General features: G+C 48.4%; 105 protein-coding genes and 1 tRNA gene. 33 read left to right on the top strand and 73 right to left on the bottom strand.

Annotated elements, in window-relative coordinates; translation table 11 throughout:
* Window positions 1–67 precede the first annotated feature (67 nt).
* Window positions 68–967, top strand: a complete 900-nt coding sequence (locus ACYVEA_RS09820) for a hypothetical protein (protein ID WP_461113254.1) — start codon at window positions 68–70, stop codon at window positions 965–967.
* 2 nt (window positions 968–969) lie between these two features.
* Here the strand turns inward: ACYVEA_RS09820 and ACYVEA_RS09815 are convergent, their stop codons facing one another.
* Entirely contained in the window at window positions 970–3132 is a 2163-nt protein-coding gene (locus ACYVEA_RS09815) for a T9SS type B sorting domain-containing protein (RefSeq protein WP_461113253.1), read from the bottom strand.
* Window positions 3133–3602: 470 nt separating this feature from the next.
* Between ACYVEA_RS09815 and ACYVEA_RS09810 the strand changes: the two genes are divergently transcribed.
* Both ACYVEA_RS09810 and ACYVEA_RS09805 read left to right on the top strand, forming a co-directional pair.
* Window positions 3603–4070, top strand: a complete 468-nt coding sequence (locus ACYVEA_RS09810) for an FKBP-type peptidyl-prolyl cis-trans isomerase (protein WP_461113252.1) — start codon at window positions 3603–3605, stop codon at window positions 4068–4070.
* Between the two features lie 122 nt (window positions 4071–4192).
* Window positions 4193–5143, top strand: coding sequence for an L-threonylcarbamoyladenylate synthase (locus ACYVEA_RS09805; RefSeq protein WP_461113251.1), 951 nt, complete (start codon window positions 4193–4195; stop codon window positions 5141–5143).
* Window positions 5144–5223: 80 nt separating this feature from the next.
* Here ACYVEA_RS09805 and ACYVEA_RS09800 read toward each other — a convergent pair whose 3' ends face one another.
* The 4 genes from ACYVEA_RS09800 to ACYVEA_RS09785 form a co-directional block, all read right to left on the bottom strand.
* On the bottom strand, window positions 5224–7314 hold the full coding sequence (locus ACYVEA_RS09800) for a BatA domain-containing protein (protein ID WP_461113250.1): 2091 nt from the start codon (window positions 7312–7314) through the stop codon (window positions 5224–5226).
* Between the two features lie 286 nt (window positions 7315–7600).
* Window positions 7601–11047: a translation initiation factor IF-2 gene (gene infB / locus ACYVEA_RS09795; protein ID WP_461113249.1), complete on the bottom strand. Its 3447-nt coding sequence runs from the start codon at window positions 11045–11047 to the stop codon at window positions 7601–7603.
* Window positions 11048–11227: 180 nt separating this feature from the next.
* Complete coding sequence (gene nusA, locus ACYVEA_RS09790; RefSeq protein ID WP_093831416.1) at window positions 11228–12472, bottom strand: transcription termination factor NusA; 1245 nt, start codon at window positions 12470–12472, stop codon at window positions 11228–11230.
* A gap of 86 nt (window positions 12473–12558) precedes the next feature.
* On the bottom strand, window positions 12559–13071 hold the full coding sequence (locus ACYVEA_RS09785) for a ribosome maturation factor RimP (RefSeq protein ID WP_461113248.1): 513 nt from the start codon (window positions 13069–13071) through the stop codon (window positions 12559–12561).
* A 339-nt stretch (window positions 13072–13410) separates the two neighbouring features.
* On the opposite strand from ACYVEA_RS09785, the gene ACYVEA_RS09780 reads away from it, so the two are divergent.
* Complete coding sequence (locus ACYVEA_RS09780; protein ID WP_461113247.1) at window positions 13411–14379, top strand: endonuclease/exonuclease/phosphatase family protein; 969 nt, start codon at window positions 13411–13413, stop codon at window positions 14377–14379.
* Between the two features lie 53 nt (window positions 14380–14432).
* On the opposite strand, the gene ACYVEA_RS09775 is transcribed toward ACYVEA_RS09780, so the two are convergent.
* The 9 genes from ACYVEA_RS09775 to ACYVEA_RS09735 all read right to left on the bottom strand — a co-directional run bounded on the left by ACYVEA_RS09775 (window position 14433) and on the right by ACYVEA_RS09735 (window position 21983).
* Window positions 14433–14843: a molybdenum cofactor biosynthesis protein MoaE gene (locus ACYVEA_RS09775; protein ID WP_461113246.1), complete on the bottom strand. Its 411-nt coding sequence runs from the start codon at window positions 14841–14843 to the stop codon at window positions 14433–14435.
* A 63-nt stretch (window positions 14844–14906) separates the two neighbouring features.
* Window positions 14907–15155, bottom strand: a complete 249-nt coding sequence (locus tag ACYVEA_RS09770) for a MoaD/ThiS family protein (RefSeq protein WP_461113245.1) — start codon at window positions 15153–15155, stop codon at window positions 14907–14909.
* 141 nt (window positions 15156–15296) lie between these two features.
* On the bottom strand, window positions 15297–15578 hold the full coding sequence (locus ACYVEA_RS09765) for a hypothetical protein (RefSeq protein ID WP_461113244.1): 282 nt from the start codon (window positions 15576–15578) through the stop codon (window positions 15297–15299).
* Between the two features lie 72 nt (window positions 15579–15650).
* The gene (locus tag ACYVEA_RS09760) at window positions 15651–16667 is read right to left on the bottom strand and encodes a S1C family serine protease (protein ID WP_461113243.1); all 1017 of its coding nucleotides are present in this window, start codon (window positions 16665–16667) and stop codon (window positions 15651–15653) included.
* A gap of 118 nt (window positions 16668–16785) precedes the next feature.
* The gene (locus tag ACYVEA_RS09755; RefSeq protein WP_461113242.1) at window positions 16786–17373 is read right to left on the bottom strand and encodes an RNA polymerase sigma factor; all 588 of its coding nucleotides are present in this window, start codon (window positions 17371–17373) and stop codon (window positions 16786–16788) included.
* A 111-nt stretch (window positions 17374–17484) separates the two neighbouring features.
* On the bottom strand, window positions 17485–17811 hold the full coding sequence (locus tag ACYVEA_RS09750; RefSeq protein WP_461113241.1) for a hypothetical protein: 327 nt from the start codon (window positions 17809–17811) through the stop codon (window positions 17485–17487).
* A gap of 82 nt (window positions 17812–17893) precedes the next feature.
* Window positions 17894–18898, bottom strand: a complete 1005-nt coding sequence (locus ACYVEA_RS09745; protein WP_461113240.1) for an NAD(P)H-dependent glycerol-3-phosphate dehydrogenase — start codon at window positions 18896–18898, stop codon at window positions 17894–17896.
* Between the two features lie 134 nt (window positions 18899–19032).
* Complete coding sequence (locus ACYVEA_RS09740; protein ID WP_461113239.1) at window positions 19033–20451, bottom strand: efflux RND transporter periplasmic adaptor subunit; 1419 nt, start codon at window positions 20449–20451, stop codon at window positions 19033–19035.
* Between the two features lie 65 nt (window positions 20452–20516).
* The gene (locus tag ACYVEA_RS09735) at window positions 20517–21983 is read right to left on the bottom strand and encodes a TolC family protein (RefSeq protein WP_461113238.1); all 1467 of its coding nucleotides are present in this window, start codon (window positions 21981–21983) and stop codon (window positions 20517–20519) included.
* Between the two features lie 81 nt (window positions 21984–22064).
* On the opposite strand from ACYVEA_RS09735, the gene ACYVEA_RS09730 reads away from it, so the two are divergent.
* On the top strand, window positions 22065–22910 hold the full coding sequence (locus ACYVEA_RS09730) for an aminotransferase class IV (protein ID WP_461113237.1): 846 nt from the start codon (window positions 22065–22067) through the stop codon (window positions 22908–22910).
* Here the strand turns inward: ACYVEA_RS09730 and ACYVEA_RS09725 are convergent.
* Window positions 22875–23576 (bottom strand): ABC transporter ATP-binding protein, encoded by a 702-nt coding sequence (locus tag ACYVEA_RS09725; protein ID WP_461113236.1) that lies wholly within the window; start codon window positions 23574–23576, stop codon window positions 22875–22877. The genes ACYVEA_RS09730 and ACYVEA_RS09725 overlap by 36 nt on opposite strands.
* Before the next feature lie 286 nt (window positions 23577–23862).
* Here ACYVEA_RS09725 and ACYVEA_RS09720 point away from each other — a divergent pair, with 286 nt between their 5' ends.
* Together ACYVEA_RS09720 and ACYVEA_RS09715 are read left to right on the top strand one after the other, a co-directional pair.
* A complete protein-coding gene (locus ACYVEA_RS09720) occupies window positions 23863–24561 on the top strand; it encodes a head GIN domain-containing protein (protein ID WP_461113235.1) in 699 nt (232 codons plus the stop codon).
* 88 nt (window positions 24562–24649) lie between these two features.
* Complete coding sequence (locus tag ACYVEA_RS09715; RefSeq protein WP_461113234.1) at window positions 24650–25786, top strand: 5-(carboxyamino)imidazole ribonucleotide synthase; 1137 nt, start codon at window positions 24650–24652, stop codon at window positions 25784–25786.
* 95 nt (window positions 25787–25881) lie between these two features.
* On the opposite strand, the gene ACYVEA_RS09710 is transcribed toward ACYVEA_RS09715, so the two are convergent.
* On the bottom strand, window positions 25882–26718 hold the full coding sequence (locus tag ACYVEA_RS09710) for a fumarylacetoacetate hydrolase family protein (protein WP_461113233.1): 837 nt from the start codon (window positions 26716–26718) through the stop codon (window positions 25882–25884).
* A 120-nt stretch (window positions 26719–26838) separates the two neighbouring features.
* On the opposite strand from ACYVEA_RS09710, the gene ACYVEA_RS09705 reads away from it, so the two are divergent.
* The 5 genes from ACYVEA_RS09705 to recO are packed head-to-tail and all read left to right on the top strand — an operon-like array spanning window position 26839 to window position 30279.
* On the top strand, window positions 26839–27168 hold the full coding sequence (locus ACYVEA_RS09705; RefSeq protein ID WP_093831447.1) for an ArsR/SmtB family transcription factor: 330 nt from the start codon (window positions 26839–26841) through the stop codon (window positions 27166–27168).
* 57 nt (window positions 27169–27225) lie between these two features.
* Window positions 27226–28056 carry an arsenite methyltransferase gene (locus tag ACYVEA_RS09700; RefSeq protein WP_461113232.1) on the top strand — a complete coding sequence of 277 codons (831 nt, stop codon included), beginning with the start codon at window positions 27226–27228 and terminating at the stop codon, window positions 28054–28056.
* 2 nt (window positions 28057–28058) lie between these two features.
* On the top strand, window positions 28059–28478 hold the full coding sequence (locus tag ACYVEA_RS09695) for an arsenate reductase ArsC (protein WP_461113231.1): 420 nt from the start codon (window positions 28059–28061) through the stop codon (window positions 28476–28478).
* Window positions 28475–29551, top strand: coding sequence for an ACR3 family arsenite efflux transporter (gene arsB, locus ACYVEA_RS09690; protein WP_461113230.1), 1077 nt, complete (start codon window positions 28475–28477; stop codon window positions 29549–29551). The genes ACYVEA_RS09695 and arsB overlap by 4 nt, the downstream gene beginning before the upstream one ends.
* A gap of 35 nt (window positions 29552–29586) precedes the next feature.
* On the top strand, window positions 29587–30279 hold the full coding sequence (gene recO / locus ACYVEA_RS09685) for a DNA repair protein RecO (RefSeq protein WP_461113229.1): 693 nt from the start codon (window positions 29587–29589) through the stop codon (window positions 30277–30279).
* Window positions 30280–30344: 65 nt separating this feature from the next.
* Here recO and lptB read toward each other — a convergent pair whose 3' ends face one another.
* Window positions 30345–31076 carry an LPS export ABC transporter ATP-binding protein gene (gene lptB, locus ACYVEA_RS09680; protein ID WP_461113228.1) on the bottom strand — a complete coding sequence of 244 codons (732 nt, stop codon included), beginning with the start codon at window positions 31074–31076 and terminating at the stop codon, window positions 30345–30347.
* Window positions 31077–31352: 276 nt separating this feature from the next.
* Complete coding sequence (gene recJ, locus ACYVEA_RS09675; RefSeq protein WP_461113227.1) at window positions 31353–33098, bottom strand: single-stranded-DNA-specific exonuclease RecJ; 1746 nt, start codon at window positions 33096–33098, stop codon at window positions 31353–31355.
* 40 nt (window positions 33099–33138) lie between these two features.
* Between recJ and ACYVEA_RS09670 the strand changes: the two genes are divergently transcribed.
* Both ACYVEA_RS09670 and guaB read left to right on the top strand, forming a co-directional pair.
* Window positions 33139–33567 carry a DUF2141 domain-containing protein gene (locus ACYVEA_RS09670; protein WP_461113226.1) on the top strand — a complete coding sequence of 143 codons (429 nt, stop codon included), beginning with the start codon at window positions 33139–33141 and terminating at the stop codon, window positions 33565–33567.
* 167 nt (window positions 33568–33734) lie between these two features.
* Window positions 33735–35207, top strand: coding sequence for an IMP dehydrogenase (gene guaB, locus ACYVEA_RS09665; RefSeq protein ID WP_461113225.1), 1473 nt, complete (start codon window positions 33735–33737; stop codon window positions 35205–35207).
* 69 nt (window positions 35208–35276) lie between these two features.
* On the opposite strand, the gene ACYVEA_RS09660 is transcribed toward guaB, so the two are convergent.
* The 5 genes from ACYVEA_RS09660 to ACYVEA_RS09640 all read right to left on the bottom strand — a co-directional run bounded on the left by ACYVEA_RS09660 (window position 35277) and on the right by ACYVEA_RS09640 (window position 40920).
* Entirely contained in the window at window positions 35277–36008 is a 732-nt protein-coding gene (locus tag ACYVEA_RS09660; RefSeq protein ID WP_461113224.1) for a metallophosphoesterase family protein, read from the bottom strand.
* Window positions 36005–36856, bottom strand: coding sequence for a nucleoside triphosphate pyrophosphohydrolase (gene mazG / locus ACYVEA_RS09655; RefSeq protein WP_461113223.1), 852 nt, complete (start codon window positions 36854–36856; stop codon window positions 36005–36007). The genes ACYVEA_RS09660 and mazG overlap by 4 nt, the downstream gene beginning before the upstream one ends.
* Window positions 36857–37362: 506 nt before the next feature.
* A complete protein-coding gene (locus ACYVEA_RS09650) occupies window positions 37363–39144 on the bottom strand; it encodes a CocE/NonD family hydrolase (RefSeq protein ID WP_461113222.1) in 1782 nt (593 codons plus the stop codon).
* Between the two features lie 25 nt (window positions 39145–39169).
* Complete coding sequence (locus ACYVEA_RS09645) at window positions 39170–39868, bottom strand: LytR/AlgR family response regulator transcription factor (protein WP_461113221.1); 699 nt, start codon at window positions 39866–39868, stop codon at window positions 39170–39172.
* A complete protein-coding gene (locus ACYVEA_RS09640; RefSeq protein WP_461113220.1) occupies window positions 39865–40920 on the bottom strand; it encodes a sensor histidine kinase in 1056 nt (351 codons plus the stop codon). Before ACYVEA_RS09640 ends, ACYVEA_RS09645 begins: the two co-directional genes overlap by 4 nt.
* A gap of 469 nt (window positions 40921–41389) precedes the next feature.
* Between ACYVEA_RS09640 and ACYVEA_RS09635 the strand changes: the two genes are divergently transcribed.
* From ACYVEA_RS09635 to ACYVEA_RS09605, 7 genes are all read left to right on the top strand, one after another.
* On the top strand, window positions 41390–42106 hold the full coding sequence (locus tag ACYVEA_RS09635) for a DUF1361 domain-containing protein (protein WP_461113219.1): 717 nt from the start codon (window positions 41390–41392) through the stop codon (window positions 42104–42106).
* A gap of 37 nt (window positions 42107–42143) precedes the next feature.
* On the top strand, window positions 42144–42512 hold the full coding sequence (locus ACYVEA_RS09630; RefSeq protein WP_461113218.1) for a diacylglycerol kinase family protein: 369 nt from the start codon (window positions 42144–42146) through the stop codon (window positions 42510–42512).
* 57 nt (window positions 42513–42569) lie between these two features.
* Window positions 42570–43214 carry a hypothetical protein gene (locus ACYVEA_RS09625; RefSeq protein ID WP_461113217.1) on the top strand — a complete coding sequence of 215 codons (645 nt, stop codon included), beginning with the start codon at window positions 42570–42572 and terminating at the stop codon, window positions 43212–43214.
* Window positions 43211–43510 carry a winged helix-turn-helix domain-containing protein gene (locus ACYVEA_RS09620; protein ID WP_461113216.1) on the top strand — a complete coding sequence of 100 codons (300 nt, stop codon included), beginning with the start codon at window positions 43211–43213 and terminating at the stop codon, window positions 43508–43510. Before ACYVEA_RS09625 ends, ACYVEA_RS09620 begins: the two co-directional genes overlap by 4 nt.
* 102 nt (window positions 43511–43612) lie before the next feature.
* Window positions 43613–46249 (top strand): XrtN system VIT domain-containing protein, encoded by a 2637-nt coding sequence (locus ACYVEA_RS09615; protein WP_461113215.1) that lies wholly within the window; start codon window positions 43613–43615, stop codon window positions 46247–46249.
* Window positions 46236–47351 (top strand): exosortase N, encoded by a 1116-nt coding sequence (gene xrtN, locus ACYVEA_RS09610; RefSeq protein ID WP_461113214.1) that lies wholly within the window; start codon window positions 46236–46238, stop codon window positions 47349–47351. Before ACYVEA_RS09615 ends, xrtN begins: the two co-directional genes overlap by 14 nt.
* Before the next feature lie 46 nt (window positions 47352–47397).
* Window positions 47398–48819 (top strand): B12-binding domain-containing radical SAM protein, encoded by a 1422-nt coding sequence (locus ACYVEA_RS09605; protein ID WP_461113213.1) that lies wholly within the window; start codon window positions 47398–47400, stop codon window positions 48817–48819.
* Between the two features lie 161 nt (window positions 48820–48980).
* Here the strand turns inward: ACYVEA_RS09605 and ACYVEA_RS09600 are convergent, their stop codons facing one another.
* Both ACYVEA_RS09600 and nhaD read right to left on the bottom strand, forming a co-directional pair.
* Complete coding sequence (locus tag ACYVEA_RS09600) at window positions 48981–49691, bottom strand: LolA-like protein (protein ID WP_461113212.1); 711 nt, start codon at window positions 49689–49691, stop codon at window positions 48981–48983.
* A 76-nt stretch (window positions 49692–49767) separates the two neighbouring features.
* Window positions 49768–51063: a sodium:proton antiporter NhaD gene (nhaD, locus tag ACYVEA_RS09595; RefSeq protein WP_461113211.1), complete on the bottom strand. Its 1296-nt coding sequence runs from the start codon at window positions 51061–51063 to the stop codon at window positions 49768–49770.
* Between the two features lie 79 nt (window positions 51064–51142).
* Here nhaD and ACYVEA_RS09590 point away from each other — a divergent pair, with 79 nt between their 5' ends.
* Complete coding sequence (locus ACYVEA_RS09590) at window positions 51143–51460, top strand: hypothetical protein (protein ID WP_461113210.1); 318 nt, start codon at window positions 51143–51145, stop codon at window positions 51458–51460.
* A gap of 36 nt (window positions 51461–51496) precedes the next feature.
* Here ACYVEA_RS09590 and ACYVEA_RS09585 read toward each other — a convergent pair whose 3' ends face one another.
* Window positions 51497–52678 carry a cation:proton antiporter gene (locus tag ACYVEA_RS09585; protein ID WP_461113209.1) on the bottom strand — a complete coding sequence of 394 codons (1182 nt, stop codon included), beginning with the start codon at window positions 52676–52678 and terminating at the stop codon, window positions 51497–51499.
* A 91-nt stretch (window positions 52679–52769) separates the two neighbouring features.
* The gene (locus tag ACYVEA_RS09580; protein ID WP_461113208.1) at window positions 52770–53657 is read right to left on the bottom strand and encodes a PE-PGRS family protein; all 888 of its coding nucleotides are present in this window, start codon (window positions 53655–53657) and stop codon (window positions 52770–52772) included.
* Between the two features lie 595 nt (window positions 53658–54252).
* Here ACYVEA_RS09580 and ACYVEA_RS09575 point away from each other — a divergent pair.
* Entirely contained in the window at window positions 54253–55455 is a 1203-nt protein-coding gene (locus ACYVEA_RS09575; protein WP_461113207.1) for an alpha/beta hydrolase family protein, read from the top strand.
* A 204-nt stretch (window positions 55456–55659) separates the two neighbouring features.
* Here the strand turns inward: ACYVEA_RS09575 and ACYVEA_RS09570 are convergent, their stop codons facing one another.
* Window positions 55660–57573: a sensor histidine kinase gene (locus ACYVEA_RS09570; RefSeq protein WP_461113206.1), complete on the bottom strand. Its 1914-nt coding sequence runs from the start codon at window positions 57571–57573 to the stop codon at window positions 55660–55662.
* 316 nt (window positions 57574–57889) lie between these two features.
* Here ACYVEA_RS09570 and ACYVEA_RS09565 point away from each other — a divergent pair.
* A tRNA-Thr gene (locus ACYVEA_RS09565) sits at window positions 57890–57965 on the top strand.
* A 183-nt stretch (window positions 57966–58148) separates the two neighbouring features.
* Here ACYVEA_RS09565 and ACYVEA_RS09560 read toward each other — a convergent pair.
* Entirely contained in the window at window positions 58149–58295 is a 147-nt protein-coding gene (locus ACYVEA_RS09560) for a hypothetical protein (protein ID WP_461113205.1), read from the bottom strand.
* Window positions 58296–58546: 251 nt separating this feature from the next.
* Between ACYVEA_RS09560 and ACYVEA_RS09555 the strand changes: the two genes are divergently transcribed.
* Together ACYVEA_RS09555 and ACYVEA_RS09550 are read left to right on the top strand one after the other, a co-directional pair.
* Complete coding sequence (locus tag ACYVEA_RS09555) at window positions 58547–59605, top strand: glycosyltransferase (RefSeq protein ID WP_461113204.1); 1059 nt, start codon at window positions 58547–58549, stop codon at window positions 59603–59605.
* A 122-nt stretch (window positions 59606–59727) separates the two neighbouring features.
* Window positions 59728–60525, top strand: coding sequence for a glycosyltransferase (locus tag ACYVEA_RS09550; RefSeq protein WP_461113203.1), 798 nt, complete (start codon window positions 59728–59730; stop codon window positions 60523–60525).
* A gap of 217 nt (window positions 60526–60742) precedes the next feature.
* On the opposite strand, the gene ACYVEA_RS09545 is transcribed toward ACYVEA_RS09550, so the two are convergent.
* The 18 genes from ACYVEA_RS09545 to ACYVEA_RS09460 form a co-directional block, all read right to left on the bottom strand.
* Window positions 60743–61132, bottom strand: a complete 390-nt coding sequence (locus ACYVEA_RS09545) for a response regulator (RefSeq protein ID WP_461113202.1) — start codon at window positions 61130–61132, stop codon at window positions 60743–60745.
* Between the two features lie 40 nt (window positions 61133–61172).
* Window positions 61173–61907, bottom strand: coding sequence for an HlyD family efflux transporter periplasmic adaptor subunit (locus tag ACYVEA_RS09540; RefSeq protein WP_461113201.1), 735 nt, complete (start codon window positions 61905–61907; stop codon window positions 61173–61175).
* Between the two features lie 4 nt (window positions 61908–61911).
* On the bottom strand, window positions 61912–64227 hold the full coding sequence (locus tag ACYVEA_RS09535; protein ID WP_461113200.1) for a peptidase domain-containing ABC transporter: 2316 nt from the start codon (window positions 64225–64227) through the stop codon (window positions 61912–61914).
* Window positions 64228–64384: 157 nt separating this feature from the next.
* A complete protein-coding gene (locus ACYVEA_RS09530; protein WP_461113199.1) occupies window positions 64385–64960 on the bottom strand; it encodes a hypothetical protein in 576 nt (191 codons plus the stop codon).
* A gap of 85 nt (window positions 64961–65045) precedes the next feature.
* Window positions 65046–66029 carry a glycosyltransferase family 2 protein gene (locus tag ACYVEA_RS09525; RefSeq protein WP_461113198.1) on the bottom strand — a complete coding sequence of 328 codons (984 nt, stop codon included), beginning with the start codon at window positions 66027–66029 and terminating at the stop codon, window positions 65046–65048.
* A 39-nt stretch (window positions 66030–66068) separates the two neighbouring features.
* Window positions 66069–66827, bottom strand: a complete 759-nt coding sequence (locus ACYVEA_RS09520) for a GIN domain-containing protein (protein ID WP_461113197.1) — start codon at window positions 66825–66827, stop codon at window positions 66069–66071.
* A gap of 67 nt (window positions 66828–66894) precedes the next feature.
* Complete coding sequence (locus ACYVEA_RS09515; RefSeq protein ID WP_461113196.1) at window positions 66895–67908, bottom strand: 2OG-Fe(II) oxygenase; 1014 nt, start codon at window positions 67906–67908, stop codon at window positions 66895–66897.
* Between the two features lie 11 nt (window positions 67909–67919).
* Window positions 67920–70340 carry a TonB-dependent receptor domain-containing protein gene (locus tag ACYVEA_RS09510; protein ID WP_461113195.1) on the bottom strand — a complete coding sequence of 807 codons (2421 nt, stop codon included), beginning with the start codon at window positions 70338–70340 and terminating at the stop codon, window positions 67920–67922.
* Window positions 70341–70382: 42 nt separating this feature from the next.
* Window positions 70383–71417 (bottom strand): tetratricopeptide repeat protein, encoded by a 1035-nt coding sequence (locus ACYVEA_RS09505; RefSeq protein ID WP_461113194.1) that lies wholly within the window; start codon window positions 71415–71417, stop codon window positions 70383–70385.
* 15 nt (window positions 71418–71432) lie between these two features.
* Entirely contained in the window at window positions 71433–72797 is a 1365-nt protein-coding gene (locus ACYVEA_RS09500; protein ID WP_461113193.1) for a radical SAM protein, read from the bottom strand.
* A 381-nt stretch (window positions 72798–73178) separates the two neighbouring features.
* Window positions 73179–73367 carry a hypothetical protein gene (locus ACYVEA_RS09495; RefSeq protein WP_461113192.1) on the bottom strand — a complete coding sequence of 63 codons (189 nt, stop codon included), beginning with the start codon at window positions 73365–73367 and terminating at the stop codon, window positions 73179–73181.
* A gap of 117 nt (window positions 73368–73484) precedes the next feature.
* Window positions 73485–73673, bottom strand: a complete 189-nt coding sequence (locus tag ACYVEA_RS09490) for a hypothetical protein (RefSeq protein ID WP_461113191.1) — start codon at window positions 73671–73673, stop codon at window positions 73485–73487.
* A gap of 138 nt (window positions 73674–73811) precedes the next feature.
* Window positions 73812–75053 carry a radical SAM protein gene (locus tag ACYVEA_RS09485; RefSeq protein WP_461113190.1) on the bottom strand — a complete coding sequence of 414 codons (1242 nt, stop codon included), beginning with the start codon at window positions 75051–75053 and terminating at the stop codon, window positions 73812–73814.
* A 24-nt stretch (window positions 75054–75077) separates the two neighbouring features.
* Window positions 75078–75263, bottom strand: a complete 186-nt coding sequence (locus ACYVEA_RS09480) for a hypothetical protein (protein WP_461113189.1) — start codon at window positions 75261–75263, stop codon at window positions 75078–75080.
* Window positions 75264–75305: 42 nt separating this feature from the next.
* A complete protein-coding gene (locus tag ACYVEA_RS09475) occupies window positions 75306–75509 on the bottom strand; it encodes a hypothetical protein (RefSeq protein ID WP_461113188.1) in 204 nt (67 codons plus the stop codon).
* Window positions 75510–75632: 123 nt separating this feature from the next.
* A complete protein-coding gene (locus tag ACYVEA_RS09470) occupies window positions 75633–78743 on the bottom strand; it encodes a lantibiotic dehydratase (RefSeq protein ID WP_461113187.1) in 3111 nt (1036 codons plus the stop codon).
* Window positions 78744–79122: 379 nt separating this feature from the next.
* Window positions 79123–79872 (bottom strand): LytR/AlgR family response regulator transcription factor, encoded by a 750-nt coding sequence (locus ACYVEA_RS09465; RefSeq protein WP_461113186.1) that lies wholly within the window; start codon window positions 79870–79872, stop codon window positions 79123–79125.
* A gap of 4 nt (window positions 79873–79876) precedes the next feature.
* Window positions 79877–81058 (bottom strand): sensor histidine kinase, encoded by a 1182-nt coding sequence (locus ACYVEA_RS09460; protein WP_461113185.1) that lies wholly within the window; start codon window positions 81056–81058, stop codon window positions 79877–79879.
* 1142 nt (window positions 81059–82200) lie between these two features.
* Here ACYVEA_RS09460 and ACYVEA_RS09455 point away from each other — a divergent pair.
* Window positions 82201–82431, top strand: a complete 231-nt coding sequence (locus tag ACYVEA_RS09455; protein WP_461113184.1) for a hypothetical protein — start codon at window positions 82201–82203, stop codon at window positions 82429–82431.
* A gap of 151 nt (window positions 82432–82582) precedes the next feature.
* On the opposite strand, the gene ACYVEA_RS09450 is transcribed toward ACYVEA_RS09455, so the two are convergent.
* From ACYVEA_RS09450 to ACYVEA_RS09410, 9 genes are all read right to left on the bottom strand, one after another.
* Window positions 82583–82723 carry a hypothetical protein gene (locus ACYVEA_RS09450; RefSeq protein ID WP_461113183.1) on the bottom strand — a complete coding sequence of 47 codons (141 nt, stop codon included), beginning with the start codon at window positions 82721–82723 and terminating at the stop codon, window positions 82583–82585.
* A gap of 404 nt (window positions 82724–83127) precedes the next feature.
* Entirely contained in the window at window positions 83128–84948 is a 1821-nt protein-coding gene (locus tag ACYVEA_RS09445) for a hypothetical protein (protein WP_461113182.1), read from the bottom strand.
* A 98-nt stretch (window positions 84949–85046) separates the two neighbouring features.
* Window positions 85047–85397 carry a hypothetical protein gene (locus ACYVEA_RS09440; RefSeq protein ID WP_461113181.1) on the bottom strand — a complete coding sequence of 117 codons (351 nt, stop codon included), beginning with the start codon at window positions 85395–85397 and terminating at the stop codon, window positions 85047–85049.
* Window positions 85398–85703: 306 nt separating this feature from the next.
* The gene (locus ACYVEA_RS09435) at window positions 85704–86657 is read right to left on the bottom strand and encodes a phosphotriesterase family protein (RefSeq protein WP_461113180.1); all 954 of its coding nucleotides are present in this window, start codon (window positions 86655–86657) and stop codon (window positions 85704–85706) included.
* A gap of 179 nt (window positions 86658–86836) precedes the next feature.
* Window positions 86837–88249 (bottom strand): FAD-dependent oxidoreductase, encoded by a 1413-nt coding sequence (locus tag ACYVEA_RS09430; RefSeq protein WP_461113179.1) that lies wholly within the window; start codon window positions 88247–88249, stop codon window positions 86837–86839.
* Between the two features lie 3 nt (window positions 88250–88252).
* On the bottom strand, window positions 88253–89143 hold the full coding sequence (locus tag ACYVEA_RS09425) for a sugar phosphate isomerase/epimerase family protein (RefSeq protein WP_461113178.1): 891 nt from the start codon (window positions 89141–89143) through the stop codon (window positions 88253–88255).
* On the bottom strand, window positions 89140–89967 hold the full coding sequence (locus ACYVEA_RS09420) for a sugar isomerase domain-containing protein (protein ID WP_461113177.1): 828 nt from the start codon (window positions 89965–89967) through the stop codon (window positions 89140–89142). The genes ACYVEA_RS09425 and ACYVEA_RS09420 overlap by 4 nt, the downstream gene beginning before the upstream one ends.
* A 10-nt stretch (window positions 89968–89977) precedes the next feature.
* Entirely contained in the window at window positions 89978–90862 is an 885-nt protein-coding gene (locus tag ACYVEA_RS09415; protein ID WP_461113176.1) for an ROK family protein, read from the bottom strand.
* Window positions 90863–91094: 232 nt separating this feature from the next.
* Window positions 91095–91883: an SDR family NAD(P)-dependent oxidoreductase gene (locus ACYVEA_RS09410; RefSeq protein WP_461113175.1), complete on the bottom strand. Its 789-nt coding sequence runs from the start codon at window positions 91881–91883 to the stop codon at window positions 91095–91097.
* 205 nt (window positions 91884–92088) lie between these two features.
* Here ACYVEA_RS09410 and ACYVEA_RS09405 point away from each other — a divergent pair, with 205 nt between their 5' ends.
* Entirely contained in the window at window positions 92089–92838 is a 750-nt protein-coding gene (locus ACYVEA_RS09405) for a GntR family transcriptional regulator (protein ID WP_461113174.1), read from the top strand.
* A gap of 15 nt (window positions 92839–92853) precedes the next feature.
* On the opposite strand, the gene ACYVEA_RS09400 is transcribed toward ACYVEA_RS09405, so the two are convergent.
* The 4 genes from ACYVEA_RS09400 to ACYVEA_RS09385 form a co-directional block, all read right to left on the bottom strand.
* Complete coding sequence (locus ACYVEA_RS09400; protein ID WP_461113173.1) at window positions 92854–93777, bottom strand: SIS domain-containing protein; 924 nt, start codon at window positions 93775–93777, stop codon at window positions 92854–92856.
* A complete protein-coding gene (locus ACYVEA_RS09395) occupies window positions 93774–94685 on the bottom strand; it encodes a DMT family transporter (RefSeq protein WP_461113172.1) in 912 nt (303 codons plus the stop codon). Before ACYVEA_RS09395 ends, ACYVEA_RS09400 begins: the two co-directional genes overlap by 4 nt.
* A gap of 103 nt (window positions 94686–94788) precedes the next feature.
* Complete coding sequence (locus tag ACYVEA_RS09390; RefSeq protein ID WP_461113171.1) at window positions 94789–95082, bottom strand: ROK family protein; 294 nt, start codon at window positions 95080–95082, stop codon at window positions 94789–94791.
* Window positions 95048–96463 carry a hypothetical protein gene (locus ACYVEA_RS09385; protein WP_461113170.1) on the bottom strand — a complete coding sequence of 472 codons (1416 nt, stop codon included), beginning with the start codon at window positions 96461–96463 and terminating at the stop codon, window positions 95048–95050. Before ACYVEA_RS09385 ends, ACYVEA_RS09390 begins: the two co-directional genes overlap by 35 nt.
* 455 nt (window positions 96464–96918) lie before the next feature.
* On the opposite strand from ACYVEA_RS09385, the gene ACYVEA_RS09380 reads away from it, so the two are divergent.
* Complete coding sequence (locus ACYVEA_RS09380; RefSeq protein ID WP_461113169.1) at window positions 96919–97161, top strand: integrase core domain-containing protein; 243 nt, start codon at window positions 96919–96921, stop codon at window positions 97159–97161.
* Window positions 97162–97337: 176 nt separating this feature from the next.
* Here the strand turns inward: ACYVEA_RS09380 and ACYVEA_RS09375 are convergent, their stop codons facing one another.
* A complete protein-coding gene (locus tag ACYVEA_RS09375; RefSeq protein WP_461114064.1) occupies window positions 97338–97460 on the bottom strand; it encodes a YgjP-like metallopeptidase domain-containing protein in 123 nt (40 codons plus the stop codon).
* Between the two features lie 437 nt (window positions 97461–97897).
* Between ACYVEA_RS09375 and ACYVEA_RS09370 the strand changes: the two genes are divergently transcribed.
* A complete protein-coding gene (locus ACYVEA_RS09370; RefSeq protein WP_461113168.1) occupies window positions 97898–98716 on the top strand; it encodes a universal stress protein in 819 nt (272 codons plus the stop codon).
* A 269-nt stretch (window positions 98717–98985) separates the two neighbouring features.
* Here ACYVEA_RS09370 and glgP read toward each other — a convergent pair whose 3' ends face one another.
* Together glgP and adhP are read right to left on the bottom strand one after the other, a co-directional pair.
* On the bottom strand, window positions 98986–100665 hold the full coding sequence (gene glgP / locus ACYVEA_RS09365) for an alpha-glucan family phosphorylase (RefSeq protein ID WP_461113167.1): 1680 nt from the start codon (window positions 100663–100665) through the stop codon (window positions 98986–98988).
* Between the two features lie 273 nt (window positions 100666–100938).
* Window positions 100939–102030 (bottom strand): alcohol dehydrogenase AdhP, encoded by a 1092-nt coding sequence (adhP, locus tag ACYVEA_RS09360; RefSeq protein WP_461113166.1) that lies wholly within the window; start codon window positions 102028–102030, stop codon window positions 100939–100941.
* A gap of 812 nt (window positions 102031–102842) precedes the next feature.
* Between adhP and ACYVEA_RS09355 the strand changes: the two genes are divergently transcribed.
* Window positions 102843–103769: a universal stress protein gene (locus tag ACYVEA_RS09355; RefSeq protein ID WP_461114063.1), complete on the top strand. Its 927-nt coding sequence runs from the start codon at window positions 102843–102845 to the stop codon at window positions 103767–103769.
* A gap of 119 nt (window positions 103770–103888) precedes the next feature.
* Here ACYVEA_RS09355 and ACYVEA_RS09350 read toward each other — a convergent pair whose 3' ends face one another.
* Window positions 103889–104494 carry a TetR/AcrR family transcriptional regulator gene (locus ACYVEA_RS09350; RefSeq protein ID WP_461113165.1) on the bottom strand — a complete coding sequence of 202 codons (606 nt, stop codon included), beginning with the start codon at window positions 104492–104494 and terminating at the stop codon, window positions 103889–103891.
* A 56-nt stretch (window positions 104495–104550) separates the two neighbouring features.
* On the opposite strand from ACYVEA_RS09350, the gene ACYVEA_RS09345 reads away from it, so the two are divergent.
* Window positions 104551–105102 (top strand): cupin domain-containing protein, encoded by a 552-nt coding sequence (locus ACYVEA_RS09345; protein ID WP_461113164.1) that lies wholly within the window; start codon window positions 104551–104553, stop codon window positions 105100–105102.
* A gap of 6 nt (window positions 105103–105108) precedes the next feature.
* Here the strand turns inward: ACYVEA_RS09345 and ACYVEA_RS09340 are convergent, their stop codons facing one another.
* From ACYVEA_RS09340 to ACYVEA_RS09330, 3 genes are all read right to left on the bottom strand, one after another.
* Window positions 105109–105507: a hypothetical protein gene (locus ACYVEA_RS09340; RefSeq protein ID WP_461113163.1), complete on the bottom strand. Its 399-nt coding sequence runs from the start codon at window positions 105505–105507 to the stop codon at window positions 105109–105111.
* Window positions 105508–105519: 12 nt separating this feature from the next.
* Entirely contained in the window at window positions 105520–106404 is an 885-nt protein-coding gene (locus ACYVEA_RS09335; RefSeq protein WP_461113162.1) for a universal stress protein, read from the bottom strand.
* Window positions 106405–106476: 72 nt separating this feature from the next.
* Window positions 106477–106977 carry a hypothetical protein gene (locus ACYVEA_RS09330; RefSeq protein ID WP_461113161.1) on the bottom strand — a complete coding sequence of 167 codons (501 nt, stop codon included), beginning with the start codon at window positions 106975–106977 and terminating at the stop codon, window positions 106477–106479.
* Between the two features lie 191 nt (window positions 106978–107168).
* Between ACYVEA_RS09330 and ACYVEA_RS09325 the strand changes: the two genes are divergently transcribed.
* A complete protein-coding gene (locus tag ACYVEA_RS09325) occupies window positions 107169–107996 on the top strand; it encodes a universal stress protein (protein WP_461113160.1) in 828 nt (275 codons plus the stop codon).
* 33 nt (window positions 107997–108029) lie between these two features.
* On the opposite strand, the gene ACYVEA_RS09320 is transcribed toward ACYVEA_RS09325, so the two are convergent.
* The 6 genes from ACYVEA_RS09320 to ACYVEA_RS09295 all read right to left on the bottom strand — a co-directional run bounded on the left by ACYVEA_RS09320 (window position 108030) and on the right by ACYVEA_RS09295 (window position 115266).
* Window positions 108030–108365: a LytTR family transcriptional regulator DNA-binding domain-containing protein gene (locus tag ACYVEA_RS09320; RefSeq protein ID WP_461113159.1), complete on the bottom strand. Its 336-nt coding sequence runs from the start codon at window positions 108363–108365 to the stop codon at window positions 108030–108032.
* 57 nt (window positions 108366–108422) lie between these two features.
* Window positions 108423–109118, bottom strand: a complete 696-nt coding sequence (locus tag ACYVEA_RS09315; RefSeq protein WP_461113158.1) for a PAS domain-containing sensor histidine kinase — start codon at window positions 109116–109118, stop codon at window positions 108423–108425.
* A 52-nt stretch (window positions 109119–109170) separates the two neighbouring features.
* A complete protein-coding gene (locus ACYVEA_RS09310) occupies window positions 109171–111162 on the bottom strand; it encodes a PAS domain-containing protein (protein ID WP_461113157.1) in 1992 nt (663 codons plus the stop codon).
* An 802-nt stretch (window positions 111163–111964) separates the two neighbouring features.
* Window positions 111965–112981 (bottom strand): zinc-dependent alcohol dehydrogenase family protein, encoded by a 1017-nt coding sequence (locus ACYVEA_RS09305; RefSeq protein ID WP_461113156.1) that lies wholly within the window; start codon window positions 112979–112981, stop codon window positions 111965–111967.
* A gap of 112 nt (window positions 112982–113093) precedes the next feature.
* Window positions 113094–114215, bottom strand: a complete 1122-nt coding sequence (locus tag ACYVEA_RS09300) for a DUF6544 family protein (RefSeq protein WP_461113155.1) — start codon at window positions 114213–114215, stop codon at window positions 113094–113096.
* 61 nt (window positions 114216–114276) lie between these two features.
* A complete protein-coding gene (locus tag ACYVEA_RS09295; protein ID WP_461113154.1) occupies window positions 114277–115266 on the bottom strand; it encodes a 2-hydroxyacid dehydrogenase in 990 nt (329 codons plus the stop codon).
* Window positions 115267–115343 lie beyond the last annotated feature (77 nt).

The following is a 115343-nucleotide window of genomic DNA, read 5'->3' as shown; positions in this document are numbered from 1 at the left end:
GGGAAAGCACCTTAGCGGCTAAATAATGAAATCACTACGTATACATTATCTTCTATGCCTTCATTTATTGTTCTCTTTAACAGCCTGCACTGCGTTCAGAAACCAACCCCTTGCCAGTATAACCGACACGTATTGCGAGCCAGCTATTCACTATGAGTACGATTCTACGTTCCTGCCCAAGCCAGACATTGAGAAAATACTACTTGCCGATACAAGTTTAACCCGACTCTACTCAACCCACGATTTGCTGCTGGCCAATGCTACCGGCATTTTACCGTTGTTGCAAAAATTGATTGGCCTGGGGAAAAGTAGTCAGCCTGATGCTCAGTTGGAAAGCGTTCGTATACACCAGCAAATGCTGAACCGACTTCTGCTTGCGTCAACGCAAATAGCCGGTTTGGCGGCTGAACTGGATTGCGAGGGAGAACGGGCCGACCAGGTTGCTACGTATCTGGACCAGCGCGATACGAAACGAATCCGTCGGCTGACGATTCTGTCTGTCGTACTTGGAGCCGCTACGACTGTAGCCACCGCCTTACTTCAAGCTGATGACGCCAGTAAAGTGATTGGTATTGGGGGCGGGGTAGTGAGCGCGGGTTTTGGTGGTCTGGCAGCTTTTTCATCCAACCGGGTTGTTCAATTCGTTCACCAGCGCAATCTGCTAAGCGACATCTGGAATCAGTCTACCCAGTCGTCGATCTATCCACCGATGGTCTGGTATGTTCTGAATGAGAAGCAGTTCAGCAATAGCAGCCAACAGTCCATTAGCCATAACATTCGGCAACGCTGGCAGGATTATGTGGTCAATGGGTCGTCGCGAGAGCAGCTACAAATGCTTTTTGGGGCAGGTGGCAACTATCAGGCCGATGATTTGCATAGCCGGGCCAACATGCTCAATCAACTCCAGTCGTCAGTACGCTCCATCAATCAGGATTTGCAGAGTCTGGTGCTAACCTTGTCCAGATGAGCCTAATGGATAACCGCCAATTGCCCCCGGTAGGTCGTGGTTAGCGACCCGGTTCCCGTGCGAATCTGATACGTATATATGCCGGTTTCCACAGGTACTTTTTTATAGGTACCGTCCCAGGGTTGTGCGTATCCCTGTGAGAAGAAAATTAACTCGCCCCAGCGACTGAAAATCGATACTTCGCATTGTGGAAACGCACTAATATTCGGTATGATCCAAACGTCATTTCGGCCATCGGCATTGGGCGAGAAGGCCGACGGAATAAAGAGTGGTGTCACGACAACCACTAAAACGGGCAAAGTTGCGAAACAACCCGGTGCACTGGTCGCCGTTACCTGATAAGGTGTTGTTACTGCGGGACTGGCCTTCGGGCTGGCGACATCGGCCCGGCTTAGTGAGGTTGGCGGTGTCCATTGATACGTATTGACCGGCATATCGGTTTGTGTTATCAATTGAACGCTATCCCCCACAGTTATCTGATACGTGGCTTGCCCAGTCAATGTAGGGGCCGCTGTTACCACTGCCCAGCGAGTTTGCGTGGCTTTACAGCCATGGTCACCGATAACCGTGTAAGTTATTTTGTGCCGACCCACACCGGCTGTTGCGGGATTGAACTGGCTGCCCTGTACACCCGGCCCCGTATAGGTACCGCCGGAGGGTTGCCCCTGTAACGTAACAACTGTCGAATTGGTAACGCAAATGGGTGCGATGGAATCTAACGATACTGACGGGCGGGCATACTGAGTGAGTGTTAATTGATTTGAATTAGCCTTGCAGCCCGATGACGATGTTACATGAACCAGATACGTACCCGCCTGACGAGCGATAATATGACTCGACGTATCAGACAATTTCGTGCCGTTTATTTCCCAGACATATTTATTTCCATTGCCAGGATTTGCAACACTTAGCTGCACGGAATCATCCGCACAAAACGTTGATGAAGACGATTTAATCTCTGCCGTCAGTGTTCCCAGGGCAACTTTGACGGCCTGGGAAGTTGTGTCATTGGCACAAACATTAGCGAGGCTCTTAACAACTGTATAAACACCCGACGCCTTGATAGTAAGTGTATCGGACGTAGCACCGCGAATGTTAGCCCCATCTTTTTGCCATTGATACGCCCATTTAGAATCTCTCTCAACCGAAAGAACAACCGGTTGATTATCACACCACAGAAGCTCAACGACGGGTTTTCCATTAACCAGTACGACAGCCGGGGGTGGCGCATTTTGGGAACAATCAACCACTGGCAATTGAAAATCACGACGTACTACCCCGATTCGTACGCCATTACGAAATTCTTCACATTGCACGGTAAACAGATATAAGCCTTCCTGAGAGGCCCGAACACTCAACTGACCGGTACTCGAATTGATGCTCAGGGCCGGATTTCCGGGAATGATATTGGTCAGGCTGTAGCCTGGCGCCCACATAATTGGTGGGTAACTACTCCGGGGAGAATCATCAATACTGGTTTGGTCATTGCGGGTGGTATATCCGTTTAAGGGCGTTACCAGCGAGTAACGAAGTTGGTCACCGTCGGCGTCAACAGCATCGACATTAAACGTAAAGGGCTTATTGATACAAATGTAGCTGCCATTTGGCAAACGAAAATCGGGAGCTGAATTAACAAAGCGCGTTCCGTTTTTCTGCATTGGCGGAAACTCAAGGTAAAAGACCATGGCTGCACCGGCCGTCGTACTTGTATTGACGTTGGTGAGGGCATCATTTCGGCAACACCGTTCCCAAACGATGTAATAACCACCAGGATCAGTATACTTTTGGGGATCAAACTGATGCGTAATGTAATAGCGGGCCTGTGTAAAACTCAACTGCCGAAGCGTGGCACAAGCGGTATTGTCGAAGGTGAGTGGCAACATTTCCTGAAACGGAATCTCAACACGCTCAACCAGTATTGGATTATTTTTGCGATAAATCAGCACTTTTACCAATAGATCACGATTAACGGTATTCGTTTTTGTCTCGTCCCAGTACTGATTCAATTGTAGTTTAAACAGGCCGGGTGTAGCACCAACGGCCTGCATACTCATGTCGCCACCGATGATGTGCGTTGCCCGAACACCCAGCGATAGTAATAAGGCAATTACTATCAGTAACCCCGCTCCTACCCGGCGAAGTAAGTCTTTACTAACCACTTGCATACCGCTACCATCAGATTACCTCATTCAACTTGCAAGCCATATGGAACTAGTACGGAATATAAATAGGATTACAGAACAGTTATATATACTTCCTGATACTATTTATTTTTAGCAACTAAGAAAGACAGTCATAATAATTTTATACCGTAAAGGCATCATTTCGAAAAGACTCCTTTAGCGATCAAATAGGGAATCAAAAGCCATAAAAGACCTTTAACCAGAAAGAAAAGGAAGCCCAGCCAACCGACGCGTTTAAGCCAATATTTGAACCGTTCATTCATAAAACAAAGATAACGAATTCCGGCTGTTACGCTTCAACACTCCTGTTTACAGCGCATTCAGGCCGCACACCACGTAGTGAAACGTTGCCCCTGAAGCCTAGTAGAAAGAAATTATATCAGTATAAAAGCAACTTTGTTGGTTTAGTGGTTGTAGTAAAAAGATTAACATTGTGCATTAGACGATTAATCATGAATATTACAAAAAACAAAGTAGCCGCCATCCATTATACCCTGCGGGACAGCAACGGTACTGTATTGGACTCCAGCCAGGGCCGCGACCCATTGTATTACCTGCATGGTGCCAACAACCTGATTCCTGGCATGGAAGAAGGATTAGAAGGCCGCACAAAAGGGGAGCATCTCCAGTTAGATGTTACGCCCGAAAAAGGCTACGGCAAACGTGATCCGGCTCTCGTTGAAGAAGTGCCCCGTAAGGCATTCGGCGGACAGAATATCGAGGTCGGTATGCAATTTGAAGCTAATGACGGACAGGTTATCACTGTCACCAAAGTCGGTCCCGATAGCGTAACCGTTGACGCGAACCACCCTCTGGCAGATCAGAATCTGTATTTCGATGTAGAAGTACTCGACGTTCGCGACGCTACTGCTGATGAACTGGCTCATGGGCACGTCCATGGTCCAGGCGGCCATCATTAACCGGTTTATAGTAGTTGGTTTACGGTTTAAGGGACACGGTGTGCTAGTGCTTGACTATTGTTTGTGTCAGCTCACCGTATACGTCAAACCGTAAACCATCCCTATCTTTGTGCTACAAAACCATGGCACAAATCGGTACAGACAAGCGAGCGGCAAAAGCATTTCTGGAAGCGGGCAACGTCGTAGGCATTCCTACGGAAACAGTGTATGGGCTGGCCGGGAATGCGCTAAACCCCGATGCGGTTCTAACAATTTTTCGGGTTAAAAATCGTCCCTCCTTCGACCCGCTCATTATCCATACGGACTCGCTGAAAAAAATTCATCAGTTCGTAACGGACATACCAGAACAGGCTCAGTTACTGGCCGACCAATTCTGGCCTGGCCCCTTGACCTTGCTTCTTCCCAAGCGGGATCTGATTCCAGATCTCGTTACGTCGGGCTTGCCAATGGTAGCAGTCCGCATTCCAAATCACCCGCTCACGCTTGATCTGCTACGTTCGCTCGACTTTCCACTGGCGGCACCGAGTGCCAATCCATTTGGATACATCAGCCCAACAACGGCGCAACATGTAGCGGATCAATTAGGCGATCAGATTCCGTACATTCTTGATGGTGGCCCGGCGGGCGTCGGTATTGAATCCACGATTATTGGTTTTGAAAACAACGTAGCGACGGTATTTCGGTTGGGTGGCATGGCGTTAGACCAGATTGAACGGGTGATTGGCCCAGTGGCGGTGCGCACTCATTCAACCTCAAATCCAAGTGCGCCGGGTATGTTGAGCAGTCACTACGCTCCCCGCAAACCACTTCGATTGCTGGCACCGGGCGAAAGCCCTCAACCCCATGAATGGGCCGGTGCCCTAGTTTTCCGTGAACCCTTCAGCGGGCTACATCCAGCGAATCAACGCGTTCTCTCTCCTACCGGCGACCTGAATGAAGCGGCTAAAAACCTCTTTGCTCACCTCCGTGCTTTAGACACGCTTCCTATTGATGTCATTTACGCCGAACCGTTACCAAACGAAGGTTTAGGCTTTGCGATGAATGATCGGCTCCGACGAGCGAGTGTACGCTGAAGGAACACTTAGGGACCATATCCTAATTTGTCTTTGTCATGCTTCCTGCCGCATCGGCGGACCAGTCAGCATGACAAATCCTAACTTTTCATGAACCGCACTAGCCCAATCTCGATTAGCATGAATGCCAGGGCGGCCAGCAAGAAATACTTCCAAAGGCTTTTACCTAAATTTTCCTGCTCTAATACCTGCACAAAATCGCCATCCTGAATACTGTCGAAAACTTCTACATTAGGCTGATTAGCAAAAGCTTTACGTAATTCATCAGCAGAATAAAAGTCCATCGTCGATTCTTCATTGCCATGATTAAAGGCCAAAAGCCGCTGCGTTTTGCCTTGCCCGTCCTGGAGTTCATAATAACCGGCTTCTACTTCCTGACCAGCGGCCAACTCATTACTTTTGGGCATTTCGAACAGAAGCTGATTGCCAACGATTCGTTGCACCGGAATAATCTCCAGTTTATCGTGCTTCAGCTTATAAACGGCTCGTTCCGAAGGATTGCTCACCGGAATCGACACCAGACTTTCGCCGAACGAATAAGCGGTGCGTTGTGCCTGAACACTTAAAGCGGCCATTTTATACATGACCGGCACAAAAAGCGCATGCTCAGCCAAATTACCATAAGTAGATTCCAGCGGACTGGCGAGTAAATAAACGTTACCCAGCTGACCCGTTGAACCACCTACTTTCGACTGAGTCAACAACGGGCTACCATCACGAAGGCTCAGCAAGCGCTCGCCCGCACTCCATCGCCAGACAGGTGCAGCCGTTGGCATATTTAACAATTCAGCCTGATAGCTCTGTTGGAAAACGTCGCGGAAAAATGGGTTCCGACGGTCAGGCTCAGTTACAGGCAATGGTGAAGGTTCAGATGAAGCACTGGCTAAAGACTGCACATTTCCAATGCCTAAAGCACTCAGAAAAGGCGCGTACGAAATCATGTTTGGATTCTTGGGCGGGATAATTGCTAAACTTCCGCCCTGGCGCACGAAACGTTCGAGTTCAGTACGTAGCGTACCGCTCACGTCGGCCACTTCTTCTAACACTACTAGATCAGTGCCTTTCAATTGCCCGACGTCAAAATTTTGAACATTGAAACTCTGTCGAACGAAAAGGCCATCATTCGAATACACAGCCTGCACGTAATCGCGGCTCCCATTCTGTTGACCAACCAGGTGTAGCACCCGAACCGCCGGTGATGCTTCAATGACAAAGAAATATTGATTATCGAACGTAATAGGATAATCTTCAAACACAATTCGGCCGCGGTGATATCCTTTAGAGGTTACGTTAAAGTTGAGTGAAATTGTCGCCGATCCACCCGGCGGCAACGTAGCGGAAGCCGTCGACGTCTGGGTATCATCTAAATACAAACGTACCGGAAGGTTTTTAACATTCTCTTGTCCAGCATTATTTAGTCTGACATTCAGGCTGTTGTTCTGCATTTCGCGAATGAATGGCGTACTAAGCCAAACAGAATCGACATAAACGTTCTTTGTGGCCTGTGCATCCAGCGGAACAATAAATAATCGATCAGTCGTGTCGATCTTCAGCCGGGACAAGTCACCAGCTGTGCTTTTTTGAAAATCTGAAAACCAGAACAACTGATTTCGCCCACCGGGGTTTAGACTCGATAACAGATTACGTTGCCGACGATAAACCGTTTCGAGTGTTCGGGGCGTGTGGGCGAAACGTATCGAGGTTACCCGATCCCTGATCGACTCAGTGGAACCTGCCTGTTGCTCCGCAGCCGAAAAATCGTTTGTCAGCAATTGCAGTGACGTAGCATTGCGAAATAATGTCAATAACTCATCTAATCGGCTGATGGCAATATCCAGATAGCGCTTGGTATTTCGCTCGTTCTGCATACTGAAAGAGTTGTCGACATACAGACTTGTAACGCCTTGCCGTGATACGCCTAACTTGTTTTTACTGGGAATGAAGGGTTGCGCAAATGCCAATACCAAACACACCAGAAACAAACAGCGGCACGCTAGTATTAGCCAATGCTTCAGTCGTCGAAACGATTTCGTTTCGGTCTGGACAGTACGTAGTAGCGCTACATTTGTAAAGAATACGCGTCGTGTTCGCCGGAAATTGAACAGGTGAATCGCAATCGGAACCGACACGGCCAGCAGGCCAAACAAGAAGGAAGGATAGAGGAAATTCATTCAGGGTAGTTTCGGCAAACAGGCTTTCTTTACTAACGACCTGGCATAGGTCTTTCGTTTCCCAGATGCCCAAGTTAATCAGGGATTATGATTTCTTGAAATGCCCGTGTAAATCGAGACTCATCTTTAGCAAATAATTTAGTCAAATTGGTTAGCCTTACGTGCTAAATGCTAATTAACGAATTAACAAGAGGATTCTTACAAATAGTATGTCTGATTTATAATGTATAAAAAAAACCCCTAACTGGACAACCAGTTAGGGGTTTTTCGTTATTTATCGTAGCGACTACAGCGTTCGTTTCACTTCTTTCAGTTCGAAGCTTTCAATCACGTCACCAACTTCAATGTCATTGAAGTTCTTGATACTCAAACCACATTCGTAGCCGAATTTCACTTCGCTAACATCTTCTTTGAAACGTTTCAGCGCACTGATTTCACCCGTATGAACCACGATAAAATCGCGGATGATACGGATTTTGTTGTTTCGCTTGATATTACCTTCCGTTACGTAGCAACCGGCTACTGTTCCAATCTTACTGATCTTGAACACCTCGCGTACTTCGATATTACCAACAATGACTTCTTCAACAGTCGGTGCCAACAAGCCCTCCATGGCATCTTTTACCTCATTGATAGCGTCGTAGATAATCGAGTAGAGACGGATTTCAATCTGCTCCTGCTCCGACAGTTTCCGGGCACTAGCCGATGGCCGTACCTGGAAGCCAACAATAACAGCATCTGAAGCCGAGGCCAGCAGCACATCAGATTCGGAGATCTGCCCAACTGCTTTATGGATGATATTTACCTGTACTTCTTCGGTAGACAATTGCAACAGCGAATCTGACAAGGCTTCAACCGAGCCATCCACATCACCTTTCACAATAACATTCAACTCTTTGAATGAACCGATGGCCTTCCGGCGACCGATTTCTTCGAGTGTAATGTGCTTGCGGGTACGTAGCGTTTGCTCACGCAACAACTGTTCCCGTTTATTCGCGATTTCACGAGCCTCACGGTCCGTTTCCATCACATTAAACTTGTCACCCGCCTGCGGAGCACCCGGTAGTCCCAGAATCTGAACCGGTTGAGCCGGCCCCGCTTCTTTAATACGTTCGCCCCGGTCATTTGTCATAGCACGGATACGACCGTAATGCGCGCCGACAAGCATGATATCACCCTGGCGCAACGTACCGTTTTCTACCAGTACGGTCGATACATATCCCCGACCTTTATCAAGCGAGGCTTCGATAACCGTGCCTAACGCCCGACGCTCGGGGTTGGCTTTCAGTTCAAGTAGCTCTGCTTCTAATAAGACCTTTTCGAGGAGATCATCGACGCCTAAGCCCGATTTCGACGAAATTTCCTGTGCCTGATATTTACCACCCCACTCTTCAACGAGCATATTCATGGCAGCCAGTTCAGCCCGGATTTTTTCGGTATCTGCCCCAGGTTTATCCACTTTTGAGAAAGCAAAGACAATAGGTACACCAGCGACCTGCGCGTGATTGATAGCCTCGCGCGTTTGTGGCATAATACTATCGTCAGCGGCAATCACAATGATAACAACGTCAGTCACTTTAGCACCCCGTGCCCGCATGGCCGTAAAAGCTTCGTGACCCGGCGTATCAAGGAACGTAATCATCCGATCGTCGGTCGTTTTAACACTGTAAGCACCTATGTGCTGTGTTATTCCGCCCGCTTCACCAGCCGCAACTTTCGCCCGGCGGATGTAATCGAGTAACGAGGTTTTACCATGGTCAACGTGGCCCATGATGGTCACAATTGGTGCCCGCGGCTGTAGATCGTCCGGATCATCGGCTTCAACATCGATACTAGCTTCTGTTTCATCTTCAGCCGATATGAACTGAACATCGTATCCAAACTCATCGGCAATAACCGTAATTGCTTCAGCATCCAAGCGTTGGTTGATCGAGACGAACATACCCAAGTTTAAACAAACCGAGATAACTTCGTTAATCGATACATCCATCATTGATGCTAGATCGTTGGCGGAAACGAACTCGGTAACTTTCAGCGTTTTTGCTTCCAGTTCTTCCTGCTCATTCAACGAACGACGATCTTCTTCCCGCTGACTACGGCGATCGCGTCGACGGTCAGCGCCCCGGTTTGGCGAATTACCCGCCATACGGGCATTCGTTTGCTGAATAGACTTACGAACGTCGGCTTGCGTTGGTGCCTCACGACGGCCAGTACCCCCTCGGTTAGCGTTATTACCGCCCCGGTTAGCGTTGTTACCACCACCAGCCGGACGATTTCCACCGCCCGTTCGGTTGTTAGCATTATTATTACCAGCGCCAGCCTGACCACCCCGATTAGCCGTAGTACCATTCTGCTGATTTGTACCCGTACCGGCGTTACCTGTACGATTTGCTGGTGTAGCCGTACCGTTTGCACGGTTAGCTGGTGCCTGATTACCTTGTCCTTGAGCTGGTTGGCGATTACCATCCCGCTGGCCACCCGCCTGATTGCGGTCACCTTCGCGAGGAGGACGATCTCCCTGCACTCTATTGGCTGGGCTCCGATCACCTTCGCGAGGAGGGCGATCAGTGCGGTTATTATTGATGCCCTGGCCTTGGGGTTGATTACCGCCACCCTGATTCGGTTGAGCCGTGCTTCCAAGAGCCCCTTCTCGCCCACCGCGAATCCGTTTGCGTTTTTTCTTATCAGCGTTGCTATTGCCGCCACCACCCTGACGAGGGTTATTAACGGGCAACTCAATTTTACCAAGAATTTTCAATCCACCAAGTTGATGGCTACCGGCTGCCCGAATAGTTTCGGTTGGCTTCACTGGCTCATCCACAGACTCAGAAGCAGCTGGTTTAACAGCCTGAGACTCTGGTTTAGTCCGGTTATCCTGTCGTACACTCGAACGATTCTCTGGTTGCTTTTCTGGTCTTACCTGATCAGCAACGGGTGCTGCCGGTTTAGGCACTTCTGCCTGCACTTTTGGCTGCTCAGGAATTGCCTTGGCTACAGGAGGCTGTACCGGTTGCGATTGTGCTACAGGCGCTTGCGGAACCTCTTTGGGAGGCTCTGGTACTACGGGTGCCTTTGGTGTTTCAACCTTACTAATCGATGGCTCTGGTTGAACCGGCGTCGATTTAGGAATTTCCGTTACAGGCGGTACATGTATTGGCTGTGGCGCAACAGGTTTGGGCGTATCTACAACTACCGGTTTTGGGGCATCTACGGCAGGAGTCTGAACACGGCTTTCTGGTTGTGTAGGTACAGTAGTTGGTTTTACGTCCTGTGGTACCGCAGGTTTTGCCTGTGGCACAGGTACGGGAGCAGGTTTTGCATTCAGATCAATTTTACCCACCACTTTTAATCCTGGCAAACCGGTCTGGGCAGTTTGCAGGGTTGGCTTCGACTCTACTGGAGTCGACTTGGGTAATTCAGCCGGAGCAGTTTCCGACTTAGGATCAACCATTGGACGTCTCGCGTCATCACGACGGTACAAAACGACATCCTCCTCCTGACGACGCGGTGGCTCGGCGGCTACAACCGGCGGTTCAGCCCGGCGAGTTCCGTTCAGGAGTTCCGTAGATTTATACTCCTTCGCTAACACCTCCAACTGTTCTGTGTTGATTTTGGTGTTAGGATTAATTTCGACCTTAAACCCTTTGGCAGACAGACTACTCGCAACAGAGGATAACCCTTTGTTGAGAATTTTTGCCACTTGGCTCAGGCGCATTGACTTTTCTTCTGCCATACTTTGGTCTATATTCCGCAAATTTAATAGTTGTTGGTATCTTATGAACACCACTTACAACAATAAAAATCCCTCCCTTTGATAATGAACAGTGAAAAGTGAAGAATGAAGAATATTGATCGATCATTTATTCTTCATTCTTCACCGCACCGGCGGCCCGGTTTTCATTGTTCATTCATTTTACTCAAATTCCTGCTTCAGAATATTCAAAATCTCCTGAACAGTATCTTCTTCCAGATCAGTACGACGAACGAGTTCTTCATTACTCAGGGCCAATACGCTCTTGGCCGTATCAAGACCTACTTTACGAAGCTCATCAATCATCCATTCGTCAATTTCGTCGGAGAATTCCATGAGGTCGACGTCTTCATCATCTTCCTGCCCTTCGTTGTCCCGGAATACGTCAATTTCCATATCAACTAATCGGCCAGCCAGTTTAATATTCTGACCACCTTTACCGATAGCTAGGGAAACCTGATCCGGTTTCAGAAAAACCGAGACGCGCTTGGTTTCACGATCAATCTGCATCGAGCTGATTTTAGCAGGACTCAATGCCCGGCTAATGAGCAGTTCAAGATTCTCGGTGTAATTTATAACGTCAATATTTTCGTTACCCAGTTCACGAACGATGCCATGAATCCGGGAACCTTTCATACCCACGCAAGCCCCCACGGGATCAATACGGTCATCGTATGACTCAACAGCCACCTTTGCCCGTTCGCCGGGCTCCCGAACGATTTTACGAATGGAAATTAAGCCGTCGTAAATTTCAGGCACCTCAATTTCAAATAGCCGCTCTAAAAATACGGGCGATGTCCGCGATAGAACGATTTTAGGCGTACCATTCAACATCTCCACCCGGCTGATAACGGCCTTTACCGCTTCACCTTTCCGGTAACGGTCTTTGGGAATTTGATCAGTACGCGGTAAGCTTAACTCATTGCCTTCGCCATCAACCAGAATAATTTCGTGCTTTAGCAATTGGTAAACCTCGGTGCTCACTAAATCCCCCACCTGATCCTTGTATTTCTGATAAAGGAGTTCTTTCTCCATATCCTTTATCTTCTGAATCAATGTCTGACGGGCGGTCTGTACGACCCGGCGACCGAAATCTTCCAGTTTAACTTCTTCGGCAACCTGTTCGCCTACTTCAAAGTCGTCCTGAATCTTGCGGGCTTCAGCAAGCGGAATTTTGTCGTAATCCCAAATGTCTTCAGAGTTGTCGTCCACAATTTCGCGTGTACGCCACATCTCTAAATCGCCACTTTCGGCATTAATAATAACGTCGAAATTTTCGTCGGTACCGTATTTTTTACGAATCATTGTCCGGAAGACTTCTTCCAGAATAGCGATCATAGTCGGCCGGTCAATATTTTTCGACCGGGCAAAGTCAGCAAACGATTCAATTAACAGTCCACTGGTCATTTTCGTGTTGGGTCAGTAGTCGAGAGTCGTTCGTCAATAGTAATCGTTTGTTGGCACATACGACTATTGGCTGTCGACTGTCGACTTTATTTAAATGATATTTCTACATTCGCTTTTTTAATTTGTCCGAAGGGAATCGGCGTAGGCCCGACTGGTGGTGCTTCAGTAACTAAATCAGCTTCTTTTTTCTTTTTACTCTTCGACTTCTTTTCGGCTTCGATATGCAACACAATATGATCGTCGGCCACGGACTCGAGTATACCTTTTCGAATACTTCCGTCCAGAAGCGTGGCAACCACTGTTCGACCAATATTGCGAACGTATTGCCGCTGAAACGTTAATGGGAAGTCAATTCCTGGTGATGAAACTTCGAGCGTAAACGCAGATTCATCAAAAAAATTTAATTCATCCATTTGTGCACCCAGCCTACGGCTAATACTGGCGCACTCTTCAATCGTAATACCCGAATCGTTGTCGAGCAAAACGGTCACTTTAATACGTCCTCCCCGACGCCCTACTAACTGAACATCAACGATATACAAATGATCGTCGTTCAGATACGGCTGGAGAAGTTCAATTATTTTCGCTTTGTCGTCCATAAGTTACGGCTAACAAAAAAGGGAGTGCGACTCCCTTTTTTGATCAATGCCATATGGTTTTTGTGCCACAAAGATAATACGTTTCCCTGTGCATAGCAAGCCCCTCCTTTTTCTCGATTGTGGGCTTTCCAGTCAGAATGCCTTATTTTGGTACTTATAAGGCATTTGTCTTTTCTTAATGACGATGATATGGCGATAAGAATACGAGTCCGCGCGATGGTTGTCTTTTTTTTTCGGTCATTGCTGTGGTCTCTTAACCTGTTGCTAGTGTTTTATACAGGCTTAGCGTACTGGTTGCTCTATAGTTTACCCACACAACATTGGTCGGCTGGACTAATCATGATCACGATTCCAGTAGCCTGGATGTTGAATCTAGTTGTAGTGTGTTTATGGCTTACGGATCGCCCCTGGCGGAGCTGGCTTTCAGGCATCGTGCTAATTGTGGGGATCGTCTTGTTCGGATCACGAACCTTTGGCTGGAATCAAATCAAAGAGTTGACAGGTACTGGTACTCAAATCAAAGTATTCAGCTACAATGTCAAATCGTTTGACATGAACACTACGTATAAAGAGTACCCAAGCTCACCCCGCTTCCGACGCCTGGCTGATTATATAATACGTTACGATGCCCCTATCAAATGTTTTCAGGAGTTTCGTACATCAAGAGCTTCTCCGGAATATGATTTTATTCAGCGATTTCGTCAGGCTGGTTATCAATATTCGCTTATTCTAATTCCTGAAAATAGCCAAAGCGATGGGGTTGCTATTGGTGCGGCTATGTTTTCGGTTTACCCCATTATTCAATCAGGACGAGAAGAATTCAGTACGCCCAACGGCCTCCTTTGGGCCGATATTAAAATCGGAAACGATACAATCCGCGTTATAAATGTTCACTTACATTCCATGGGTATCCGGATAGGGAAAGTCTTGAAAAAAGATGAAATGAGTGAAGTAAAGCACGAGACTCGGGGTATATTAAGTGCACTTCGTACGGGCTTTGTTGAGCGAAATCTACAGGTCACTAAGCTTCAGCAATACGTTAAGGATAGTCCACATCCAGTAATTATTACCGGAGATTTTAATGACACACCGTATGGTGTTGTCTATGAGCGAATGCGCAGGCTACTACCTAACAGTTTTGAAGAAGAAGGGCACGGTTTTGGTTTTACGTATAACCACATGCCTAATTTCATTCGTATTGACCACCAGTTCCATGACCCTCGCCTACCCGTCTTGAATTTCGAAACGATCAATTACGTCTCAGACTCAGACCATTACCCCATTGTAGGGACATACGTAGTGAAATAGTCGTAAGTCGATAGCCATCAACGTCAGTTACTGATGACTCTTAACTATTGACTTTATGGATGGGCATTTACCCATTCTTCGCCATCCATAAATACTTCTTTTTTCCAGATAGGCACCGTCTTTTTGATGGTATCGATGATGTAACGGCAAGCCTCAAACGCATCAGCGCGATGAGCCGTAGCAACACCGATCAGGACAGCGATCTCACCGATTTGCAACGTACCCTTCCGATGAATGATCGTGTAGCGTAAGATGGGCCAACGCTGGTGAGCCTGATCAGCAATTTTCTCCATTTCACTGATGGCCATACGATCGTAGGCTTCGTACTCGAGCCGATTTACTGAACGCTCCTGCGTATTGTCGCGTACGACACCCAGAAATAAATCAATAGCACCCGCTTGCTCCGATTCGATGGATTTTAAAGCAGCAGCAACGTCAATTGGATCAGTCGTAATAGAAATCATAAATCAGTTGTCAGTGACCAAACAAAAAAACATAACCCATTAGCCAGGCTATGTTGACTGAAATCAACCGCCACTCACAGGTGGAATAAGGGCAATCTCGTCGTTATAGCCTATTAACTGATCTTGTTCGGCATATTCGCCATTAACAGCGACCAATAGTGATTTAATACCCGCTAATGCTGGATAATCCTGGTGCAATTGGCTAAGTAAATCAATAACACGCGTATGCTCACTAAGGGGCACCACAACTTTCGACTGTCCAGTCAGGTCGCGGGTAATACCAAATAAGAGTACTGAAGCGGAGGAAGCCATTCGTTAGACTAGTTCTGAGGAAAATCTACTACGTAGTAAAACAACGTAGCAATGCCCAATTGAAGTTCGCAGGGTACAAACAAAAAACTGTGCCACCCGCAACAGGCAATGGCACAGTTTGTATTACAAATAAGACAGGCCTTATTTCGAGTTATTCAACTTTCGTTCAGCCTTCTTCATTTTTTTATCAGTTTTGTCTAGGGCCTTGTTCGTGCCATCTTTAACGTCCTCTTTCGTATTTTTGGCGGCTTTGGATATTTTATCTCCTGCCTTATCGGCCTCACGACCGACCTTTCTGCCAGCAGCTTTCGTCGTTTCTTTCACCTGGCTACCAGCCTCCTTTGCTTTCTCTTTCGTATCCTGAGCGGATACAGCGACAATTGAAAAAACCACCGCAGCGGCTACCATTATGAGCTTTTTCATGACTGTTGAATTAGTTTATTGAACTCAATAACCGATAGCCTTCTTAATTGTTTTGCGATCTAATCAATCACGTTATTCTTTGTGCTTGAAAACTTTCACTTGATAAACGTAGTCCTGCATCCGCTTAATCTGTTGCTTGCGTGGCAAACTGGCCAGCGTACTTTTGCGGTTTAGCCGCAACGGCTGCCCTTTGAGCGAATCCGGTGGAATACTATTCAGGGCTTCAAACAGATAATTCGTTTTCACCGCAAAACTGACCCCTTCGGAAGTGGTCTGCTTACCGCTGATAATGCCAATAACGTTGCCTTTTTCATCTAAAAGTGGTCCGCCCGAGTTTCCGGGATTGACACTAATAGCCACCTGGTAAGCCGTTGAATCGCCCCGATAGCCCGTACCGGAACTGAGATAACCTTCTCCGTAAACAATTTCTTCGCGCGGGTAACCAAGCGTATATACACGTTCACCCAGATCAGATGATTTGGCATCAAAGCTGTAAGGAACGGGGGGCAATGTCCGAAAGGCGCTATCATCACAGAGTTGCAGAACAGCCAGATCGTGGGCCTGATCGGCATAGACGATACGGGCTTTATAAACCTCCCCCTTACCGCTTTGCACATAGACCGAATCGGCCTCCCGAATAATGTGGTTATTTGTTATAAAATAGCCATCGGACGTGAGCAAAAAACCCGATCCGGCCACCTGCGCCGGATTAATACCTAACCCGCGACCTCGTCCATTGAAATCATTCAGGAGTCTACGCTGCGATGATTTGACAGCCTGAATTTCCTTGCTCAGCAGGCTATACTGTTGCTCCTGCTGTTTATGGCCCTGTAGATACGAACGGTACAGAAAAATTGAGCCAAACGTAGTAATTATGGCTGCCGAAGCGGCCACTGCCAACGTAGTGCGATACGTATGCCAGAGTTTACGAATCTGGCCCGACGCTTCGGCTGGAGAACTATATGAGTCAGCATCCTGTCGCATAGCGTTCATGTCGATGCTAGCCTGCATCGCCTGCAAACGCTGTTTAAACCGAATCCGCTCGCCGTAAGCGTGCAACGCGTTTTCAATATCTTTTTCCTCGTTCATCTCTATAAAAGAGTTAAAGAGTTATAGAGTTGATAAGTTATAAGGTTGATGGACTGCAAACGCAATTTTCAACCAAGACGGCGAACCGTTTATAACCATACGACTTTATAACGTAGTATTACTGTTTGTATTCCGCAAAGAACAACCGCTTCAGGCGCATCAGACATTTATACTTTTGCGTTTTGGCGTTATCAGCATTGGTATAGCCAAACTTTTCAGTAATATCCTGCATACTCAGATGCTGAATATAAAAATCATCCAGTAACGTTCGACAAGGTTCGCCAAGTCGGCCCAGTGAGTCGGCCATGAGGGTAAACTGTCGGTCACGCTCCTCGTGGTCAATCAGGTCATCATTCAGTTGGTCAACGGCCATCTCATCCGAAGCAGGCGTTTCTACATCCCTTACCACAAATCGACTACGTTGAGCTAACTGCTTCAGCCACAAACGCCTACCGATAGAATATAGATACGTTTTTAACTGGCAATGCAATTCCAGCGAACCACTTCTTACCTTTTCATACAACACGATCAGCGCTTCCTGATAAATATCCTTGGCGTCGTCTTCGTTCCCACTATTACTGGTAACGAAGTGGAGCACCATTGGAAAATATCGTCTATACAACTGACTTAATGCGTCGTCGGAGCCATCGGCCAAACCCAGCAGCAACTCATCATCAGTTAATACGGGTTGCCTACTTTCCTTCATTGAGTTGAGTCATTACTTAATACGGAAACACATTGGATGTAACCCAAAAAAAAGTTAAAAATTGTTGGGTTACCTTTTTCTCTATCTAGTATTAACGATGACATTGAATCATTAATCACTAAACAAAAACATCCCCAAAAATATGAAAGCAATCACGAAATCCGCCTTCTTTTTCATGGCTATGATCGCCCTGGCTACGTCTTGCAGCTCGAAGAAGACCGAAAGCACTGAAACGACTACGACCACGACGGATTCAACTTCGACGATGGCTACGGATTCGACGATGGCTACGGATTCTGCTTCGACGATGTCTGCTGATAGCGCGAAGTAATTTCTACTAAGGCACAACTGCCGGTATAACTTGCCGACAACGCTATAAACGATATAAGAGCCTCCTGATGATTCAGGGGGCTTTTGTTGTTTTAAGTCGTCAGTCAATAGTCGGTAGTCATTAGTGGCTGACACAAATGATTTGCTTTCGCGTCAGCCACTAATGACTACCGACTATTGACTGACGACTTCACGTCAATACTTCTTTCAACACATTCATGGCACCGGTTGGTGCCGCTTTTTCATACAGTATTGTATATACGGCATTCGTAATGGGCATATCGACACCAAATTGCCGATTGATTTCAAAAATACTTTTCACGGCATAATAGCCCTCTGCAATCATGTTCATCTCTGCCTGCGCCGACTGAATTGTGTATCCCCGGCCGATCAGTGTGCCAAATGTGCGGTTTCGACTGAAGGGCGAGTAGGCTGTTACAAGCAGATCACCGAGATAAGCAGAACCACTTAAATCACGATGCTTGGGATAAACAGCATCGACAAATCGCTTAATTTCCTGCATGGCATTCGACACCAGCACAGCCTGAAAATTGTCGCCATAGCCGAGTCCCCGTGTGATACCGCACGCCAGCGCAATAATATTTTTCATTACTGCGCTATACTCAACCCCATAAATATCGTCTACGGGTGTCGTTTGTACGAAACGGCAACGTAGTAGATCCGCCACTTCTTCAGCACAAGTATGATCCTGGGAGGCAATAGTCAGATACGAGTGTTTCTCAAGGGCAACTTCTTCGGCATGGCATGGCCCGGCGATAACAGACATCTTGTTCGTCGGAACGCCGTATTGATCACTGACCCAATCCGTTACTAATTGATTGGCTCCAGGAATCATTCCTTTAATAGCCGACACTACGTATTTTCCGGCAAAATGCTCGGGTTTGAGCCCTGTCAATGCATCAGCGATAAAAGCGGCCGGAACGGCCAGGACTACATAGTCACTATCCCGAACGGCATCCCGAATTTTAGTGCAAACCTTCACCTTTCGCGTATTGATCTGCACATCACTCAGGTAACTGGGGTTATGCCCAAATTTTTTAATGTGATCCGCGTCCGATTTTTTGCGAAGCCACCATTTAACACTGACATTATTTTCAGAGAGGATTTTGACGAGCGCCGTCGCCCAGCTTCCCCCCCCGACCATCGTCAGCCGAACGGGTTGAGTTACTTTCATGGGGTAAAGGAAGGAAAAAAGCCGATGTAGGCCAAATTTGGCCTACATCGGCTTACCTTTCAAAACTAATTTCGGGAATATATGTCTATTGGCTGTTGGTATGAGCGCCATACTTCCGCCCGCGTGGCCACACCTTACTCCTCCTTCTCGTCTTTCTTTTTATTCTTATTCGGATCGCGTTTGACGACGAGTTCACCGTCTTTTAGTTTCTTGGATACAGCAATAAAAGGACCCGAAATAATCTGTTCGCCTGCCTTCAGGCCCGATACGATTTCAATATTTTCGAAGTCACTAATGCCGGTTTTCACTTCGCGCTGCGACGCCTTTCCCCCAACATTGACGAAAACAATCTCTTTGGGCTTTTCTTTCTTTTCAACCTGCGTAGCGGGCTTTTCATCGACATCCCCGTTTGACTTCGTCTTTATTTCTTCAGTGTCAATGGCGCTTGAATCGGCGGCTCGTGTCGTTACGGCGGCAATTGGCACAGCTAATACACCCATTTTCCGGTCGGTAATGATCTCGACAGACGCAGTCATACCCGGCTTAAACGGATATCCCTTTTTGTCTTTCTGAGCCAGTAAATCGCTGTATGAGCTGTTCAGAATTTTCACTTTTACCTCAAACTCCGTTACAGCATCGGCAGAAAGCGAGGCAGCCGCAGCCGCTCCCGATGAACTGGTCAGGCCATTGGCCGTATTGGCAATTTCATAAACAACGCCTTTGAATTTACGCCCAGCCATTGTGTAGGAGTCCACTTCAATATCGGCGGTGTCACCCAGATTGGCCCGGACAATGTCATTCTCGTTGACGTTGACACGTACTTCCATGTTTTGCAAATTAGCAATACGCATAATTTCCGTACCCGCCATCTGCGATGTACCCACAACACGTTCACCTAGTTCGATATTCAGTTTTGATACGGTTCCGTTGACGGGCGAATAAATTGTCGTTTTACGCAGGTTTTCATTGGCGTCGCGCAAACTGGCTTCGGCGCTCTGAATATTGAACTGCGCAGCCCGGACATTGGCATTAGCCGCTTCGACTTCCTGTTTTGCTACGTTGAAGTTAGCCTCGCTGGTTTCTAAATCAGCGGAAGAGACAACTTTATCGGCAAACAGTTTTTTGTTACGCTCGTAGTCGGCTTTGGCCCGGATCAGTCGGGCACTCGATTGAGCTACGGATGCTTTGGATTGTTCCAGTTGGGCCCGACTTTGATTGACCGTAGCCCGCGCCCGTGCTAATAATGATTCATAGTTATCAGGGCGAATGCGGCACAACAACTGACCCGCTTTTACGGGATCACCTTCGTTAACGTATAAGCCAATAATTTCACCGGATACATCGGGGCTGATCTTGACTTCTACCTGCGGCTGAACGCGCCCCGATGCACTAACACGTTCCGTTATATCGGTCCGTTTAACCAAGCTAAAATCAACTTCCGTTGACTTCGGCTTGCCGATCATACCGGCCTGTTTAGCCGCAACGAAACCACCCACAAGCAGGACAACTAGCCCGCCTAAGATCCACCAAATTCGACCTGACTTCTTCTTCATAGGGAGAGAGCGAAAGAATGAAAGAGCGAATTACGCCGGATGGCTTTCGTTCTTTCGCTCTTTCACTAATTAAAACTAAGGGATTTGTTCTGGTAATAATCTAAAATTTTGGTTCGGAATACATAATCGTACTTGGCCTGAACAAGGCTGGCACGAGCACGATCAAGATTCGTTTTGGCAATACTATAATCCGTTGCATTAATGGCACCTGCATTTAATCGGCTTTCGGCCATTTGGAACGCCCGTTCGAGCGACAATACCTGCACTTGAGTAGCTCGATACTTATTAGCCCCCGCTTTCATCTGGGTATAGGCCGTTTCAATTTGCTGGCGCAGCGTTAAACGGGTATTAAGTGCTGTCAATTCGGCATTCTGTTGCTGAATTTTAGCCGTTGTGATTCGGTTTCGCGACAAATTTCCCTGAAAAATGGGAACCCGCAAAAACAAAGAAGCGGACTGGCTAAAGTTATTACTTAATTGAGTACCATACGAAATACCGGCACGATCATACCCGGGTGTCTGCGCGTTTACTGGAATCTGCGCGCCTGTTACGGGATCAGTGATGAAACCAATCGTTGTCTGGGTAGACTGCCCATTGGGTGATGCTACACTCGCAGCACTGGAATAGATCGTACTCAGGTTTCCGTTCAGCGACAAAGTAGGATATAGTCCACCTTTCGCCACCTGAACGCCTAACGTAGCACTTTTGACGCGCAGATCAGCTCCTTTTACTTCGGGCAGATTTGTTGACGCCACATCATACAACTGCTGCACAGAGGCCGTGTAAGGATCTAAACCCGGATCAGGCACATTAATCGGCTCTACATCAAAGTTCTGATTGATCGGTACGTTCATGGCCTGTAGCAACGCTACTTTAGCCAGATCAAGCGTGTTTTGTGCTGTAACAATGTCAACTTCATTACTGGCCAGCGTAGCCTGAAGATCGAACACGTTCGATTCGGGCGCCGATCCGGCAGCTACCAGGCGTTGCATACGCTCCAGTTGCGCTCGTGTTACGTCAGCCTGACGTTGGGTAACGGCTAGTTGCTCTGTACCTGTCAATACGTTCAGGTAATTTTGGGCAACCGTCAGCGAGACATTATTCTGCGTAGCATTTAGCTCCTGCTGGCCTGCCTGAAGGGCGAGTTCATTTTGCCTGATCGTACTACGTAGTACGCCACCATTATACAACGTAACCGATGTATTAAGCTGAAAACTACTGGAATTAATCGTCTGCTGGACGAACTCGTTGGATTGTGGGTTGATACTACGCCCCCCGTTTATGGACTGGTTGCCCTGAAAAACGGCGGTCGGCAACTGATTTAACCGTGACTGGCGTACTTGCAGGTCACTGTTAGCCACGGTTAGTCTACCCTGTCGGATCAGTATGTTATTTTGCTGAGCAATGTCGATGCACTGCTGTAAATTTACCCGAGCTGGTGCGCTCGCTGTGGTTTGCGCGTATGCTCCCGACAATCCTGTCGTTAGCCATAGAGTCATTACGACCCGCATCTGTTTCCACGCCACTTGCATACACATACTATTTGATGGTTCAATGTTACAAACTTACCTTCGGCGCGGCTATCGTTTTGGGATAAACGGCGCAAACTAAGCATGTTTCTGGTTTATAATTCGGATGTACTTCCCGAGAGCGACTTTCAGCTATCGGTAAACGACCGGGCCTTTCAGTATGGCGACGGTTTATTCGAGACGATTCGGTACTCAACTGAACAAATCTGGTTCTGGTCTGACCACTTTGCCCGGCTCTCGGCTGGTATGGACGCTTTGCAGCTAACTCAACCTACCGGATTCTCCGCCGAAGCGGTTCACCAAGCCATTTTACAGGTACTTTCGGCGAACAAACTCACGGATCAACCCGCCCGAATCAAGATTCAGGTCTGGCGGCAACCGGGTGGTTTATATACGCCGTCAACAAACAAGGCTAACGTACTGATAACGGCTCGACCTGGAACCCTATTTTCGGTTAGTGAAAAAGCCAAAACGGGCATATATGATCTTTTCCGTTTGTCACCCTCTCCTATTTCGGCGTTCAAAACGCTGAACTCGCTACCCTACGTATTGGCCGGGCTGTACAAACAGCAGCATGGACTCGACGAGATAATTTTGCTCGACACATTTGGTAATCTTGCCGAATGCCTTGCGTCGAATCTGTTCTGGTGTTCGGGGAAAACACTTTATACGCCTTCGCTCGAATCGGGCTGCATTAACGGCATTATCCGACAGCAATTGGTACGATTAGCTCCAGCCGTTGGCCTTACCGTATCCGAAGGGTTATTTCCCCCTGATATTCTGACGACGGCTGATGCTATTTTCTGCGCGAACGTTATGGGAATTCAGTGGCTGCGCGGGATAAACGACCTGGATGTTAACACCAGGTCGCTCTCGTTTAGCGACACCGAAAACCTACTTAACGCCCTCTTCGCTCAATTTCAGGGCTGAAGAATCTTCCAGCCAGCCATCTTTCAGGCGGATCACCCGTGAGCCATATTCGGCGTTTACTTCGGAGTGGGTCACCTGAACAATGGTTACCCCATCTTTCTGATTCAACTCCCGAAACAGTTCCATGATATCACGGGCCTGGTCGGAGTGCAGATTGCCCGTTGGCTCATCGGCAAAAATAACGGTTGGTTCGGCCGCCAGCGCCCGGGCAATGCCTACCAGTTGTTGCTGACCACCCGATAGCTGCGCCGGGAACAGGTCTTTTTTAGCCACCATGTTGAACCGGTCGAGCAGCTCAGCTACGCGGCTTTTACGCTCCGATCCATTGAGGCCTTTGTAGAGTAGCGGTGTTTCAATGTTTTCATATACGGTTAATTCGTCAATCAAATGATATGCCTGAAATACGAAGCCAATGCGCGTCCGATGCAGTTCAGTACGTCTCTTTTCGGATAGTTTCTGAACCGGCTGATCATCAAACAGGTATTCCCCTTCGGAGGGTTCTTCGAGAAGACCCAGAATATGCAGCAAGGTAGATTTTCCCGATCCTGACGGGCCCATGATGGATACAAACTCACCCTGAGCAATGTCGAGGTTGATATTACGCAACACATAGACCCGGCCGAAGCCAGCTGGGTAGAACTTGGAAACGTTGCGGAGTTGAATCATAATTAATTACTTTTGAAAAGGTTTTAGTTCGGTAAGAAAGGTTGATTAGCTATATACGTTCCTGACATTACTCAAATTTAATATGAATTCTTTTCTGTAAAGGCTCAAGCGTCGTGCCAAAACTCTAGTTTACTGATTAATAGATTTTTACAGATACTATAACGACGATCAACGTCCGCTAGCGGACAAACTTACTTTTGAAACCGGACACCTTTTTTATGGTTTCGATGCAACGTAATACGTGTTTTTACCATCTTCTCATAAATATCTAAAACTGTCTTCAACAATGAAAGCACTTGTATTATCTGTCCTAATGCTAACCTCAGGTATTAACTCCCCCAGCGACGATTGGAAAAAAGACCGAACCGTTTCTGGCTTCACCGGATTAAGCGTTAGCAGTGGCATTGACGTCTATCTGACTCAGGGAAATTCCGAAAAATTAACCTTCGATGTGAAAGGCGTTGACGAAGATCGGGTCATATCGGAAGTAAAAAACGGAGTTTTGAAACTGTATATCGAACGAAAGGGATTGAGTGGCTGGAATCTCGGACGTAGCAACTACGTAAAAGCTTACGTGACTTTTAAGCAATTGAACAACCTTCAGGCATCGGGTGGCGCCGACGTGTTCGGACAGGGTAGCCTGTCCTTCAAAGACCTTAATCTGGAAGCATCCGGTGGCGCCGACGTGAAATTAGACCTCAAAGCCGACGATCTGAACGTATCGGCGTCGGGCGGTGCCGATGCCATTTTGCAGGGTTCAGCCCGGACACTTAACGCCAGCGGGTCGGGCGGTGCTGATCTGGACGCTCGAAAGCTGACGGTCGATGTATGCAATGCCAACTCATCGGGTGGTTCAGACGTCTACGTGAATGCAAGCAAAGAGCTGACCATGAAGGCATCGGGTGGCTCGGATATTTATTACTACGGCTCAGCCAAAGTGCTGTCCCAGAGCAAATCGGGTGGTTCAGATATTTCGCGGAAATAGCAAAGAGTAAGAAAAAGAGCCAAAGAGCGAACGAGTGAAAGCGTGATTAGGTAATTTCGCCCGCTCTTTCACTCTTTCGCTCGTTATCGTGACACCCACTATCGGTATCCTCGGCGGGGGCCAGCTTGGCCTGATGCTCCTGCAAGCCGCCATCGACTGGAACCTTCGCGTTCATATTCTTGATCCAGATGCAGAAGCGCCCTGCCGCAATCTCTGCACCAAATTCACGCAAGGCTCATTAACCGATTACGATACCGTTTATCAATTCGGACAAGCCGTTGACGTAGTAACCATTGAAATTGAGCGCGTCAATGTGGACGCGCTCGAAGCCCTCGAACGCGAAGGGAAACGGGTCTTCCCGCAACCATCCGTCATCCGTGTTATTCAGGACAAACGACTTCAGAAGCAGTTTTACCGCGACAATCATCTACCCACCGCCGATTTTATTCTGACCGAAACCCGTGCCGACGTGGCCCTGCTGGAAATTGATCAGCCTGATTTCTTCCCCGCTTTTCACAAACTTGGTCGCGATGGGTACGATGGCCGGGGTGTTCAGCGAATTGCGTCCGTTGCCGATGTCGGGAAAGCGTTCGACGCGCCGGGCGTTTTGGAAAAAGCCGTCGATTTTGATAAAGAACTAGCCGTCATCGTTGCCCGAAACGAACGGGGCGATATGCAGACTTTTCCAACGGTCGAGATGGTATTTCACCCCGAACTGAACCTGGTTGATTACCTGTTTGCCCCGGCAGAAATTTCAGATGAGATTAACCAGCAGGCGCAACATATCGCGCGACGTACTGCCGAAGCCTTCGGGATTGTCGGTTTATTAGCGGTGGAATTGTTTCTGGACAAACAAGGCAACGTATTGATTAATGAAGTTGCCCCGCGTCCGCATAACAGTGGCCATCATACCATGCGCGCCAACGTCACGTCTCAGTTTGAACAGCACTGGCGCGCCATCCTCGACTATCCGCTCGGCAATACCTCGGCTTATCAACCAGCCGCGATGATCAATCTACTTGGCGAAGACGGTCACACCGGCCCAGCCGTATACGAAGGGCTGGAAAACCTGCTGGCTATGCCCGGTGTCTTCCCTTTTTTTTATGGCAAAGCCATCACGAAACCTTTCCGCAAAATGGGCCACGTAACGATCATGGACGAATCGTTGGATTTATTGCGGGAGAAAGTTGAAGCGGTGAAAACCGGCATTCGGGTAATTTCCTAATGTAGAGACGCATATTTGCGTCTCATAACCCGGATGGTTTTGTAATGAGAACACAAATTGCTGACGCGAGTGAGACGCAAATACGCGTCTCTACATCATTCCACCACGTTCGTTAACGTACCAATTCCCTCAATGGTAATGCTGATTTCATCGCCGGAACGTAGCGTGAAATCATCGCCAGGAACGATGCCGGTACCAGTCATCAGGAAACAGCCGTTTGAGAAGGAACATTCGCGATACAGGAATTCGACGAGTTCGGTATGATGGCGCTTCATCTGGCTAATGGCAATACTATTTGTGAAAACAGCCTGCTCATTTCGGACAATTTCCAGCCGGATCTGCGTTTCGGGTGCAATCGGGCTTTCGGGTACGTACAGACATGGCCCAAGTGCTGCGGCACCATCATAAGACTTAGCTTGTGGCAAATACAACGGATTTTCGCCCTCAATACTCCGCGAACTCATGTCGTTGCCGCAGGTATAGCCGACAATTTTACCGGTTGACGTAATGAAGAGCGTCAATTCGGGTTCCGGTACGTTCCAGGTCGAGTCGGCGCGGATACGAACATTGGCACCCGGCCCCACCACACGCTCAGGTGTCGATTTAAAGAACAATTCAGGACGCTCGGCGTCGTAAACCCGGTCATAGAAATTATCACCTCCCGATTTTTTCGACTCTTCCATCCGGGCATTGCGGCTGCGCAGGTACGTAACACCCGACGCCCATACTTCCTGCCGGCCAATGGGTGCCAGCAAACCGGTTTTAGTCCAGCCCTCATACTCATCTGACGCCGTTTCTGACGCAGTGATCTGCTGTAAATCAGCGTATAAACTATCCTGATTGATCAACGTATCCCAATTATCAGATGGAACAGCGTAAAACTGATCAGCGGATTCAAGAACGATGCCGGAGCGGGTATTGTAGAGTTTCATAAATAAAGTCAGAGTACCTTTTGAAAAGAAAATTTGTATCAGATTTTACTTTATCATATTATTACGATGGATTAATAGATCAAGCTGTAAAGTAAACGTATTCAGACAGTTCATACGGAAATGGGCGTAACAAAAACCGAGATATTTACGGATCACCAGAACCGCGTGGCTGAGTTGGCCAAAGCCTTTGCGCATCCGGCGCGGGTAGCCATTTTACAACTGCTGGCTGAGCGTAAAGCCTGCGTTTGTGGCGATCTGGTTGATGAACTGCCGTTGGCACAGGCTACGGTATCGCAGCATCTGAAAGAACTCAAACGTATCGGTATCATCAAAGGTGATATTGATCCACCCCGCGTTTGCTATTGCATTAACGAACCCGTTTGGGAGGAAGCCCGCACCTTGTTTGGGAACGTATTAGACGCCTTCATCAGCAGTCCAACCTGCTGTTAACAGCATAACCTTTTTTTGGTTGAGTCAATCGCAATATTACAATAAACCAATCATACTATGAATACGGCAGAAGAACTCAAAGAAATTGTCCGCCAGAAGTACAGTGACATTGCCAAACAGGATGACAATCAGGGCGTACCAGTTGATTGTGGCTGCGGACCTACGTCCTGTTGTAATCCCGACACGTCTACAGATACGTCATACACAATTTTGATGAACGATGAATATACAACCGTCAACGGATACGCGGCCGATGCCGATCTGGGTTTAGGCTGTGGTTTACCCACGCAGTTTGCAAAAATCAAACCCGGCGACGTAGTAGTTGATTTGGGTTCTGGAGCTGGAAACGACTGTTTTGTGGCCCGCGCCGAAACCGGCGAAATGGGTCGCGTCATTGGGCTCGACATGACGCCCGCCATGATTGACCGCGCTCGTAAAAATGCTAAATCACTAGGTTACACCAACGTTGACTTTGTTTACGGTGATATTGAAGACATGCCTTTACCGAACGATCTGGCCGACGTAGTGGTGAGCAATTGCGTGATGAATCTCGTACCCGATAAACCAAAAGCCTTTGCTGAAACGTACCGAATTCTGAAACCGGGCGGGCATTTCAGCATTTCCGACATTGTATTGATGGGTGATCTTCCGGACGGGTTGCAACGTGACGCCGAACTATATGCCGGTTGTGTATCGGGGGCTATTCAGCAGGACGAATATTTACAAATCGTCGCGGATGCTGGTTTTACAAATGTTCAGATTCAAAAGAAGAAAGGGATTAATCTGCCAAACGAATTGCTCCTCAAATACCTGACATTGGATGAGTTACGGACTTACAAGCAGGGAAAGACAGGAATTTTCAGCATCACCGTTTACGCCGAAAAATAAGTATGAAACGAATCCTTGTTCTTTGTACGGGTAACTCAACCCGTAGCCAGATGGCGCATGGCTATCTCCAGAAATTTGCGGGCAACCGTGCTGAAGTACTGAGCGCCGGTGTCGAAACGCACGGCTTGAACCCCAAAGCGGTGCAGGTGATGGCTGAGGATGGTGTTGATATCAACCACCATACCTCGAACCTGGTAGACGAATACGAGCACCTTTCGTTCGATCACGTCATCACCGTATGCGATAGCGCGAGCGAGCGTTGCCCGCTCTGGATTGGTCGAACGCACCGGCTCCACCACAACTTTACCGACCCATCCAAAGCCACCGGATCACCCGAAGAAATTATGGCTTCGTACCGAGCTGTTCGGGATGAAATCAAGCAATTCAGCCAGGATTTTATCAACCAGAACGTACCGGAATGACCACAGAAACGATTTTGCCAATCCGTCGAAAAAAGCGTCTGTCGTTCCTGGATCGCTACCTAACGCTCTGGATATTTCTGGCGATGGCACTTGGTGTTAGCATCGGCTATTTCGTCCCGGAAACGGAATCGTTCATTAATCAGTTTAACTCGGGTTCTACCAACGTACCTCTGGCTATTGGACTGATTTTGATGATGTATCCACCTTTGGCGAAAGTGCGCTATGCTGAATTACCAAAGGTGTTCAGTAACACCAAAATATTGGGGTTATCGTTGGTCCAAAACTGGATCATCGGACCGTTATTGATGTTTGGATTAGCCGTCGTGTTTTTGTCCGATAAACCCGAATACATGACGGGTTTGATTCTGATTGGCATTGCCCGCTGCATCGCGATGGTTATCGTCTGGAACGATCTTGCCAACGGCGACCGGCTGTATGCGGCTGGTTTAGTGGCTTTTAATAGTATCTTCCAGGTGTTGTTCTACAGCATCTATGCCTACATTTTTATCACCGTACTCCCTCCTTTGTTTGGTTTGCGCGGATTTGTAGTCAATATTACCATTGGCGACGTAGCTCAGAGTGTATTCATCTATTTGGGTATTCCGTTTTTGGCGGGACTATTGTCGCGATTGATTTTGTCCCGGCTGTTCAGTCGACACTGGTACGAAGAGACGTTTTTGCCAGCGATCAGCCCCGCTACGTTAATCGCCCTCTTGTTTACTATCGTCGTGATGTTCAGTCTGAAAGGCAATCTGATCGTTTCCATTCCGTTCGATGTGCTACGTATCGCCCTGCCGCTCACGATCTATTTTGCTATCATGTTCTTCTCGGCATTTTACCTTTCTAAACGAGCCGGAGCCGATTATGGAAAATCTACGTCGCTCGCGTTTACGGCGGCCGGGAATAATTTTGAATTGGGGATTGCGGTTGCCATTGCCGTTTTTGGCATTAATTCGGGGGCGGCTTTTGCGGCTGTCATCGGGCCCCTTATTGAGGTTCCTGTATTGATTCTAATGGTGAATTTCGCATTGAAACAACGAAGTCGGTTTTTACCGTCAAAAGTAGTATCTTAGTAGACTACTGCTTCCGCTTCGGCGGCCCAATAAAAATGCTGCAAAAAACACAGGGGATTGCCCTCAGCTATATCCGGTACCGAGAAACATCCATTATTGCCCGTATTTATACCGAAGAGTTCGGATTGCAAAGCTATATCGTCAACAGCGTTCGCACGGCCCGCAATAAGAACAACAAAATTGCCCTGTTTCAACCGCTTACCCTGCTGGACCTGGTTGTATACAATAAGCCCGACCGCGAGCTTCACCGACTTTCGGAGATGAAGACCAGCTATCCGTTTCAGAGTTTGCCGTTTGAAGTGGCAAAATCGACCATTGCGATGTTCGTAACGGAAATGCTGAACAAAGTATTGAAAGAAGAAGCGAGCAGTCCGCCCCTTTTTAAATTCCTGATGGATTCTGTTTTGTTTTTGGAAGAAGCGAAAACAAACTACGAAAACTTCCACATTGCCTTCCTGCTCAAACTGTCGTTTTTCCTGGGTTTTGGACCGGAGTCCGCCCGCGAGTTCGAAAGTCAGCTTCGGGAGAACTCATACCCGTTTCTACCCGACAATGAAATGGAAACGGCTCTTAACGTAATGCTACGTTATCCACTCGGAACGCCGGTAAAACTTGCTCGCTCTGCCCGTAATGAACTCGTAGACGCGTTGGTAACGTATTACCACATCCACCTCGATTCACTCGGCGAAGTAAAGTCGCTGCCGGTGTTGCGGGAGGTTTTGGGATAAGGTATGCACGGGCTTCAGCCCGTGTTTATTTATGTCAAAAAACACGGGCTGAAGCCCGTGCATACCTAAATCTTCCGTTTCAACTCAAAATTCTGGCCCAGATACAGACGTCTTACCTGCTCATCGTTGGCAAGTTCTTCGGCGGAACCCTGCTTTAGGATTTTGCCCTCGAACAGCAGATACGCCCGATCAGTGATGGAGAGCGTTTCGTTCACATTGTGGTCCGTAATGAGAATGCCGATATTCTTGTGTTTTAGCTTGGCTACAATGCTTTGAATGTCTTCTACAGCAATCGGGTCAACGCCCGCGAAGGGTTCATCTAAGAGAATAAATTTGGGATCTACGGCCAGCGCGCGAGCAATTTCAGTACGTCGGCGTTCGCCACCGGACAGCACCTTGCCTTTGCTCTTCCGAACGTGCGTCAGGCTAAACTCCTCCAGCAATTCTTCTACTTTCCCTTTGCGATCCTTTTTAGGCAAATCACTCATTTCCAGCACAGCCAATACATTCTCCTCAACGGTTAGGTCCCGAAATACCGACGCTTCCTGCGCCAGATAACCCAGCCCGAGCCGCGCCCGCTTGTACATCGGCAGGTCTGTGACATCTTTGTCATCGATAAAAACTTTGCCGCTGTTAGGCTTCACTAAACCGACAGCCATGTAGAACGAGGTAGTTTTGCCCGCGCCATTTGGCCCCAGCAATCCCACAATTTCACCCGTTTCCACTTGATACGATACGTTGTTATTGACCAACCGCGAGCCGTATTTTTTAATTAGATTTTCAGTTCTAAGAATCATTCTGATACGTTATACGAGTACGGCCAGCGTTATTTTACACTAAACTGTCAACGACCGATACAAAGGTCGCAGTAATACAGCCCTTTGCCAACCATTTCTAGCTACAGTAAAGGCAAATACCCCTTTATTAACAAATATTAGGACTCGTCCGTTTGGTCATGAACACATTTGCGCGTTGAGCGTTGGTCAAAACCCGGTGCTATGCAGGACGAAAGATGATGGCTTGGAGCCAGTAAAATAGGCAGGGAGATAACAACAATATCAAGTTGCAGGGGTTTATTCGCTGAATTTTATATCCCGCAGCATGAGTTGTAATGACACGTTTCCGTTGAAGAAATTCTGTTCTACCTGATAACAAATCGAAAAGGGTTTACCCAGCCGAAGCTGATCGGCCAGGTGTGCAAACCCGAAGCCAATCGCCGTTAATGTCTGCCCCGTTCTGCTCTGGCGAACATTGACTTTCAGGTGTTTCTCCTTCATGATAATCGGCTCGCTGACCAGATAGACATCGTCGGTCATAAACGTCGGTTGCATATTATGCGGCCCAAATGGTCCCATTTGCTTCACAATCCTGACGAGTTTGTCGGTGATCTCGCTAAAGTCAAGCGGAAGATCAATGTCGACCAATGGTGTGAGGTGTTCTTCCTTGATGGTACGTGACACGACCTCCTCAAATTTCTGTCGGAAAGCGTCGATATTGTCGATTGGCATTGTCATTCCGGCGGCAAACGTGTGTCCGCCAAACTGCTCGAGCAGATCAGCGCATTCTTCAATGGCTTCGTAAACGTCGAAACCTGGCACCGACCGTGCCGACCCGGCGGCCTTGTTGTTGGATTGGGTCAGGATGATGGTTGGCCGGTGAAAATGCTCGATGCAGCGCGACGCAACAATGCCAATAACGCCCTTGTGCCACGTAGCATCGTAAAGAACCGTACTTTTGGCATGGGTCAGCGCATCGCTATCCCGAATCATAGCCAACGCCTGTTCGGTGATGCTGCTGTCAAATTCGCGTCGGCTGTTATTGTGCTTGTTAATGGCCATAGCAAACTCGTCGGCTTCTTCCTCCGATTCGGCCAGCAGCAGTTGCACGGCGGCTTTCGCATGCTGAATCCGACCAGCGGCATTAATACGTGGTCCGAGGCCAAACACTACGTTGGTAATGTCCAGTTCGCGCGAAAAACCAGCTACTTTGATCAACGCTTTCAGGCCCGTACGCGGGTTGGTATTCAGGTGTTTCAGCCCATAATAGGCCATCACCCGGTTTTCGCCCGTTAACGGCACAATGTCTGACGCGATACTCACGGCAACCAGATCGAGACTGGGATACAACAATTCCAGCTCAATGTCTTTCAGCATGCAGAATGCCTGAAGTAGTTTGAAGCCCACCCCACAGCCGCTCAATTCCTTGTACGGGTACTGACAATCGTCGCGCTTGGGATCAAGCACCGCGGCTGCGTCGGGCAGTTCGGCACCAGGGCGGTGGTGGTCACAGATGATAAAATCGACGCCCAACGCTTTTGCCTCAGCCACGCGCTCAATCGACTTGATGCCGCAGTCTAGGGCAATAATCAGCGTGAAACCATTTTCGGCCGCCCAGTGAATCCCTTGCTGCGAGATACCGTACCCCTCCTTGTAGCGGTCCGGAATATAATAATCGATGGCCGTATGGTAATTTTTTAGAAATCCATAGACCAATGCTACCGATGTGGTACCATCTACGTCGTAGTCGCCATAAATCAGAATTTTTTCCTCCCGTTCGGGGAGCATGGCCATTTGCAGGCGCATAATTGCCCGATCCATATCCTTCATGTCGAAGGGATTGTGCAAATGACTTATCTCGGGCCGGAAGAATGTCCGGGCCTCTTCGTAGGTACGAACATTACGTTGCACCAACAAAGCCGCTAAAAAAGGACTTATGTTTAGTGAGCTTGTTAGCGACGCGATAGCTACCTGCTGTTCTGCCGAATCAGGAAAGGGTTTGGTAATCCATCGTTTGGCAGGAGGTGGGGATTGGGCTATCATAATTGCAAGATAAATCCGTTTTTACAAAAACTCTCAATCTATGCTCCTTTTGCTTTCGACACTTAGCCTTTTTCTGACGGGTGATCCCTATTCTGCGTCACCACCAAAAACTAATTTAAAGGTTGATATTCATAATGTTGCACAAAAAAAAGGGGCCGTTTACGTTGCGCTATTCCGTTCCGGCAAAGATTTTCCCACGGGAAAACCAACTGAAGGAAAAAAAATAGACGCTACCCACAGCCAGCTCCAGACTACATTTTTGGTTGAACCGGGGGAATACGCCATTGCCATTTACCACGACGAAAACGGCAATGGCAAAATGGACAAAAAATTATTCGGTATTCCCAAAGAGCCCTATGGATTCAGCAATAACTTCCGCCCCAAAATGTCGGCGCCAAAATTCAGTGATTGCCAGTTCAGCGTTGATCATGACGAAAAGAAGATAAGTATTACGTTGAACGGATTCTGACTCCGCAGGCGACTGTGCAGGATTATGTGATTTAAATGATTTTTAGGATTTTATCCTTAACCAAGGGACAAGAGATCAAAATCCTGAAAATCATTTGAGTCAGGTGAATCCCAGTTCAGAAATTTTATGTAATTTTACCCGGCAAATAACAAATCTGCTATTTGCTCATGAGCTTAGATACCAGCAAGTTTCTTTACGAGGCTCTCACCTACGACGACGTACTGCTTTTGCCTTCCTATTCGGAAGTTCTCCCACGCGATACGCAAACCACTACCCAACTTACACGTACCATCCAGCTGAACATTCCGCTTATATCGGCGGCCATGGACACGGTGACCGAATCGGCACTGGCTATTGCGATGGCACAGGAGGGCGGTATCGGAATCATTCACAAAAATATGAGTGTGGAAGCCCAGGCCGATCAGGTCCGCAAGGTGAAGCGCTCAGAAAGCGGCATGATTATCGACCCCATCACGCTGCTCGAAACCGCCACACTGACTGATGCGCTCAAGATTATGCGCGAGTTCAAAATCGGTGGCATTCCCGTTGTGGATGAAGATGGCAAGCTGGTCGGAATCCTGACCAATCGTGATCTACGTTTCCAAACGGACTTATCACGGCCGGTTACCGACATCATGACCCGCGAGAAACTGATTACCGCGCGGGAAGGTCTAACACTGGAAGAGGCCGAGAGTATTCTGCAACAGTACCGCATTGAGAAGTTGCCCATCGTTAATGACGCTTATCACTTAGTTGGGCTGATTACGTATAAAGACATTCTGAAGAAGAAGAGCCATCCAAACGCCTGCAAAGACGAACTGGGCCGGTTGCGTGTCGGCGCTGCTGTCGGTGTTACACCCGACCTGACCCGGCGCATCGAGGCTCTTGTGAAAGCGGGCGTTGACGTGATCAGCGTTGATACGGCGCATGGTCACTCGAAGGGTGTTCTGGATGCCGTTCGGAACATTAAACAGCAATTCCCTAAACTTCAGGTAATTGCCGGGAACGTAGCGACAGGTGAAGGCGCCAAGGCCCTTGCCGATGCGGGAGCTGATGCCGTGAAAGTAGGCGTCGGGCCAGGAAGTATTTGCACAACCCGTATTATTGCCGGTATTGGCATGCCACAACTGACAGCCGTTTACGAATCGGCCAAAGCGCTGCTGGGTACCGGTGTCCCTGTCATTGCCGATGGGGGTATTCGTTTCTCGGGCGACATTACTAAAGCCCTGGCGGGCGGGGCCAGTACGGTCATGATTGGTTCACTGCTGGCCGGCACCGAAGAAGCTCCCGGCGAAGTGGTGCTGTATGAAGGTCGTCGGTTTAAAACCTACCGGGGCATGGGATCAGTGGAAGCGATGGAAGATGGCTCCAAGGATCGCTATTTCCAGGATGCCGAAGATGATATCAAGAAACTCGTACCCGAAGGCATTGTTGGACGCGTACCATTCAAAGGGAAAGTCGCCGAGATTGTCTATCAAATGGTTGGTGGGTTGAAAGCCGGTATGGGTTACTGCGGTGCGGCCGATATTACCGCCTTGCAGCAGGCCAAATTTGTGAAGATCACCACAGCAGGTTCGCGCGAGAGTCACCCGCACGACATTTCGATTCAGAAAGAAGCGCCAAATTATTCGGTGCGGTAGAGAAATACGTATCCAGTATAAAACAGGCCCTGATGAAGTTTCATCAGGGCCTGTTTCAGTTAAAATGATTCACAGATAATGCACCGTGCTGTTTGTACCATGCGTGGTCAGGTTGATTTCGCGAATACCAACGCAATGATTATCAACCGTGAATTCGGGTGTATCCTGCTTCATCTGGTAAAATGTTGAGGGTGTGAGCAATACCAATAGATTACTACGCTGTATAACCTTTTCGACATGGTAATGCCCACAGACAACCGTAATATGACAAGTCGACTCTTCCACCAGTTCCAGAAACTCATCGCTTTGCCGGAATGGATAATGGGAATCCATGAAGACCACATCGGCAGGAATGGGTGGATGGTGCATAACGATCAGTACGTTGGTATCACGTAGTGCCTTCATATAATCCCGGAACCAGGTCCATTGCTCATCGGAGAACTCCCCTCTGGCCGAATCCAGAAACAATACCGGGCGACCCTCCAGGGGCAATGCGTAATATAACTCGCCCTGATTCAGGTCGTGCGTTAATTTGAACACATCAGCGATGAGCGCCGAATCATCGTGATTGCCCGAAACAATGTAGTACGGCAACGGCAACTTGTCCAACTGCACTTTCACCCACTCATACACGGCCCGGTCGCCACCGGTGCTGCAAAAGTCGCCACCAAGGATCAAGCAATTCGGTTTCAGTTCGGTCAGGAACGCCAACGCATTCAGGAAGTTCTGGCGAACATCAACGCCCTGTGGCTTCTCATTTTCGGCACCGATGTGAATATCGGTTATAAACGCTATTCTCATTTCGTTTTCGCTTCGTTCCAATATACATCCATTTCGGCTAGCGTCATGTCGCTCAGAACTTTACCATTGGCGCGGGCTTGCTCTTCGATATACTGAAAGCGTTTAATAAACTTTTTATTCGTACGTTCGAGCGCCGTTTCGGGATTGATATCAATAAAGCGGGCATAATTAACAAGCGAAAAAAGCAAATCGCCAAACTCACCTTCAGCCTTATCCACATCAATCGCCCCGGCAACGCTGCCAGCCCTGTTATCAATGTTGAATTCGGCTTTAAATTCCTGCATCTCCTCCTCCACTTTCGCCCACACCTGCTCTTTCTCGTCCCAGTCGAAGCCCGCACCGCGCGCTTTCTCCTGAATCCGCATAGCCTTCACCAGCGCGGGTAAGGCCCCCGGCACTCCACCCAACACCGACTTGTTGCCTTCTTTGAGTTTTAACTGTTCCCAATTGGCTTTGACCTGCTCTTCGGTTTCCGCAACCACGTTGCCATAAATATGGGGATGGCGGCTGATCAGCTTGTCGCACACACCATTCAATACGTCGGCCATGTCGAACCGGGCAGTCGTACTGGGACCCGACGTATCATTACTGGCTTCAGACGCGATTTTAGCATAAAAAACCAGGTGTAACTGAATATCGCCCAGTTCTTTGCGGATTTCGGGAAGATTATTCTCCAGAATGGCATCGGAGAGTTCGTAGGTTTCTTCGATTGTGAGGTGACGCAGGCTTTCCATGGTTTGTTTGCGATCCCAGGGGCACTGTTCACGCAACTCGTCCATAATGGTCAGCAGTCTGTCAAAAGCCGTCAGTTGTTCCTGACGGCGGGGGGTTAATTGGTCGAACGTCATGACGTAAAGCTACGCACAAAACGCGTACCCGAAAACGTTTGAAATACCCCAATCTGGTACTATTCCCCTCAGAAAAGCTGAATTACAGCCAAAAGAGAAGCTTAACCAGCCGTTGTCCAAAGCAACTTCATAACCGGCAACTGGTCGAATACCTGTGGCTTATAGTACCGACTAATCGGCAACGGTTGGCTGGAAGCTTCAGTGCGCATGTCGGCTATGGAGATTAGTTCGCTTTAGCCACCATAAACGAGCAGTAAATCCGGATGAATGGCTCTTCATACTAACCCAACGTCTGACGACCTGCTGCGTGTCCAAACAGCCCCTTTGCTTTTGAAGAATATGAAACTCGGTACTACCCTATCGGGCGGTGTTGGCTTGTGGGTTGAAGAGGGGCCGAAAGTTATTTCACCGATCTGAAGATCATCAAACAGCCGTAAAGGTGATCTGTGGCCTTCGTTCCGGCAGTAGGTAAGTAGGTATACCAAGTTGTGAACTAGTTGTCTGGCTTAAAAACGCACAGACCCTTCCTGAACAGGGAATTGAATGAAACTATCGGTTGACCACTGAATCGTTAAAGGCACCCCGGCATCGCGGATCGTCTCTTGACTTACGTCCTTTCCGGTTCCATAATTGATCTGGGCAAAAGGATTTTTATCAATATTCAACACCACGAGCAACCGGCTACCTTTCCTTAGCTGGCGACTAACCAGCCTCGTCTTCGAAAAAGGAATCGTTTCCGTAACCCCAGGTTTTAACAAGCTTCGGTGGCTGGCATCCCTGACGTAACTGGCTCTGCCCAAAAAGTAGGACAAGGCGAAATATTCCCCCTGCGGTGTCACTTCATAAAGAACCACCCCAATGTCCATATCTTTTTTATTGATGATCGCCTTCAGTTCTCCCGAAAACATCCCGTTAATTAAAATCTCATGATCAACCGGCTCGCTGATAAAAAATAGGCCGTTGCTCCGGTTTAGTACGTTCCGGATGATCGGGTCCGGATAATAATCGTTGTTGGACGTGCTACGGTCAGCCAGGTCAACCTCCTGTTTAAGCCATCGGGGGACAGTAGGTTTTTGTCTGGCCAGCTGATAATTGTCCCCTTCTTTTTGGTCCGTCAGATACAGCTTAAAATGAGTACTGCTCATTTTCGCGATGGATGGGGCGTGTTGCCACACATTGGCGCCCATTACCTCATAGTTAATTCGATCTTTCAATAACGCCGGTTTTGGGCCACCCTTCAGTACGTAATCCAGCCAGTCGAATGTGATTTTCTTCGTATTGATCAACGCTACGGAGTCCACCGCATAACCGCGCAACGTAGACACGCCCCCCTTTTGCGCGCCAAAATGGTCATAGGGGCCAACGATCAGGTAATGTTCGGCATCGGGCTTGTATCTATAATGTTCCGTAACGTAGTGCAAGGCCGAAATCTGCCCGTCATCGTAATAGCCCGTAATGCTCAGCACCGGAATCGTGATTTTCGCAAAGTCATTCCCGTAAGGCACCATGCTTTGCCAGTAGGCATCGTAGTCGGGATGCTTTAGCCATTTCTGCAACCACGGATTGGGCGTCCCATCGATGCTGTCGATCCGGTTATACGCGACCCCCGTTTCATACCAACGGTTGCGCATCCGTCGCCACCGTTGATTGTCATTATTCACCTCGTTATCAACGTACTTATTATTGGTCACGTAAAACGCCCACTGATAATTGGCGTTCAGGAAAACATTATTTTCCATCGGTAACCCCTGCCCCGGAATGGCCGCTACGTAAGGCACGATAGTTTTCAGCGCCGGATGCAGGTACTTCGTTGCTGCCCATTGCGCGAAACCGGAATAGCTCCCTCCATACATACCCACCTTCCCATTGCTCCAGGGCTGCTGAACGATCCAGTCGATCACCGAATTTACATCCCTGGCTTCATGCTCATAGGGGACTATTGGATCAGGGCTTAGGCGTTTGCCCCTCGTGTCGGCAACTACCCCTATATACCCTCTTGCGGCTGCGTATTTTGCTTCTGCCAGACTCCGCTCCGTATTGGAATAAATAAAATAGAGTAACGCCGTGGGTTGAGGAGTTGTAAGGCCCCGTTTACGAACGACCACAGCTGATAGTGTTGCGCCATCTTTCGTTTTGATCAGCACGCTATCTTCAATGATAAACTGGCGTTCATCTTCGGCAAGCCTGAGCCTATCGGCCGTGGTTTTAGGTACCCCTGTAACTTGCTGTGCGGGGCATATGGTGGCCCAAAAAAGGCATAGCAATCCCAGCATGAATTTTTCCATCATGTCATTTTTAAGTTTACGAATTGATTTAGATTTTCCCTGTCTTTTTTAGTCGAACCGATTGCCGTTGCGACACCTTCAGGGTTTGCCCTGAGTTGAGCGTAATCGTCAGGCGGCCATGCTCGGTCGTGTTGATTGTTTGAATAAAATTCCGGTTAACCACCTGCGCCCTATTGATGCGGATGAACACTACGTCGTCCAGTGTTTTTACCAGTTGGTTCAACGAGCGCTTCAGCCAGGCATTTTTCCCCTCATAATATAGCCGGGCGTAGTTATCCATTGATTCGATCAGATACACAGTTTCCCAACGGATGAAATGGTATTGATCCCGGTCTTTCACAAAAATTTGCCTGCTTTGGGTAGCCAGAGCGGCTTTTTCATTCAGCTTGGCAACGGCCTGTGCAAACCGTTCGGCTCTGATGGGTTTCAGCAGGTAATCCAGCGCACTCACCTCAAACGCTTTTACGGCATACTGGTCAAAGGCTGTCGTGAAAATGACTTCCGGTACGTCCTCCAGACTCTGCAACAAATCAAATCCACTACGTTCCGGCATTTGGATATCTAAAAACAGCAGGTCGGGGTGAATAGCCTCAATAAGTTGTTGCGCTTCATCGGCGTTTTTTGCCTCGCCAACAAACTCCAGTTCGGGAAAACCGGCGATCAACCGCTTGAGCTCCACGCGGGCATAACGCTCATCATCAATGATCAGCACACGTATCTTTTTCATGCGATCGGGATACGTAGTGTGGCAGAAACAATTCCTTCCGGCTCATTTGTTACGTTCAAACTGGCTTTATCGGTAAATGTCAGTTGCAATCGTTCGGCTAGATTGGCCAGTCCTAAACCGCTCACCGGTATACACGCATCGAGACGACCGGGATTTTGAATCCTAATCTGGATAAATTCATCTTGCCTGGAAATCTGGATGTAGACCAATCCACCGGCCTTCGTCGTAGCTATTCCGTGCTTAAGTGCGTTCTCTACCAACGTTTGAATCGACAGGCGCAGGATACGTACCGATGCCAGCGTATCGTCCATGTCAATCTGATACGTTAATCGTTCTTCAAAGCGAAGTTTTTCCAGTTCCAGATAATCCCTGACCAGCCCAACCTCCTCTTCAACCGAAACAAGTACGTCATCCCCCGTATACAGCCCGGTTCGTAATAGATCTGATAACAGATCAATAGCCCGCCTGGCCAAATCCGGCTCTTCGACTACCAGCGCTTTGATCGTATTCAGGGAGTTGAACAGCAAATGCGGGTTAAGCTGGGCTGAAAGGTTACTCAAACGGGCATCCCTGGTCATGATTTCCAGCCGGGCATTCTCTCGTGTTGACTTGACCTCCCGTTGTGCATAATGGTACAAATGATAGGCGAGCAACCATATCGACATCAACCGAATTCCGGCCATAAACAGCGTTACGCCATTAAGCTGAATAAACGGATAAACAGTTAGGTGAGAACCAGTGTCAAACCATACCCGGAACAAAAGGATTTTAGCCGCCGTCACTACCAGATAGATTAGTCCCAGCACAAAAGCGGCCGGAATAATGCGTTTCAGCAATGGGTTGATTTCCAGATCTGTCCAATGATGACGCCGGGCAAAATTCCGGTACAGGTGCGTAATCAGGCAATAAACAGCGACATCTGTCACAAATTGAAGGATGCCTACTGCCACATTGAACCGCCCACCCGTAATTCCGGTGTACCCCCAATAAAGGGCGGCCAGTGACCAACCGGCCAACTGACATTTCCAGTAAAGGGACAATCGATTCTTCAAGGGCGTTTCGGCGTATAGTTTTTAGTGCTTTCGCTCAGAGCCGTGCCACGGTTCCTGATACGGCTTGGTGAACCGTGGCACGGCTCTGAGCGAAAGCACTACGTTTTACCAAAGCAACACAATCTGTACCCAACGATAAAATAAAGTACAGGAACGTAGCTTTTTGGGGGATGAACGTCAGACATGGGTAACCCTGCTACGTTGCTATTATCTAAAAATAGCGTGCCTATCCAGACTCGACTAGTGCTCTACCAAGGTAAACTTATAAGGCTTGCTCTACAACTTAAGGCTGTGTATCACCAGATGACGTAAAGTCGTAGAAGCTGTTTAAACTTTGTTATTGCTTTCCAATGCGGTTTAATTGAAAAGCTTAAGCACTCTTCGCCATTCCCTTAAAAATATTTTTGTCCCTTTGCTTGACTGGTAGTCTTTTCATTTACTTACTTTGCAACACAAAGTACTTTTATAGATGAGCCAAGCGCTTCCCTCCTATCACTCACGCTTACCAATAACCCACAATAGCCAGTCTGGCAAAGGGCTGCGTGCGTTGACGTTACTAACATTAACCGGCTTAACCTTAGTAACAGCCCGAGGCTTACTTACGGGCAACTGGTGGTTTTTCATCACGCTGAACTGGAATCTGGCGCTGGCCTGGTTTCCGCTGGGCGTTGTGCTGGTTCTGCATGATCTACGCACCAGCACCGCCGAACGACCGGCTTTTGGCAGCAAGTGGCTACTAGTGAGCGCTTTGCTTGTCTGGTTGGCGTTTTTGCCCAACGCGCCTTATATCATTACAGATTTGTATCACATCAAAAATATCGAGCCGTCATTACTTTGGTTCGATACCATGGCGATATTCCTGTATGCGCTAACGGGCTTACTGACTGGTCTATATTCTGCCTTGATTGCCCACCGAATGCTACGTCCGCTGGTTGGGGACTGGCGAACCTGGGTATTGATGCTGAGTAGCCAGATTTTATCGGGCTTTGGTATTTATCTGGGCCGGGTCGGGCGGTGGAACAGCTGGGACGTACTGACTAATCCCTCATCGCTGACATTGGCGGTGGCCCGTGCCTACCAGGATCACTTAAGTGTGAAACTTACGCTGGCTTACGGTTTCGTGCTGGTCGTTATGTACGTCGCGTTTTACTGGTACGTTGAGCACGAAAGTGAGACAAGCCGTTAACGTATCAACATACGCCTATTCACACTATGTTTGCCGAATGATTGACTTCCGTAAAGTCCTGCGTAGTTTTCGTTTTGCCGGTCAGGGCATTATTGACTTATTTCGCTACGAGAACAATGCTAAAGTACATCTATTATTAGCCATTCTTGTGATTGCCGCTGGCGTTTATCTGGAGTTAAGCCGTACGGAATGGGCCATTATTCTAACGCAGATCGGACTGGTTTGGGCCGCCGAGGCCTTCAATACAGCCATTGAAAAATTATGTGATTTTGTGTCGCCCGGTCTGCATCCACAAATCAAAGCGATCAAAGACATATCGTCTGGTGCGGTGCTCATTCTGGCCATCACCGCTGTTGTTATCGGCCTGATTATCCTTGGTGGCCACTTGCTGGCACTAGCTCAATAAATTTCGTATGAACACCTATTCACCCGTTCACTTATTCACCCTTTTGCTCTTTGACCTATGCACGAATCGCGCGAACACCTGCAAACGCTGACGGAAATCCGCAGCCTGATGGAACGCTCCTCCAAATTTCTGTCGCTAAGCGGCTTATCGGGTGTCTCGGCGGGTATAATTGCTCTGGCAGGAGCCGTCAGTGTGTATATGCGGACGCAAATAGGCCTATTTACGCCAATTCGTGACTACCAACTGGCACCCAGAGATGCACATCATCAGGATGTCAGGGAGTTTTTGGTGAAAGTAGCCGTTACGGTTTTAGTACTGGCCCTGCTATCTGGCATGTATTTCACCGTTCGCAGAGCCCGACGACATGGGCAAACTGTCTGGAACAAGTCGTCGCAGCGTTTGCTGTGGGCGTTGCTCGTCCCCTTGGCAACGGGTGGTGTATTTTGCCTCGCCTTATTGCATTATAACCTGATCTGGCTGGCGTTTCCGGCAACGCTTATTTTTTATGGACTGTCGCTACTCAACGGCAGTAAATACACCCTTCGTGATGTCGAATCATTAGCTTACTGCGAAATTGGGCTAGGGTTGATATCCTTATTCTGGCCGGGCTACAACCTGCTTACCTGGGGTCTCGGGTTCGGCGTCCTGCACATCGTCTATGGATTGGCGATGTATTTCAAATATGAACGTACTACCGAATGAAGAACGACCTGCTCGCTCAGTTCAACAAAGCCTTTGAAAGCAAAGCGCGGCTAAGCATCATGTCGGTCCTGATGGTCAATGAGTTCATGAGTTTCAACGCCCTAAAAGAACTACTCGGCCTGACCGATGGCAACCTCGCTACGCACCTGCGGGCGCTGGAAGAGTCGGGCTACGTTGCCGTACAAAAACAGTTCGTTGGCCGAAAGCCCAATACCACCTATTCGGCAACCACGGCTGGGCAGCAAGCCTTTACGGACCACCTGAACGCGCTGGAGGCTTTTATCAAGAATTTATAGCACAGCCGCAAGGCCATATGATCGTATTGATTGCCCAGTGATGGACAGCTCATTACACATATTTTTCAGTTTATTTTTACTTTGTAAAACAAAGTACTTTTCATGAAAACAGACATCCAGGAATCCCACCTCCGGCCCGAAGCTGATGTGCCCATTGGTCAACCCAGCGAAATCGGGAATGCACTACCACCCTCTCCCCGCTCGCGCTTGCTGGTGCCGTTTCGTGATTCAATTTTCGGTATTGGCCTATTGCTGCTACTGGTATCAGTCAGCGTATTTTTTCTGTATGATATGCTAAGCGATCCACGCCAGAAAGTCGAAAACAACGCTATTCTGATAATGCTCCATTACGCCATTGCGCTGACATTTTCGCTGATTTTATGGACGAATGGGTTTCTGAAAAATCAGGAAATCAGAGATGGCAGCGGTCGACCAACCCGGTGGCTGGGATTGCTGATCTGGCTCATCAGCGCCTATGCCCTAAACCGCGAAATGGCCGTCTTTCAGCAATCCACCGAATGGCTCTGCTGGGCGCTGGTGATCGTTGGTGCAGCGATGGTACTGTATGCCTGGAAAGATGGACTGTCGATACGTGTCCAGCAACTACTGTATGCCGTGTTGACCTTCGGATGGTGGCTGTTTGCCTATATGGCTCTGTATATCGTTGGTCTATACCCGGTTAGCTTTCCCCTCATAATCGGGTTAGGATTATCAGCCCATACGTTTGTGCCCCTGGCCTTTGCTATTTCGTTAGGGAAGGTACTCTGGCAGGATTCGCGTCAGGAAGAACACCTGAGGCTCGGCGTTTATGCTGGATTGATGATACCGATCCTGGCTGTTGGCATCTTTTTGTCGGGCTGGATTAGTGACGTAACCCGCATCGAACAAACCCGACAGGAAGCTACCCTTCGCAAAACCAGTGATCTGCCCGACTGGGTGCTCATTGCGCAGCAACTCAAACCCGGCTGGATCACTAATCGGTTATTGTTGAGCAATCGTGTATACGATCTGGGGCGGTTTCTGGGAAGCATAGATTGGGGCCTGGGCGGTTTAACGGCGCTGGACGATGTTCGGCAACATGATCCTTTGGTTGTCATTGCGTCAAACTTACTTCCGGCTGATGTTTTGCCCGATGCGGACCAACTTTCGCTCATAAAGACGGTTCTGGCCAAACGACACGGCACCGAAGAAAAATTCTGGACCGGCCGCCATCTGACCATCGAGGACGTAGTGTCGCAGGTACGTATCTGGCCACAATTTCGGCTGAGTTACACCGAACAAACTATTCGGATTCGCAATCAGGCACGTGGACGTACTGAAGAAGCGTTACTGACCTTCCATTTGCCAGCGGGATCGGTCGTATCATCCATGTCGTTGTGGGTAAATGGCAAAGAAGAACCCGCCCGACTGACAACCGTTGCCAAAGCGGATACGGCCTATCGAACCGTTGTGGGCGTTGAATCGCGTGCTGTTGCCCGCGACCCGTCGGTAGTGTTCTGGCAGGAAGGAAATCGCGTAACGGTACGTGTGTTTCCCTGCCAGGCAGGCGCAGACCGGCGGGTGAAAGTTGGTATTACGTCGCCGTTGCGGCTCGAAAATAGTACGTTAGTCTATCAGAATCCAACTCTGGAGGGACCTAACAGTAGTTCAGCAGATGAGCTGATTTCAATTGACTTCACCTCGACACCAACCGCTTTAGAAACACCCTGGTTACTCGAGAAATCGACCGGCAACACCATCACGCACCGCGGCCATTATGACCCCAACTGGACGCTGCGATTCGATGCCCCTCTCCTATCAGCCGAGCCGTTTGTACTCGATGGACGATCGTATCAACTGGACCCTTATCAACCAACGCTTGAGCCGTTCATCCCATCTAATGTATTTTTGGACGTAAATGCTGAGTGGAGCCGATTTGAATTTGAAATGGCGGTGGAAGCGGCCAAACAGCGTCAACTTCCCGCCTGGGTCTTTGCCGATGGATTGCAACGAATCAATACCCAGAATCTCGACGCGCTCTACGACCAGTTGACCCGCCAGTCGTTCAGTCTGTTTCCGGTTTACCGAATTGCCAATCCGGCAACGGCGTTATTGATCACAAAAGGATCGCCTTCGTCGCCAATTCTGTCGGATTTGAAAGGCAGCCAGTTCGCCGAATCGTTCGACCGCCTGAGCGAGCAGACAGTACCCATCCGTACGTTTTGCCTAAGCCGTGAGTTGTCACCTTACCTTAAAACGCTGGCCGAACTGCGCGTTTTGACCGTAGCAAACGGAACGTCCGACGATTTGACCAGGCTTCTGACAATCACCCGGCAATTCCCGAAACAACCGGATACGGAAGACCGTATTGTTCTGGCGGATGCGCAGGTCGCTATCCGCGAACGTCAGGCCCAGGATATAAAAGCGTCCGTTGCGCCGGATCATCTGGCCCGGTTGTTCACCTACAATCACCTGTTGCAGCAAATAGGACGTCATTATTTTAGTCCGAACTACCAGACCGACGCCCTGATTCAGGAAGCCCGGCAAGCACACGTCGTATCCCCCCTGTCGAGTTTGGTGGTGCTCGAAACCGTAGCAGATTATGATCGATTCGGTATCAAAAAAGACACGTCGGGCCTCGGCAATGCGACACTGAAAGAAGAGGGTGCCGTGCCGGAACCGCACGAATGGGCGTTGCTGGTCATGGTTGTGGGATTAATTAGCTGGCTATACTGGAGAAAGCGCTATGCCTTCAATTGACCTGACGACACTCCTTTCGTTCGCCTTGCTGGTTTTCGCCTGGTGGCCAGGGAGCACCGGGCGAAACCGCTGGACTGGCCGACTGCTGGCGTTGGTATTGTTATCGCCGGGGCTGCGTTACTTTTCGGCTTTGTTCACGTTCCCAATCCGGCTGCAGTTAAGCACCTGGGCTGCCAGTCTGCTACGTGTCCTGGGCATGAACGTGCAGGCCGGAGGCAATAGCCTTATCAATTATAGCCCAGCAACTGGCCCTATCGAAATGTCGGTTGACCCAGCCTGCATGGGTCTGCAAATGACTGGCATATCGCTTCTGGTGGGCTTATTTATACTAATCTGGCACGAACGGGAGACGAAGAAGCGAGTACCCTTTGGCTGGGTTTGTGCCTTTGGGATAAGCCTTTTCGGCCTGACGATTATCTGTAATTTGTTCCGGATTGTGCTTCTGGTTGCCTTTGGCGCCATGCCCGATACATGGGCGCATGAAGGCATCGGGTTAGGCTGCGTTGCGGCATACGGCTGGCTCCCCACCTGGGGCCTGGTCAGGCTGCTGGTTCAGCGGACAGGGCGTGACGACGTAGTGGTTGAAAAATCGGGTGCTACGTTGACATCAATGGGTTGGGGTGTTGGCTTGCTGGCCGTTGGCCTGAGTATTATGGCTTTTGCGACACACCCCAACAAACCCAAGAATAATCTTTGCAATTCGGCGCAGATGGCGGCTTCGGGTTGGCAGAAATACGGAGCAGACTGTCAATGCAAAACCCTCTCGAATGGATTCGTGCAACTGGCCAAGCCGGGCGTCCTGATCTACCTCAAACCGCAACCCGACTGGTTCAGCGCCGACCACAGCCCAACGGCCTGCTGGCGCGGCAGTGGCTACGAGCTTCGGCGCGTTCATGAAACGATGCTGGACGGTCACCCGGCCTACGTTGGCGAATTACGAAAGAAGAACAAGGTGTTATTCACTGCCTGGTGGTTCAGCAACGGGAACATCAACACGACCAGCCAGATAACGATGCGCTGGCAAATGCTACGTAGTGAGCTTGCCTTCGTGCTGGTGAACGTAACGCTGGATAAGGAGCAAACCGCTTTATTTTCAAAATAATGATCTCATTCGATCGCAAGACCGGCAGTAATAAAAACCTTACGTCATGAAAGTAAAATTCATATTACCAGCATTAGCAGAGGCAGAAAGCCCATTTTGGAGACCAATAAAATATTCCTTATTTCCTCCTCTTGGACTTGCCACGTTAGCCGCCTATCTTTCCCCCGATGACGAGATTAATTTGCAGGATCAACATGTAGAAGAGCTTACGTTTAATGACACACCAGATCTCGTCATTATTCAGGTTTATATTACGAATGCGTACCGAGCCTATAAAATTGCGGATCACTATAGACGTATAGGTACTCACGTTTTACTTGGCGGTCTTCATGTTACGTCCTTACCAGACGAAGCCGCAATTCATGCAGATACTATATTTTTAGGGCCGGGTGAAGAAACCTTTCCCCGATTTCTTAGAGACTTTGCGAACAAATCACCTAAAAAAATATACAGTTCTGCGCTTAGAACACTGGATAAAATACCGCCAATAAGGCGAGATCTAATTAAAAGAAACCGTTATCTGGTCCCAAACTCAATTGTCGTTACAAGAGGTTGTCCACATCATTGCAATTTCTGTTATAAAGACGCTTTTTTTGAAGGTGGCAAAACATTCTATACGCAACTTGTTGATGACGCCTTAGCCGAAATAGACCGACTTCCCGGAAGACATTTGTATTTCCTTGACGATCATTTGTTAGGCAACACGAAATTCGCGAGCGAGTTATTTGAAGGCATGAAAGGCATGAATCGTGTTTTTCAGGGTGCCGCTACTATTGACTCCATACTGCGAGGGAATTTAATTGAAAAAGCAGCAGAAGCCGGTTTACGGAGTCTGTTTGTAGGTTTTGAAACGTTTTCGCCGGCCAATTTAAAGCAAAGTAATAAAAAACAGAACCTGGAAAAGGATTATGGCAAGGCAGTAAACCGGCTGCACTCGCTGGGAATCATGATTAACGGAAGCTTCGTTTTTGGTCTTGATGAAGATGATAGCGATGTTTTCAAAAGAACCGTTGAATGGGGTGTTAACAATTCAATTACAACATCCACATACCATATTCTTACGCCTTATCCCGGTACAAAACTTTACAAGGATATGGAGAATCAAAATCGCATTCTGACAAGAAACTGGGATTTATATGACACTCGGAATGTGGTTTATAAAACAACAAACCTCACCGCAGATGAACTAAAAAACGGCTACGATTGGGCATATAAAGAATTCTATAGCTGGTCAAATATTATAAAGTCAAGTTTTAAACACGATTCGAACAGGCATAAATTAAAACATCTGTTCTATTCGGGAGGATGGAAAAAATTTGAGCCTGTTTGGAATTTTCTGATTAAAACAAAAAGCCTGGATAATATGCTACCTGTCTTAGAATCTATTCTATCGAAAATCAAAACAACAGACTCGCAACTCCCACCAGCAGAAGTTAAAAATCAAAGTCAACAGTTATTCAGCAATTAGCTAGTGAACGTAACGCTGAATAAGGAACGTATTCAGTGAATCAGACCATGCCGGGATGGCTCCTTTACTAGAAGTGCCAATGAGGATTTACCACATAGCAAAAAGACCATTGGGATCACCAATGGCCTTTTTTAGATGAGCTTGACTCACTCGACATCCATTCACTTTGCCGTAAAATCTGAATCTTTCAACCCTTTATTCACCTTAACATTATCGACCGACATGATCATGGGACCACGGGGCGATTGCTGATGTATAGTCATCGGAAACTTGATGCCACCCGTGTCTTTATAATCCGAGTAAACCATTGTCGAAGTCATTTCGCCCTGTGGTGATTTGTTTGTCACGACCGACTGCACCTTCAGCCCCGTTGCTACGTCGAAATTATCAGTCCAGGTGGCCGCACCATCAGCGGTCGTATGGCTCAGTTTGTAAGTATCTTTACCATCTACTTTCTCAGGGCCGACTAGCGTTGTTTTTACGCCATTTTCGGCATAATGCAGTTCTGGAAACAACGTATTCATCACCGTCATCTGTTGCGCTGCCGGACCTTCCAATGTGCGGCTCCCCTGCATACCACCCATCACGACCGTTGATCCATCGCCGGTTTGTTTCATCACTTCCATCCCGTTCGCATTGATGACCATCGAGAATTTATTGGGCAGCTTCTGCTTACGGGTAACAATAATGGCATTGCCGTTCATATCCGACGACATACTTGTGGTCATATCTGTCACTTTCATCAGTGCCTCTTTTCCGCCAATAGCAGCAATATACTTGTCCATTACTTCCTCAGCGGTTGGGGTCGACTGAGCCAGAACCAGTCGCCCAAACGCAACCAGCAGCCATACGAATGTTAGTATTTTTTTCATGATTTTCAGCGAGTGTTTGTTCAAATGTAACGTATCAGTTATATAACAACAAGGCATCTGACTAAGCAATTCTACTCTATTGCGTCAAAGCAAACTCAGTCAGATAAACCACCGCTCCAGCTACGTATCCAATTAGCGCCAGCCAACTGATTTTACGCAAATACCAGCCGAATTTCAGCTTTTCCATACCCATGACAGCCACGCCCGCTGCCGACCCGATCAATAAAATGCTGCCGCCCGTACCGGCGCAATAGGCCAGAAACTCCCATAGTTTAGCATCGGTCGGATATGTTTGCAGGTCATACATACCCATAGTAGCCGCAACGATCGGTACGTTATCGACCACCGCCGACACGATCCCAATCAGCAGTACAATAATGTCCAGATTACCAACCGACTGATTTAGCGACTCGGCCAGGGCACGTAGTACACCCGTTGATTCCAGGGCCCCAACCGACAGCAGAATGCCCAGGAAAAACAGAATGCTCGACGTATCAATCCGGCTCAGGGCATAGGCGGCCGTAAATTTTTGCCGTTCGGCTTCATCTTTGTCGCTATGCAGTACCTCGGAAACGACCCAGATTACGCCCAGTACAAGCAACATGCCCATATAGGGCGGCAAATGAGTAACCGTTTTAAAAATGGGAACAAATAGCATACCACCCAGCCCGGTCGCCAGCATGACCCGGCGTTCACGTCGGGCAATTGGCGTCACGTAGGGACGGCTAATGCCTTTGGTAGCGGTTGACGTAGCGGGTAGCGTTTCAGATTTATACATTCGGGTCAACAGCACCAGTGGAACCAGCATAGAGACCAGACTGGGCAGCAAAAGCGTACGGATGATACTGGTGGTTGTTACCTGACCCCCAATCCAGAGCATCGTTGTGGTTACGTCGCCAATGGGCGACCAGGCTCCTCCTGCATTGGACGCTACAATGATCATGCCGGCCACAATACGTCGTTGCTCTGCATTTCGAATCAGCTTGCGCGCAACGGATACCATCACGATGGCCGTTGTGAGGTTATCCAGTAGTGCCGACAAGACGAACGCCAGCAGACTAATGATCCAGAGCAGGGTGCGGATATTTCGGCTGGCAATTCGGTCGGTGATCAGCGTGAAACCGTCGTGAACATCAATCAGCTCCACTACGGTCATGGCCCCCATCAGGAAGAATAAAATTTCGGCCGTTTCTGCTAAATGCCCACCAAGGTGATGCATTACAGACTCTGCATGGGTATCGAAAAGGGCGTAGGCCGTCCAGCAAACTACGCCCGTAATAAGCGCCGTAGCTGTTTTATTGATCTTGATTGGGTGTTCAAGCGTAATGAGCGTATACCCGACCACGAAAAAACTAATCATCAAAAAGGTCATACGATAAACTGGTCAAATCAATAGCGAATGAATAAATTTGTCCAACTTCTTGTTAGGAAGCTGTACACTAAAAGCAGGCATGTTTATCGTCCAGATTTCTTCACTTGGCCCCGACGGTATGGCTCTGTTTCCGTTCATTTTAGTACGGCAACCTAATCCAGGTCCTACCTTACTTAACCACGAGCGGATTCATCTGCGGCAACAGCTTGAATTAGGCATTTTGCCGTTTTATCTCTGGTATGTCATTGAATACGCCATTCGACGGGTTCAATACCGCGACCATTATCTGGCTTACCGAAATATCTCGTTTGAACGCGAAGCCTTCGCCAATGATCAGAACCTTACGTACCTTAAAACCCGGTCTTTCTGGCGATTCTGGCGATACGTTGGAAAATGATAAATAATGAATGATGAATTTGGTCATTAGGTACTTTCATTCATTACTTTTCACGGATTTATCGCCAAGTGCACTCACCATCATCACCACCGACGACAGCACTACGACCAGTATAGGGATACCTTCCCGAAAGCCAAGTAAGCGTAAATCTTCGGGAATATTCAGATAAAGCAGGATGGTGATCAGGCCCCGCGGAGCAATCCAGAGTAACGATCCCGGCATGCCCCGATACGTCAGCCGAAGCGTTACCCATCGCCAGGAGATAATAACGATGATAAACAACATACTCACAATCAGGGCATCCGTGTCGAGTAACGTCCGGGGGACAGCGGCATAGCCAAGAATCAGAAAAAAGAACGTACGCACGACAAAGGCCCCTTCAGCCGTCAGGTTTTTCAGTTGATCTAGCTCTTTTTCGAATAAATCGTTTTTCAGAACCCGACTTAACCGACCCCGAATAACGAGTTCCGTATTGTTTAGAAACAGCCCAAAAATCAGAATCAATAACAGTGAGGACAGGTGATTTATTTCGGCAAGCGCATACACCAGAAACAAAACCGAAATAATGGGCAGAAATTTGATCCGGTGGTTGATACGGCCAATCAGATACAGGAGTAAAAAACAGCAGGCCAGCGAAATAATAGCCATGGCGAGCGTATCGCGGGTGAACGACCAGATCGCACCTAGTATGGAGGTTCGACTCAGTAACAGGAAGTTATAGGCCATAACACCCAGAATACTGGCAAATGCGGACTCATATACGGCAAATTCCTGTTGCCCTGACGATAGATCCAATATACCGGGAATGGTTACCGCGCTGCTAACAATTGAGAAAGGCAAGGCCGCAATCAGGCAGTGATAGAACGAGTCGTTCAGCAGAAAATACAGCATGCCAGCCATAATCAGGGTTCCCCCAATGATCGACAGTAACGAAGCTACCAGCGTCCGCCGAAGCACACTCAGGTGATCGACCTGGAGTTCCAGATCCAGGCCACCTTCCAGCACAATTAGAATGAGCCCCAACGTACCAAGGGTGGGTAGAATGGAATTCACGTAAGGTACCTGAACATGAAAGTACTCGGTTGCCTGCCTCGTTAAGATACCCAGTATCAGCAGCAGCAAAACGGAAGGCGTTTTGAATCGGCTACTGAACAGGTCGAAGGCATAGGAAATCAACACCGACAAGCTCAGAACTATGATCAGAATTGATGAATCCATGCGGGTAAGTCGTCAGCCGGTAATCGGTAGTCATCTAGTCAGGTCTGGCGTATGGCTCGGCACAAATGACTGATGACTATCGACTACCGACCTATTTTCTGGCGTAATAAAGTAAATCGACCGACGTAGCACTGGCCCGTTCACTTATCGTAAAAAATCCTTTACTGTCTTTGTCGAAACAAATCGCTTCGCCCTGCGGCTCCAGGCGGGTAACCAATTGACGACTGGTTCCACGCTGAAGCGCATCGGCTACGGACTGACCGGCGCTACGTTTCCAGTAGAAAACCTGCGTGTAGGTACGTACCAGAATTTCGCTGCCGTCGGGCGAGATGGCAGCGCCCGTTACGTAATTGGGCAGCCCGCCACCGCCAAAAGAGGGTAGTTCACCAAAGGCTTCAGCCACGGTAACTTCATTGATATTTTGGGGGTAGGCCAGCCGGTACAGATGTACTTTTGCTTCCCGTTTCGAGATAATGTAGATATCTTTCGTCTGGGGTTCAACAAACATGGCTTCGGCATCACGCGGCCCATCGGGGTAGCGAAAATTGATACGTTCAACCTGCGTAATGGGCGTCTGCAGATTAGCGGGCTCGGGTAGTCGATAAATCTGGCAAAGAGGATAATCGGCATTGTTATCGCCAATTTCACCAATGTAAATATAATTGATACCATCCTGCGGCCCCGGCCCGATGGCCAACTCCTCCCAATCACGGTTGGTGACGCTAGGCACACTAATTTTCCCTTTCACTTTGCCATCATAGCCTAAAAGCGCCAGTTCAGCCGGGCTACCGCTGTCCTGTTCGATCCAGACATTGCCTGGCTGGCTGCGGCTGTCGGCCATTCCCGATGCTTCGTCAATACTTCCCGGCGCTACGGAGGCAGCCGTTGGGGTTGACGCAAATTGAGCATCGCCACTGGCAAGTTCCAGTTTGCAAGAGGCCGTAACCAGCAAACCAAGTAGTATAATAACTAGTCGCATGAGCGCGTTCAGGGTTGATTCTGTGTCAAAGTAACGAAACAGCTTCCGAAATAGTAAACTAACCAGCAACAAAGCATTCATCTACTTAGCGAACGCAGTAGGCCTGGCCTACTCTTACGCGATACGCCCTTAGCCGGTATGAGCATCATTATGGATAAAATAATTTCACATTCCTGGGACAGGGCAGCCCGACTAAAACACAAATAATAGAATTTACTACGTAGGTTATAGCTTATAAATCAAGCATTTCGTAGATTGCTCTCTCGAAAACTACCTCCTTATCTCCTTTTAAATTAATCTATATATGAAGAATTATACCTCTGTCATCCATCTGCTTTTATAGCCAGCAGGCAGTTATCTTTCTGTTTACTTCAGCAAATAAGAACACTCTTCTTTTTTCATTGGTGCAACTCGCTCAGTTGCCTCTATAAGTTCTTTCTAATAGGCTGAAAATAAAGCTGTGCGATTTTTATTGATACTCCGCGCTGACAAGCGAGGCCCAATAGAAGAACCTGGGGCATTTAGCCTGGTACCCATCTGCTTAATCATTTATCTCTTTTTAACCAATTCCTTATCGTTTAACCATCTCAATCTCATGAAGTCGCTAAAAACCGTCCGCCTATGGCATTCTGTATGCATCGCCTTGTTTATGTCTTTCGCCTTGGGGAGTTGTATGAATATCCTTCAGGAAGATCATCCCACGGGCTATTTAGTAAGTAGTACCAAAGTTGGTAATGACATTCCTCTACAACAATTACAGGCGATCGTCAGCCAAACGAACCCGGCTTATCTAGGCTTATTAAAATATGGTATAACGGCCTACAAACTGGTCTATAAAACGAAAAACTGGGATGGCACAACCATCAATGCGTCGGGCTTGCTGATCGTACCCGCCACAACGAACCCCATCCCCATGATCGGGCAGCAGCATGGCACCATCTTCACCGACGCCGAAGCTCCTTCCTACTTTGGACCCGCCAGCGAAGCCTTCCAGTTCTCGTCTATTTTTGCCTCCAATGGTTATATTATAGCCTGCCCCGATTACATTGGTTTCGGTGAGTCTAAAAACCTGATCCATACGTATGAACACCGGGCTAGCCAGGCTCAGACCAGCCTCGACATGCTACGCGCTGCCCGGGAATACATCAAAGCCAATTCGGCTATTAAGTGGGATTCGCGGTTGTATCTGGCGGGCTATTCGGAAGGCGGTTATGCAACCATGGCTCTCTACAAGAAAATGCAGGAAGAAGTCCCCACTGAATTTAATCTGAAGGCCGTATCTGCCGGAGCGGGCGCTTACGATAAAACCAATTTTACCAAAGCCGTCGTGGGGCTGCCTTCCGCCGGAAATCCCAACTGGAACCGGGCTTTCCTATGGGTACTGTTCACCTACAATACGATCTATAGCGACCTACGCCGACCCCTGGACTATTATTTCGTAGAACCCTATCTAACGGATGTCAAGACAAACGGGCTGGCCGCCAACCTGAACGTTAGCATTGATCAGACATTTACGACTGCGTTCAAACAGGGCGTTCTGCTGGGTACGGATAAAGCGTTTCTGGCTGCATTGGCCGACAATGACATCTACAACTGGAAACCGCTGACTCCTCTGCTGCTCACGCATGGCGACGCCGATCAGCAGGTATATCCCCTGAATACGGCGAGCGCTTTTGCGGCTATGACGGCTCAGGGCTCATCGGTGGTTATTCCTAATATTGTGCCCGGCAAGACCCACGTTGAAACGATTCCATACTGGTTAGACGCTACGTATGCGTTGTTCCAAAAATTTCAATAATAGATAAAAACTGCTTTTCAGTAGCTTTTGCTTCTTACCCCCGCCCCCTGGAAGGCGCTTTGCTTACCTATTCTCAACCTAAGCTCCTAAAGCAAAAGCGAATTGAACGTGGTATAAAGCGATGATGTCTTGTCGGGAATGACTATTCCCGACAAGACATCATCGCTAACCAATTGACCGGAGCCATCTCCCGACCGCTTTTTATCAGGGTACCGGCAAGGCAATACGAAAAGTAGCCCCCTCACCCGGCCGTCCTTCTGCCCACACATAGCCCTGGTGGTTATCAACCACTTTCTGGACAATGGCCAGCCCGATGCCTGTCCCCTGATACTCGCTACGGCTATGCAGTCGCTGAAACACCTCAAAAATTCGTTCGGCCTGGTGTGGATCAAACCCAATGCCGTTGTCGGCCACTTCAATAAGGTGGAACTTCCGGTAGGGGTCAACTGACGAACCCATCATTGTGGCAAGTTCACTTCCCTTAACTCGTCGGGTAGTAATGGTGATGGTAGGCGGATCGTCGGTTTTATTCGCCTTTGTAAACTTCAGTGCATTGCTGATAAGATTTTGAAAAAGTTGACGAAGTTGAGCCGCATCGCCCCGTAGGGCTGGTAGTGGGTCAACCGATACGATAGCGCCTTTATCAGTAATGAGCGTATCGATATCGCTCAATACATTGTCTAAAATTTTATTCAGGTTTACGGAGGTAACAGTTTCCCGATTATTAGCGATGCGGGAATACGCCAGTACATCCTTAATCAGCAACTGCATCCGGGCCGCTGCCGACTGCATCCGCCCAATCATATCGATACCTGACTCCCCAAGGATCGGCGAAAACTGGGATTGAATAATATCACCAAAAGCCTGAATCTTACGGAGTGGCTCCTGCAAATCGTGACTCGCTACATAGGCGAACTGCTCCAGGTTTTTATTCGAGCGTTGTAGATCAACAATAGAATTTTCTAACTGTTGCTGAAGTTGCTTGAGGGGAGTATAGTCGGAGAACGTAACCAGCACTTCGTCGCCCATTTTTGTGGACATAATGTCGAGCCAGGCATCAATACCTCCCCCATCGTAATGAAAATCAAAACGTTGCGGCTCACCTGTAGCATATGTTCTGTAATAGGCATCGAATAACCCATTGGTTTTATAATCCGGAAACCATTTGCTGCCTAAGGCGCCAATAACATCCTCCGTTTTCTGACCGACATAAGACGCCAGTTGCTGGTTAGCTACCCGAAACCGGAAATCCACTACGTTGCCCGCGGCATTCCGCACCGGACTAAACAGAAAAATACCCGTTTGACTGGTATCAATAACTGTTTGCAACTCGCTGGCCGATGTTTCCAGACGTTGCTGAAGTTTCTTAAAGTCCGTATAGTCGGAAAACGTGATCAGCACATCATCCGCCAATCGAACACCGGTGATATTTACCCAACTATCAATCGTGTCGCTATGCAGGTGAAAGTTAAAATGTTGCGTCCGCCCTGTTTCAAAAATGGTGACATACCGCTGAAACAGCCCATTTGTGAGATAAGTAGGAAACCAACGGCTCATCAGTTCACCGATGAGAGCATCCGGCTCCTGACCAACGTAGCTGGCAATCATCTGATTAGCCATTCGAAACCGAAAATCAACGATTTTTCCACCTTCATTCCGCACTGGATTTATGAGAAAAATAGCAACCTGGGCCGAATCGATTACCGTTCGTAACTCAGTTGTCGATTGATCAGCGCTGTTTTTCAGTGTTGGAATAGGGCGTGCAATACTTAGAATTCCATCGGCTAATTTGGTCCGGCGAACGTGAAACGATGATTTATGTTTCGCGCTAACGTACTCAAATTCGTGCGCCTGGTTGGTTTGTATGACCTGGCACATCTCCTGAAAACTTTTCTTATTAAGTCCTGGATCGCTCAGGCTGTCGGCTAGTAGTCGCAGGCCGGCCTTTAGTTGACTATCGCCTTCGGGGTTGTCCTGTGCTTTTTGGTTTACAAAGGTTATTTCAAAATCAATGATCTGATTCGTTTCGTCACGTAGCGCCCGTACCCATATTGCTGCATCTGATAGGGAATCAAGCAGTTGTGTCACTAGCACATCGCTGGGTTGATCTGTCAGCATTGATACATAAACGTTAGTAAAACTAAAAATAATCAGGGAGAGACGTGGTAACTCTGCGTCTACAACTTCTTCCTATATACTTCATCTTCACCTCAGTTGTTCAGCCGAATTGCCTGTAAAGTCGCATTCAGTGTAGTGCATTATTAAAAAACTGGAAGCCTTTGATAAGTAGCGTTAGGGGAAATTTCATACACCACATAAAGCCACAAACATAAAAAAAACACGTCTAATTGGGCTAGTTGGGCTTAAAAATGTAGCAGACACTTGCGTTCTTATTATTCACTCTATTATATTTGCATCCTCAAAAGCGCTAAAAGCCTCCTTAGCTCAGTTGGTAGAGCACTTCATTCGTAATGAAGGGGTCGTAGGTTCAAGTCCTATAGGAGGCTCCAGATAATCAGCCACTTACAGTAATATGTAAGTGGCTTTTTTATTGAAGTTGCAATTTGTATTGCAATACATTTTATTTATTTCAGACAGCTATTGAACTCCTCAATCAGTTGGGTCAGTTGCTCAGCCGTCAACGGACAATCGGGTCCCTTGGGCCTGCGCCAAGCTAAACCAGCTTGCTCATCCTATTGATATTTTTTGTGGGTTCGGCTGACCCCGCCCTCCGTCAGGCTCAAAGCTGTAGCAATCTGGGTTTGTTTCCTGCCTTCATCTTTCAATTGAGCACATCGTTGACGCAGGAGTTCGTAGTCAGATGGTTTGTAAGTTGCCATTTGTACCAAAGTACAAATCTTTACAAGCCTACTCACATATCAATAAGCAAGACAAAGTTTGGCGAACAGTCATTTTTACATTCATTCGTTTATCAAATCAATAAATCTTAACCTAAAAAACTTCATATAACATTCTCTATCTTTACAAGTAAAAGAATTTTTATTAATAGCACGTTTTAGAAATTGAATTCCATAATACTTTCAGATATATTTGCCAAGTTAGTGCCAATTATTTTTATCAAGAATGTACGATGAAAAACGTAGCTATTATTACAGATATAGACTTCTGGCGACACGGTTCAGGTAACCGGGTAAGAATACGATCATTGATATCGTACTTAAGCCATTTTTTTAATCTTACAGTAGTTCTAATTAACCAAAAACTTCAACTGACAGATAATTTTAAACTTCCAAACGTTAGGTTCGTAAGTATTAATAATTACGGAAGGAAAGTACAGCAACATCTAGTGAGGTATATACTTAAAAAAACTCAGTGTGAGTATTGTATTGTTGAGTATGTCCACTTAACTTATTTAGTTGAAATTTTACCAAAATCAACAATAAAATTTCTTGATACACATGATATCATAAGTCAGCGTAATGAGTCTTTTTTAGAAGCCGGATATGAAGATCATTACGCAGCTAACCTTAATTTTCAAGAAGAACTTGATTTGTATAAAATTTACGATTATGTTTTAATGATAAAAACAGAGGACTATAACTTAATCGCTTCTGTTTTGGGAAAGTCAAAAGTACTCCTAGTCCCACATGCATCACCAATATACAAACCATCACTACGCCATAAAGCTTTTAACGTTGGTTATATAGCCAGTACTTATTTACCAAATATTGATGGGATTAATTGGTTTATAAATTCTGTATGGAAAAACATTAAAACATCAGAATCAACATTACACATCTATGGAAACGTATGTAGCCATGTAAATGATTGCGAGAATGTAAAGAAGCATGGCTTCATAAGCAACGTCATGATAGCTTATGAGTCTGTTGATATAATAGTAAATCCTGTTCGATTTGGAGCAGGCATGAAAATAAAGAATGTAGAGGCTTTATGTGCAGGCTTACCTTTGCTAACAACTACACACGGTATTTCAGGTATGGACGATGCCAAGGATGTCGCTTTATTAGCCGCTGATAGTGCAGAGCAGTTTAAAGAACTTATGCAGTTGCTACTCAGTAGCTATGATCTACGGTTCCGACTAAGTGAACAAGCACATGAGTATGCGCGCACTAAATTTAGTGCCGAAGTATGTTACAAATCACTAATAGATAGGATAGTAGCTAATTAAATTGCTGGCCTCTCATCCTTGCTGTTCCAGTTTTATTAATAACAATTTAACTCACCAACTTTTCCATAGATACTATAGCAATTCAAATTTAATTAATGTCCTTTTCCCCATATAAATAATTTATGAAAAAAACGTTCGTAACTTTATTAGCTTCTCCTGATTACTTGAAAGGCGTTTTAGTTATCTGGAGTTCTCTCAAATTAGTAAATTCCCAATATGGTTTGCTAGTAATTGTAAGTTATGATATGTCAGATGAAATTCATGAACTTTTTACCGCTTTGCAGATTGAATACATTGTAATAAATCCAATCAAATCTCCATACCATCAAACGATCAATCATTCAGTTTATAATACGTACAGTAAATTAGAGATATTTAATCTTACTAAATATGAAAAGATAGTTTATTTAGACTCTGACATGCTTGTATGTCGTAACATAGATGTACTTTTCACAAAACCGATGATGTCTGCAGTTAATACGGGAGGAGCGCTTCCTTGTTATAAGCATTGGGTTGACTTAAATTCGGGTTTGCTCGTTGTAGAACCTAAGGAGGGCGTATACAAGGATTTAATTTATCAGAAAGATATTATCCAATCTGACGATATGGGTGATCAAGGACTTTTGCATAAATATTATTCTAACTGGCCTAAGGAAGAACATTTGCATTTAGATCATACCTTCAACATGTGCGTTAGTTTCATTGAGGAATATACTAAATTATTTGGATACACTTTACCTAATACAATACAAGCAACTGGATTAGTTAGCGATATAAATGTACTCCACTTTTGGGCAGATCTTAAGCCTTGGTTTAAATATAGCAAAGCAAAGAACGACTTAGAAGTTAGAGCCTATGCTCTATGGCAAGAATGTTATAAACAAGTCTTGAAAGTCACAAACGAATATTTATTAAGTTAATAGACAAAACAGTACTTGATGTAAATAAAAGGAAGTTAAACCGCCCTAGCCTTACACCGTTTGTCGAGGTTTTAATCGAATTTATCATTTTTTTGCTTTCATAGGCTTGAGTTTTAGTACCATTCATTATACGTTATTCGACCTCTCCCGCTAAACTCTTAATTAGCGTTCACTTCTTAAGAAATGCTTTTCATTGATCGTTTAGCCAAAGGCATTTTTATACTCTGGGTGGCGAATTGGTATTTTTTAATTGCTTGTAACACTCAACACTGGCAGCGAACATCTGGTATGAGAATGGTTTTTGCAGATACGCTACGTACGGAAAAGGAAGTTCACCTACTTCTTTTAAGAAATAACCCGTAGTTAGAATAATACCAGGATGGTGAGTAAGAATAGGCCGTAACATTGGAACTACTTCAACTGGTAACTGACGTAAACTCATGAAAAGAAGATCAGGAATGTGAGCTTCAAAGCAGGCATATGATGTTTCCTGAAACTCAGCTTCCCAACTAAACTCTAATTCAGGCATCCGGGCAATATACCCTTTGACAAGTTGACGCTGAATGGCGGACTTATCAATGATGCCGCAGGTTAGGCGCGCTTCCATTGTTTTTTTCAGATCTACTGGTATATGATTAGTTGAATAGTTAAAATAACGTAGCGAAGATGCGCTGAATCAGACGTTTCTCATCTAGCATGATCTCCGCTGTCCCCTGCAACAGGGGTTGCACCGGCAATCGGTTTCCAGAATTTGTAATTAGCCCCCGAGTCAGTTTTACATTGGCTCGGTAGTGGTTGTCCAACGATACGGGGACGATGTTAACGATCTGGCCTTCTAAAAAACCAAACTCACTGCTAGGATAGGCATCCAACCGAATTAATACGCGCTGACCAGCGTTAACTTTTCCTGCTCCTTTGAGCGGCAGTTTAAGCTGAACTTCGTACTGCGTCACCGGAGGAACGACTAGCATCATATAGGCTTTGGGGTTATTGTCAACGCCTTTCAACAAGTACGTTCGTCCGGACACCCTGGCGCGGACGGGCGTTACTACTTTCCGACTCCTGTCAACTTCTGAAATTAAGGTATCACCGACCCTGACCTGTTGCCCGTCGCGGATGTTGGGGCGGTAGGTTACGTTCGGGTCAGTGATGAACCAGGTCACTTTCTGGGGTTGGTCACGTGCGTTGATCAGTGCCTGCGCCGTGAGCGTGTCGGGGTAGCGCACAGTATGTGCGGTTAACAACAGCAGAACAATAACTGCGAAAATAACCACGTTGCCCCACCGGATAAGCCAGTGTGGAACGTGACCAATAATTTCCTGCATTTCGTCGCTGTGTGAGTCGTTCTGCTTAATAAGACCCGGTATTTGTTCGACTGGCATACTATTATCCCTCCGCTAATTCTAATTGATTCTTAACTAATTCGTAATAAACACCCCGCTGGGCTGTCAATTGTGAATGGTTACCTACCTCCCTTACTTCGCCCTGCTCAAGCACCACGATTTGATCGGCGTTGCGAACAGTACTGAGACGGTGTGCGATAACAATGACCGTTCTACCGTCAAAAAAGCGGTCTAAATTATCCATAATGATCCGCTCATTGTTGGCATCTAGAGCACTCGTTGCTTCGTCGAAGAAAATGTAGGCCGGATTTTTATAGACAGCCCGTGCAATAAAGATGCGTTGACGCTGTCCACCACTGAGTCCGGCCCCAGAATTGCCAATTTTGGTGGTAAAGCCTAGTGGAATTTTACGGAGGTAGTCCTGTAAGTTAGCCGTACGGACTGAATCCCATAAGCGGTTCTCGTCAATTTTCTGCCCGTCAACGGCAATGTTACGGGCGATTGTATCGGAGAAAATATAGCCGTCCTGCATTACCGTGCCGCAAGATTGCCGCCAGTCGCGGGCCGACAGGTCGGTCAGGCTACTGCCGTTCACCAGAATTTCTCCATCAGTCGGTGCATAGAACTTTAGCAGCAGTTTCAATAACGTGGTTTTGCCGCTACCACTCGTACCGACGATGGCCGTTACTTTGCCTTCTGGAATGTGCAGATTCATATTCTTCAAAACGAGTGTCGAGTTAGGTCCACCGTAGCGAAAAAACACGTTGCGTAGTGTAATACCCCGATTCTGGTTCGGATACCCATGGGCTGCTGAAATCCGGTCATCGTCAAAATACCCTTCTGGTATTAGCGTCGGTCCGCAGGGCGACAGCGCAATCGAACGACCCAGCAACCGTTCTTCATCAAGTTCCTCATCCGGTTTATTGTGAACTTCCCCCAGCCGGTCTAGACTGATTTTAGCATCCTGAACACTGCGCATAAAGGTCATCAATTGACTCAGTGGCCCATTCATTTGCCCAATGATATAAGAGATGCTGAGCATGACGCCGAGCGTAATCTGGTTGTCGATAACGAGTGTTGCTGCGAGGTATGAAACGAAAATGTTTTTTAGCTGAGTTACGAACGACGCACCCACTTCCTGATACTGCTCCAAGGCCAGACTTTGAATATTAATCTTGAACAGTTTTGCCTGAATTCGTTCCCATTCCCACCGCCGAGCTTTTTCGCAGTTATTGAGTTTGATTTCCTGCATGCCCGTGATGAGTTCGTAAATCGTGTTCTGATTTTCGCGCATTCGCTGAAACCGCCGATAATCAAGGTCTTTGCGCCGATTCAGAAAAATGGTGATCCAGGCGATGGAAATAATGCTGCCGATAGCAAAAATAGCTAGTAGCTGTCCGCTGTATGTCCCCAGTACTATGGAGAAAATAAGGAGATTAATCACTGAAAACAGCGTGTTTAGCGTAGCCCCGGTCAGGAACGTTTCGATGCGGTGATGATCTTGAATGCGCTGCGAAATGTCGCCGATGTTTTTCGATTCAAAGAAGCTAATGGGTAGCTTCATCATCTTCACCAAAAAGTTTGAGATGATTGAGACGCTAACGCGAGTACTGATGTGCAGCAGAATCCAGTTGCGTATCATATCCACCGCTACGTTACCGACAAACAGCAGCAACTGCGACAACAGAATTAGGTGAATGAAATCTAAGTTATGACGATGAATACCGTAATCGACCAAACTCTGGGTTAGAAACGGAAATACCATGCTCACGATGCTGGCAATGAACATACCTAGCAACACTTGGAGAACGTACCGGCGGTAAGGCGTCAGGTATTCAAACAGGAAATGGAAGCCCGTAGTGCGTTGCTGGGTTTCTTCTTTGAGTTGGTAAAACTCTGGTGTGGGTTCTAAGAGCAGGCCAATACCTTTCTGGTCAGCTGTACCCGCCCAGCACTTCATGAATGTTTCGCGATCAACCGTAACAAGCGCATGCCCAGGGTCGCCAATAAGCAACCGTTCGGTCGGTTCGCCCCAATGTCCTGGTAACCACCGCCAGCCCGACTTACGCACGTCATAGAGTACCACAAAATGTTCCTGATTCCAGTGCAAAATACAAGGCAAGGGTGCTTCCTCGGTTAATTGCTGGTAGGACAGTTTTGCCTTCAATGTTTTAAAGCCAATTGCCTCAGCCGCTTCGCTGATGCCTAACAAACTCACTCCAGACCGCGTGATGTAGGCCTTGGCCCGCAGATAATCCAGCGAATAATCTTTGCCATAATGAGCGGCTACCATCTTTATACAGGTTGGGCCGCAATCCATAAAGTCGAGTTGACGGAAGTATTTGTATCGCGAGGCCATATTAAGCGAAAATTAGATTAAAAAACGATCTGGTAAGCGGTAAAAACAACGTTAGCCTGCAACGTGGTAGGTTAACTGATCGCGTTTACTAAGGGAACAATCTCCCGTCAGACACTCTAGCTCACGCGGGTTTGCCAGTGGGCACAGTAATGTTCGTTTAATCAGAGAAGTACCTGATGGGTATGGTATGTCTTTTCTCAAAACGGCCCCTGAAATGGTAGTAGTCCCACGTATTACAAAGCGTATAAGTATACACGTAGAGCACTGGCCTGGGTAAGTTGCCAATGCCGCACCGCAAATACAATTCAGTAAAAAACTGACTAACCTCGCTTCGGTGGTAGAGCGGATTTTTAATTTGAGTGATCGCAACACTAATTGTGCATAATAGGCTGTCACTCCAAATCCAATGGTGCGAGCAAAGCACATTTTCTGTCATAGTATCGAATAGTAGCTCGTGGAACAAGTCTCTCAGGCGTAAGCCCGTCCAGTGAATTGCATCGAATTGACTGTCGAGCCGTCTGGGATGATAAAAGATATCTTCATCACACTGGTATATATAGTTTCCCTGGCATTGCGGAATTGATTCATTTTTCAGCTCGCCCAGAATTCGTTTGAGATGTACACTAATGGCTGCTTCGCGAATGGCTGGCTCGTACAGCCGTGTAGCCCTCACCCGAGCGGGTTTGTCATTGTCTGTTTCGTACAGAATAATCAACTCTTTGTCGGCATTCACTTGCAGTCAAACAAAACGGGTAGCTGGCTGCAAAAATCAGGTTTATCGCGTGTCACACACACGCAAGAAACTAGCGTGAGTGTGTTCATAATACAGCAGCTACTTTAGCTGGTAGAGCAGCCAGTAGCTGGCTCATGGAGGGCAGCTCAATTCGTACAAATACGCCAGCCTGTAAGGCCGCATCTTTCACATATTCAATCCGATTAATAAATATCTGATCATAAAACGCTTTGATACGACTCATATCATGAGTTTGTACCACGTCCCGCGACCAGCTGTGAACGGGAATAATATGCTCAATAGCTTCGCCACAATTAAACCAACTGTCGGAAAACTGTCCCAGCGTTCGATACTTAGCCAGAAAATGCTCGAACCCACAGCAAGGGAAATGTAGAATAAAGGGGCCATTAGTTAATAATACCGATGCATTGATCGATTTAAATTCATGTACGCCATCGGGGAAAGAGTTTGGAGTCACGAAAACCGCAGCCTTACCATTCTTGTAAAAGTTAAAATAAGGAGTTAGATTAGTTAGGTTCTTCAATAACCAGTTGGCCTGGAAGTTGGTCAATGATTCTCTATTACGCTTAAATAATGATACCTCTTCGAAAAAATTTTGAATACGATCAGTTTCTGGATTAGCCTCATGATTTAAATAGCGAGCCACAGATATACCTTGCGTGGAAAGTTCATTAAAATGTTCTACCACAGATTGATTCGGCGAATAGAATAGTTCATCCGAATCTATATGGAGTAGCCAATCTATGCCATCTTCCTGAGCCATATGTAGGGCTACATCAACATTCATGACCTGGCGAGCCATCACTTCGCTATCTGCAAAGGCGTAATTTTCGGTAGCCGACCTGGTATAGAGCCACAGTCTGCGGAGTAAGGCATCGTGTCTAATGGCCGTGATGGCGGGATGGTGCTCATAACGGGCAAATCCCTCATCATCAGGGTCGTCAAAAAAGAGGAACAGATGATCGAATCCAATCGAAAGGTGATAGGTGACAAAATAATCTAATGTGGCATTTGCATTCCGCAGTGTGGTAACAATCGATGTTTTCATAACTTATCGTTAAGATTAGCGTAACCGACTCTGCATAAATTATCTATCACTAGTTTCAGCTTTTATGATGCTTCGACTATCACTATCCTTTTTTATAGTCGGTCTTCCCTTGTACGTAATGTTGCTCATTCCATTAGCCGTGGCATCTAATGCCACTGAAGCAGATATTTCAGCTTTGCTCATACTTTCCACCGTTATAGCCACCGAGCGAGCTTTTAGACCATAGCCTTTCAAAGTAGACTTTCCTTGTAAATACGCCTTTAGTATTTCTGACTCGCCCTGCACTTCCAGTGATGACAGATCATCCACTGTAAATTTTAGGTTCTTGGCATTTACATCCGCAAATCCATTGGCCAAGCTGCTAGCGATCAATTCAAGATCTTTCATCTCATCAAAGCCTCTAATTGAAAATCGAGGTAACTCCATGAACTCAGCTTTTTTGAGAATCGGCAATGTGATTTTTACGCTGACTACACCATGTTCACTATTTGGATTTTCACTCCTCTTAACCGGGGTGTATTGAACGAGTAATGTGTTGCTTCGAGTACTGACATCCATAGCACTGAGATCAAGGGTGGGACCTGAAGCCTTGACGGAAAAGGAATGACCACCTAGGATGGTCACCACAAAAGGACCAGTAATTCTAATTCGATCAAACGTTTTCACTGAAAAGGTTCGGATGGTATCGTCATTTTGTTGCCTTATTATACCCGTTGTTACTGTCTTGCCAGCCACTGATGGTGTACAGAGGTAGACGAGTATAGGTAGAGTTAGTGAAACTAGCTTTAATCGTTTCATGTGATATTTTGGTTGGTACTTGTTTTTTCAAAGCTTACCGACAGTATGGCCCTTTTATGAAAATTCCTTATGGAATTGGTTGATTGCGTACCCATATATTACAGGCATACTTCAACCCATGGGCAATGGGTAGACCAGCATGTACTGAGTTAAGTAACACCGAGTTGTTATCATCGCGATTTAGAAAATAGAGCGCACTTCCCCGTTTGGGACGCACATTCATATTTAGTTCGGGGAAGTATGTTTCTCCACCCACAAAATCATCGTTTAGGTATACCAGCATCGTATGAAGCCGGTGGTTTATCGACATGGAGTCAAAGTGCGGCTTGAACTGTTGGCCTTCCCCATACCGTACACACTGTAGAGGCTCGATATGGTTCGAATCGACCTTAAGCAACGCAGCCACCCGCTCATAAATGGCTTGAAACATGGGGTGTTGGCGATCTTTCAAAAAAGCAGAATAGCTGGTTCGGGTATCGGATTCCTTAATCTGGTTGTCATCATATTCTAGCTGACTACGGGTAAAAAGCGTTTTTTCTTCGGCGTACTGAATAATATAGGCACACTCTTCTACCGATAAAAAATGGGGGTAAACCTGGACGCATTCACGCTTATAGGCAGCTGCGGCAATCGACTCGTCATCTGTATCCCGCAGCAAGGCTGACTCTACTAATTCAGTAGGCTCGGCTATCAATAAGGCACCAGTCCAGTGTTTTGCAAATGAAGTGATGGACTCTCTGGCCTCACCCCGGAAGGGCGAAAAATAGTGAATCTCGCTCTCCTGAATGTCCCGTATTACCACGAAATAACGATCTTGGTCAGGCCAGACGCAGTGAGCGAGCAACGGACCTTTCAGTCGGGTGAGCCCCTCGATGGTAGCTTTGAAGGCAAAGGTGTTAAAGTGCCACGATTGCAGAATATGGTTTAGGTCGTTTAACGACACCACTGGAAAGCGGGGAGCTTGTCCCACTACTTCCCGGACCAGTGCCCGATTGACAGAACCACACTGAGCCAGTATAAACTGCTGTAAGGCCAGCACATTTGGACACTGAACTGGGGTGTAAACAAGGGTAGATTTCATAGTTAGTGTTATTAGCGTGCACGATTTTCTTCGTCTGAACTTCCTGACACCCGGCTCTTACGCGAAAATGTGGATCGCCCGAAGTTGTATGTAAATCGAATAGAGGCCTGTTGTATGTTTCGCGTCTGGGTAGTTGAAACGTTAACATCCTGGAAAATCCCATAGAAGTTTTCCCGATATAAATTAAAGGCATCGGCAAAGTTGGCCTGAATCGACCCAGCCCCTTTCAGTACGTTCTTCTGCAAACCGAATGACACCGTGCCGTAGGCAATAGACCGGTAAAACTGATTGGCGCTGGGGGCGCTATAATCGTAAGCGCATTCGAGGGTGTAGCCGCGAGGCAGCGAGAATACATGCTGTCCATTCAGAATAAAACTCCAAGCCCGGTTGTCGAAACTGCCTCCATCGAATACCGACGCGGTTCGGATATAGTAGGCAACGGCACTATGCTGCGTCTTCCACCATTTCCTAATCGCCAGCGGAGCTGTCACATCGAATGTCACCAACTGGCTTTTGTCCAGATTCGTGCGCGTGTAGCGAATCACCTTCGTCGCTTCATCCTGAATGGGCATTTGGGCAATCAGATTCCGGTCGACCCGGTAGGTGGCCGTTAGAGTGATCTCTTTGAGTGTATAGGCCAGTTCGGTCGAACTGCGGGTGGCAGGCAGTAAAAACGGATTACCTTCTGAAAATTCAAACGGGCTGGTATAAAACTGAAAGGGGTTCAATTCGTAGAACGTAGGACGCCGGAGTTTGCGGGAGTAAGAAAAGGAAAGACTATTTTCGTCGTCGAACTTGTGTTGGACCTGTAGGCTAGGCAGCCACCGGATAAAATTCCGTTTTACCACATTATCGAGCGTCAGTGAATTTCCTTCAGCAACCGTATTCTCAACGCGCAGAGCTGCTTCAACGTTGGTTTTGCCCAGTTTCTTTTCGACCAGCGCATAGGCCGCGACGATGCGCTCTTTGTACAAAAAATGATTGCTGCGACGAGGATCGCGCCCTAACGCTCCTGCTGCCGACAGGGTATCATAGATCAGTTCACTATCGGTCTTCGTCTGGCTTAGTTTAGCCCCGAGGTCTATTTTCATGGTCTTGTCGACCAAGTGCGTATAATCGGCCTTTAAGGATTGAATGCTCATGGTTGATGGAAACTGACCCAGCAACAGGGAGGGGAACGAGATAGAGGCTATCATGTCACCAGTATAGCGGGTGCGCAAGGTCTGCGTTTTTACGGTCTGATAGCGGGCATAATCGAGGTTGACAGAAACCTGATCACCCGTGGAATTAAGCGTGCCCCGATAATTTAGATCAACAGCCAGATTTGTAGGCATCGTAGTCGTCCGCGTCTCGGTGGGCAGGTCTAGTTGAGAGGACGTAGCTGCGCCCGTTGGAGAGGTCGTAATTCGGGTTATATTATCGGTGAAGTCATTCTGTTGGTTTGTCAGGCCACGCGCCATGATTCCGACCAGATGGTTCTTAGTAAGCGAATAATCAATGGATGCCTGATAAGACAGAGGGCGGTTGCGCCAGCGCGTGAAGGCATCGCTGCTGAATACGTTGCGTTCGGAAGTCGTTTGCACAATTCGCTTGCCCACTTCGTGCAGGAAATCATTGCCTTCGTAGTACCCTGCGCGTCCATAATAGGTAAGTTTTTTTGTTTTGTAAGTAGCGCTTCCGCCCAGTTCGTAGCCGCCGTAATATCGGTTTACAGAAGCGCCCGCATAAGAGCTGCCTCTCAGCCCGAGCGTTTTGTCGCGCTTTAGCCTGATATTGATTACTGCCCGGGTTTCTCCATCATACTGCGCTGAGGCATTGCTCATAATCTCTACCTGCTCAATATCTTCGGATGGCAGGTTTTTTAACTCCTCGGCCGTTAGCGGCAGTTGTTTGCCATCAATATACACTACGGGCGTGACTGACCCTTTTATTGTAATACCTCCTTGTGGATCAATTCGTAAGCCGGGTGCCCTTTTGAGTACGTCAAAGGCCGAAGCCGCCGTTTTGAAGAAGGAGTTTGAGACGTTAAGAATCAGTTTTCCCAAGCTACGCTCAACGACCGGTCGTTCACCCCTGACCACAACATCCTGTAATAGTTTGGCTTCATCGAGCAGCCTGATTTCGCCCATATGTGTGATCGAGTCTGTTAACTGTATGGCTGGTTTATCATATCCCCTGAAACCAACCGACGAGACCCGAAGTCGATACATACCTGGCCTAAGGCCCGTTAGTTCAAATCCGCCCAGAGTATCGGTCAGCACGCCTTTAGTTTGTGTTGAGTCGGTTAAGAAGGTTAACACTACACTCGCAAACTCAACGGGTTTACCTTTGCTGTCGTGAACGATGCCATTTACTGTAGATTGAGCCTTAACCCCACTTAACATTCCCAACACTAACCAGAAACTTATCCAAATGTGCGTTTTTGCTTCCATGATAATTTCGGTTTAGCAAAGAAGATGATTCTGCAACCGGGTTTATAGCGACCGAATAAGTAACTGATTAACAAATAATGAACAACTTTCCCGTTGAGACTGACTAAGCTGAAGTTGATTCATGAAATTCTCAATGCTCTCCGGAAGTCCCGAAGCCACCAGCGAAGATTGATTGCTGGTAGCTACAATCTGCAGAATCAGGGCCATTTTCAATTGGTCTAATAAAGACGGGCTGGTGGTCAGGAACGTAATAAGCCCCAACACGTTGATTTGCCAGTAATCGCTGTGACCCGGCTCGATTAACGTGAACCAAGCCAGCATCCTAGTTTCGTCTGGTGTCTGGGCATCCCAGTAGGTCATGTTGCCGAAAGCAAGCTGGCTTAAGGTGTCCCACTCGGTAGGATACATCAGAAATATACCGACTGTCTCGATGGTCAATTGCCAGAGCATACTATAACGGAGTTGACTGGGAATTAGATAGGCTTTCTCATCCAACCATCCCTTGCCGTTACCAACAGCTGGTACCTGCCGATACACCAAGAATTTCAGAGCCATAGCAATCATCTGAGCTCCCTCGTTCAGCCGACCCTGTTGAAATAGCAGCCGGGCCAGGTTGTGCAATTGCTGCACCCGGTGATAGGTCAAAATGTAAATGTCCTCGGCTAGCAGCTCGGCATCACTATCGATGGATTTGATCAGCAAATGCTCCGCTTCGTCATACTTTTCCTGCTTATAGCGCAGATAAGCTATTGCTGGTAAGGCTAACACATCAATCAACTGATCTAGCATTGCTATTTTAACAAAGGGCTTGCGAGTCGTATCGGCTTCGGCAAAGACCTGCTCGGCACTACTAAGCTTTCCCTGCCGTGCATATTTAAGTCCACCATCATATCGGTCCCAGAGGTAATTAACTGTACGCCAGTACGAACCAGCCTTTTGTCTGCTTAGCAAAGTAAGAATACCTGTAAATGACTCAGAGTCAGCCTTTTCGGAACCTTGCCAGGAAGGCGGTTGATATGTCAATAGGGAAGCGGTTAACGCTTCCCAATCTGCAACCGAAAAAGGGGGATGAATCATGTTCATGGGGAGGGCTTAGGATTTGGCCGACAGGGCTATAAACTCTTCTTTACCATTCTTCCGCATTGCGTAATGCATGAGCAGTTTATCCTTGATATTGAACTTATTGGTCGGGCAGGCTGCAATGTTCTCACGCCACGATTTAGGACAACCTCCGCCGCAAACGGGCAGCATCGGGCAGCTTGAACAGGAATATTTGCCTGCCAAAATTTCGTCGTTGAAACTTAATAACTCCCGGTGCGACGACAGCGACTCCAGCCCGTTATTGACGTTGCCAAGTATGTATTCGGTATTTTCGTAAGCCTCCACATAGGGCACCTCAGTGCAGTCGAACACATTGCCAAACGCATCGAACACCTCAGCATCGGGCGTGACTGATAGGCAGACCTCCGGATTCAGTTTAGGAACGAGTCCCGGTGAAAATCCCTGTTTAAACTGCTCGATGAGCCAGTCAATCTCCTGATCAGCAAATGCTTGCTTTTCGAGCGAGAGTTTATGGGCATCGTTGCCCCAGGAATGGATCGGCGCCACATAGAAATAAGAAATTTTGTCCTGTAGATTATGGTCGGCCAATAGTCGGATCAATGACACCACACTTTCGTTATTTCGCTCATCTACATTACACCGAATTGAAATGGAGCAGCCCAGTTCTTTAAAGTCAGAACGATTATAAATTTTGACGAGGTTCTGAAAAATCAGTTTGAAAGTTGACAATCCCTCTTTGGTGTGCCGACGAGCATCGTGGTACTCGGCTGTACCATCGAGAGTTACCTCTATAGTGTTGATGCCGTATTTTCGGACAAGTTCCAGAAAAATCGGCTCCTTTAGACTCAAGCCATTCGTGACCAGCTTGGCACTGTAAGTGCAGCCATGTCGATTGGCCATTTCTTGAATTTTTGGGGTCAATTCGCGAATCTGGGCGTACGCCATGAGCGGCTCTCCGCCAAACCAGGCAATCTCAACGTGGTTATAAGGCTTGAGAGTAAACTTACTTTCGATACGTTCCAGAATCCGCTCAGCTGCATTGCCGCCGATGTAGTCTTTGGTGTGCCGTTGACCACAGTAGCCACACCCAAGCTGGCACATAGCCGTTGGCTGGATGACGTGATAGAGCGTTCGGCTATCGGCCACGGCGGCCTTGTTCCGGTCAATAATCAACCGGAGTTCATATTCGGAAGCAGGCACAATGGCTTCTATTTGACGTAACTTATCAAAATCATTGTCGTGCATCTCATCCCATGCCTCGCGCTCAAGTTTTTGGTAGAGTGCTTCGGTGATGACCAGTACGCGGGCGGTACGTGTGGCCAGCAGTACTCGTTTTGGAATGAAGCCTGCTATCGTATCCGTTGCAACGATGTAATGGGAGCGTTTGAAATTCATGACAAGGCAGGTTTTTACAAATGATTGGGTAAATAAATCCTTATGACGAGCCGATAGATTACTTATCGGTAAATTACTAGCCCATCCGTTTCAGCTTTTAGGGCACCCTGTATCAGGGCCACAACCGGTTTGCCTTACGTTTATTATGTCCCCAGCCAGTTTTTAGGCTTCTTCAGGCATAATTTCGACAAACTCTTCCTGCTCATTCTCTTCCGGTGTATTCAATTGATTAAGCCTATCAAATAGTTAGTTATGGTTCCTGTTAGAGTTAGTTAGATAACTGAACGGATTCTTTGATTTGCTGTTCTACTCTCAGCAGTGTTAACCAGGCTCACTTGTATACGTACGATTAGAGGCTACACAAGCGGTTCCTGACAGTACTTAATTGGGGCTACTGCCGCAGGCCGAGTTACCAGGACAACCCATATTAATGGGACTAGAGATAGGACACCCTCCGTTGACGGTTCCGCCCTCAATTTCTACGGCTTCTTCAGGCGTGATTTCGGCAAACCCTTTTTGCTCTAGTGTATTCAACTGATTGAGCACATCAATTAGCGATTTTTGCTTCATAGTAGACATAAACAGATACGTGAATCGATTTTATGGGTTGCCGTTCTTTTTCTCACAAGTGCCTACCAAGACCACTTGTACACTACTCAATAATGCACAAGTGATCCTTGATATTAGTTACTTGGGTGTTCCACCGCAGCCTGAGTTGGGTCCACAGCCTGTATTCTTGGGACAACCAATGTTGACATCGGTTCCGCCGGCGAGTTCTTCTGCTTCTTCAGGGGTTAATTCGCTGAAGCCCTCCCCTGACTCATTCACACCATCTTTCAGCTGATTAATAATGTTTGAAAGTGATTTGCTTGCCATGATTATTGAAAAGTTAGCTTGTTTAGTATTACAGAGGTAAGCACTTGTGGCGCCTTCATGCCGCTCCGCGTCGCTTTGACATTAGGAAATTGCACCCTTATTTTGAGCCTTGGAAAATCTTTAGACCAACCCTACCTATTACTCGTCCAACCCGGCTATTCGCTTGCTCTTTCTCTGGTTCAGTAGGATCAGCGCCTGCTCAAAGGAGAGAGTTTGAACGCCCGCTTCTGCCTGTAGTGATGGTGGCAACAGGGCCAGTAACCGGTTTTGAATGTGGGTGATCAATTTTAACAGATCATGGCAGTAGACCGAAGGATTGTCGAAGCCACTGACCGGGTGATACCGATGGACCAAAAAACCTCCGCCACACACCTCGCGAACAGGGCAGCGTCGACAGGCCGTAGGTAGGGTTCGGTGACTCTCAGCACACTGGGCAATAAGCGGGGCTGCCAATGCTGATTCCAGTGAGTGCGTTCGCAGGTGCATACCTTCTTTCGTGATGCGCGGCTGGCATACCTTTAGCGAATCTTCAGCTTCGATGCTGCCATCCGTTTCGATAACCAAAAATAGAGCACGGATGCGGCCAATCGCTTCAGTCGTTTCTATGAAGCCCAGAATCAGGTTCATAATTTGCTGAAAAAAGCGAATGCGTAGGCGCGTAGCTGATGGTATCAATAACCACGCATCGAAGAGACGGATGAGCCAGTCGCCGTAGGGCGTTCGTCGTTTGTCAGGGTAGTGATGTGGTGGCAACTTGTGATGCGTTCCGTCGGGCAGGAGTAGATTAAGCGACTGCACGTTCATCCCGACGAAGTGCTCCAGAAAAGCCTCAGGCTGGGTGGTTGGATCAATGACTACTAGCACCCCCGGATGGTAGCGAAACGCGGGATGTTCTTGTGCCCTGCGCAGGCCCGCCACAACGGCGGCATAGGAGCCACGACCTGAATGATCGATCCGGTGAATATCATGAACAGCCGCCGGACCGTCAATGCTGATGCCTACTCGAATAGCTAATTCGCCTAAAGACTGGCACCATTCGTTGGTGAGCAGTACCCCGTTGGTTTGCAGGGCATAGTGAACACTGGTATAGGATGGAAGAAATTGCTTAACTTGACTAATAAACTGCTCGTAGAACGAGATGGGGGCCAGTAGTGGCTCCCCTCCATGGAAAATAAACTGAAAAGTTCTTATTCGATGCAGACGGCAGTAATCACTCACCCGGCTGATTAACAACTCAACCGTTGCATTAGTCATCAGCCGAGGCTGCTCCCGGTAAGTCGTATCATCCTGATTATATATGTAGCAGTAGGAGCAATTGAGGTTGCAACGGCTGGCTACTTTTAGTACCAGCCCCCGAATGCGCGGCTGGCGACGTTTCATCTTATTGCGTAAACAGAGGGTGTTTCAAAACTTAGGCGTATTCGACGTTTCGCTTTTTAACCATCCAACTTCCGGCTGTCCCGGCATTGTATCCGTACCACCCGTCACCTGACTGGAATCAATGGAGCTGCCTGGCTGGCTAAGGTGTTCGATAATCTTTTTGCGAATCTTTTTTCGTTTCGGCAACGAAAATATATTTTTCCAGTTCATGGGATTTACGGTTAGCTATATACGTTGATTGATGGCATTCAATTATAGCTTAAGCAGAATTGACGGGTCAGTAAACTTTTGTTGTTTATCTACTATATGTTCGTATGTAGGCGAGTAATCTTTATCGCCCCCCCGCACTTCAAGTGCAAGTTCATCAGAAACCAATTCTACATCCTTTCCGGAGATCCGTCTTGTCATTGGATTACGGGTCACTTTTTGTAAATAGTTTTTCCAGCTTGATTTCATGGTGTATTTGGGTTGATTTAAAGTTGCTGACCTAAGTTTAGGGTAGCCTAACGGATTGGACAAAACAATTAGATCAACTATGGCAAATACTCGACAGAACACGAAATGCATCCGCTCAAACACCTATTTAATTAACTGACGAGCTTGGTACGACTCGTAATAACGGGCTAAAAAATGATAGATCACCATTTCCTGCGTCCGTTGTTGAGAAGCAAAAAGGCGGTTTAAATTCATGTGGAGGTACGAGGCCAACAGGTCTGATAACGAGGGGTGATCAACTGAGGTGCTTCGTTTTTTCATGATGCACCGGACTAGGGAACGCAGCCGTACCGACCTTTCCGCTAGGATAGCCATTGATTCATAAGCCGTAGGTGAGCAATTGGAAAGGCTGAGCGTTATCTGTTCATGTTCGGACCGAAAACGGGCATTGAGTTGTTGCCGTAGCGTACGATCAGCCTGATGTTCGGCCAGAAACTGTTCCTGCAATTGCCGTAGCAGACTGGCCTTCTCCTGATTACCCAACTCAAAATCGACTAATAAGGTATCGCAGCTTTGAAGAGCGAATTGCCAACGATCAGCAGGGTCAGCTTCCTGTGCTAAATAACGCAACGTAGCCCAACTATCGGCTCCAAATATGCTTTCTGTTTCGGTTATGATGGAGGCTCCGTACCGGTCAAGTTCGCGTTCGTATGTATCGATCTGCACTCGATAGATAACTCCCGATTTCCGGTACGGTTCTGTCCATTCATGCAACCGGTCGAGAACTTGACCATGGAACTTAAGAGTCGTGCCCTGAAGCCGTAACCTAAGATGAGGGTCTGGATCGGCATACCGGATAAAGAACCAGTTTTGCACCGTACCCTCTGCCAGTAGTTTCTGCACAAATGGAAAAATCAATTCCTTCAGAAGCTCGTCCGCGATTTGAACGCCCGAATATAATTTAATGTACAGCCACTCGCTGCCAGGGTGAAATGAGCGGCCTACTGACTCTTGAACCGGTAGGTCTATACCGTATTGCTGGTTTATTGGCCTAACAAAAGCCGCTTTCTTAAGGGGAGATGGGAGTAACTCGCAGGGGATAACCACTTCGTTCACGTAGGCTCCCTGCCCGTCGCGTAACCAGCTCTGCTCCGGCGTAGTCACCCATTCCACTAAATGTACGGTCGGTTGCCGCCGGACTTCGTCGGCCAGCAACTGCTGGCCCAGGTCCGTTTCCAGGTCGAGCACCAGCTCATTGTCTCCATCTGCAAGGGCAACCCAACGGGGCAACTGATGAACTGTGCGGAGGTGGCTAATCAAAACGTCGGTTGACAAAAGTGGTAGGGTCTTCGAACGCAATGTCCACCGTGCCCGGCTTAGGATCAGGTTTCGATAAGTAATGCGGGGTAAAAAAATCTGATCGCGGAGTGGACCCCAATCCCAGTACAAACTCAACGAACAGTCCTGCCGCTGCAAGTCGGCCAAGAACTGATAAAGGCTCAAGCCAGCTCGATAATTGTGAGCTGTAGACAGCCGGGGAATAACTTCTTTCTGGTGCCGTTTCGACCACAAACAGACCCGACCGTCGGAGCGCACAGAAACCAATAAATCGCTCATCATCAATTGATTGCCTTCGCCGACTGACGCCCGGCTGACGAGCGGAATCTCGAACTGGCGCAGGATTGGCCGCTGTAAAATATTGCCCACTCGGTTGCTGGGCCAGTGAATAATTTCAGCATAAATAACGTCGGGCCGTTGCTGCTCCTCGCGCTGTAGGCAGCTACGTACGTGATCCGTCAAGCTAGGCGAATGAGAGCCAAATCGCCCCAGCAGATTAGCCGCAGACGGCCCCTCTGCAGCTAACAGATTGAACTGAAAATCGCCCTGGTCCACTGCTTCGGGCGACGTACCCAGCAGGTTACCGAACAGATAAAAACTACAGGGTAGTGTTGACGCGTCAGTCGTGTTTAATGGCGCTATATCGTCGTCTTTCAGTTCAACGGATAACTGGCGCCCGCACAGAGCCCGACTCAGCACTTCCACCAATAGGTTCTCGTGACGACCCCAAGTAACAGCATTTGGTTCAGGCGTTGTGGCGAACGTAAGTCCATCTAACAGGAACGAGTAATCGGATGTTGCGCCAACGGCTTCAGCGTATCCAATGCCAAGCTCGGCATCCAACGCCACCAACAGCGGTACAGTACGGTCTTCGTAGCGATCTCTAAAACGCTGCGCAAAGCTCACCAACTTCGCATTCTGGCGAGGGCGGTTTAATGGCAGTAACCGCTCTACTTGCCCAAGAATGGTTTGCAAAACGCGTCGATTAAGTTGGTTAACGGATGTATTGACGAAGGAGTCAGTCTGAATTAGAGGCTGCGGTGAGGAAACTGAAAAATTCCGGGTAAGCGCTTGCTGAACAGTCCGATACGTCATGCTGGCGTTTATGCCCCCTGTTGCTAGTTGAGTCTCCACATCCGCCAGGTTCTCTACCAGCAAGTCTGTTCCCACTAACTGCTGTAAGCGACTTTGTAATTGCGTCAGCAGGGAAGGGCCAGTCAACATAGGTTCAAGATCACTAACCAATAGCTGCTGCTCAATGAGTTGGTCCACAAATGTGGCCGCGGTGGCTGAATTAATACCAGCGGTCATTAACGGCTCAGCCAATTGAGCAGGCGTCGCCCCAGTTTGGGCCCGTTGTAATACGGCCATTAACGGGGCAGAGGCTGTCACAGACGCCGTAAAATAGTGTCGCTCAGAACCCGTATCATCATGCTCTATGTATCGTAATTCGTCGCCAACGAGGTAGGAAGCATTAGTTGGAAAGAACCGCAGTTGGGATCTAATCGCTGGCTTTTTCACAAGTTCTCGGACGATTTGGGCCACGCAGACAATATCAAGTCGATGGTGCGGGACGAAGCGTGTTTGTGTGTCGAAGGTCACTTGCGTCGTTTTGGTTACGGTTCCCACTGAGCAGCCCGCCATCAACCCGAACGGCGTAGCCCGGGTGCTCATGCGCAGAGCATATTTCCAAAGCGTTCGATGCAGGTTGGAGGGGAGTGGCCAGCCCTTTGTGCACAGATGATCAGTAATTTGTTGGTGCAACGATGGAGAACTCACAAAAAGAGCCTCACTAAGTTTGCCATCGTCCCACAACGACTGTAGTTGAATGTTGGACTGCTCCTGGACAGGTGCCACTATTAATAAAGGCAAGGCAGGAACACGTAGTACATAAAAATTAAGTGCGTTAATCAACATGGTCTCGTTTATAAAAAAGCAGGCATCAGACTATTAGATCTGGTGCCTGTGCTGATTGAGTGGAATTAGAAACGGGTCGCGGCAATTGACTACTCGAATCAACCACAACATTTTGCTGTTGATTAATGCTTTACCACAAATGTGTTGGCCAAGTCGTAGTAGATTTCATTTTGTCAATTCCTTTATGCGTTTTAGTCAAACAGGAAATGCGCTTCTTGTTTAATGTTAATGCCATTGACATATTGAGATTAGTTTTCATTGGTTTGGAAAGGTTAGTGCTTTAGTTATGTTTACTGATTGAATGTAAACTTCACGGAATCAACAATCAACATATTTAGACTAACTCGAGAAAATACTCGACCAAATAAACATATAACTTTCACTCCGGAATGGCACGGCCAATAAACGTATTCCGTAATGACTCCAGCACGGCGGAGCGGTAGGTTTGCCCGATGATAAGTTCTTGCTTAGTAAGCGTTTCAATTGTATTGCCATAAATGGCTTTGATCGCTTTCTTACGAACCAAGAACGACCTGTTAATGCGAAGAAATTGACCTTTTGGCAGCAATTCCTCCATCTTGGTCATAGTGAGGTATGTAACAACCACTCGGTCGGCTAAATGCACCTTGACATAGTCTTTCAATCCCTCCATAAATACCACGTCTTCAGTATTGATCTGCAACAGTTTAGTACCCTCTTTAATCCAGAAATATTGCTCCTCAATAGGTTTATGGTCTGCTATTACGGGTGTATTGGTACCATTTATTCGATCAATAGCTCGGTTAACGGCCCGCAGGAATTGATCAAAGGGAATGGGCTTAATTAGATAATCTGTTACATCGTACGCATATCCGTCTATTGCTAATTCGGTATGCGCCGTGGTCATGATAATTTGCGGGCGGTTGGCAGTTAGTGTCTGAAGCAACTCGAAACCCGTCATTTCGGGCATCGTAATGTCTAAGAATACAATGTCGGGGCGATTTTGCTGAATAGCTTCGATGGCGGCAATCGCGTGGTTGGCCTTGCCAATTAGGCGGAGAGTTGAGAACCGGAAAATAAATTTCTCGATGAGGTTCTGGGCCAGTGGTTCATCGTCAACGATAAGGCAGGAATAGGTAGTATTTTTCATATGATTACTTATTAATGTTAGTATGGATAACGTTAAGGGATTCGGTTAGTGTTTCCGGCTTAAGTTGCAGCGTCAAATCCACGGTAAATGTATCGGCTTCGTCGCTAATGGTCAGCGTATACCGGTCTGGAAACAGCAGGTTCAGCCGCCGTTGGGTATTGATGATACCAACGCCCACGGGCCTTTTTGTTGCGTTACGCCGGATCTTATCCGAAGGTTTTGAGTTCTCCACTCGGAAATGTAGGTTACCTGCATCAGTTGTCTTCAGCCGGATGTCGGCCCAAGCCTGTCGATAGGTTGAATTAATACCGTGTTTGAATGCATTTTCAACAAACGTTACCAGCAACATGGGCGGTATTTGAAACGGCTCCAATGGGCCATCATGATGGAAAGACAAAGTTGTGCGCTCGTGCTGTCGAATCGCTTCTAAGCCAATGTACTCCTGTAGAAATTCCATTTCACGTACAAGTGAAATAGTTGGATTCGCAGTTTCATACAAAGCGTAGCGGAGCATTTGCGACAAACGCAGCACGACACTCCCCGCTTCGTCGTTCGTTCCGGCTACCATCGAATAGACACTGTTAAGCGAATTCAAAATGAAGTGCGGCTGAATTTGGGACTGTAGAAATTGTAGTTCTAATTTGAGGTTGTCACGCTCAAGTTCGGCAGCCTTGGTACGCACCATCAGCATGTCTTTGACTATTTTGCCCGCAACTGGTATGGCTAAAGTTGACAGCGTAAATGACCAGTTTATTAATAATGTATTTTTGCCAAAAAGCGCGTGTAGAAAACCATCATTGCCAAAAGCTTTGGGTACTGTGGTTAGAATGTGATATGTATTGGCAATCCAGTTATACAAAACATAATTGGCCAGTGTATTCAACGTATAAATTAGCCCTAGACACACAACTACCCATAACCTTTTGCCGCTATATAATTTGGGTAAGCCAACTGATGCGAATAGGTAGTAACTAATGATTATGGTGGGCAAATCAAATAGCATTACAGTCAGATAAGCCTGCCAAGGAGCGCCCTTCAATATCCAGGTATGTATGTACAACTGAAATAGTGTTACGGCAATCCAAAGCAACCCATGAACTAGCACCTGATCCTTAGGAGCTGGTTGTACTAACATTCGCCAGATTAGCGAGTTTAGCCAGCTTTTAGGCGTTGAGACAGTAGTCATACAATAAATTATGGTATATACAAAAGTTTTGCTATTCAGTTATCTACTTATTAAATACATGAAGCAGAGATACTTAGGGCGGCTTCGGTAAATATAGAAAAAGATGCCTGGATTAAAGGCGGCAATGAAATCGGATTACTTTTTTTAAATAACGAGATTGTTCGTTGACTCACTTGTCAATTTTTTTAACCCGTGTCTTAACCTGATATAGGTTGTCAATTTTCACCAAAAACGACAACTATGCAAGACCACATTCGCGACCTGTTGAACCATTTCCAGTGTAGCGAACAACTTAGAGAAACCGCCCTTTTTCGCATCCTCTTCGGCAGAGAAGAAATTAGCTAGGTGATGACGGATTTGGGTATTCACAGTAGATACACGATTCACAGTAGATACACGATTCGCAGTTGGGTCCAACTTTACTGCCAGAAGATGCAGACCGACCTGCTAACTTTACCCGCCATGAAGCTAGCACAAAAGCGCGACATGGGCGCCTTGAAACAGCGAAATGAAGAGTTGGAGCAGACTCTACAGTAAGCCAACTTGTTGATCCTGGCACTCAATACAATAATTGAGACCGCTGAAAAAGACGGGGGCGCCCATGCGCTTAAATGTGCCGATCAGAAAAAAGTCTGGCCGCATCGGCGGTTCGAACCAAACGGTCTTTAACCTTCGTGAGAACGAGATAGCAAAGGCAAGCGTCGGAAGCCTTTGCTGACTGTTTGCCGGGCCGCCCTTTAGGCTTGGGGGACTAAGTAAGAAACCAAGATTAAGATTGGGTAGCTTGCCAACAGTCAACCTGAGTAAGGTACCTATCGGGCAGTCGAGGAATCATAGACCTATGCTCCGAACGGACCACCGTACATATCTTTGTTTTCAGTTGATCTTATCAGAAAAAGTACAATTTTTAAGTAAGGTCTGACAAAGCTAGTCAGCACCCTGAGTTCCGCCGATAGTACGTCCCAACGATACTGCACCGCTGGTTGCTCTGGCTAGCTTGTCTTTTCCCTGTAGCTCCAACAGTACCCATAGACGTAACCTCTTGTTACGATCTGGCATCCATATGCAACAGCGGGAGAAGGCCGTCGGTCAACCAGCGTATTCATTCCTTATCCTCTTTCCTATGGCACTGCTACGCTATTGTGTCGGACTCGACATCAGTAAAGAGTCGCTTCAACCGGGTCGCCCGTGCGATCTGCCTGTCAGTGATCGACACTGACGGCCGAGTTGTTGTCAAAGGGTCGACAAAAGTGGCCAACAAACTAGCTGCTTTTGCTCAGTTAGAGCACTGGGTTAGTAAGCATTGTAAAAAAGCGGAAGGATTGCCACTCCGCTATGTGATGGAGTTGACAGGCGTCTCCATGAAGCTGTAGCCTGGCACCTCTATCAAACGGATCAGTCGGTTTGTATTCTATTGCCGAACAAGGTAAAACATTACCTGAAAAGCTTAGGCTTCAACCGGGCTGCCGGAGCAGTTCAAGAATGATAAAATTTCTCATACTGCCGTAGATGATCAATGAGAAGCTAGTGGTCGTGCCTATAACCGCCAAAGGATTGGACGTTTTCCTTATTCTGATCGACGGCTACCCAATGGTTACGGGAGCCGATGTCAATCCCGCCGGCATGGGGATTAACGATTGGCAAGTCTGCGGTTGGCTTTCCCATGGTTTTGGCTGATTAGAAGCACAAACTGACTTCAGGGAATGGATGGGTGAATCAAGATTTTATTATACGGGATTCTCGCTGGGAGATCGCCAGTTAATTCAACAAATACCTCTTGGGAAGGCATAATCCATTACAGCCCAGATTTCAGGAAGGACTGATACGTACCATTTATAGGTTGATGAGCTTGGTTATGAAGTCAAAACAAGGTAAGTAAAAAGCATCAAGCTGCCTATTCCAGTTGTCCTGTGTATTCAATGGTACTCGCACAATAGAGCGATTTCAGGATCAGACAACGGTCAATGTTTCCTAGGACGGGTTATTAAGGAAATCGTTCAGTTAAATGTCCCTTTCAATTGTCGAATCCGCATTGAGAACGGTGCTTTGGGCACCTTGGCCGCTGTAGCCTACATCGCCTTCAACTTGAAATAACAGAATAACGGCCACGTATGGGGATGCGAACAGTAGCCCTGAAAGGCCCGTTTCAAATCGGTCGAGGGTACCCAGAAAGCATACAGGCCTTCCCGATACAAGGTGGAGTTGACTTCATCGGCAGCGGTCCACTGACCCATCCAGTACGACGGATACTGGATGGCATAGTTGTGAAACGAAAACTTCATCAGCAACGACCAGGCTTCGTCTTTATCGAAGGTTGCCACACCGAGCAGCACGGGGTACTCCAGGGAAAACCAGATGCCACCATCCTCGCCATCGGGGTGGCGCCCCCATAAGGACCGCTCCCGGGTTCGCATACCAATCTTTTCCGGTGCCAGTACTTTACTTTTTACGTAGTCGTAAATCTCTTTTTTTCGCGCGACCGACAAGCCCGGTACCTGCAACAGATACCCCTGCGGTTCCAGACAAACGTTATCGACTCCGAATCGTAAGGAACGACTTAGATAAGCCCTGGCCGAAAATTTTCGATCACCCAGATCGTGAAGATACGCTTGCTCAATACTGGTCTGATAGTCCGTCAACGCCGTCACCAGTGAGGAAGCTTCCTTGTTTTTTGAGTTTGTCAGGGCAGTGATCAGTTTAGGAAAAGTGGCCAGCACCAGTACCGAGTTGAGATGCGACTCCGCCGAACCGGCGTAGATGTTGGGGGAATAATCATGAAAAAAGCTGTCACTCCAATCGGAATTCAGCATCTTCATCAACCCGTTTGGACCTACCTCTATTTCATCGCGCAGGTAGACAAAATACGTTTTCACCATCGTCAGCACCGTCTCTTTCTTACCCGCTTCGGCCGGGTAAAAAGCAACCAGCTCATTCAGAAATGGGTAATCTTTGGTGATCAGCAGGTATTCGGCGAGGGCATAAAAGAAAAATAACTGCTCGTCACTTTCTTTGTATATCGAGGGAGCCGAGTACCCAAACCCGGTATTGCCCCGCTTGATCTCTCCATCAGGGCCTGAGTGCTTGATCACGTAGCGCAAAATGGATTTGGCCAACGCCGGATTGGTGTAGCAGGCCGCCAGGACCGCCTGCAAATGATCCCGATTCGAGATATTATCGCCAAAATAATAGCTGTAGACCGTTCCCTGCGGGATGAATGTTTCCTGATAATAAGCGCTGTATTTGGCCGATGCTTCGATCATGTGGGCATTCCAGAGCATTTCCCGCTTGAAAATATCGTTTTTCTCCGTCGACAGGTCGGGCAGTTTAGCTTTCCACTGCGACACGAATACTCCCTCCGATGGGTCGCTCAGGCTGGCGCCCTGAAACAGGTCGGCCACCTGCGTTTCCACCTGCCCAAAGCTGGCCGGGCCGTGGCCGGTTGTTAGTCCGATCACCACGTTGAACCGAATGGTCTGGCCGGGCTTCAAGGATGCGTTTACGGTTGTTGATAACATATCGCCTTCCGCCGTTACTGTTGACTGATAATCGACACGAGAATGGTCGGCGTACATGAACACCGAGGGTGGATCGACATCGTAACTGTAGCTTTGGGTGGGGTTCGGCAGCACCAGAAATGCATTGGGTGTGTACGTGATGTCCGCAATAGCCAGTTGCTTCTTCGGATCGATTCGCATGGTAGCCTTATAGGAAAGCGGGCGTTTCGCTTTGTCGGTATACTGGGTGCCGTTTAGCACAAAATTGACCAGCATACGCTCGGTGTACACGAATTCACGGGTATCGTTGCCGCTGTTTTTCAAGACAACCGTTACCACAAAAGCGGGATTTCCGGTGTTGAAAGGTTTAACAGATAGAATTCGGGTGCAACTCACCCTACTGGGTAGCTGATGCGTGTACTTAGCAAAGCCCACACCCACTACTTTTTGTACCGCTGCCGGATCAGCCGCTATTGACTTGAGCCCAACCAGCGCTACGTTTTAGAAGTCTGGCCGTCTCTAAGTACGATATGGGCATCATTCCAGCCATAATTGGTTTGGGATGCGGCATTCACTCGGGTCCAGGCTCTTTCGGCCGTTAACAACTGATAGGTCCCGCTCACGTGGGGCAATAACGTCATGCGGTAATTGCCCAACAGGAAGTAGGGATTTTCCGGCAGATTGGCATCCTGGCCGTTGTTGTCCTTAGCGGTAAACGGTAAGGAGCCCATATACTGATAGATGGGTAGTCCTTTTGCCGACAGTCCCCAAGACCCAATCGGCTGGGCACAGACTGTTTGTTGACCTACCAGAAGCCCGATCATTAACAGAAACACTGATTTCATGAAGTTAACCGTTCCTTAGCTGTCAAACAGATAATGGGTTCGTTATTCCCGGTTTTAGCCGGATGACCACACCGATTCCGGCGTTTTAACATAAATAATGGCTAACTTAAAAAGTAAATATCTACAAATCAGACAGTTAATTAGGATGGGTTTTTGTTATCCCGACGACAGGAAGGATATTCGGTAGGTTGGGAGATTTCGTCTCACCCGAAGATGCCTCCTGACGTCGGGATGACAAAAAACCACTGGATTAACTAATTGATTAACAGGAGATTATTTTTAGAATTAGCCATTGTTTGCATTGTTTTAGGCGTTACTAAAACTGTACAAAGCCGTTGGGTTATCAATCATCAGGCGGTTCCAGTACTCGCTCAACCCGCGTCGGTCGAGTTCGTCGCGGAAGGTGGTGAGCAGGTAGGTCAGGCCCGGCGAGCCGCCGTAGGAGCGCCAGTACGTGTTTCGGGCGGCATCCATCCCGGCCGTTATCTGATCCGGAAAATCGGGCAGCAGCAGTTCCAGCAGCCGGTATGTCCCGTTTTCCTGCTCTTTTTTCCACCGAAAGGCGCTGTCGAATTCAACCCGAACGCTGGTTTTCAACAACTCCCGATGATACGCTATGTCCTGACAGCGATCTACGTGCGAGATGACCACATGCCTCAGATCAGCCCCGAGTTTGTCGAACAATTTGGCTTGTGCCAGGGCATGACGGCCCGCGTTGGTATGGGTCAGAATGGGTACGCCCGTTTCGCGGTGGGTATTGACGACAGCCCGAAAAATCAACTCCTGATGGGGCGTGATGGGATCGTCGCCGGTGGCCAGTTTAATCATCCCCGCTTTGTGTGGCGTTCGCTCGATGACCGGCCCATTGTAATCGTACCGGTCAATCCCGTCCATCACATCGGCGATGAACAGGCGCGTCAACTGATCTTCGGAATACTGATACCGCCAGTGGGATTTCGGGTAATATTGTTCGAGGTGAATGCCCGTTGGCACCACGATTTGGATGCCTGTTCGGCGCGATACCTCCGCCAGTTTCAGCACGTTCCGACCGCAGTTAGCGGGCATGGTATCGACCATCGTTCGGCCACCAGCCGCGTATACGTCGGTCAGTTCGGCCGATACCTTGTCGACATCGTTCAGCAAAAAATCCGGGTTGGCCAGCGTTGGAAAACTTTCCTCGATAATGAGGTGCTCATGGGCGTAGGTGATACCCGCCTGCGCGGACAGAATATCGCCCAAAACGGTTCGAATAAAGGACATAAGTACTACGGCTAATTTACAGTAGCGTATTTTCAATTGAGATTTTTTTGTCATGCTGAGGCACGAAGCATCTTCGGTAGCAACACCAATCCAAGTACCGAAGATGCTTCGTGCCTCAGCATGACAAAAAATAACCTAGGCTATTTAGACTTGAGTACTTAACGTAGATCAGGTTAGTGCTAAACGGTGTTTTCTGTCTGCGGCACTACGTTGTTTCGCCAGCCATTTCGCGACGTATCGGCCACGGCATGCGGGATATTCAATATGGCCCCCAGCGTGCGTAGGCTTTGCTGAAGCTGACTCACATTCAGCGCATTAGCCGCTTCGTTGTTTTGTAGAGATTGCACAGCCGCCAATCCGGCCGCCTGCCCCATCGACATGGTTTGCGCCATCGACCGGCACGAGGCATGGGCATCGTGCGTGGCCGAAAAACAGCGGCCTACGACCCAAACCGACTGGCTCCCTTTGGGTACAATCGTCCCGTAGGGAACGCCGTAAACCCCCGAACCGGGAATGTACTCCCAATAGGTTTCGTCGGCCCCGTCGGCTCCGTGCCGGTGGTCTTCGATGGGGGCTCCGCAAAGAAAAATACGGTCGTCGGGCAGGAGCCCGGCCAGGCATTCCTCTTTCGTCAGGCGGTGTTCGCCGTACACCCGCCGGGTCTCGCGAACGCCGATCTGTTGCGACAGCCCGATGATATTGGCGTTTTGATAACCGGGCACGTCGTCCCGAAAAAAGTTCTCGTAGACGAATGCCTGCCGTCGTCCTTCCACCTCCGCCTGGGTGAGTTCGTCAGTATTCAACGCCGAAAGCCCAGCTACTTTGACAGCCACGGTTGAGATACACTTTTGGGCGTTCATCTCGTGGGCCGACCCTTCTTTGCGGGGCAGCGGGTGCCGTCCGCTGGTAACGGCCTCCTGCATTTTGATAGCCAGCATCTTCTTCCCGCCCGCTCGTTCGTACTCGTCCAGTTCCACATTGCTCATGCGAAAGGTCGTCGTCAGGCTTTGGGCGGGTTCATGCTGCCCGGCGATTTCGTAGGCAAATCCCGCCAGATGACAGAAATCGGCATCGCCCGATGCGTCGATGACCCGCCGGGCCAGCACTTTTTGAAACCCGCTTTTATTCCAGAAAATACAGGCATACCGCTCCCCTTCGGTGGCTACGTCGACCAGCGTTGTGTGCAGTAAATACCGAATTCCCTGCTGCTGAATCAGTTGATCCCAGACGAGTTTCAGCCGTTCGGGGTTATAATTCACTCCGGTTCCGGCCCCGTAGGTATTGGGCCGCAGAAACACCGCGCCCACTTTATCCAGTTCGTTGACGATGCGGTCGGGCCAGCCGCCCACGATTTTGCGCGGTCCGCCGTTGCGGGACGTAGCGCCGGGCGTAAAAAAGCCGTAGAATGTGTCGAGCATCTGGGTAGATGAGCCCCCCGGAAACCCGTACCGCTCGACCAGCATCACCGATAAGGTTTGATCCTGGGACGCAGCCGACAGGGCCGCCACGCAGCCCGCCGAACCCGCGCCGATCACCAAAACATCGGTTTCGGCCAGTAGCAGCAGGTGGAGATGATTGAAAACGGTTGCCATAACTTATACGCCAAACTGTTTTTTCACTACTTGTCGACTCATTTTCAGGCTCTCGCGGATGGGGCGGGTAGGCTTGAAACCAGCGGGAAAGGCTAGCTCAACAGTCATATCGCCTGAAAAACCAAGCTGCTTTAACTGGTGGGCAATCGCCCCGAAATCCATAATGCCTTCGCCCAGTGCTTCCGACCAGACGCCCGTCCAAAGGTGGTCGCGCAGGTGCATGTACACGATTTTATCGGCGTAGGTTTTCAGGAACGTAGGCACGTCTACTTTCGCCTGAAAGAGCCAGTCGAGGTCGGGGCCGAGGGCGATGTCGGGTACCCGTTGCAGGCTATTTGTCAGGTCATAAAGCCCATCGGCCACCTCGTAAGTATGGTTGTGCAGGTTCGGAACGACCTTGTATTGTTTGCCGATGGTCTGAATCTGTTTCAACGTCTCGGCCTGTACGTCAAACTCTTCGGGCGTCTTTTTGCGTCGGGCATCTCCAACCGATAGGCCCAATACCCGCCCGTTTAGTTTGGCAATTCGTTCGATGACTTTCCCAGCATTATCTACATTTTCGGCCTGTTTGTTTTTGTCCCACATGCTCTGCCCATGCGATGCCCCGATCAGCGACACGCCCGTCTGCTGAATGAGGTCGCCAATTTTCGAGACGGAATCATCGTGGCGCAAGGCAACATCCATCAATTCGATGCCGTCAAACCCGGCGTACTTCACATCGGCAAACACCTTATCAAGCACCGAAAAACAATCGTATTTGGGCAGGTCGGACGAGAAAACCCATACGTGAGCACTCACAACCGGTTTTTGGTGGGGCATGCCCGCCAGCGACGCCTGTTGAGCGAGTGCCAGCGACCCGGCTGCTGTTCCTAGAAAAGAGCGACGGTTCATCATAGCTGTTTGGGCGTTGGAGTTTCTCCCTGCTCGCTAACGTAGGACGGTATACCGACGTTTTGATACAGTTTGGCGAGCCGGTGGGCGTGCTCATCATAGGCGCTTTCGAATAAAGAAACCGCCCGCTCGGTACCAACTACGTTGGCTGCAGATAAGACTTTTGGCGGACGCCCGGCTTCGGTGAGCAATCGGGCGGTTTCAGCTTTGATGCAGTTGACCAACACGGCACCACCCACCGTTGAGCCGGGAGCAACAGATGTATCGAGCCCCGGAACGGTGATCATCGCGTCGCCAACGGGTGCTCCCGTATCCAGAATCAGGTCGGCGAAATCGCTAAGTTTTTTGCCGTCGGGCCGTTTGCTGATACTTTTTTCGGCATGTTGTTTCGTAACCAGCGCGACTACTTTTACACCGTGCTGCTGAAACAGTTCGGCCATTTCGATGGGTACTACATTGCATCCGCTGGACGAGATGACCAGCGCCGAATCCAGATTGGAGAGATCGTAATTACGGAGGATACGCCCGGCCAGACCCGGTACGTTTTCCAAAAACATGGCCTGCCGCTGTCCGTTGGCCCCAACCACGAGGTTGTGAAACGAAAGCGACAGCTCAACGATGGGGTTAAAACCCGCAAACGACCCGTAGCGGGGCCACATTTCCTCCACCATGATCCGGCTGTGGCCGCTGCCAAAGAGGTGAACCATGCGTCCGGCCAGAATAGTCTGGCTAAACCAGCTAGCGGCTTGTTCTATGGCCTGCGCCTGTGCTTCGATGGTGGTTAAGATGTCGCGGGAGCGTTGGATATACACAGTGGTAAGATTCATAAGAAAGTGGTTATTGGTTTAGAAAAGCCGCAGCGCCAATAGCCCCGGCCCAATCCTCGAAATAGGCTTTACGGATCGTCGTCTTTTTGCCCGCCGGTCGCCATTCAAACAGGTCGAAAAAGGTTTGGAGCGGGTCGAGCAAGGCCCTGTCGGCCTGCATGATACCGCCACCCAGCACGATAACTTCGGGCGAGAACGCATTGGCGAACGAGGCCAGCGCAACGGCCAGTTGCCGGATCGACGTAAGCCAGACCTGCGTGGCCAGCGGCTCACCCTGCCGGTACCCATCGACCAGTTCGTGCGTGGTCTGGTAGCGTCCAAACGAGCGTTTCCCTACGGTTACGTTGCCAATGGCATCTTCCAGACTGCCGGGCATGTTGGTAATGTCAGGATGCACACTATCGGCATTCACCGTGCTATGTCCCAGATGACCAGCCATTTGAAAGAAACCCTGGTAGAGCTGTCCGTTCAGCAACAGGCCGCCCCCCACGCCCGTACCCAGGGTAAGCATGAGGCCATGCTGCACCCCCTTGAGCGCACCAAAGCGGGCTTCGGCCATCAGAGCGGCATGGGCGTCGTTGAGCACCCGAACCGGCTTGTCCAGAAAGTCCGACCAGTTGAGCCCTTCCAGTCCTTGCAATCGGCCGGGCATACAGGCAATGGCCGTGTTATCGGGCGTAGGCAACCCCGGCGCCGACAAGCCAATACCCAGCACCGACCCGGTGGCCTGCTGGCTCAACGCCTGTACGGTATGGGCCACAGCCTGTTGCCAGTTGCGGCTGTCACCGTCGCCGGTTGGGGTAACGAGTTGATGGAGTACGGCTCCTGTGGTGGCGTCGATCAAGACGCCCTTGATGCGCGTACCGCCTAAGTCAATGCCGATTGTCTGACTCAATTTGGTTAATAGTTAATTGGTTGAATGGTTTGACATATTCTTTGTCTAGAAGCTGTTTAAGCTTTTAAAAATTGGTCCTAGACAGGTACGTTTTTTTGTCATTCCGACGAAGGAGGAATCTTCGCATGAGGAGATGTTTAGTGATTACCGAAGATTCCTCCTTCGTCGGAATGACAAAAACGCCATCGAAATAAAAGTTAACACAGGTTCTTACTAACGAATAACCACTCAACTACACTTGTCCTTCGCTGATGCTCCAGCCGCCATCCACGGACAGCACCTGCCCCGTGGTGAACCGGGATGCGTCGGAAAGAAAATAGACGGCTGCGCCGTCAAGGTCGCCGGGTTGGCCCATGCGCCCACCATCCAGCGGCTGTTTGGTCTGGATGAAGGATAGAATTGTGTCGTCCTGTGCGGCCCGTTGGGCCATTGGTGTTTCGACCAGCGCCGGAGCCAGTACGTTGATGCGTATGTTATTCGGTGCGTAGTAGGCCGCGATGGATTTAGTAAAGCCAATTACCGCCGATTTAGTGGCGGCATAGGCATGAGTAGCGAAATAGGCGGGCGACGGTCGTGAGCCCAGCACCGAGCCCATGTTCAGGATCGTACCGCCGGTTCCCTGCTCCAGGAACGCCCGTACAGCCGCCTGATTGGAAAGCATGAGCGAGGTCAGATTCAGGGCGACGGTGTAATTCCAACCGTCGAGACTAAGTTCATGGAGCGGGCCATCACCGTAGCGTCGCCCGCTTCCCCCGGCTACGTGGTAAAGTCCATCGAATCCCCCGAATTCCTGTCGGCAACGGTCAATAGCCGCAGGGGCCGTAGTCGGATCAGTGGCATCCCCGCTGACAGCAATTCCTTTACCGTGTAATTGGGCTTCGGCCTGACGCCCACTGTCAGCATCGCGACCGACTACGATAACCGATGCGCCTTCCTCGACAAACGCTTTAGCCGCCGAGAAACCCAGACCGGTTGTTCCGCCGATGATTACAATTCGTTCCTGCTCTAACCACTGACCCATCACATCGAATCTATTACTTTCCTTTTACTGATTCGAAGGTATAAAGAATGGATACAAGTTCAAATAACTTATTATAATAAGTTTATTACAAATAACATAATTAATTGATTTACAATGGTAAATTTATAATTTATTTAATATATTATTATAAGTTAAAAACCTTTCAAACACACTTCCCCCTTGGTTTATTATCTTTATTGGCGATATGACTGACCAACTCAACCGCGTTCCTCAATACCAGTATCTATATGAAGCGCTCCGGCAGGATATTATCCGGGGGGTATTCAAAGCAGGCGATCTATTGCCTTCCGAGAGTGTGCTCCAACAGCAATATCGGCTTACGCAGCCTACGATCCGGCAAGCGCTTTCCTTACTGGTTCAGGACGGCTATATTAAGAAGCACCAGGGAAAAGGCAGTATCGTACAGGCCATTCCGATTGGGCTGGGCGTCATGTCGCTGAAAACCCATGCGGTGAGTGCTGATGAGAAAGCAGCGGCTTTGGAAGAGCTCTCGCCCGAACTGATCACAACGGCCATCCTCACCAAACCCTACCTGTGTGCGTTCCCCAAAGAGCTGTTGTTTTACCCGACCGATGAAGCCCCGGACGCTACCTACTATTGTCTGGATCGGCTTCGCGCCGTTAACGGCACGCCCGTATTTTACGAAAAGCTGATTTTACCGAATCGGTATTTGCCAAACTTATCGCGGCAACGACTGGAAAATCGCTCGTTTTTCGATCTGCTGCGCACCAAATACGGCCTGGTTGTTACAGGGGGCGAGCAGAAAATTCAGGCGTTGGCCGCCGATGAATCCATTGCCGGAAAACTACAAATTGACCCCGGAAGCCCGGTACTTCGGCTGGAAAAGCGGATCGACACGAACAAAAGCGACTTCAGCTTTTATTCACTGCTCTTCGCCCGCACCGATCAGTTTTTGTTGCAGGGACGCTTCTAACACATTGACCCGCTATCAATCGGCTTCCGTCACCTTACCCCCCACCACAAACGTCTCGCCAATATTCATTGCCTCAGCCATATAATAGGCCATGAAATTGAACGGTATAATGTTGTGGAGAATGGACAGGTTTTCGTCAGCCGTATTAGCAGATTGAACGGTGGATTCAACCGTCAACACATGCGCCCCCGCTTTAGTAATCATCTCCGATAACCGCTGCGTCCGTTCATAGGCGGGTCCCTTCGCCAGGATTTGAATCACGATGCTGTCCTTAGCCGTTTCTTTCGGTCCGTGGTCGTACTGTGCCATCGGAAGACCGTGGAAATTCAGTTTCGTGCTCTCACTCAGAATCAGGGCGGCTTCGTAAGCGGTGCCAATATTGGGGCCGCTCCCCGTCACGTACATGCCGTGAATGGGAAACTGGCGACGAAGGGCCAGGACCTGCTCAGCTAGTTGGTGTCCCTTTTCGCGGTACTGCTCAAAGTTGTCGGCGATCAGGGCCACAGCTGCCTCGGGCGAGAAGCCAAACCCCTTGAACAGGGTAACCAGCGTATTAACGTAGGTTTTGGAGGACGAGTAGTGCTCTTCCCCAGCCATGATCGGCAGTACGCGGGCCACATTCGGCGCGGTACACAACTCGCTGTTCGTGTCGTTCGATACGGCCACGTACTGATCGACCAACTCCCGACACCAGAGTACTTCGCTACTCCGGCCCGACTGCGACAGCAGAACGGCCATTGGCGCTTTCTGGCTCTTAGTACCGTAGTATACATATTCCGACGCCAGCTCTGGCTGAATCGGGACACCCATGTACTTAAATGCCAGCGGAGCAAAGTATGATGAGCCCATACCGAGGTAAGGTACGTGCAGGGGCAAGGCACTAGCAGGACTGTTCAGTACGTCCCTGGCACGGGCAGGTATTTTCAGGATTGGATTCATAATGGTTGTGTTACAGATGGTTTTTCGTACGACAAAGTCAGTGCACCCACAATTGCCAGCACAATACCCAACGATTCAATGAACGATAGACTTTCGTTCAGGAAGATGATGGCCAGTATTATGGTAAAAACCGGTTGCAGGGCACCCGCAATGGTCGTCACCTTGGACGCTTTCCCTTCGGCGCTGTAAGCCGCAAAGCTAGCCAATACGCCAAGGCCATTCAACATACCCACGAGCGAACCCAGACTCAGCGTCTTACTTGACAGTTGTAAACTGGCCAAGCCCGAACCGACAAAGACCAACGCAATCACCACGGAGGATACAATAAAGCTCACGTAGGACCATTCGGCCGAAATCGAATTGGTCGTTTCTTTCTGGGCCGCACTAAACACCCCCCAGAAAAACAGAGCAACCAGCGAGTAAAGCAGCCAGGAATTCAGGTCGAGACTGCTGAAAAAAGCCCCCGGATTATTAAACAATAGCGATTCGCCCGAGAGCATGACCACCGCCGGGATCGCCAGTAAAATACCGATGCCGTTGATCCAGTTCAGTTTCTCCTTAAAGACAAGTAAGGCAATCGCAATCGTCACGAGCGGGTACAGGTTGGTTACCGGAATCACAATAGCGGCCAGCCCACCCGACGTAAAGGCCTTATATACGGCAACATTGCCAATAACAGCCAGCATACCCGCAACCAGCCCCCACAATATGCCTTTCCGATTGGGCGTCGTGGTTCTGACCTTTTTGATCACCAGTAGCAATGTCAATAACATGCTGACACTGAACAGCAGGTGATTCGTGAACGGACTGACCTGGTCTGAGATCAGCTTGGCCGCTACGCCCCAGGTGCCCCAGAAAAAAGCGGCAGCTATCGAATACAAAATCCAGGCTTCAGGGTTGTTTTTCATTAGGTCTGTAACAAGTTAAAGTCAACACAGAGCCACGGAGAACACAGAGAAAACGGTTTTTATAAAACGCTGTGTTCTCCGTGGCTCTGTGTTGAATAACTATTCATTTGAACAAGGCTGCACTACCCAGAATACCCGCCTGCTCTTGCAGTTCCGAGATGAAGATGGTTGTTTTATAGGCTTTAAAGGGACGTAACAAGCCGGGCATGTGCAATCGGTCTATTTCCTTTTTGCCGAGTCCTTTGGCAATACCTCCGCCCAACACAATGACGTCGGGGGCGTAGATATTTATATAATTATCGATGCCGGTTTTCAGGTAGCCAAGGTACTCGTCCACGATCGCTTCGGCATCCGGGTTCCCGCTATATTTTTGGGTAAAGATCGACTCGGCCGTCATCGGTAGCTCCGGGTATTTCTGCAACCAGCCCCGGCGGACCGCAGTCCGGCCAATACAGCTGACTGGCGACTTCTTTCTGCGTAGATACGTCGATCACCCGAACCGGGTAAGTACCGGCGTAGGCCAGATTGGCGATGTCGCTTCGGGTCCAGCTTAGCGGATTGAATACATAAAAACGTGGGTTGAGCGCTTTTTTGAGTTGACTGCCGAGGGTTCGGATAGAGAGGGAAACGAGCGAATCGACATAGCCACTGATCTGCTGCTGAATCTTGTTTGGCCACTCTGCCCGCACCGAATTCTTAACCGGTCCATCGGCGGTCCAGTTGTGTTCCCAGTACATACCGAACGACTCCCAGGCCAGTGCACGAGCTGGTGACAGGCGATTAGCGAAGTCGGGCCTTTTCAGGGCCACCAGGGAGGCCAGCGCTTCGGCCGTGCGCAGTTTTTCCGTCGAACGGCGCACCCGGGCGGTGGTCTCGTTCATCGACGCACAGTACAAATCCCACTCATTCCCATAACTCACCGACTCGGCAGGCAGCTTTGGGTAGCTTCGGGCAACGTCGTCAAAAAAGTCTTCTTCATTGGAAACCCGCACTTTTCGATTTACCGTGGTGCCGTTCCGGGCAGCCTGGATGAACGGGTTCGACACATAGGTTTCCAGATCGTCCCAGCCGTAGCCGAAGGCCCCGGCCACGTTAAACGGGTACCTTGATTTGACCGAAACCGTGTCACACATAGCGTCCAGTTTAGTAATGACCCGGCTGATCTCTTCCGTTTGACTGACGTTGGCAGGCCTTTTTTTCGGAAACAATCGGCATTCAGCATACCCACCAAGCGGGGCCGTTAGGGCTTCGTTGTAATTGTACCATTTCATCAACACCCCCGACCCGTCCAGACCCGTGTATCGGTACAGTTGGTTCCGGCGATTATCCCGGTACTCATACGTCATCTGGCTCCCATATCCCCCTATTCCTTTGTAGCTGTATTTGGCTCCCGACCCGGCCCAGAGTGAGCTCAATCCCATCGGAATGGTGTTATTTTCCATCGTCTGCGCTAGCCTGAACCGCAGTGTATAGGCTCGCTCCAGGCTACGGGCATAATACATGCCGCGAAGGACAGCCTCCGTCGGCTGTGCACCGTAGGTGCTGATCAGCATATTCAGCGGGCGGCTAATATGACCCGACTTGATAGCCGCAATCAGCCGGCCGAACTGGGCCGGAGAGCGGTATTTCTGGTAAGCCCGAAGCCAGTAATTCCCATCGCAGTTGAAGCGAGCCTGAAAGTCGGGCGGGTTGCCCTGGGTAGAATCGATCTGGTGCAGGTAATAGTCGAGCATATGGACAAACGCCGAGTCGTATGTTGCCTCGTTGGCCGTCCACATGTAATCGGTATGGTCGTCATTGGCAATGTACAGGCGTTTAACGGCGGGCCGGCTGTGCCGTTGCCAGCGATGCGCCTATCCATACGAACAAAAGCAGAAAGGTATATCTCACAGGGAATCGAATCAGATACGTACCGTACGTCAGTCACCACTCCTATTTATAGGTTAATACTAACAAAGGCATATTTATTCAGTCAAACGGAGCACTTCTCTATTTTTCCCGGTTATTGTCTAAAAATATTCCGCGCAGTAAGTCTGTAGGCTACGGGAAAATTTAGTCAGAATCCAGTATGAATACGTATCTTGAGGACTTAGTAGCATATAGGAAAAAGAAAACTCGACCGCTACGGCGGACCGTTCTTTAAATGGAAAGTGGTCGAAGCTTATCGCGCTGAACGAGTTCAAGCCGCCGAATTAGAAGAGTGGCTGGGGGGCTAGTGAATGCCATCATCAGTATGACTGAGTCAGGTGATCCGAACGAAAACTCGATGGCCGAGCGCGTGCTTCAATCCCTAAAAGATGATTGCAAACTGAGCCGGACCTTTACCTCTTTTGCTGCAGCTGCCGAGGGTATCGAACGAGCGATTACGGCTTATAACACGGTACGACCGCACGCTTCGCTGAATTATTTAACGCCCCATCAGATGCATCAGGAAAGCCTAAAGTTAAGTTACGCTGGTACCCTTATAAGAAAGTGAGATACGGAAATGTGCAATACGAAGGCTTATTTCGCCAGGCCGCCGGAGCGGTGATTTTAATAACTGTCCAACTCAATCCGTAGCATACGAAGTGACAATACATCTAGTTAGTTTACAGCTATCTAGCCCCGTCTACTGGTAAACTTAAAGAACTTATTAAGATAGTACACGATGACTTATTGGATTTTCTTACACCCGATACCGGCTAGCTGCTCGTTCAACTCTTTCCAGTTGGGTAAATGACGCGATAGCTCCGCCCAGAATGCTTTGGCGTGCCTTTTCACTTTTGTGTGACACAGCTCATGCCGCTTTCCTTATCCGTTCCCAATACCCATTTTCGATAAGTTTACATGCGTTTTTTCTTTCGTAATGTTTTGGCGTACGAGTTGCGTGGAGACTCGTCGCAGTTATGTCAATAAAGGTGTTCTGGAACTGGCCAGGAGGAATCTGATCACCAACAAGAAACGCAGTGACTATTGGAGTGGCCCGGACGTTTTTCGATCTGCTTAGATCGAAACATAGACAAGATTTTCTTTACATCTTTACGAGCCTGGTTGACTAGAATCAGTATCCGGGCTAAGGCAACTCAGTTCCCTCCCTTTATAATGTATGTACTTTTGGGTGGTTATTCTCCCCAGGAAACGCGTGAAAAAAGCACGTTACGTTGATTCGATTCTTTACTGATAGACGTCTGGCAACAAAGGGTATTGTTGACTTCATAAACTATAGCTGACCCATGAAAACGATTGTGCTTGCCACCGATTTTTCTAACAATGCAAAACAAGCCGCCTACTTTGCAGCCCACCTGGCTAAAGACCAAAAAGCTAACTTACTGCTGTTTCACGCATTTCATCTCTGGCCCGACAATCCAGCTAAAGAAGGGGACTTTCCACTATCAGTAAAGATGATGCAGGCGGATAGTGAGAAGGCCCTGAAGCATCTGACCAGCGAGATACAAGATGAAGTTGGCTTGGAATTACCCATTCGATACGCCGTGCGGGAAGGCCATACCATGAATGCTATTCGTGAGTTTACCCAAGCTGAACACGCAGATTTACTAGTCATGTCGACGGTAGGAACGGCACCTGCCAGTGCTCAGTTGATGGGCAGTATTGCCACGGGTATGGTGGCCGAAACGGACGTTTCACTGCTCCTGATTCCGCCCGGTGCTGGCTACGCCCAAATAAAAAATATGGTTCTTTGTATTGATCTGTCCCAGCCCCCTAATGCTGTCGCCTTGGAAACGGCGCTAACTTTTACCCGGTCCTTCGACTGTGTGATCAACGTTGTGTGCGTGAGCGCGTACCCAGACGATGAGGAGCTAAAAGAACGGGCTGAACATATCCGGCGATTGCTGATTCCGCAGCCCCATACGTTAAGTATCGTGGCGGGAGATGAAGTCTATGACACGTTGCTTCAGTTCGCTCATGTCAACAAAGCTGATCTGATCATGATGCTTCCCCAGACTCGAAACTGGCTTCAGAAATTGTTTTCGGAAGGCGAAACCCAGCGTATAGCCCGCCTGACCGACATACCGCTGCTGGCGGTTGTTTAACCAGGCTGATTCGCTTTTACACGACATTGACCCTTATTCTATTCGCATAAATGTGCTTACATAGTAACTGCTAAACTGGAGCAACATGTGTAAAAAGTAACCAGTCCGGGCTTCCTGGGCTGGTTATTGGTTTATTATGGGGTCGAAATTAAAAAATCAAACCCGTCGATACCCCCTCACTCAAAATGGCTCAACTGGCAACAAATCGGATCCTTAACAAAGGGGGCTAGCCCATTCTTTACAGCTTTCTTCAGCACCTCACCACTCAATTAAGCGTTGACGGCTTCGAGTGGTGCACAAACGGTTTGTGGAAGCGAATACAGTTTCTCATCATATTCCCTAGCCATCCGGTTCGAGTCGAAGTACGGCACTATGTCGTGAATACTGCTTTTCATAATTTGTACCCACTGCTCTGGCTGCTCATAATACATCGGCAAAATAACCGATTCCAGCAGCGTATATAGATTATCGGCATCGAACGCATCTTGTTCATGTAGAGGCCAGTTCAGGTCAGCTTCGGGCAGTACGAAACTGTTGATGCCGTTATGAGCGAATTCTGGAACCCATCCGTCATTTGTTGAGCAGTTAATGGCTCCGTTCATAGCCGCCGTCATTCCACTGGTGCCCGAAGCCTCGCGGGTCAGACGGGGCGTATTCAACCATAGATCAGCCCCTTGTTTAAGGCGTTTGGAGAGATAGAGTTCATAGCCAATCAGTACAGCGCAATTGGTATATTGCTTAGAAACATGAACTAGTCGATCAAACGTACCAATGCTGGCGTAATCGAATGGGTAGGGCTTTCCCGCCCAGATTATTTGCACAGGATACCGGGGATTGGTCAGCAACCGATCAAATCGGCCTGGATCAGTCAGCAGCAGATCGGCCCGTTTGTAGCCCGCGAATCGACGGGCCCAGACGATTGTGAATACGTCAGGATTGAACAGATCACCCGTTTGATTGACGACCAAATCGAATAACGCCTGTTTGTTCGTGCGCTTTCTGGATTTAAGCGTGGTATCGTCATTTCTGACCGCGGCAACATTTAGCGTCGGATCACCCCAGAATTCCTGATTCTGAGCGTTCGTTATAGACATCAGCGGGGCAATCGCGGGGTAGTTTCCCCACATCAGCTCGCTCACCTGCCGATGTTTTTGGGAGACCGCATTGGCCCGCCCGGCGAGTCGTAACGAGCCTAATGCCCAGTTGAACTGGTCATCATTGACACCGGAAATCCGGCGAACTTCGTCCAGCGGCAAGTAGTCGAAAAAGCCCATTCGATCCAGCAGGCGAATATCCGTTCGCGGATTCCCGGCTTCCTCCGGGGTGTGGGTCGTAAACACCAGCCGCTCCTGAACAGCCTCAAGGCTTCCTAACTGCCGATATAAATAAAACCCCAAAGGCAAGGGATGGCTCTCATTCATATGGTACACGTCGGGTTCGATGTGCAGTTGCTCCAGCAGTTTAGCCCCACCGATACCCAGCAGAATGCTCGACGCAATACGGGTTTCAGGATTGGGGTCGTAGAGTTTATGGCAGATGGTTTGCGCCAGGTAATCATTTTCCGGTACATCCGTAGACAGAAAATACGTCGGAACAGTACCGAAAACGGTTGGCGGTAAGTAAAAGGCTGTAACCCAGACAGGCGCATTATTCACCTGAATCTGAAACGTTAGATTCGTTGGCTGGAGGAAGCTGTAGTGCTTTTCCATAAACAAAGTATCCATTGTCTGGTCGGCTTTGCGCACCTGATCGTAGTACCCGTATTTCCACAGAATACCAATAGCCACAATGGGCTGTTGCAGGGCATGGGCACTTCGCATGTGTGAGCCCGCCAGGAAACCCAGCCCGCCCGAATAGGTTTTGAGCGCTTGCGCATAGGCAAACTCCATCGAAAAATAAGCGATCTTCCGGTTAGGTGATGAGGGATTTGACGTGGCTACTAACTCCATACTGAGACGTGACTATGAGTGATGATTTACTACGTGAAGATCGGTGGCAGAGTCAGACGGGCGGAGACAAAGATGTCCTGACTGGCCACCTTACAAGCGGACTCCGGAGTTAATGCCTACATCAAAAACCAGCCACGTTGGCAGGCTATGACGAACCGGGGAAGGCCATTGACACCTGTTTTCTGCACGTTTCTAAAGAATCGCCAGGAAGGTACCAGATCAAAAAAACACCGCCAGGATCAAGTCCTATCTTGATCCTGGCGGTGTTTTCAACTAGGCAACTAAAGTCTCCAGCGAATGAGTAACCTGTGATTGGGTTTGTAGCTCCGCTTCGGTTTCTGCAATACGTAGCACGACACGACCATTTATCTTGCCCGCCGTCATATCAGCCAGTACCTGGTTGATATTTTCCAACTGGTCGATGTGGTAATGGACTTTCACCTGGCCCTCAGCCGCAAAAGCCAGGCTCTCGACCAGATCCTGCCGGGTACCCACAATCGACCCCCGGACGGTTTTCCTCGTCAATACCAGATCGAAAATGTTCAGGTCAAACTCACCCGGTGGCAGGCCCACCAGGGCTATCGTGCCATGACGACGCAGCATCCCGACACCCTGCGCAAAAGCGGACCGGGAAACCGCCGTCACCAGTACGCCATGTGCCCCCTTGATCCGTTGCTGAATCGCTTTAACCGGATCTTCGTTGGCCGCATTGATTACCAACTCGGCACCAACGCTTTTGGCCAGGGTTAATTTATCATCCTGAATGTCAACGGCGGCCACCCGCATACCCATGGCTTTGGCATACTGAACGGCCAGATGCCCCAACCCGCCAACGCCTGAAATAACCACCCACTGACCAGGCTTAACCTCGGTTTCTTTCAGGCCTTTATAGACCGTAACACCCGCGCACAGAATGGGGGCCGCTTCCTCAAATGAGAGTGAGTCGGGTAGAACACCCACATAATTGGGGTCTGCCAGGACGTATTCTGCGTAGCTTCCCTGTACCGAATAGCCCGTATTCTGCTGGCTTTCGCACAGTGTTTCCCAGCCCGTAAAGCAATGCTCGCAGTGCCCACAGGCCGTATACAGCCAGGGAACGCCCACCCGATCGCCGAGCTGGACGTTTGTCACCCCCTCGCCGATCGCGACGACGGTGCCTACACCTTCATGCCCTGGAATCAGCGGCAAGCTTGCCTTGACGGGCCAGTCGCCGTTGATGGCATGCAAATCAGTATGGCAAACTCCGCAGGCGGCCACCTTGACTAAAATCCGGCCCGGTATTAGAGTAGGAACGGGCACATCTTCTATTTGAAGGGGCTGCCCGTAGGCTCGGGCAACGGCTGCCTTCATCCTGGTTGGTATCATGGTTTGCTTGATTAAGTAGGGTTAAAAATGACGTATCAGCTACGCGTAATTTCTCTGATTCAATAAGACAAAAATAGGCGGAGGCATAAGGTAGGGACATGATTAGAATCAGGAGCCGGCCAAATCCTGATCAGGCGGATTACTGAAAGTTGAATATCCTATCGTATTGGCAAGGACCTTTATTTTCAGTACGTTCAATTAATGCTTTTGGCTAATTTTGACTGTTTTTTAGCGATCTGTATTGGGTGGCCGTCATCGTCTGGAGCAGGAAGACTTTCGATTGAGTCGGGTTAACCTGAAAATTTTTCCCTTCTAACTTGTCCGCCCGCTCAATACGGCGGCTTTCGATTGGTTAACCCTATAAATCACCTAACCGGAGTTGTAGGGCCTGATCGTCTGCTCCCTCGATCAAGATACGTAGTTGCTCCTGACTGGGATTGCCAAGAATGACCAGGGGTAATTTGCTCCTCGACTGCCACCACCAAGCGGAATGTCCAGGTTGGTTTAGCCTGTAGGGCGAGGCTAAGTCCCATCAATAGCAACGTCAGCCATCCACTTTTCTACTATTGAGTAAAACTAGTTTTCATGCAATGCCTATTTAGGTTGGATCAGATACCGGGCAAAACAAATGAATGCTAGGCCAAAGGTCCATGATACTGGCAGGTCTGAAGGCTGATGCTGGTAAAATTTTCTTGTGATTTGGATCAGTTGATCAACAGACGATGCTCATGGGTTACGTACTGTTTAGCTGGCATCTTTACAGCCAGTAGTTCAGCTTATAGCAACAGCCTGGTGGCTGGCTACCGGAAAACCTGTCCTCATTTATAACGCTCATCCGCTTAATCGATCATGAAAAAATCGTATTTCCAACCGACTTTTCCGATGCGGCAGCTCAAGCGTTGCCCATGGCGGCCCAACTGGCCCGGCAATTGCCTGCAACATTGCATCTGGTTCATATTTTGCCACCGACACCAGCGGGTTATTCCTCATTTCTTCGGGATGCTGACGAGCAGTATCTTCAGACGATGGGTGAGATCGAACAACTGTTTGATGATGTTCTGTTGCTTCCCTGTCTGCAACATCTGAAAGTGCACACGCATGTGATATTTGGCAACGATCCGACAGATTTGTTGGACGATCAACGCTTTAATAATGCTGACATGCTGATTGTGGCCTCCACAGAGGCCAGCGGTTGGAAAGAAGCCCTGATGGGGTCGAATGCTGAACACCTGATTCGACGGGCCAACATGCCTATTCTGGTACTTAAAAATCCACCGGCCTACTTATCGGTTAAAACGATTGTGTTTGCGTCCGACTTCGAGGACAGTTATGACTCGTCAATCGATCTGCTACAAACGTTGCTCGATACGTTCGACTACCCAACAGTTCATTTGCTGTTTGTCAATACCCTTGGTCATTTTGTGCCGACGCATGTGATTCGGCCCCGCATGGAAGCGTTTGCCGCCCGGTATTGTTTAGGTGGCAGTGTCCTGAGCCAATTGGATGAATTTGATGTGGAAGAAGCCTTACTAACGTTCGTTCGGGAGAAAAAAGCCGACCTAATTGTGCTGGGTACGCACGGCTGGCGGGGACTTCGCCACTTACTTCAGGGAAGCTTGGCCGAAGACGTAGCGAATCACGCACCCGTGCCCGTCCTGACATTGCCAATTCAATTGGTACACAAAAGCAGAACCATGCCGGACTCAATTGACCCCGCCCTCATTCAATGTGAATCTTAAGGCTACTAATTACAGATTTATTTCTGTTGAGACTGCGGCAAAAAGTCATTTAAGAATTGGTTGGATAAACGATCTGAAAACAAGTTGCAGACAGCGCTTACCCGACAGCCAGCCTGGCTTCACAAGCCCGTCACAAATTGGCGAATATCCTCCCTGCCAGTCTCGGTCGCATACGGACCGAATAGTTTAGCCAGGAGCGTGACATATTGCTTGATCTGTTCATACGAACTGCGCTGAGCAAATGACACACTCGCTTCGGAAAGCCAGAAACGGGCCGTAAGCGTAATAACGGAAACCAGAAAATCAGTATCCGTTTCCGGACTTAAATAACCACGCTGCTGCAACAACGACAAGTTGGCAATGATAGACGAATACCGTTTTTTTTCCGTTTCCTTATACCCTTCAGATAGTACCTTGTTCTGGGTCATCAAATGGACAAAACTGAGTAGCAGGCAGCGGTATTGAACGTGGTGCATAAAGATGCTCCGAAATCGATCCAGAAACGAAAAAAGGGTAAGGTTCTCGTCTATAGTAAGTTGTTCATTTAACCTCGACAGGTCCTGGGCCAGTCGATTTACCAGATCGTCTTTAGTCGGGAAATAATAGGTGAGGTTGCCAACCCGGATGCCAAGGGCAGTTGCGATCTCCCGCAGTCCAACATACTCAATTCCCCGTTCATTGAACATTTCTAACGCTTTAGCAACAATTTTCTCCTCTTTAGTCATTTTGAAATTTGGACAGTGTCCTAAACTTACTAGGTTTGACAAAAACTTCCAAACCAATGACAATTGTATATCCTCACACAATTCAAAACTGCATAGGCGAAAAGCTCACATTTATCGCCGTAGAGCCAGGCCCGGAGGGCGATAAAGTACTGGTTGAAAACTGGGTAAGTCCTCAGTCAGGGCCGCCTATGCACACGCATTTTATGCAGGACGAATCCCTGACGGTTGTATCGGGTAAACTGGCTTATCAAATTCAGGGCCAGGAGCCCCAATACGCTGCAGTCGGCGATAGTGTCCTGTTCAAACGTGGCGTGGCTCACAAATTCTGGAATGCGGGTCAAGAGCCCTTGAGGTGCACCGGCTGGATAGCACCTGCCAATAGCGTCGTCTACTACCTGTCGGCAATCTATGCTGCCCAGAACAAATCGGGCAAGGCGCAGCCAGAAGCGTTCGATGCCGCTTACCTAATGAGTCGGTATGGACGGGAATACGATATGGCCGAGCTTCCTGCTTTTGTCAAGAAAGTGATCATTCCGATCACCTATTGGCTGGGTCGGGTATTGAGAAAATACAAGCACTTTGCAGATGCACCGACGCCACTTGGCTAGCGTTACCTAGAACGTAGGCTGAGCCGTTACGTACTGCCGGATTTCGGCTTTAAACGCGCGAAAATCGGCATGAAAACTATCCATTTCTTCCCGCAGATACTGATAGTTTAACCGGGTATCGGTATCCAGTATATGGTCGACGCGCACGCCATACGCTATTTGTTTGTCAAGATCCTGGATTTCTGCCAGTAACCGCTTGATTAACCGACGAAAATGATGCAGCTGGCCCAACTCCGTTTTCCAGGTCTCATCGTGGGTCTTGGGAACGGGGTCAAGGTCGGCATCCAGCGAGTTCAGCAGATCTTCCCAAAAATTTACTTCGTGCAGAGCAATCTCCAGATCACTGCGCCAGATTTGATTCAGCAGATGCACATCAGTCAGCTGACGATATTTTTCGGTTCTCATGAGCCAGGGAGTTTACAAATAAGTAGCAAAAGGAATCAGATCAAAGGCCGAGGTTTCCTTTGACGTAGCGTCACGAACGTCATCGTCGTAAAGTGTCAGAAGTGGAACCGTAGGATGAAACGCGACGGAACGACTCACACTATTATGGGTCAGCACATCAAAAAAGCCCTTGTGATGCGGCAACATCACCAACAGATCAACGGCGTGCGCTTTCAGGTACGCTTTGATGCCATGCAGCACCGTGTCATCGTGTATGATATACGTTTCGGTCAACACGTTCTCCAGATTTCTCAGCACGTACTGCCGACCGGGTTCGGAGACGCGCGTTTCGGAACGGTTTGGATTTTCGATCGTGAGCAGCGTTAGTAGGGCGGCCTTTCGGCTGGCTATATCGTTCACCATACGTAGTGATTGCGCGTCGTTGATCGATTTGTAGTCAGTAGCCAGCACCATCTGCTCAACAGGACGAATGGGGGCGCAAACCGGTACAACCAGGACGTTGGTTTTAACTTCCCGAATCATACCCGTCGCTACACTACCAAAAAATTCATTCTTACCCGAGCCGGTAGCCCCCAGGACAACCAGATCGAAATATTCCTGGGTAAGGAGTACCTCAACGGCACGCGCTGGGGCGCCCAGTGCCACCTGAGATCGATAGGTATGATAGGTAGGCACGGGTTGCTGCGTGATGGTACGCTGAAGCGAGGTGATGGACTTCTCCGCTGACTCAATCTGTTCACCGAGCAAAACTGTACCGCTGTAGCCTTCTTCGGGTACAAATGGAAACGCATGAAATAAGCAGAAATCGACGGCCGTATCGGCAAATAGCGCCTGTGTATAGGCAATGGCATGCCGGGAGGCATTTGAAAAATCGGTTAGTAACAGAATCTTGTACATGATGATATGAATTTGATGAGTACGAATTAGAGCGATTCGTTGCTGTATGCTAATTGATAGCATAGTCGCCTGTTAATCAACAGGCAAAAGAACTCGTTCAGTCTGGCGAATCTTCCGGATAGGCTTCGGATTTTGCTGCTCATAAAGTCGATTAAAAGCCAAGGCAAACAGCAGCGAGGATGGAAACGCAGACCCAAATCCAAGGGGAGCAATGGCCAGGCAGAAAATCATCCCGCCCAGACAACCTATCCGAAACCCGTCGCCTTTCATAAACATAGAGAAGGCAATCAGAATCTGACCAACCCCGATGCTGAGCACAATCGGTGTTGTAAAGTCGTCGAACAGACCGAGAATAAATCGCCGGTAAATGGGGATGGCATAATCGGCGTAGCTCTGGTAAACCCAGGGCGTTTCGAGTGCGTTTCGGATGTTAACAAAGGCGGCTATACTAAAAAGCAGAAAGAAAAGGACCCGGGTTGTGGCAGGCCAGCGATACGTGCCGATCAGCTGCGTGACTGAAAAGATGTTCACAACCACGTAGGCTATGGTCAGAAGTGTGTCCAGTGTCTCCATGATTACTTGGGGTGTTAATCCGTTGTTCAAGTCTTTAATCCGGACCAAAACTACACTTGGTCCAGCCAGCATACCCGGAGCCAGGTCAAGGATGAATGTGATATAAATCAGTGAATTACGTAGTAGTCGTCAGGTTGCGGGAGGATACTAGTAAGTTCCTTTGTTCCAGCTATTTTAAAACTTACCTACGTATGAATACGATTGTTGTTCCCACCGATCTGAGTCCCGAAACGGACGTTGCCCTGTCGGTAGCTGTTGATCTTGCCAGAACGTACCGATCGACGATACTCCTCCTGCATTCCGTAGTTTATCCGATGCCCATACCTGCTTTCGGGGAAGCGGCAATGGTTGCGGCAAACTTAACGGTAGCCGAATGCCAGGCAATTGAACGAGAGGCTAAAACCAAATTAGAGCAGTTTGCCGCCAATAGCCAATACCAGGGCGTAACCATCGTTCCCACGTTACTGACCAATGGACAGAGCCTGATTCAGAATGTTACGGATGCTCCTGCCGATCTGATTGTGATGAGTTCGGAGGGGGCGTCTGGTCTGGAAGAATGGCTAGTGGGTTCGAATGCCGAAAGCATTGTCCGGTACGCACACTGCCCGGTACTCATCATTAAGAGTCCTATTGCGCATTTCCATCCAGAAAATATCGTCTATGCGGTTGATCTGGATGAGCGTCTGAAAGCTGTTCAGCACTATCCCTTTCAGATGGGTGAGCAGGGCCTGCACCAGTTTCTGTATGTACTGACGCCTACCGATAGCCGGGTTCCAGAAGGCATACGCGACTGGGTCCATGAATTCGCTACGGGCAAAGGCATTACGGAATTCACCTGTACGATACGTAAGGCGAGGGATGTCCCGGATGGTATTATCGACTATGCCGACGAGGTACAGGCTGATCTGATTGTGGTATTCACCCACGGCTACAAAGGATTACGGCACATTCTGTCGGGTAGTGTAGCCGAAGATGTGCTAAATCACACAAAAAAGCCCGTTTTAGTTATCCATGTGTGAATGAATAAAAAGGAAATGTTTTATTTGAGTTAATCACAACTCTTCCTCGATCGGCCCGTGAGGAAACAAGCTTATGAGTAGAGGAAGATATGTCCTGGAAACGGCTACGACCTTGCCGTTGACTAGATAAACCCATCCCCAACGACCTTTTGTATAAGCTAATCGATGGACGTAGAGAGAATTAACAATGGCCGAACGATGTACCCGTACTAAACCGGCGAAGGAGGTAAAGTAATTAAGGGACTTGGTCACCAGACTAACGTGTCCATCAACATGATGAATACGGGTATAGTTGGCCTCACCTTTCATCCAAAGAATGGAATCAATAAGGATAGGGCTTTCACAGCCTGGTAACTGTATATGAGTCATGGTAAGATGGATGAATGATATACCGACGGACTAAACCCCTAAGCGATTATAAAAAATTCATCCAGGTGAGCCGCCAGTTCCATCCGTTGCAGGGAGTCCATGACCAGCTCGCGATACAGGTCCAGCGTGGGCGAAACCTTCGATGGTAACCCAGCATGAGGTTGTAGTCAGCTCACCAAGCGCACGGGTTAGTAGTGATGCCAGCGCTATAGATTTTGCCTGGATCGGTTGGCTAGACAAGCGGAAATAGCTGAGTAAATGTTTGATCAATCTGGACATCCGGTGGGCTGCTCCCTGCATCCGACTACTGATATCCTGAGCGGCTTCATCCAATACCTGACCGAAATTCGTAACCAGTATATCAACAAATGATTGAATCTTACGGAGCGGCTCCTGTAAATCGTGGCGGGCCACGTAGGCAAATTTCTGGAGGTTTTCATTACTTCGGCGCAGGTCGTGATTCGTGTGTTCTAGTGCCTGCTGCTGACACTTGAGTTCCGTTACGTCCAGGAACGTAAAAAGTACCTGATTACCATGAGGTACCAACGAGGCTTGAAACCAGCCCCGGATATTGTCACTAAAAAAGGGGAATACCCATTCCTTTGGTTGCCCGGCTTCTGCCACTTCACTCATAAATTCAACTAACGCCTGTCCCTGAATGCTGGGGAAAAGCTGCTTAAATCGATGGCCGATCGATTCATTATCTGACCGACTCGTTAGTCGACATTCGGTTTCGTTTACTAGTACATACATAAAATCAACAATCGGGCCGAACTGGCCATTGGTTGTCTGCTCCCGAACGGGTTTAAACAGGACGAGGCCTGTCAGTTATGCGTTGATAATCAGCCGCATTAGGTCGGCCTGTTGCTTTTGCCTGACGCGCTTCGGTAACATCGATATAACTCATCAGTACGCCGTCACCAACCCGGATAAACTGAGCATCAAACCAGCCTCTTCCGGGCTCGATGTAGTCGGTAAACACCATCCGCTGCGTTTGACCCATCTCGACAACTTCCCGGAGGGCTGCTTCCAGTGGAGTTTCACGTAAATAGGGGAAAAGTTGAAGTAGATTCTGGCCCATCAGCGTTTCAGTCAAATATCCTGTTGTGATGGAATTTATTAAGTTACTCAATCTATATCGGAAGTCGATTAATTGGTTCCTGTCATCACGTACGGCTTCCCAGAATACTAAACCCGAAGGTATGTTATCGATAATGGTTTGAAGAAGTTCGGCGTTGGTTTGTAATTGATGAAGAATCTGCTGTTCGACTGTTTTTTCCTGAATGGTGAGTACCAGACCATCACCGTATTTCACTGCTGACAAATCATACCAACCCTTTTTATTGCCATAGGTAAACTCCGTCTGGGTACGCAATGGATAGCCAGTTTTGACGACCTCGATGTAACGGTCCAGCAATCCTTTTTCTCTGACTTGAGGAAATACGTCCAACATGGTGCGGCCCAGTGTCTGTTCGTCGGTACGTCCTGCCAGTTGCCGCTTGGCTTCGTTTTGCAGGAGGTACCGAAAATCGACAATTGTCCCATCAGAATCCCGAATCGCGTCGAAGGCCAGAATGGCGTTTTGGGAGCCACTAAGCACTGAATCCAGCAGTTCCATCTGGTGCTGCTGCGCCTGTTTCAGGGAGGTGATGTTGGTAAAACTAACGATAAGTTGCTCGCCTTTAGGGGCTATGGATAACTGATACCAGCGCGACAGGGAATAGGCGGTCAATTCCATCTCAATTACCTGTGTTTTGCCACTTTCAAGGGCTGCCAGGCAATTTCTTAGTAGGCCTTCCGCATTCGTTTTCGGCAGAAGCCGGTTGATAAACTGACCAACCGTTTGAGAAGCCGACAGGCCGATCACTTCTTCAAAGAGTGAATTAACCCGTACTACCTGAAAATACACCTCGCGGCCGCCAACACTCGTTTCATATTTAACCGGTGTGAGAACGGCTATTCCAATGGGTACCCGCTCCAAAAGATCATCGACCAACTGAGCTTGCTGGCGCGCCTGTTCCTCCGATTTTTTTAGGGCTGTGATATCGGTATAGCTTACTAATACACCCTGTTCGACACGAACGATTTTGACATCCCGCCAAATATCATATTCGGGGTAATAGTGTTCTGAGGAAAACAGGACACCCGTTTGCCAAACCTGAACATACCGATCGAAAAGCCCATTGATCTTAGTGGCCGGATACATCTCCCAGAGTGTCTTACCCACTAATTCTTCCCCCAGAGAACCACTCATGACTCTTCCCGCTTTATTGAGCATAACGAGCCGAAAATCGCTAGGCTGCCCATGTTCATCCAGGATGACTTCAAAGACAGACAGGCCGTTAGCGGCTTCATTGAAGGCCTGTTGCAGCAGCGTAGAGCCGGATTCGCCCGTATCGTCGTCTTCGGAGGGCGTTTGGGGTATTTCTATGTACGTTATCAATAGATTATGTAGCATCGGGACAGCCGACACTTTAAAAACGCTGGGCGCAGATTGGCCAGAACGGGTACAAAAGATATCGAACTGATCCGGTTGTCCTTTGCTAATTACATCCCAATACCGGCCTATTGTTTCACTATCAGCCAGGTGGGGAAAAAAGCGGGAGAATGACTGGCCAAGCACTTCGCGAGCGGGACAGTTTAGTTCTTTTTGGGCTGCTGCATTAATGGATGTTAGAAAGAGGTCGAGTCGTCCGCCTTTAATGCTAAAAATTGGCTGAAGAACTAACACCACATTTGGTGAGGCCATTAACACGTTTTGCACTAATTCAGAATTATCTATAATAGAATTCTCCATGACAGTTTTAGGGTTTAGGAAGGCGAACTAAATGTTTTACCTAGATTATTATTCGTTCCCCTCGGAGTGGATTAGGGTGTAACGCATACTGATTTAGACATTCAGCACAATGGCTTCTTGAATACCGGTTCAGATGCTTTAGTAGGTAAGGTAGATTTTGAATTTATTCGCATGATTACAGGTAGTTAAAAGAGGAGAGTAATGCGAAATAAGTAATTGTACCTGATAAACAATCAGTAGTCAGCAAAATATTATTCAACATAACAGTCTGATATATAGACTATTTATAAATAATCATACAAAATACAGCTATGTAATCGTTTAGCTAATTATTACTAATTAGTAATACATCTGATAGAGAGCTTTTACCTGTAAAATCATTGGCGACGCCATCTACTCGCCGTATTCGTTGATGCTAGTTGCTTCTCTGCAAGGATGGCTAGTGGAAGTAAGAATTCGATTACAGGCTAGCTGGCGGGTGAGACTACGATTAAGCAGCACGTCAAGAAGTGAACAAGGATGGCACACGGTCACCAGTAAGTTTATGTAGTGTGATGATGATCCTCTCCGGGGTAAGTGACTGAAAGCCAGAGCTAATCGCGACCAGGACTGCGCCCGGCGGGCGAATCTGGTGCGATACAGAATCAGTGATATTCATGCGCTTAAAAACGCGACGCTGGAGTACTGTGGAATCGAGCCCGTCAATGTAAGACGCATTACACAGGTTCGATTTTTAAGTAAAGCACAGCGGAAACAGAAAATCAGGGAAATCTGCGATACTATTAAGCACGCCAGGGAGCCATTACATGACCAACACCAGGGCACCCCTGTTTTGCCCTTGCTTAACACGCCATAATGCTTCATTCGCCTGGGCGAGTGGATACGTTTGCACATCTGACAGAATGGGAATAGTGACGGCAAGCGTTAAAAACTCCTGGACATCGGCTCGCGTTACGTTAGCCACACTAACGATTTCTTTTTCCTGCCAGAGGTGTTCTGGGTAGTTCAGATGGAGCAGATACGCTTTATCCCTTTCTTCTTTTCGGATCGCGTTAATCACCAGTCGGCCGCCTGGTTTCAGGATACGTAGCGCTTCAACAATAGGTTTCCAGGCAGGTGTCGTGTCAATGACAACGTCAAGTAGCTGGCCAGGATCGTCGCCTGTGTCACCCGCCCACGTAGCGCCCAACTCGTAGGCGAACTGCCGCTCGGTTTCACTCCTGGCGAACACGTACACCGACGATTTCGGAAATTGATGAGCCAGCAACTTCAGCATCAAATGTCCGGATGCGCCAAACCCCGTCAGGCCGATGCATTGCCCGTCCTGTAGATTTGCCAGCCGTAATGATCGATACCCGATGGCCCCCGCACACAGGAGTGGAGCGGCCTGGGTGTCACTTAGCCCATCGGGAATAGGATACGCGAAAGGCTCTCCCACAACCATATAATCGGCGTAGCCGCCGTTAACGTCCCGGCCCGTCGCCCGAAATTGAGCGCATAAATTCTCTCGAGCCGACTGGCAGAATTCGCAGTGACCACAAGCAGAAAATATCCAGGCGACACCCACCCGGTCACCCGGTCGAAATCGGGTTGCCTCTTTCCCAACGGCATCCACCGTTCCCACCACCTGATGACCGGGCACCACCGGCAACCGGGGCGGTGCTGTTCGACCTTCTAATTCATCTAGTTCGGTATGGCAAACGCCACAGGCCGCAACGTGGACGCGAATTTCATTCGATTTCGGAACCGGCAATGGCAAATCCGTCAGTGTCAACGGTTTTTCTCCAGCCTCAAAAGGGCCAGTTTGGGATAAGATCATGGCACGCATCATATACCTTTTAATAGTATGTCAACTAAATCTGCTACGTTACGAACATAAAACTAACGCTGATGACGAGGCTTATTGTTTATTGTTCACCCGAATGGATTACCTAATAAAGCACTGGTGTGTTATAGTCGATAGCTGTAATTTCCCATTGGTAGTAGTTGAAATCGCCGGTAGGTAGCTTCCAGATGACGTCACCTTTAACGGGTATTACAATGCCATCCATTGACTTCCAGGCACGGGCCGGTATATACCAGTCCTCCTTCTGGCTCTGGGTATCATTCCTTTTATACCGTTTGGCAGAAACACTCACTAATCGATGCTGGGTATCAAAGGTGAAAATGGCGGAGGTTGTTACCCCTTTATAGCGCATGGTGGCCTGCGCCTGGTTAGCATCAATGGGTTGCCAGGTGATGAACGGACTAAGCGCTGCCGACGGGTACCAGCACATCTCGCTCAGATAACGCAGCAATTCTCCCTGATCTATTTTAGCATCGGACGCATTGACAATCGGAATACATGATAGGCCTTTTATCTGCATGCTGCCCTTGCCATCGACGTATTTATCAAGCCCCGCCAGCGGCAATAAGGAAAACATCTGCACATCAGCCTTCCAGACAAAGCCGGGTTTATCTACATCAATATATTGTTTGGCTGTGGTGGGCATCCACGTACCGTCGGGGCTGGTGCGCATCAACCCTTTTTGTTGAAGCCGGACAGAATGGACCATTTCTTTTCCTACAACGCCACTGGCTATCAGCCATTGTTGCACGGGCGTAGGCAGATGGATCAGCATTTCGCGGGTAATAACCTGACTGCCGTTAGTAGGCTGGCTTATTAACAGCCTTGCTTCCTGATCGGCAAACTGCTCAAATCGGTTATGCGCATGGGTCATCCCAATGACTAACGCGATGAGTACATTCACTACCGTACCAGCCTTTGCATCCGGCCAGTAGATAATAATGAGTGCCTGCGAAAGGACTACACTGACCAGCGCTACCGTCAGCCACCAGTCACGCTGAAGCCAATAAGATACTGAAGCCAGTAAAAAACACAGCCCCGTTATGAGCCACAGGATACCCATCAATTTAGAGGTTCCTGCCGACATCGTTATCAGCGACTTTCCACTCATCTGAGTACCAAGAGCCAGTGCCCACTGGTTCACAAAACCTACTACGTGAATCAGGCCATGGAGGAGTAATAGCGAAGCAATTACAAAGCGTAGCATAGTTAGCTTATACAAAAATTAATGGCTTGATATACAATCATTTGTCCTGACAGATAAGTTGTTAACACATCGACGCTTTGGTGACCATGATCATCTGCTGGCTATCGTAGAAAGTAAACTGGTTGAGTAAATTTCGCGCCATCTGCCGAAGGGCTTCTTCGGTCAAAAAGCCCTGATGCGCCGTTAGCAGTACGTTGGAGTGATTTCGCAATCGATTTAAGAGATCGTCCGCAATCGGTTTGTTGGAATAATCATAATGGAAATAGACTCGCTCCCGCTCATAAACATCAGCCGCGTAACCAGCTAACTGGCCGGCATCCAGGGCATTCAGGACCGCTTTGGTATCCACTAATCGTCCCCGGGCCGTATTGACCAGCACAGCACTGGGTTTGAGGGCCGCCAGGGTTTGTGCGTTGATAATATGGTCGGTGAGCGGTGTTAACGGACAATGGAGTGATAGGATGTCGGCTTGCGCCAGTAGGTCGGATAGTAATCGGTAGTGCGCACCCGCTTCCATGAGCTTTGGATTGGGTCGGACATCATAAATCAATACGTGGCAACCAAAGCCCAGCATAATCCGCGCAAATACACTTCCAATACGTCCCGCGCCGATGACCCCCACCGTTTTCCCGTGGAGGTCGTTGCCGATCAGTCCATCAATGGAAAAGTTGCCCATATGAACGCGCTGGCTGGCTTTGGGCAAGTGCCGAACCAGACCCAGCAATAACGTAACCGCCTGCTCGGCCACCGAGTAAGGCGAATGTCCAGGCGCGTGTAGAAGGGTCATGCCCAGGTCGGCCATCGCTTCCTGATCGACGTTATCCAAACCGACGCTACGCATACCCACAACCGAAATACCCTGTTTTTTTAGGATTTGCAGGACAGGACGGCTGAGGTCATCATTGACGAAGGCGCAAACGGCTCTATGTCCCTTAGCCAGCTCGGCTGTTTGTAGGGTCAGTGCTTGCGGGATGTAGGTAATCGAATGGTTGACGGACGAATCAAACCAGGTTTGCTCAAAAGGCAGAGCGCTAAAAAAGGCGATGTTCATGGCACAAAGCAGCTATGTTTAAGCAAAATTGGCTTTCACGGTAACTATGCCTTATGATGCCGATCAGGGAGTAGTAT

The sequence above is a fragment of the Spirosoma jeollabukense genome, assembly GCF_054777855.1.
The sequence above is the reverse complement of the archived record's forward strand: the minus strand, read 5'-3'. Positions and strand labels throughout refer to the sequence as shown.

Bases quoted from the DNA above. Each gene is read 5' to 3' on its own strand.
- ACYVEA_RS09545 (WP_461113202.1), bottom strand. From the start codon at position 61,132: ATGGAAGCGCGCCTAACCTGCGGCATCATTGATAAGTCCGCCATTCAG.
- ACYVEA_RS09710 (WP_461113233.1), bottom strand. From the start codon at position 26,718: ATGAAACTCTACAATACCCGCTCCGGCATCGTTCTTGAATCCGCTGAT.
- ACYVEA_RS09730 (WP_461113237.1), top strand. From the start codon at position 22,065: ATGTTTCTGGTTTATAATTCGGATGTACTTCCCGAGAGCGACTTTCAG.
- ACYVEA_RS09570 (WP_461113206.1), bottom strand. From the start codon at position 57,573: ATGCTGACAGATCAACCCAGCGATGTGCTAGTGACACAACTGCTTGAT.
- ACYVEA_RS09475 (WP_461113188.1), bottom strand. From the start codon at position 75,509: ATGAAATCAAGCTGGAAAAACTATTTACAAAAAGTGACCCGTAATCCA.
- ACYVEA_RS09815 (WP_461113253.1), bottom strand. From the start codon at position 3,132: ATGCAAGTGGTTAGTAAAGACTTACTTCGCCGGGTAGGAGCGGGGTTA.
- ACYVEA_RS09650 (WP_461113222.1), bottom strand. From the start codon at position 39,144: ATGATGGAAAAATTCATGCTGGGATTGCTATGCCTTTTTTGGGCCACC.
- ACYVEA_RS09645 (WP_461113221.1), bottom strand. From the start codon at position 39,868: ATGAAAAAGATACGTGTGCTGATCATTGATGATGAGCGTTATGCCCGC.
- ACYVEA_RS09370 (WP_461113168.1), top strand. From the start codon at position 97,898: ATGAAAACGATTGTGCTTGCCACCGATTTTTCTAACAATGCAAAACAA.
- ACYVEA_RS09705 (WP_093831447.1), top strand. From the start codon at position 26,839: ATGGGCGTAACAAAAACCGAGATATTTACGGATCACCAGAACCGCGTG.
- ACYVEA_RS09660 (WP_461113224.1), bottom strand. From the start codon at position 36,008: ATGAGAATAGCGTTTATAACCGATATTCACATCGGTGCCGAAAATGAG.
- ACYVEA_RS09560 (WP_461113205.1), bottom strand. From the start codon at position 58,295: ATGGCAACTTACAAACCATCTGACTACGAACTCCTGCGTCAACGATGT.
- ACYVEA_RS09770 (WP_461113245.1), bottom strand. From the start codon at position 15,155: ATGGCTTCCTCCGCTTCAGTACTCTTATTTGGTATTACCCGCGACCTG.
- ACYVEA_RS09615 (WP_461113215.1), top strand. From the start codon at position 43,613: ATGAAAACAGACATCCAGGAATCCCACCTCCGGCCCGAAGCTGATGTG.
- ACYVEA_RS09625 (WP_461113217.1), top strand. From the start codon at position 42,570: ATGCACGAATCGCGCGAACACCTGCAAACGCTGACGGAAATCCGCAGC.
- ACYVEA_RS09425 (WP_461113178.1), bottom strand. From the start codon at position 89,143: ATGATGAACCGTCGCTCTTTTCTAGGAACAGCAGCCGGGTCGCTGGCA.
- ACYVEA_RS09605 (WP_461113213.1), top strand. From the start codon at position 47,398: ATGAAAGTAAAATTCATATTACCAGCATTAGCAGAGGCAGAAAGCCCA.
- guaB (WP_461113225.1), top strand. From the start codon at position 33,735: ATGAGCTTAGATACCAGCAAGTTTCTTTACGAGGCTCTCACCTACGAC.
- ACYVEA_RS09315 (WP_461113158.1), bottom strand. From the start codon at position 109,118: ATGTATGTACTAGTAAACGAAACCGAATGTCGACTAACGAGTCGGTCA.
- ACYVEA_RS09430 (WP_461113179.1), bottom strand. From the start codon at position 88,249: ATGGCAACCGTTTTCAATCATCTCCACCTGCTGCTACTGGCCGAAACC.
- ACYVEA_RS09535 (WP_461113200.1), bottom strand. From the start codon at position 64,227: ATGGCCTCGCGATACAAATACTTCCGTCAACTCGACTTTATGGATTGC.
- ACYVEA_RS09525 (WP_461113198.1), bottom strand. From the start codon at position 66,029: ATGAAAACATCGATTGTTACCACACTGCGGAATGCAAATGCCACATTA.
- ACYVEA_RS09350 (WP_461113165.1), bottom strand. From the start codon at position 104,494: ATGACTAAAGAGGAGAAAATTGTTGCTAAAGCGTTAGAAATGTTCAAT.
- lptB (WP_461113228.1), bottom strand. From the start codon at position 31,076: ATGATTCTTAGAACTGAAAATCTAATTAAAAAATACGGCTCGCGGTTG.
- ACYVEA_RS09410 (WP_461113175.1), bottom strand. From the start codon at position 91,883: ATGGGTCAGTGGTTAGAGCAGGAACGAATTGTAATCATCGGCGGAACA.
- ACYVEA_RS09480 (WP_461113189.1), bottom strand. From the start codon at position 75,263: ATGAACTGGAAAAATATATTTTCGTTGCCGAAACGAAAAAAGATTCGC.
- ACYVEA_RS09760 (WP_461113243.1), bottom strand. From the start codon at position 16,667: ATGAACGAGGAAAAAGATATTGAAAACGCGTTGCACGCTTACGGCGAG.
- ACYVEA_RS09390 (WP_461113171.1), bottom strand. From the start codon at position 95,082: ATGACGGCCGAGTCGATCTTTACCCAAAAATATAGCGGGAACCCGGAT.
- ACYVEA_RS09745 (WP_461113240.1), bottom strand. From the start codon at position 18,898: ATGAAAGTAACTCAACCCGTTCGGCTGACGATGGTCGGGGGGGGAAGC.
- adhP (WP_461113166.1), bottom strand. From the start codon at position 102,030: ATGATACCAACCAGGATGAAGGCAGCCGTTGCCCGAGCCTACGGGCAG.
- ACYVEA_RS09805 (WP_461113251.1), top strand. From the start codon at position 4,193: ATGGCACAAATCGGTACAGACAAGCGAGCGGCAAAAGCATTTCTGGAA.
- ACYVEA_RS09590 (WP_461113210.1), top strand. From the start codon at position 51,143: ATGTTTATCGTCCAGATTTCTTCACTTGGCCCCGACGGTATGGCTCTG.
- ACYVEA_RS09295 (WP_461113154.1), bottom strand. From the start codon at position 115,266: ATGAACATCGCCTTTTTTAGCGCTCTGCCTTTTGAGCAAACCTGGTTT.
- ACYVEA_RS09490 (WP_461113191.1), bottom strand. From the start codon at position 73,673: ATGGCAAGCAAATCACTTTCAAACATTATTAATCAGCTGAAAGATGGT.
- ACYVEA_RS09575 (WP_461113207.1), top strand. From the start codon at position 54,253: ATGAAGTCGCTAAAAACCGTCCGCCTATGGCATTCTGTATGCATCGCC.
- ACYVEA_RS09435 (WP_461113180.1), bottom strand. From the start codon at position 86,657: ATGTCCTTTATTCGAACCGTTTTGGGCGATATTCTGTCCGCGCAGGCG.
- ACYVEA_RS09310 (WP_461113157.1), bottom strand. From the start codon at position 111,162: ATGGAGAATTCTATTATAGATAATTCTGAATTAGTGCAAAACGTGTTA.
- ACYVEA_RS09395 (WP_461113172.1), bottom strand. From the start codon at position 94,685: ATGAAAAACAACCCTGAAGCCTGGATTTTGTATTCGATAGCTGCCGCT.
- ACYVEA_RS09670 (WP_461113226.1), top strand. From the start codon at position 33,139: ATGCTCCTTTTGCTTTCGACACTTAGCCTTTTTCTGACGGGTGATCCC.
- infB (WP_461113249.1), bottom strand. From the start codon at position 11,047: ATGGCAGAAGAAAAGTCAATGCGCCTGAGCCAAGTGGCAAAAATTCTC.
- ACYVEA_RS09440 (WP_461113181.1), bottom strand. From the start codon at position 85,397: ATGAAATCAGTGTTTCTGTTAATGATCGGGCTTCTGGTAGGTCAACAA.
- ACYVEA_RS09330 (WP_461113161.1), bottom strand. From the start codon at position 106,977: ATGGAGACACTGGACACACTTCTGACCATAGCCTACGTGGTTGTGAAC.
- mazG (WP_461113223.1), bottom strand. From the start codon at position 36,856: ATGACGTTCGACCAATTAACCCCCCGCCGTCAGGAACAACTGACGGCT.
- ACYVEA_RS09305 (WP_461113156.1), bottom strand. From the start codon at position 112,981: ATGATCTTATCCCAAACTGGCCCTTTTGAGGCTGGAGAAAAACCGTTG.
- ACYVEA_RS09510 (WP_461113195.1), bottom strand. From the start codon at position 70,340: ATGGAAGCAAAAACGCACATTTGGATAAGTTTCTGGTTAGTGTTGGGA.
- ACYVEA_RS09320 (WP_461113159.1), bottom strand. From the start codon at position 108,365: ATGACTCATATACAGTTACCAGGCTGTGAAAGCCCTATCCTTATTGAT.
- ACYVEA_RS09325 (WP_461113160.1), top strand. From the start codon at position 107,169: ATGAATACGATTGTTGTTCCCACCGATCTGAGTCCCGAAACGGACGTT.
- ACYVEA_RS09740 (WP_461113239.1), bottom strand. From the start codon at position 20,451: ATGAAGAAGAAGTCAGGTCGAATTTGGTGGATCTTAGGCGGGCTAGTT.
- xrtN (WP_461113214.1), top strand. From the start codon at position 46,236: ATGCCTTCAATTGACCTGACGACACTCCTTTCGTTCGCCTTGCTGGTT.
- arsB (WP_461113230.1), top strand. From the start codon at position 28,475: ATGACCACAGAAACGATTTTGCCAATCCGTCGAAAAAAGCGTCTGTCG.
- ACYVEA_RS09725 (WP_461113236.1), bottom strand. From the start codon at position 23,576: ATGATTCAACTCCGCAACGTTTCCAAGTTCTACCCAGCTGGCTTCGGC.
- ACYVEA_RS09735 (WP_461113238.1), bottom strand. From the start codon at position 21,983: ATGCAAGTGGCGTGGAAACAGATGCGGGTCGTAATGACTCTATGGCTA.
- ACYVEA_RS09695 (WP_461113231.1), top strand. From the start codon at position 28,059: ATGAAACGAATCCTTGTTCTTTGTACGGGTAACTCAACCCGTAGCCAG.
- ACYVEA_RS09550 (WP_461113203.1), top strand. From the start codon at position 59,728: ATGAAAAAAACGTTCGTAACTTTATTAGCTTCTCCTGATTACTTGAAA.
- ACYVEA_RS09300 (WP_461113155.1), bottom strand. From the start codon at position 114,215: ATGCTACGCTTTGTAATTGCTTCGCTATTACTCCTCCATGGCCTGATT.
- ACYVEA_RS09345 (WP_461113164.1), top strand. From the start codon at position 104,551: ATGACAATTGTATATCCTCACACAATTCAAAACTGCATAGGCGAAAAG.
- ACYVEA_RS09520 (WP_461113197.1), bottom strand. From the start codon at position 66,827: ATGAAACGATTAAAGCTAGTTTCACTAACTCTACCTATACTCGTCTAC.
- ACYVEA_RS09500 (WP_461113193.1), bottom strand. From the start codon at position 72,797: ATGAATTTCAAACGCTCCCATTACATCGTTGCAACGGATACGATAGCA.
- ACYVEA_RS09540 (WP_461113201.1), bottom strand. From the start codon at position 61,907: ATGCCAGTCGAACAAATACCGGGTCTTATTAAGCAGAACGACTCACAC.
- ACYVEA_RS09340 (WP_461113163.1), bottom strand. From the start codon at position 105,507: ATGAGAACCGAAAAATATCGTCAGCTGACTGATGTGCATCTGCTGAAT.
- ACYVEA_RS09470 (WP_461113187.1), bottom strand. From the start codon at position 78,743: ATGTTGATTAACGCACTTAATTTTTATGTACTACGTGTTCCTGCCTTG.
- ACYVEA_RS09780 (WP_461113247.1), top strand. From the start codon at position 13,411: ATGATCACGATTCCAGTAGCCTGGATGTTGAATCTAGTTGTAGTGTGT.
- glgP (WP_461113167.1), bottom strand. From the start codon at position 100,665: ATGGAGTTAGTAGCCACGTCAAATCCCTCATCACCTAACCGGAAGATC.
- ACYVEA_RS09385 (WP_461113170.1), bottom strand. From the start codon at position 96,463: ATGTGGACGGCCAACGAGGCAACATACGACTCGGCGTTTGTCCATATG.
- ACYVEA_RS09785 (WP_461113248.1), bottom strand. From the start codon at position 13,071: ATGGACGACAAAGCGAAAATAATTGAACTTCTCCAGCCGTATCTGAAC.
- ACYVEA_RS09465 (WP_461113186.1), bottom strand. From the start codon at position 79,872: ATGAAAAATACTACCTATTCCTGCCTTATCGTTGACGATGAACCACTG.
- ACYVEA_RS09810 (WP_461113252.1), top strand. From the start codon at position 3,603: ATGAATATTACAAAAAACAAAGTAGCCGCCATCCATTATACCCTGCGG.
- nusA (WP_093831416.1), bottom strand. From the start codon at position 12,472: ATGACCAGTGGACTGTTAATTGAATCGTTTGCTGACTTTGCCCGGTCG.
- ACYVEA_RS09495 (WP_461113192.1), bottom strand. From the start codon at position 73,367: ATGAAGCAAAAATCGCTAATTGATGTGCTCAATCAGTTGAATACACTA.
- ACYVEA_RS09420 (WP_461113177.1), bottom strand. From the start codon at position 89,967: ATGAATCTTACCACTGTGTATATCCAACGCTCCCGCGACATCTTAACC.
- ACYVEA_RS09460 (WP_461113185.1), bottom strand. From the start codon at position 81,058: ATGACTACTGTCTCAACGCCTAAAAGCTGGCTAAACTCGCTAATCTGG.
- ACYVEA_RS09405 (WP_461113174.1), top strand. From the start codon at position 92,089: ATGACTGACCAACTCAACCGCGTTCCTCAATACCAGTATCTATATGAA.
- ACYVEA_RS09505 (WP_461113194.1), bottom strand. From the start codon at position 71,417: ATGATTCATCCCCCTTTTTCGGTTGCAGATTGGGAAGCGTTAACCGCT.
- ACYVEA_RS09620 (WP_461113216.1), top strand. From the start codon at position 43,211: ATGAAGAACGACCTGCTCGCTCAGTTCAACAAAGCCTTTGAAAGCAAA.
- ACYVEA_RS09755 (WP_461113242.1), bottom strand. From the start codon at position 17,373: ATGAAGGAAAGTAGGCAACCCGTATTAACTGATGATGAGTTGCTGCTG.
- ACYVEA_RS09765 (WP_461113244.1), bottom strand. From the start codon at position 15,578: ATGAAAAAGCTCATAATGGTAGCCGCTGCGGTGGTTTTTTCAATTGTC.
- ACYVEA_RS09600 (WP_461113212.1), bottom strand. From the start codon at position 49,691: ATGAAAAAAATACTAACATTCGTATGGCTGCTGGTTGCGTTTGGGCGA.
- ACYVEA_RS09555 (WP_461113204.1), top strand. From the start codon at position 58,547: ATGAAAAACGTAGCTATTATTACAGATATAGACTTCTGGCGACACGGT.
- ACYVEA_RS09585 (WP_461113209.1), bottom strand. From the start codon at position 52,678: ATGGATTCATCAATTCTGATCATAGTTCTGAGCTTGTCGGTGTTGATT.
- ACYVEA_RS09380 (WP_461113169.1), top strand. From the start codon at position 96,919: ATGACTGAGTCAGGTGATCCGAACGAAAACTCGATGGCCGAGCGCGTG.
- ACYVEA_RS09400 (WP_461113173.1), bottom strand. From the start codon at position 93,777: ATGAATCCAATCCTGAAAATACCTGCCCGTGCCAGGGACGTACTGAAC.
- ACYVEA_RS09800 (WP_461113250.1), bottom strand. From the start codon at position 7,314: ATGAATTTCCTCTATCCTTCCTTCTTGTTTGGCCTGCTGGCCGTGTCG.
- nhaD (WP_461113211.1), bottom strand. From the start codon at position 51,063: ATGACCTTTTTGATGATTAGTTTTTTCGTGGTCGGGTATACGCTCATT.
- recJ (WP_461113227.1), bottom strand. From the start codon at position 33,098: ATGATAGCCCAATCCCCACCTCCTGCCAAACGATGGATTACCAAACCC.
- ACYVEA_RS09485 (WP_461113190.1), bottom strand. From the start codon at position 75,053: ATGAAACGTCGCCAGCCGCGCATTCGGGGGCTGGTACTAAAAGTAGCC.
- recO (WP_461113229.1), top strand. From the start codon at position 29,587: ATGCTGCAAAAAACACAGGGGATTGCCCTCAGCTATATCCGGTACCGA.
- ACYVEA_RS09700 (WP_461113232.1), top strand. From the start codon at position 27,226: ATGAATACGGCAGAAGAACTCAAAGAAATTGTCCGCCAGAAGTACAGT.
- ACYVEA_RS09580 (WP_461113208.1), bottom strand. From the start codon at position 53,657: ATGCGACTAGTTATTATACTACTTGGTTTGCTGGTTACGGCCTCTTGC.
- ACYVEA_RS09450 (WP_461113183.1), bottom strand. From the start codon at position 82,723: ATGGGAAAGCCAACCGCAGACTTGCCAATCGTTAATCCCCATGCCGGC.
- ACYVEA_RS09630 (WP_461113218.1), top strand. From the start codon at position 42,144: ATGATTGACTTCCGTAAAGTCCTGCGTAGTTTTCGTTTTGCCGGTCAG.
- ACYVEA_RS09335 (WP_461113162.1), bottom strand. From the start codon at position 106,404: ATGTACAAGATTCTGTTACTAACCGATTTTTCAAATGCCTCCCGGCAT.
- ACYVEA_RS09720 (WP_461113235.1), top strand. From the start codon at position 23,863: ATGAAAGCACTTGTATTATCTGTCCTAATGCTAACCTCAGGTATTAAC.
- ACYVEA_RS09515 (WP_461113196.1), bottom strand. From the start codon at position 67,908: ATGAAATCTACCCTTGTTTACACCCCAGTTCAGTGTCCAAATGTGCTG.
- ACYVEA_RS09775 (WP_461113246.1), bottom strand. From the start codon at position 14,843: ATGATTTCTATTACGACTGATCCAATTGACGTTGCTGCTGCTTTAAAA.
- ACYVEA_RS09635 (WP_461113219.1), top strand. From the start codon at position 41,390: ATGAGCCAAGCGCTTCCCTCCTATCACTCACGCTTACCAATAACCCAC.